This window comes from Beijerinckia indica subsp. indica ATCC 9039 (assembly GCF_000019845.1).
Classification (GTDB): domain Bacteria; phylum Pseudomonadota; class Alphaproteobacteria; order Rhizobiales; family Beijerinckiaceae; genus Beijerinckia; species Beijerinckia indica.
In genome coordinates this window covers 3,166,913-3,282,255 of the sequence record NC_010581.1, presented here as the reverse complement: position 1 = coordinate 3,282,255, position 115,343 = coordinate 3,166,913, and the positions used below count along the sequence as shown (strand labels likewise).

Here is a 115,343-nt window from a genome sequence, read left to right as displayed (position 1 = left end):
CGACCTCGAGCGGAACCCCGACATGGCGCGCGATGGCATTGATATGAATCGGGGCATTGGTCGAACCCCCGATCGCCGAATTGACGATGATCACGTTTTCCAAAGCCTGCCGGGTGATGATGTCGGAGGGTTTGAGATCCTCGAACACCATGTCGACGATACGCTTGCCGGTCTCATAGGCGATCTGTCCGCGCTCCCGATAGGGGGCGGGAATGGCAGCACAGCCGGGCAGGGACATGCCGAGCGCTTCAGCCAGGGAATTCATCGTTGTCGCTGTACCCATCGTATTACAATAGCCAGCCGAGGGCGCGGAAGACGCGACCAGCTCGATGAATTTCTGATAATCGATCTCGCCCTTGGCGAGTAATTCCCGCGCTTTCCAGATGATGGTCCCGGAGCCCGTCCTCTCGCCGTTGAACCAGCCATTGAGCATGGGGCCGCCGGTGAGCACGATGGCCGGTAGATCGACGGTCGCCGCCGCCATCAGGCAGGCAGGCGTGGTTTTATCGCAGCCGGTTGTCAAGACCACGCCGTCGAGCGGATAACCGTAGAGAATTTCGACGAGACCGAGATAAGCGAGATTACGATCCAGTGCGGCCGTTGGCCGTTTGCCGGTTTCTTGGATCGGATGGACAGGGAATTCGATGGCTATGCCGCCCGCTTCACGTATGCCTTCACGGACACGCTTGGCAAGTTCGAGATGCGGCCTGTTGCAGGGCGAGAGATCGGAGCCCGTCTGTGCTATGCCGATGATTGGCTTGCCCGATTGCAGTTCCTTGGCGGTCAGCCCGTAATTCAGATAGCGTTCGAGATACAGCGCCGTCATGTCAGGGTTCGCGGGATTGTCGAACCAGGCGCGGGAGCGTAGCTCTTCGGGCTTCTTCTTCATGGGCATGGTATTCGGTCTTCCAGTCTCGGATCGTGGATGCCTGCTTGGCCTTATACCAAAGGCCGTAAAGAACGGCCTTTGGTTCCTTTCTTGAATTTTCGCTTTTTCAAAGCGAGAGCGAAAATTCAAGAGCGGTCCAATGGTCATTGATCATGACCGTTGGCCTTACGATGCCGCACGTGCGGTCAGGCCTGACTGTGCCTTTTCTATCTGGCTCCGCCGGATGACTCTCTGGACATAGAAGGTCATGAGGCCGGCGATTGCGAGGCAGGCGGCAAGGAACAGCATGGGCAGTGTGGTGCTGCCCGTGGTGTCTTTGATCCAAGGCACGACATTCTGGGAGATGAAACCGCCGAGATTGCCGACCGAATTGATCATGGCGAGACCCGCGGCAGCCGAGGCGCCGGTGAGAAAGGTCGAGGGCAGGCTCCACAAGACCGGCTGACCGGAAAAAATGCCGACAGCGGCGCCGCACAGGAAAGCAAAACGCAGTACGTTATCATTGACGTAAACGCTGAGGACGAGACAAGCAGCACCGAACAGGGCAGGCCCGACAATGAAGGCCGTCTGTTTGCCGGCTTTGGCCGCCAAAGCGGGAACGATTTTCAAGCCGAGGCCAACAAAGATCCAGGGAATGACGTTGATGAATCCATTGACGGTATTACTGACACCAAATCCTTTGACGATGGTCGGGAGCCAGTAGCTAAGACCATAAGCAGCCAGCGGAAAGCCGATATAATAGAGTGACATCAACAATACGCGCGGATCGAGCAAGGTTTTGAATGGATTGCCATGCTCGGTTTTGCTCACGTCTTCGGCTGCAAGTCTCTGCTTGAGCCAGGCTTTTTCCTGATCGCTCAGAAACCGCGCTTGCTGCGGTCCATCGACCAAGTAAAACAAGGTGACGATGCCCATGATCACCGCCGGAGCGCCGGTGATGAGGAACACCCATTGCCAGCCCTGCAAGCCACCCATACCGTCGAGATCGAGCAAGAGGCCGCCAATAGGCGCGCCGATCGCATTCGCAAGCGCGCTGAACAGCATGAACGAGCCAACCATGCGGCTGCGATATTCAAACGGAAACCAGAGCGTGACGAGAAACAGAATGCCGGGGAAGAAACCAGCCTCGCAAACACCGAGCAGAAAGCGCAAAATATAGAACATTGTCGCATTGCGCGTAAACGCCAGCAGAAGCGTCACGAGACCCCAGGAAAGCATGATGCGCGTAAACCAGCGCCGCGCGCCAACCTTGACGAGAATGATATTGCTGGGCACCTCAAAGAGAAAATAGCCGATAAAGAAGAGAGAGGCGCCGAGGCCGTAAATATATTCGCTGAAGCCGAGATCGCCGACCATTTGCAATTTGGCGAAGCTGACGTTCTGCCGGTCGATATAGGCGATGAGATAGATGAAGCCGAGATAGGGAATGAGCCGCCAGGTGATCTTTTGGACGAGTGCCTGTTCGTCGATCATTAAATGGCCCTCCCGCTCCGCATGGTTTTGGTCCATGCCTTGATTCATGATTAAGTTCCATTGAATGGAACAGTGTTCTGTTCTATGATTGATAAGCCGCAATGTTCGGCAAGTCAATGCTATTGGATCCGCTCCTGATGTGAAACCTTGCGAAGGGCGGAGACACGAGAACGAGCCAAGTTATCATGACGAATGCGGTCGATAAACAAAACGATATGAGCAGCCCGATCACGAAAGCGCTGCATCTTCTCGATATTGTCGCCTCCTTTGAGAGACCGGCGCGATTTTCAGAAATTCAGCAGATTGCCGGCCTGTCCAAGGCGACATTGCACCGCTTGTTGAAACAGCTCGAAGCTGAACGCATGTTGTCATTTGATGAGGAGGCGCAGCGTTATCATCTTGGGCTTCGCCTGATCCGCCTGGCGCATGGGGCTTGGGAAACAGCATCCTTGGCCGCGGTCGCGCGTCCGATGCTCGACCGACTCGCGGAAAAGCTCGGCTTGACGATTCATCTTGGTTGTCTTGAGGGCGATCAGGTTCTCTATCTGGACAAACGCACGGCCAAATCGTCCGTGCGGATGTTTTCATCACCGGGACGTGTGGCGCCTCTCCATTGCACGGGCCTTGGCAAGGCCATGCTGGCCTATCTCGATGCGAAGCAGAAAGACACTATTGTCGGACGACTGAGCATGAAGCCATTTACCGATAAAACGATCACGAAACGCCAGGATCTTTTGAAAAATCTGGCGGAAATTAGAAGGGTCGGATTTGCCATCGATGATCAGGAACATGAGCCTTCCATCATCTGCCTTGCTGTTCCGATCCTTGGCCGGAATGGGGCGATGATCGGCGCTCTCTCGACGACTTCGACGACTTATCAGCATGATTTGGAGGGTCTGAAAGCTTTTTATGAGGATTTGCATGGCGCGGCCCAAACGATTGCGCGCGATGCGGAAGTGCAATTTCTGGCGCAGAAGCAATCTGGCCCGCGATAAAGCAAACGCCTTAGGGAAGTATGAGAGTGAATTGACAAAAGGGCAGGGAATAGTTCATTTTAACAAAACTTAGTTCTGTTCAATGGAACGTTGAGATTCCAGCCATGATCCATGCAAGGGAGCCTTTCGTCGTCGCGGTGGACTGGGGAACCTCCAGTCTGCGGCTTTGGGTCCTGGCCCCTGACGGCACTATTCTGGCGCATCGGCGCTCTTGCGAGGGCATGAACCAAATTTCCACCGGCGGCTTCGAAACGATTTTGCGCCAGCACCTTGCGCAATTTGCAGAGGATCTCGGAATAACAGGCTGGCCCGAGCCTGTGCCCGTCATCTGTTGCGGTATGGTTGGGGCGCGGCAGGGATGGCGGGAAGCGGCCTATCTAACTGTCCCGCAAAAACTCGAGGCTTTGATCGAGGCGGCGATTGTCTTGACCCCTTCCGGTCTCGATGTGCGCATTCTTCCAGGGCTGGCTTGCGATGACCCGCGCCATCCAGATGTCATGCGGGGCGAGGAAACCCAATTGCTTGGCCTGATCTGCGAGGAGGATGCTGTCTCCGGCTGGGTTTGTTTGCCTGGCACGCATACGAAATGGGCCTTGCTCGAGCATGGCGAGATCACGACCTTCACGACGGCGATCAGTGGTGAATTGTTCGGGCTTTTATCCAAGCACAGCATTTTGCGCCATACGATTGGACAGGCTTCGGCGAGCAATGAACCCTCACCAGCGTTCCGGCTGGGACTGAGCGAGGGGCAGTCCGATCCAGGAAAATTGGTTTCGACCTTATTTTCCCTGCGGGCGCGGCATCTTCTCTTCTCACAATCGGAGAAGGAGGCCGCGGATTGGCTTTCCGGGCTTTTGATCGGCTGTGAAACCGCTGCCGTTTTGAAGGATATCGGGCAAGCTACTGTGGTGACGCTCGTCACGGATGACAAATTCCAAGCTCTCTATACGGAAGCGATCACGGCGATGGAACATGAAGTCCGCTTTTTCGACGCCGATCGCGCTGTATGCGCCGGGCTTTTTCATGCCGCGCGCCACATTTGGCCGGCCCTTCAAACGGAAAGGGTACTCTTCCCATGACGGAAACTGTGACGCACACACATCCAGACTCCCTACCGAAGCAGGTGCCCTGGCCGAAACTCAAACGTAATCTCGTTGCGATCTTGCGCGGCATCAAGCCGGATGAAGTCGAAGCCATTGGCATGGCTTTGTTCGAGGCCGGTTTCGATGCCATCGAGGTGCCCTTGAATTCGCCGGAGCCTTTGGAATCCATCGCGCGGCTTCTCAAGCTCTTGCCGGCGCATGTCCTGATTGGTGCGGGTACAGTCACGGAAATCGAGCAGGTCGATGCTCTCGCGGCCATTGGTGGGCGTTTGATGGTGAGCCCCAATTTCGACAAACGCGTCCTCCATCGCGCCGCCTCGGCCGGTCTTGTGACAATGCCCGGAATTTTTACCGCCACCGAGGCGTTCGCGGCGATCCATCACGGCGCCTCCGCACTCAAATTTTTTCCCGCCAGCGTGCTAGGGCCGGGGGGCATCGGTGCCATTAAAACGGTTTTGCCGAAAACGACGGTAGTCGGTGCCGTCGGTGGGGTCAGCGAGGAGCATTTTGGGGCTTATGTGGCGGTGGGTGTCACGGCCTTCGGGCTGGGGTCGAGCCTCTACAAACCCAATATGACCCATGAGGACGTTGCACAAAGGGCGCGCCTCGCAGTGGCAGCCTATGATCAGGTTTTCAATGCCCATATGTTTGCCTGATCAAAGGGAACTTTGCGCGCCACGTCCCAATGTTGAACGACCGATCTTTTCCCTTCTCAGGTCGTATCATTTTCACTGTTTCATGAGCTGCCCCCAGTCTTGCCAACTTGGGGAAGCGCCCTTGCGATATTTTCGCTTTTCCGGGAATCGGATCTGTGCCTTGATCTTGGCATTATCCCATTTGGGAGATGCTGAAGGCTGGAGACCGCGATGACGGAAATGTATAGCCACTACCAAAAAGATATTTATACGGAGCCTGCGGGTGTTGATACCAACACGTTAAAAAATCTCGGTCCCTTGCAGCCGATGGCAGGTATTTGGCGTGGGACGAAAGGTTTGGACGTCAATCCGAAAGCGGACGGACCGCAGACTCAGGCCTTCGTCGAACGGTTGGAGCTCCAACCAATAGATCCGCAGACGAATGGGCCGCAATTACTCTACGGGCTTCGCTATCATCAGCACATTGTGAAACCTGGCGAGATTGAAACGTACCATGATCAAATCGGCTATTGGCTTTGGGAGCCTGCCACAGGAATGATTATCCAGACGCTCACAATTCCACGCGGGCAGACGGCGATGGCGGTTGGCAAGGCGGCGCCGAATGCGAAAGAATTCGAGCTTGTCGCTACGCGGGGCGTAACGACGAACGGTATTTGCTCGAACCCCTTTCTCGAAGAAGCCTTTCGGACAGACGAATATCGCATCAAAATAGCGATCCATGACGATGGAACATGGTCCTACGACGAGACCACCACGCTGATGATCAGGGGCGAGAAGAGCTTCGCGCACACGGATAAAGACACTTTGGTCAAGATCGGAGAGCCGACGCCCAATCCGCTTGCGATGAAGGGCAAGGGTCAGTAGAGCATCGGACTTTCCAATGCTCTAAAGTGGCTTCCGTTCGCTGGTATGCTCGCTATAACGCGACGGGGAGCGCTGCGTGGCCTAGGCGCAGCGCTCCCCGTCTCTCCGGAGGGTCCGAAATGGGGGGCTGATTCAGGACCCTCGGACAGTTTTGCTGCAGGTCAAAAGGGTGCAGCTGAGATCACAAAGGGGACGCGCCAAGCACAGCCCCTCCATACTGTGTTTATGATGCTGGCTTCAGGGCGCTCGCGGCCGCGCTCGCTTTCTCGATAGCGGTCCAATCCTTGGCCTTGATATGATCGCGTTTGAGCATCCAGGAGCCGCCGACGCAGATGACATTGGGCAGCGCCAGATAGCGCGGTGCGCTATCGATTGACACGCCGCCTGTGGGGCAGAAAGTCAGTTGCGGTAAAGGTGCCGCCAGCGCCGAAAGATAGGGGATGCCGCCCGCAGGCTCCGCCGGGAAGAATTTGGCATAAGTGAAGCCGCGCTCGATCAAGGCCATGGCTTCGGAGGCTGTGGCAATGCCCGGCAGCAGCGGCAGGTTGAGTGAGGCCGAGGCATCGAGCAGGCGGTCGGTCGCCCCAGGTGAAACGGCGAAACGCGCCCCCGCCTTTTGCGCCGCTTCGAGTTGGCTCGCTTCCAAAATCGTGCCGACGCCGGGGATCGCGCCCTCGACCTCGGCGGCGATGACACGGATTGCCTCCATCGCGACTTTGGTGCGCAAGGTCACTTCAATGGCCGGAAGACCGCCGGCGACGAGCGCCTTGGCGAGCGGCACGGCATCGGCCAGATCCTCGATCGTGACGACGGGAACGACCGGCGCCGAGGTCAGGATCGAGGCTAAGCCGGATTGCAAGTCTGTGTGAGGATCATGGCTCATGCCGGAACTCCTGAGAAAATGCTGGCGCCGGCATCCGCCGCTCCGACGGAGGCGCGGAAGGTCGAGAATAGCTCGCGCCCGATACCATAATGCGAAGAGGAGAGATCTTCCGTGACCGGCGTGCGTGCCGCCCATTCGGCGGGATCGATCAGCACGGTCAGCGTGCCCGCGACCGCATCGAGCCGGATCAGATCGCCCTCGCGCACTTTGGCGATCGGGCCACCTTCGGCGGCTTCCGGCGTGACGTGAATGGCAGAGGGGACTTTGCCGGAAGCGCCGGACAATCTGCCGTCGGTGACGAGCGCGACCTTGAACCCGCGATCCTGCAAGATCCCCAAAGGCGGCATCAATTTGTGCAATTCCGGCATGCCGATCGCCTTGGGCCCTTGAAAGCGCACGACGGCGATAAAATCCTGTTCGAGCTCGCCCGCTTTGAAGGCTGTTTGCAAAGCCTCTTGCGAATGGAAGATGCGGGCCGGCGCCTCGATGACATGCCGCTCCGCCGCGACAGCCGAGGTTTTGATGACCGCCCGGCCGAGATCGCCATTCAATACGCGCAACCCGCCGGTCGGCTGGAAGGGCTTGTCTACACCGCGCAAGATGGTTTCGTCACCGGTCTTGGCCGCGCCGTCGCGCCAGGCAAGCGCCCCATCAGCGTCGAGCCAGGGTTCCTGCACGTAAGAGCCAAGGCTCTGGCCGAATACGGTCGTTGCGTTCTTGTGCAACAGGCCCGCGCCGATCAATTCACGGATGAGGAAGCCCATGCCGCCCGCCGCATGGAAATGATTCACATCCGCCGTGCCGTTCGGATAGATGCGGGTCAAGAGGGGCGTCACCTCGGCGAGATCGGCGAAATCCTGCCAATCGAGCGTCAGCCCCGCCGCCGCCGCCATAGCGACGAGATGCAAAGTGTGGTTGGTCGAGCCACCTGTCGCATTCAAGCCGACAATGCCATTAATGAAAGCGCGCTCGTCGAGCATCCGGCCGATTGGCGTATAATCATTGCCGAAAGTCGTGATGGCCATGGCGCGCTCCGCCGCCGCGCGGGTCAGGGCTTGGCGCAGCGGCGTGTTGGGCGTGACGAAGGACGAGCCCGGCAGATGCAGACCCATGATTTCCATCAGCATCTGATTGGTATTGGCGGTACCGTAGAAGGTGCAGGTCCCGACGCCGTGATAGGATTTGGCTTCGATATCGAGCAAGGCGGCGCGGTCGACCTTGCCTTCCGCGAACAGTTGGCGGACCTTGGCTTTCTCGCTATTCGGCACGCCAGACGTCATTGGCCCCGAGGGGATGAACACTGCAGGCAGATGGCCGAAAGACAAGGCACCAATAACGAGACCCGGCACGATCTTATCGCAGATGCCGAGATAGACGGCGGCGTCGAAGGTCTGGTGCGAGAGGGCCACCGCTGTGGAAAGGGCAATGACATCACGCGAGAAAAGCGACAGCTCCATGCCGGCCTCGCCCTGGGTGATGCCGTCGCACATCGCAGGCACGCCGCCGGCCACCTGGGCTGTGCCGCCCGCCGCCCGCGCCGCCGCGCGAATCAATTCGGGAAAATGCTCATAAGGCTGATGCGCTGAAAGCATGTCGTTATAGGCGGTGACGATCGCGAGATTGGCGCCATCGCCGGCGCGCAGCATGACCTTGTCCTCAGCACCACAGGCGGCAAAACCATGGGCCTGATTGGCGCAGCCAAGCTTTTGGCGTTGCGGTTTGGCGCTGGCTGCCTGCTCGATCCGGTCGAGATAGCGACGGCGCTGGTCATGACTGCGCCGCGCCACCCGTTCCGTCACGTCCCCGATCCGGGCGTTGATCGTCGCTTCGATGGTCATGGTTCCTCCCAGATCATCGGTCCCAGAAGTAGCGTCCACTTTTGGAACCAATCTGATGCGTTCTAAAAAATGCAGCGCGCTGGCTTTCGTGCTGCGCGCGCTTTCGTCAGTTGCTTTCCTCGAGCCAGGTTCGACCGTCGCGCTCGATCAAGGCGATCGAGGCCGAGGGACCCCAAGTGCCGGCCGTATAGGATTTGGGAGCCTCGCCGCTATTGCGCCAAGCATCGAGTATCGGATCGATCCAACGCCAGGCGGCCTCGACCTCATCGCGGCGCATGAAGAGGGTCTGATTGCCACGCACGACATCGAGCAACAGACGCTCATAGGCATCCGGGTTGCGCATGTGGAAGGCTTCGGCGAAAGTCATGTCGAGAGGGACATGCTGAAGGCGCATGCCGCCGGGACCCGGGTCCTTGATCATGAGCCAAAGCTTGACGCCTTCATCGGGTTGCAGGCGCAAGACCAGCCGGTTGGCGGCGATGGCGCCGACCGAGGCGCCAAACACCGAATGCGGGATGGGGCGGAACGCGACGACGATTTCCGAGACCCGCGAGGCGAGTCTCTTGCCTGTGCGCAAATAGAAGGGGACACCCGCCCAGCGCCAGTTCAAGACCTCGGCCTTCAGGGCGACGAAGGTCTCGGTCATGCTGGTGTGCTGTCCCAATTCATCGAGATAGCCCGGTACCGCGCTACCATGGGCGCTGCCGGCGCGATACTGGCCGCGGACAGTGAGCGAAGCGATATTCTGCTCGTCGATGGGCCGCAGCGCGCGCAGCACTTTCAATTTCTCATCGCGCATCGCATCGGCGTCCAAAGCGCTCGGCGGCTCCATGGCGATGAGACAGAGAAGCTGCAGAAGATGGTTCTGGACCATGTCGCGCAGGGCGCCGGCCGTGTTGTAATAAGCGGCGCGTCCTTCGACACCAAGGCTTTCGGCGACGGTGATCTGCACATGATCGATATGGGCGGCATTCCACAAAGGCTCGAAAAGAGCATTGGCGAAACGCAGCACCATCAGATTTTGCACGGTCTCCTTACCGAGATAATGATCGATGCGATAAATTCGATCCTCGGCGAAGACGGCGCCGATGGCGTCATTGATGCGCGCAGCCGAGACACCATCCTTGCCGAGCGGTTTCTCGACGATGATGCGGGCCTGCGGCGTCACCAAGCCATGCGCCGAAAGCCGTGTCGCGATGGGCCCGAAGAGGTCCGGACTGGTCGCGAGATAAAAGGCGCGCACGCGGTCGGGGTCATCGCCAAGCTGGGTTTTGAGATCGTCCCAGCCGGCCTCGCCATTCCCGTCGACGGCGACATATTCGATCATCGACAAAAAGTCTTTGGCCGCGTCGATCTGCGCCCGTTCAAAGCCGGAAATATCTTGCAGCGATTTGGCGACGGTCGCGCGGAAAACATCAGTCTCGACCGGCTGCCGGGAAACCGAGAAAATGCGCGTCGGCTGTGTCAATTGCTCGTCAAGAAATCGCCGGAAGAGGGCCGGATAGAGTTTGCGATAGGCGAGATCGCCCGTCCCGCCGAAGACGACGAGATCGAAAGGGTCGACCTTCACGATACGGGAAACCATGTTGGGATGTTCCTTGCTTCGATCCCGAGCGTCAATGCGCTTTCGATCAATTCGATGCGACTTCAAAACCGGCGGCCCCGATGTCTGATGTCACGTATCGAGAATCACAGATTCTCGATACGTCGCTTTTTTAAACCGTATCCACTTGTCCTCATTGAACCGCGACGAGCACACTTCAATGAGGGTGGATACTAGGGGGCCATACTGAGCTTGCCTGGGCCTAGCGGCTTGGGGCTTATTATGCTTCGATTGTTACACGATGGGCTTCTGGTTGCTTGATTTGAGCTCTTCGGCTCTTAAACGTTGCAGACGTTATCCATGTGAAGGACCGCAAGAACTTCCTCATGCGTCGGCAGGTCCGCTCCCTGTCTGGTACAGGTGATCGATGAGGCCGCGACGGCATAATGCATCGTCCGCCGTAAACCTTCTGTGTTCAGATCGCGTAATTTTGACTTATGCAGCATGCCTTGGCGGCCAAGATCTGCCAGCAAGGCCGCATGAAACGTGTCGCCAGCGCCGACCGTATCGACGACCGTGATGGATCGGCCCGGCACAGTGACGCGCTCACCGCTTTTCAGGAAACCGATCGCGCCATCCGGTCCACGCGTAATCAAAACGAGGGCGGCACCCGCCTTCAGCCAGCTTTCCGCAATATCGGCGATATCGGCCTCCGCGCCATAGGCGATCGCAATATCTTCCTCGCTCGCCTTGACGATATCGGCAATTGCCAGAAAATCATTGAACCGTCGCCGCCAGGCGGCCATGTCGGGGGTGACCGTCGGCCGTAAATTAGGATCGAGCGAAATCACCCGCCGGGAAGCTTCCCGGCGTGCCAAGGCGAGATAGGCATCCGAGACCGGTGTGACCGCCAGGGTATAAGACCCGAAAGTGATGGCCTTGATGTCATCACGCAAAGGCGCGGAAAGATCGGCCTCGGTCACCTGCCGGTCGGCCTTGCCTTCGCCGTGGAAGGCATAAGTCGGATGGCCGGCGCTATCGGTCGCAACAATGCTGAGCGTCGTCAGGCAATCGGAGCGGACTGAATAGGTGAGATCAACATGTTCTCGTACTAGGCGCGCCGTGAGCAGCGAGCCGAAATGATCAGAGGACAGGCCACCGCAGAAGGAGGCCTGTTCGCCGAGACGAGCCAAAGCGATGGCGACATTGAAGGGAGAGCCGCCGAGCACGGCCTCTGTCTTCAGCCCGCCAGCAGGCGTTTCGGACACGAAGAAATCGATCAGAGCCTCGCCGCAGACCAGGATCATAGGTGACTTCCATTCGAGTGAATGACGCCCTTACGCAGAACGATATTGCCGTAGAGCCGCCGCTCTCCCGAAGCGACGATCGCATAGGCGCCCTTGACGCGGTCGTAGAAGGCAGCGCCCTTGAGGGGCACAACCTTGATGCCCGGATCATGTTTAGCGACCAGAGTTTCATATTCGCTATGCAGCGCCGCCGTCGCTTCGAGACCTTTTGCATCGCCGGCAGGGACCGGACGAAATACCGCCTCATCGACAGCGCGGTCGAGCGGCATCAAGGATAGCAGCGCGTCGAGCAGCGCCGGAAGATCATGGCCATCGGCGCGCACGCAACGCCGGGCATGGGCCTCGGCCGGATAATTGGCATCGACGATCGCGATTTCATCGCCATGCCCCATGGCCCGCAAGATACTTAAGAATTCGGGGCTGAGGATGGGATCGATTCCTTTCAGCATGGTGCTTCTTCCTTGAAGAGAACATCACGATCGAGCAGAAACCGCGCAAAAAGCGGAAGGCTCGCTGCACCGATCGAGCGCGCATTGATGCCGACGGCACCCTCGATTACATCGAAAGGCAATAATCCCTGCGTATCCATTGCAGCGATCTTCTCGCGCACACCTTCGACAAGGCGTTGACGGACATCGGAGGGGAAGGCGCCATCGATGATGGCCGCGCCGAAATCGATAATGGAGACTGCCGCCACAATCGCATGGGCAAGGCTTGCCGAGGCTTCCTCGATCCATTCGCTGAGAAAGGGTTCGAAAGGCTGCCACTCCATCGGCAGTTTGAACATCGAGCCGCGATCATGCCCTTGGGCGAGAAGCCGCTGTTCCAACCGGTAGAGGGACGCTGAACGAATGAGTTGCTCCGTGCCGCCATCCGATCTGGAAGAGGCGGGGACAGGCAGGGAGCCAAGCGCGCCAGCATTGCTGCGCCGGCCCGGATAGAGACTGCCGCCGAGCACAACACCGCCGCCGATGAAGGCGCCAATGAAGAAATACACAAAATCGGGATATTTATTGCCATTGCCAAAGATCAATTCGGCGCCGCTCGCCGCCGTAATATCATTGGCGATGATCACCGGAAACGAACATCTGAACTCGAGCTCGGCTTGAAGGTTGACATCGCGCCAAGCGTCGAGAGCGCCACTTGGCGCTCCGACTTGTTCGGCCCAGTTCCACAATTCATAAGGAACGGCGACGCCAAGACCAACTAAGCGTTGTCGTGCTTGCGGCGTGAGAACGTCCAAGACCTCCCGCAAGGCGGGTTCGAAGCCCGCAAAAATGTCCTTAGGAACCGGATAGGCATAGGTCCATTGAGCCTGGGCACGGATCTCTCCAACGAAATCCATCAGAATGACATGGGCGCTTCGCCGGCCGATCTTGAGGCCCAGTGAATAGGCGCCATCGGGGTCGAGCCGTAAGGGAATGGACGGCTGGCCGATGCGGCCGCGGCGAGGTTCCATGCGTAAAAGGAGACCATCAGCTTCGAGCGCCCGCACGATGACTGAGATCGTCTGCGCGGAAAGACCGGTGAGTTTGGTGATATCGGCTTTGGGGAGGCTCCCGTGCCGGCGCACGAGGGAAAGGACGAGCCGCTCGTTATAGGCCCGCACGCCAATGACATTAGTGCCCCGAACCGGAGTGGACGCTGATGTCGGGGTAAGGGTCGGGTCAAAGACCATGGTGCCGCTCGCTTGAAAGGTGAAATTCCGTTGCGAGCCAAGCTAGGTGTCATGAGCCAAGAGCACAATAAGCAGTCGGACTCGGGAATAAATTCCGCCGATTACTTTGAGCAAGATCACGAGAGCTAGACGTGGCTGATTGGAACTTCCCTTCCTCCCTTTAAAATTAAGCTTTTGCTTTTAATTTATGATCCTGAGCGATGAAAAGCTTCTTTTCAATCCGCTTGCATGAAATCATTGCCCAATGTGAGCTCGATTCTCTCTTTTGTCAATTAATAAATTATCTTGAATTAAATATTGACGGGCTCATCATTCAGTGTGATTATTCGTCGCAGTGATCCAGGCGTCTAGAGGCCGGTCGAGGCGTAAGTCGAGACAGGTTCCGCGCTGGCAAACAAAAAAGATCCGGGAGGATAAGGCTCATGACGCGCGCCCAAAACGCGAGGACGACCATCCTTGAGATGCGCAATGTCTCCAAAACCTTCGGCAGCGTAAAAGCGCTTCGCGATGTTTCCCTCGAGATTCGCGAGGGGGAAATCCACGCTTTGATGGGTGAGAACGGGGCCGGCAAGTCCACTTTGATGAAGATTTTGTCGGGCGCCTATATTCCCGACCCCGGCTCGACGATCCTGCTCGACAACAAACCCGTGTCCATTACGGGCCCGCTGGCCGCCAGGGAACTTGGTATTTCGATCATCTATCAGGAACTGGCGCTCGCTCCCAATCTGACGGTGGCCGAGAATATTTACCTTGGTCGGGAGATCCGGCGCGGCGGGCTCGTCGATCGTGCCGCGATGATCGCTGGTTCTGCCAAGGTTTTGCAGCGGCTCGGCGCGACTTTTCAAGCGAAGGATCTTGTTCAGTCTCTGTCGATCGCTGAACGGCAATTAGTCGAGATTGCTCGCGCCGTCCATGCTCATTCGCGTATTCTTGTCATGGACGAGCCGACGACCACTTTGACTGAACGCGAGACCGATCGGTTGTTTGAAACCGTCCGGGCGCTCCGTGAAGATGGCCTTTCGATCATTTATATCAGTCATCGCATGAATGAGATCTATGCTCTGTCCGACCGGGTCTCGATCCTGCGCGACGGCACTTATATCGGCACGCTGGATCACGACGAGATTACGCCTGATGCCGTAGTCAAGATGATGGTCGGGCGCGACCTCACCTCATTTTATAAGAAAGAACATGACGCGCACGATGGTCGTGGCAACATCATTCTTTCGGTCAAGAATATTGGTGATTCCAAACGGATTTTCGACTGTTCCTTCGATCTGCATGAAGGGGAGGTTTTGGGAATTGCCGGCCTGGTCGGATCTGGGCGCACCGAACTTGCGCGGCTGATCTATGGCGTGGACCGGCGTCGCTCTGGCATCATCATGCTGAATGGTGAATCAAAGAAAATCGCCAGTGTGTCCGAGGCCATTGAAGCGGGCCTTCTCTATCTTACGGAAGATCGCAAACAGCTTGGTTTGTTTCTCGATATGTCTGTCGGGGAAAACATCAATCTTGGTGTCGCCAGCCGCGACGCGTACAAAGGCTGCTTCCTGAAACTGGGCAAGGCCCGCGAGCGCGCGGATGCCGCGATTGGTGATCTGAGCATCAAGGTCAAATCTCCCAAGACGCCGGTTGGGGCTCTCTCCGGCGGCAATCAACAGAAAGTCTTGTTGTCGCGCCTGCTGGAATTGAAACCGCGAGTCCTCATTCTGGATGAACCGACGCGTGGCATCGATATTGGTGCCAAATCCGAAATCTATCGGTTGATCAACGATCTTGTGAAATCTGGTATTGGCGTCATCGTCATCTCTTCCGAACTGCCTGAAATCGTTGGTGTATGTGATCGTGTTTTGGTCATGAGCGAAGGGCGTATCGCTGGAACGGTTGGTGGGCCTGACGCGCCACCGATCACTCAGGAAAATATCATTGCCTTGACCACGACGATGACTGATGCCGACGCGGTTGCTGTTGCCGCTTGAGGCCTCTTCCTTCCGCACATTCGTAAACCAGCGTTTCGCAAAAGAGTGGCACGCATGATCACGACATCCTCACCTGGCTTGCATACTCCCCGGACCGGACTCCGAATAGCCTTCGGTCCACTGTTCCAGGCGCTCGGCATGTTGCCGGTGCTGATCCTGATCAGCTTGATGTTTCAATTGCTGACGGGTTATGCCGAGACTGGCACTCTACAAGGCGCCTGGGCAGAAGGCCGTTTTCTGAGTTGGCAGAATCTTTCAATCGTCGCGCAGCAGGCCTCGATCAATACGGTGCTGGCCGCTGGTATGACCTTCGTCATTCTGACAGGCGGCATCGATCTGTCGGTGGGTTCCATCCTTGCCGCTTCGGCCATGGTCTCGGTTCTGACCTCTCTGATCCCGGGGCTCGGCTTCCTCGGTTTACCGGCGGCGCTGGTGACGGGGCTTCTGCTTGGTCTCGCCAATGGACTGCTCATCGCTTTTCTCAAACTGCCGCCGTTCATTGTGACTTTGGGTTCGATGACCGCTGTGCGTGGGTTGGCGCGCCTCGTCGGCAATGACACTACGGTCTTCAATCCCGATCTGTCCTTTGCTTTCATCGGCAATGCGTCCTTGTTTGGGATTCCTTGGCTGGTCATCATTGCCTTTGCTGTGGTGGTGGTGTCTTGGGTCGTCTTGCGTCGCACAGTGCTCGGCATGCATATCTATGCGGTCGGTGGCAATCCGGCGGCGGCGCATCTGTCTGGTATCAAAGTCTGGATCGTCCTTCTCTTTGTATACAGCCTTTCCGGCCTGCTTTCGGGTCTTGGAGGCGCCATGTCGGCCGCGAGGCTTTTCGCAGCCAACGGGCTTCAACTCGGCCAATCCTATGAGCTCGATGCAATCGCAGCGGTCATCCTCGGCGGGACGAGTTTCGTCGGCGGCATCGGCTCGATTTGGGGGACTTTGGTCGGTGCGCTGATCATCGCGGTTCTGTCGAATGGTTTGATCCTGACAGGTGTATCCGACATCTGGCAGTTCATCATCAAGGGTATCGTTATCATCGGTGCCGTCGCCCTTGATCGCTATCGCTTGAAGGGTTCTGCCCGTACCTGACAGGCTCATGGTTCGTCACGAAAATTGGCGGTTCGGGCGATAAAAAAGACCAATAATGGTGGAGGGAATGAATATGAAAAAGGTGTTAATGAGTGCCGTGGCGATTGTTGCTCTCATGACGGCTCAAGCGTCTGCTAAAGAGTTGAAATCTATTGGGCTTTCGCTCGGCTCCATGGGCAATCCCTTTTTTGTTGCAATGGCCAAGGGTGCGGCAGCGAGTGCTCAGAAAATCAATCCGAATGCCAAGGTGACAGCGCTAGGTTTCGATTATGACCTGAATAAGCAATTCACGCAGATCGATAATTTCATCGCCTCCGGCGTTGATCTGATTCTGCTCAACCCCGGTGACCCTGTGGCTCTGGAGCCAGCGATCAAACGCGCCCAAGCGGCGGGTATCCCTGTCATCGCGGTCGATACAGCTGCCAAGGGCGCCGATATCGTGATCACCACGGACAATACGCAGGCTGGTGAAATTTCCTGCCAATATATTGTGGATAAGCTCGGCGGCAAAGGTGATGTCATCATCGAGAACGGTCCGCAGGTGTCTTCCGTGCGCGAGCGTGTGGCCGGTTGCAAGAAGGCGCTGAGTAATGCGCCAGGCATCAAAATCCTTTCAAGTGATCAAGATGCTAAAGGATCGCGTGATCAAGGCTTGAACGTGATGCAGGGCTATCTCACCCGCTTCCCCAAGATCGACGCGGTCTTCACGATCAATGATCCGCAAGCGATCGGCTCCGATCTCGCTGTTAAACAGCTTCATCGTGACCAGATTATGATTACGTCGGTTGATGGTGCACCCGATATCGAAGTCGCTCTCAAAGCAAATACACATATTCATGCTTCTGCAAGCCAGGACCCTTATGCAATCGCACAACTTGCGGTCAAGCTTGGGAGTGAGTTGCTGAATGGTAACAAGCCCGAACAGAATGTGATTCTGATTCCCTCCAAACTTGTGACACGTGATAATGTCGCCGAATATAAAGGCTGGCAGGCTGAGCGTTGATCAATTGAGTCTCAGGGGAAGATAAAAAGCTTCATGCCGGTGAAAAGCCAGAAGCAAGAAGAAATGGCATTGGCATTGGCATGAAGCTGAGGGAGGGGAATGAGTATGAGTATGGCGTTAACACACTTGAAACAGAGGGCCACGAGAATCGCGGGGATTTTGGCCTTGGGTTTGGGACTGACGCAGGGCGGGACGGCAGCACGGGCCGCGGATGTCGCGCCGCCAGCCCAAGTGGCGGTGTCGCCCGCGCCTCCCGTCCCGGAACATGACTGGGCCTTGGGGACTTGGGGCGGGGTGCGCTCCGATCTTTATCGCAAGGGTATCGATTTCCAATTCGTCTGGGTCAGCGAAGTCGCCTATAACATGACCGGCGGCGCGGAAAACCGCATCGCCCAGGCCGGCCAGTTGAACCTTGGCGTCACCTTCGATCTGGAAAAATTATTCGGCGATCCGGGTGCCATCTTCCAGATGACCTTCGATAAGCGCGAGGGCCGCAATCTCAATCATGATGCCGGCCTCGACATGCTGGTCCAGCCGCAGGAAGTCTATGGCCGCGGTGACATCTGGCGCCTGACGCAATTCTGGTACGATCAGAAATTCGCCAATGGCGTGATCGATTGGAAAATCGGCAAGATGGCGGTGAGTGAAGACATCACCCAATATCCTTGCGTGTTCATGAACCTGTCGTTCTGCGGCTCGGCGCCGGGCCGCGGCCTCGCCGGCAATTATTTCTTCAATTATCCGATCGGCCAATGGGGCACGCGGGTGCGCTTCAACGCGCCGGAAGCCTATTTCACCCTGGCGGCCTATCAGATGAACCCCAACGTCTTGAAACAAAGCTATGGGGTGAATTTCGATTTCAGCGGCGGCAACGGGGTCCTGCTGCCGATCGAATTCGGCTGGCTGCCGGCTTTTGATGGAGGCCGTCTGCCCGGTGTCTACCAATTCACCGCCTGGTATGGCTCGCAGCAGGCTCAAAACGTCGTGGCCCTCAATTACCCGAATCTCGTGCCGCTCAGCGATCTGCCGGTGGGTGGCCGCTGGGGCGTGAGCTTTCAGATGTCGCAGCAGCTCACGCATCCTTCCGATGATCATCCCAAACAGGGCCTGAGCCTGATCGGCAGCATGGTGATGCTTGATCGGGCGACCTCGACGCTCAACAACCAGGAGACCATCGGCCTCGTCTATCACGGACCGTTCGAGAACCGTCAGGGCGATGAAATCGCCATTGCCTGGGGCCGCACGGAGGTCAATTCGCGCCTGACCAATGCCGCGATCCTGTCCAATGTCCTCGTGCCTGGCTCGGCCGTCGTGCGACGCGCCGAATATCCCTTGGAAATCTACTACAACTTCCATGCCTATAACGGCATTGATGTGCGTCCGAACTTCCAATGGATTCACTGCCCAGGCGGTATTTGTAACAAACCGGATGTGGCCATCCTCGGCGTGAAAACTGTCATTAATTTCTAAAAGTTCTACGACGATGGGGCGTTCTGGCTATCAACAAAAACTGAATCGCATTCATCGTCGATGAACATATAAATTATCAAGAAGAAGTAACAGGACGAACAGGTCCAGCTGCCGCTCGTATTCATAGGGCAAATGTAATGAAGGGGCTGGCGGAAGAACGAGAGGCTATATGACTATGGATATGCAGACGCTGCAGCACTTATTTCCAGAGAAGGGCTCGATCCCTGAGGCTTATGCCTTGCCGGCACCGGTGAACCAGACTTCGATCCTGATCGGTGGCGAGTTGAGGCCGTGGAAGGGGCCGATGCGCAAGGTGTTCTCTCCGGTCTATCTGCGCCACGGTGATAAGCTGGAGCCTAGCGAAATCGGCAGCTTCCCCGAGGCGACGGTGGAGGAAAGCAAGGCGGCGCTTGAGGCCGCCGTTGCGGCCTATGACAAGGGTCGCGGACTCTGGCCGACCATGAGCGTTGCCGAGCGTATCGCCTGTATGCAGGACTTCACCAAGCAGATGGTGGCCAAGCGCACCGAGGTTGTGCGTCTCATCATGTGGGAGATTGGCAAGAATCTCGCCGATTCCGAAAAGGAATTCGATCGCACGATTGATTATATCAAGGCGACGATCAATGCCGTGCGCGATCTCGACAATGATAATTCCCGCTTCCTCATGGTCGAGGGGACGATCGGCCAGATTCGCCGCACGCCGCTCGGTGTCGTGCTGTGCATGGGGCCGTTCAATTATCCGTTGAACGAGACCTTCGCGACTTTGATCCCGGCGCTCATCATGGGCAATACGGTCGTATTCAAGACGCCCCGTTGGGGCGTGCTTCTGTTCACGCCTCTGATCGAAGCCTTTTGTAGTGCCTTTCCCAAGGGGGTCATCAATTTCGTCTATGGCCAGGGCCATAAGGTCGTGCCGAGCCTGCTCAATTCCGGCGACGTCAATGTCCTGACCCTGATCGGTTCCAGCAAGGTTGCTGACGAATTGAAAAAGCAGCATCCCAAGGTCAATCGCTTGCGCGCGGTGCTCGGTCTCGACGCCAAGAACGCGGCAATCGTGCTGCCGGACGCTGATATCGAATTGGCCGTCAAGGAATGTCTGTCGGGCGCGCTCTCGTTCAACGGGCAGCGCTGCACCGCCTTGAAAATGCTGATCGTGCATCAATCGATCGTGGATGAATTCCTCAAAAAATTTGTTGCGGCACTCGACAAGCTCGGCCGCGGCATGCCTTGGGACAAGGGCGTGGCGATCACTCCTCTGCCTGATGTCAGCAAAACGCGATATATGTGTGATCTTGTGGAGGACGCGGTCGCCAAGGGCGCCAAAGTGGTCAATGAAGGCGGCGGTTTGGCGTGCGAGACCTTCTTCAATCCGGCCGTGGTCTATCCGGTCACGGAAGGCATGAAGCTCTATCGCGAGGAACAATTCGGGCCGGTGGTTCCGGTCATGGCTTTTGACAAGATCGAGACCGCGCTCGATTACGTAATTTCCTCCGAATATGGCCAGCAAGTCTCGATCTTCAGCTCTAACCCGGATCTCATCGGCGAACTGGTCGATCCACTCGTCAATCAGGTCTGTCGCGTCAATATCAATTGTCAATGTCAGCGTGGGCCGGACGTCTTTCCCTTTACCGGCCGCAAGGATTCGGCGGAAGGAACCTTGTCCGTGACCGATGCCCTGCGGTCTTTTTCGATCCGTTCCATGATTGCGGCCAAGCAGACGGATGAAAGCAAGAAATTGCTTGATGACATTATCCTCAATCACAAGTCGAAATTCATCAATACACGCTTCGTGTTCTAATGCGATTACGTAGCCATTCAATCACCTAGGGAGGCGGCCCGCTGGGCCGATTGAGATCATGCGCCGGTATCGCCGAGCCAAGATTGTGGCAACACTGGGTCCCGCGAGTTCCAGTCCGGAAACCATCCGGGCTCTGTTTGACGCGGGCGCCGATGTGTTTCGGTTCAACTTCAGCCATGGCACCCATGAGGACCATCGGCAGCGCTATGAGATCGTGCGCGCCATCGAGCAGGAAACCGGCCGGCCGATCTCGGTCCTCGCCGATCTGCAAGGGCCGAAACTGCGCATCGGCAAGCTGGCCGCGGGGCCGATCATGCTAGAGGAAGGCACGACGATCACCTTTGATCTCGATCCGGAGCCCGGCACGCTCGCGCGGGTGCCTCTGCCGCATCCGGAAGTCTTCGCGGCGCTTTCGCCTGGGGTCACGCTGCTGATCGATGATGGCAAGCTGCGCCTCACCATCGAGAAGGCCGAGCCGCAATCGGCCGTGGCGAAGGTGGTGACCGGGGGCCCGCTTTCCGAGCGCAAGGGCGTCAGCATCGTCGGGGCGGTTCTGCCGGTCTCGGCGCTGACCGAAAAGGATCGCAAGGATCTCGCTTTCGCGCTGGAGCTTGGCGCCGACTGGATCGCTTTGTCCTTCGTGCAGCGGGCCGAAGATCTCGACGAGGTGCGCGCGCTGGCCAATCGCCCGATTGCGCTGATGGCGAAGCTCGAAAAGCCTTCCGCCATCGACGGGCTCGAAGCCATTATCGCACGGTCCGATGCGGTCATGGTGGCGCGCGGTGATCTCGGTGTCGAAATGGAGCCCGAGCGTGTGCCGATCGTGCAGCGGCGCATCGTGCATGCGGCGCGGGGGGCGGGCAAGCCGGTGATCGTCGCCACGCAAATGCTGGAATCGATGATCACCACGCCGACGCCGACCCGCGCCGAGGCCTCCGATGTCGCGACCGCCATCTATGAGGGCGCCGATGCGGTGATGCTGTCCGCCGAGACGGCGTCTGGCCGCTATCCGATCGAGGCCGTGACGATGATGAACAAGATCATCACGGCCGTGGAGCAGGACCCTGTGTATCGCGAAGGGCTTGATGCGACGGGGCCGACGCCGCAGGCGAATGTCTCGGATGTGATCTGCAGCGCCTTGCATCGCTCGGCGGCAATCCTGCCTGTGGCGGCGCTGGTCACCTATACGACCTCAGGCCTGACGAGCCTGCGCACCGCGCGGGAACGGCCGGCAGCGCCGATCCTGAGCCTGACGCCGGAACTGGCGATCGCGCGGCGCCTGGCGCTGGTTTGGGGCACGCATCCGGTGCTCAGCCGTGCGCAGGCGCATGTGACGGACATCGTCGAGGATGCCTGCGCCGCGACGGAAAAGGAAGGGCTGGCGATCCCCGGCGATATTATCGCCATAGCCGGCGGCATGCCCTTTGGTGTGTCCGGCACGACCAATCTCCTGCGCATTGCACAAGTGCCAAGCGGTGCCGCCGCCAAATAAAGGATCGCTTTAGATCCCCACCGCGAACGAAACCCCATCAACCCCAAAAGCTCCCGCTTTTGGGGTTTTTGCTTGTGAAGGTGAAAAGATCCCTCTCTTAATTGTTCTGCAATATGCCGCGACTGGGCCATAAAACCGGCTGCTTTATTGTGGAGGTTTGCTCACAAATATGGTGCGGCCGATGATAGCGATCACTCAGCCAGCGGTGCGGTGTGCTGTATCCAGCCCCGTTTGTTCTCGATAGACTTCAGAGAGATTGGAGAATTTTGCGATGAGTCTTATTTCATCACAAAGTTCAGGTGATTTCATTTCTGACGCCAAGACTCCGCTTCTTTCTCTTCTGGCGTTGGTGATTGTGTTTATCGGCACGGTTTCCTACGTGGGGATTTCCGGCGACTTTCCCCTGATCGACGATTGGTCCTATGCGATTTCGACGCGGATGTTAGTCGCGACGGGGACGTGGAAGCCCTTCGGCTGGACCAGTATGCCATTGATCTCCAATGCCCTTTGGGCGGCGCCAATCTGCGCTCTTTCGTCCTGCGGGTTTGATGATCTGCGCCTCACCACATTGCTGGCTTCATCATTGCTCTTCGTCATGACCTTCTTTCTGGTCAAAGCGAATAATAAGACGATGCTCGTGCCGCTCTTTGCTGCGCTGTTGCTCGCTTTCAATCCGATTGCCTATGCGCTGTCGTTTACATTTATGACAGATATTCTATTCTCTGCCTTAGTCACAACGAGCGCCTTCCTGTTTGTCCTATCGCTTGAACGAGATTCGATTCCGCTCATTGTATTCGGGACGATCATTGCGATCCTGGCGACGTTCTCGCGCCAGCTCGGATTGTGTCTTCCTCTCGCTTTTCTGGTTGTAAGGCTCCTGCAAACAGACCGTTGGCCGAGAAAATTGATCTTGGCGTTGACGCCATTCCTTGTCTGCACGGCCTCCCTCATGCTCTTCAACCGCTGGCTTCGGGAGACAGGAAGAACCCCGGACGTCTATGACTTCCAGTTGAATCTCCTGGCGTCCACGATAAAAGCTCCGGTCCTTGAGGTGATGTCGCTCATCGGCCTGCATGTGATCGAGACGCTTCTTTATCTTGGTCTATTCAGTCTTCCGTTGCTCTTGCTGACGAGACGTCATGATATCGTCGCTGTGGATGCTCGCTCCTGGTGGCGGCACGCGCCAATCATGATCGCTGGATGTGTCACTCTTCTTGGTGTTGCCACCATGTGGGCTAGACATCAGATCATGCCATTGTTCGGTGATATCCTCGTCCCCCAGGGGATAGGGCCCCTTTTGCTCCGCGATACTTTCGAACTCCACTTGCCGAATGTTCCGTCGCTGCCTTCTTTCTTCTGGATTGTGGTCACTTTGCTCAGTCTGTGGGGCGTTTTTGAACTGAGCCGCCGCACGGTGACTTATATGATAAATATCATCCAGAAAGTGCGATACGGGGAGCACAATCCAAATGCGTCAGGGCCGCTGTTCGCCATGATCGCTATCCTTGCCTATCTCGCCCCCCTCATGCTGTCCGGATTATTTGATCGTTATCTCATTCCAGTTCTGCCACTGACCTTCTTCTTTTTGACGAGCATCTCGGTGGCTGGGCCTGTCGATCGCCATCATATTCTGATTGCGACATTGATGTGTCTGCTGACCATTGCATTTACGGTGCTGACGAATCATGACCATATGGCCTGGAACCGAGCGCGGTGGGCGGCAATTACCGACGCCCAGAGCGAAGGGATTGCGGGTCCCGATAATCTCGATGGCGGATTCGAATATAACGGATTCTTTTCCTACAGCCCTTCGTATAAGGAAAGTCATGAAAAGAGCCATTGGTGGGTTGGCAGGGATGACTATCAAATTGCATTTGGTCCTATTGATGGGATGAAGGTCGTCAAGAGCTACTCGTATGAGACGGCGCTCCCATCCACAAAGCGATCGATCCTGCTTCTGGCTCGTTAAGTCACCAAAAGGCTCAATCCGATAATATTGAGTTGGATTAATGAGGCGCGCCTCGTCCAACACTATAGCGGTGTGAAATGCATCGCCGCATCATGCGTTGAGCTCATGCCGAGCTTAAGCAATGGGCTTTCCGATCCGTGATATCGTGTGACATCTGTGTGTATCGAGTCACCGATCGCCATAATGGATAAATCTGACACGTGATTCTCAAGTGTCAGATCAATTTTTCCACGAAGCTAATATCTTGTGAACTCGTTGATTCTGCGTTTGTTGACGCATGTCATTGTACAAGGCTTGCGGTCATGTAGCCGAAGTCATGTCAATCGGCTAACAGATAGCCTTTACACTTATTGCGAGATGCTGTTCACTCATCCAATAATCTTCCCTAACAGGATGATTATTAAAGGGCTATGAAAGCTTTGCTTTTACTGGTCAGCTAATACTAGCCGCTATGCGGACGCGCGCGATATTTGAGCACGTTTCGTTGACGTTTATACTGATCGGTTGGGGGAATGTGAGCATCGGGCTGATCGAGCTTTGAACGTCTGATGCTCGCGAAAAATCATCGGGAGGCACGATCATGGCGGCAGGGGGGATGCTGGTCAAGGTTCGTGGCGATGGCAGAGCCTTTGCCATGGCGACACAGCAGGCTTTCGGCGCGGGTGGTGTCGAGGTCAAACCGATCTTGACCATTCCCGCCGGCGTGACGGGTATGGGTCTCGCCCCTTCGAGTGGAGCGACCTGGCTGCATGTCTCGGCACTGAGCCAGGGCGAGGAGAATCCGTGGGATGCTGCGCATCAGCTGATGGTGCCTGGAAGTAGTTTCGCGGCGGCTACAGGTGCCGCCGGAGCGGATGTCGAACTGATTGAACCTGACATCGAGCAAAGATGGCCTTGGCAGCAGGAGGCTGGCGCTGTGCCTGGCCCAGGCCTTACTGAGGCAGCGGATCGCTGCACATTCATCGATCAGGATGGCAAAGGAACCAAAGCGGAGGGGCCGGGATTCGCCTGGAGCCTCAATGACGCGTTCTCCGAGCTTGCCAAGGCGCGAGCCGGGCTTGGAGTGGACCTTGAAAAGAAGCTCAATCAGGTCATTATCGCCCATCTCGATACGGGTTATGATCCGCATCATGTGACTCGGCCGATCAACCTCGACACAAAGCTCCAGCGCAGCTTTGTCGATGGCGACCCAGACCCGCACGATGCTTCCGACCATACGCCGGATGGCCTGGGAGCTGTCCGCAATCGCGGCCACGGCACGGCGACGCTAGCGCTTCTCGCCGGCAACCGCCTTGACGGCACCTTGCCGGATTGGTCCGGTTTCAAGGATTTCATCGGAGGAGCGCCCTTTGCCCGTGTGATCCCCATTCGGATCGCCAATTGGGTCGTGCGCTTTACGACCAGCACCATGGTCCAGGGGATCGAGCATGCCCGCCAGAATGGCGCGCAGATTCTCTCCATGAGCATGGGCGGCCTGACCTCCGCCGCTCTCGTTGATGCGATCAATCTCGCCTATGACGCGGGGATGTTTCTCGTCACGGCGGCGGGCAATAATCTGGCCGGCAGGCTGACACCGAAATCGATTGTCTTCCCGGCTCGCTACCGGCGTGTGCTCGCTGCTTGCGGCGTGATGGCGGATGGTCGTGCCTATGCCGGCCTCGCGCCGCCAACGATGCAGGGTAATTATGGTCCGTCCAGCAAGATGGCGACGGCGCTCGGTGCCTATACGCCGAATGTCGCCTGGGCGATAATTGATTGCGGCAAGATGGTTGACATGAACGGAGCGGGCACCTCCTCGGCGACGCCACAAATCGCGGCGGCGGCTGCTTTATGGCTCGCCGAGCATGGGCCTTTGGTGGCCCAATATCCAGAACCCTGGATGCTTTGGGGGGAAGCGCTCCGTCCGGCAGAATGCCTGTTCCATTGGTTGCGAGGCGGATCAGATCGCACGTGCGATGGTCGACAATCTTCAGGAAGGCGCGGAACACCGCCGAGATGTATCTGACCGCCGTCACTAGGGGCTGGCCGGTCGAGCGTGCGCTTGCGCGAGTGCCTTCGCCTTCAATTCCGCGAGCAGCGAGGGTTTTGACTATGCCGCGCCGTTCGATCCTAATGCGGGCACTAATTTCGCGAACCTTGCCGCGACCTCCGCTCTCGCGCCGCCAGACACGGTCGCGCACGACATTGCCGCCTTCGCGCGGGCCCATTATTTCGGACCCGCTTCGGCGGAAGCGCCAGCCACCCGCTCACGGCGGCAGAGAAAGGCGACCGATCCTAATGAACACGACCAATCCTGGCGGCGGATCGATCTCGACTGGCTCGGCATCAGCGCCGATCTCGCCATGCAACTCGACGACAAGACCAACAACACAAGTCTCGTCCTCGCTTTTGAATTCGTCGATACGAAGCGCGTGTTGCTGTTTGCCGCCGATGCGCAGATTGGCAATTGGCTGAGTTGGCAGAATGCAAATTGGCAGGTCGACGGCGGCGTTGTTACCGGACCCGATCTCCTCGCGCGGACCGTCTACTATAAGGTTGGTCATCACGGGAGCAAAAATGCGACCGCGCGCGAGAAAGGGCTCGAACTCATGAAGAGCCCGGACCTTTCCGCCTTCATTCCGACTAATAAGCACGATGCCCAGCAAGTCCACTGGGGTGAAATGCCTTATGACAAGCTTCTCACGGCGCTCGGAGAACGTTGTGCAGGGCGTGTTGTGCGTGCCGACGATCCCTGGATAGCCGACCAGGTGGGCAAGCCGGGCTTTGCGGCGCCGTCCGGCTCAATCCAGGCGATCGATCACGGGCAAGGATTGTGGGTCGAACTGAAGCTCGCCTGATGGCTAGACTCTATAACAAGGCCCGGGCTAGCGCGCGGGAAAGGTCAGGCGGGCGACGAAGCCGCGGGGAATGCCGCGGGGTGGTTCCGGAAAGGGCGCGGCCTTGCGAACGGCGGCCATGGCGGCGGCATCGAGATCGGGCTGGCCGCTGGTGCGGTAAAGGGCTTGATGGGTCAAACGCCCTGTTTCATCGATCCAGAACCCGACGACGACTTCGGCATCCATGTGCCGGGGCTTGTCTTTATGGGGGTCTTGCTGCTGCCGGGTAATCAGCCCGAACAGAATAGAGAGATAGCTCGAATCCGCCGTTCCGCCACTGATCGGGGAGGGGCGGGCGGCTTGGGCCACGGAAAAGCTGGGGGCTGCTGTCAACGAAGACAATTGCCGCGCGACGGCGGCTTTGGCATCCTCCGAAAGCGGCATCTTGGTTCGGGTTGGCGTTTGATGACTCTGTTTCTTTAAGCTTTTTTGCGGTGAGGCCTTATCGAGGGCTTCGGCATCGGGCCGATCGTCGGGTTTGAGCTCGCTCTCTGCCTTTTCTTCCTCTTTGGGTAATGCCTCAGGCGCGAGTCTCGCCTCCTTGAGCTGAGCGGGCTTGGGCGCGGCTTGGGAGGCGGGTTCGGCCTTGTTCGGCGCGCCGCTCTTCTTATCGGGAGATTTCTTCTCGTTGGTTTCCTGATTGGGCGTTCTTGGCGCGTCGAAGGCGACCTGCGCATTATCTTTTTCGATTTTTATGGGTTTTTGCTCGGTCAACTGCTCCGGCTTGGGCTTTTCCTTTGGCGGGTCCGGGATAAGAGGCGGCGGTGCGGGGGCCGCTGGCTCGGGGGGCGGAGCCATAACGACCTCGACAGGGATTTCCTCCTGCGCCGTTGGGGTTTCGGGCTCAAGGTGCCATAGAAGATAAATTATGACGCCGAAATGAAGAAAAAAGAACAGCCAGAGAAGCGCCCCGAAGCGCCAGCGCTCCAGGGGCCGGAGCTTGGTCTCGCCGACATCCAGCCGTGCGGAAGGATCTGCGCGAAGCTTGGCGAAAGGCAAGAGGCTGTCACGCATTCAGGAACCATAAATCCATGCCGGTTGAGGGGACCCCGCCAGTCGTTTCAATTGGGCGACCGCATCATGATATGGCATTGAATCCATGCCCTGGAAACTGGAGTCACGGGCAAAATGTCTAAAATCACAATGCAAAATGGATTGCCAAGATCGAAAGCGGATTTTTTGCGTCTCATGCCCCAAAGATCGCGCTCGTTTCATCATTTGAGTCCGGAACGATCATGAGCGCACCAATGGCTCTGCTCATTGCCGGTCCGACGGCGAGCGGCAAATCGGCCCTGGCGCTGCGGCTTGCTGAAACCTGCAACGGCGTTGTGATCAATACCGATTCCATGCAGCTCTATCGTGACTTGCATGTGCTGACGGCAAGGCCAACTCAGGAAGAAGAACATCAGGCGCCGCATGTCCTGTTTGGGAGCGTCGATGGCCGAATCAATTATTCCGTCGCGCTTTGGCTCGATCAGGCAAGGATCGCCTTGGATGAGGCGCAAGGCCAAGGGCGCATGCCGATCTTCGTTGGCGGTACGGGGCTCTATTTCAAGGCGTTGACGCAGGGGCTTTCCGATATACCGTCCGTTCCCGACAGCATACGTGCCGATTTGCGCCGACATGCGGAAGGGTGCTCCACGCCTGAACTGCACCGTGAATTGGCGGCCCGCGATCCAGAAATGGCGGCACGGCTGAAACCCAATGACAGCCAGCGTATTTTGCGGGCGCTGGAGGTGTTTGTCGCCACGGGCCAGAGTCTCGCAGCCTTTCAGAACGCGCGAAGCGCCCCCCTGCTGACCATGTCCGAGGTTCTCGCGGTTTTTCTCGCGCCGGATCGGGCCGATCTCAATCGGCGGATCGATAGGCGTTTCGACACCATGCTGGAGCAGGGCGCCTTGCAAGAAGTCGAGCGGCTAGGCGCGCGCGGACTCGACCCGAGTCTGCCTGTCATGCGGGCGCATGGCGTGCCGCATCTTTTGCGGGCTCTGCGGGGGGAAATCAGCCTTGCGGAAGCGGCTGATCGCGGCAAACTTGATACGCGGCATTATGCCAAGCGTCAGTTCACCTTCGCGCGGCATCAATTGCCGGACTTTGCCTGGAGGACCCCGGAAGAAGCCGAGACTTTTTTTCTGTCCAAGCTTCAGCGGATGTAAAGTTCTGAAAATCTTTTACAAAGCGATTATTACAGCATTTATGCCTGTGCGGATAAAATGGTTTCGTTGTTCTTACGGCACCGCTCAATCGACTATCTGTCGAAAGTCATAGGTGTCCTCCCTTCTCAAATAATATGGGCCGGTTAATGATGCTGGCCACTATGTACCCCTGAGATCCTGGATTTGAGGGGGATAATTGCTTAATTAAGAAAAAAAAGCCGATCCCTTTAACCGCAAAGCGGAAAGCTCGGATGGAATTGCGATCAGGCTCCGCGCTCGGACTATTCTCGGGCGGTGGGACTATCGGTTCCTGGGAGGAAATGGTGCTTTTCAAGCCATTTAAGGATCAAGCCGGACTCGGGCCGCTTGTGCGTTGCCAGATTGCGTATTTGCGCGATCGAAAACGCGCGTCTCTTTCGTCGATACGGGCTTGATCAACTGACTTCAGCGCGCCGAGGGCGACGCTATCATAAAAATCGCCGCTTGCATGACCGTATGATGGCAATGCCAAGCGATAAACATCCCATCAAGGAAAGAAACCATGGTCGAAAAACTCATCGCCGATCTGGGTCAGGACATCGCCATCCGTCCACATTATGATAATTTCATCGGCGGCAAGTGGACGCCGTCCGTCAAGGGCCAGAAGTTCGACAATGTTTCTCCGATCGATGGCCGGGTGTTCTGCACGATCGCTCGCTCAACCGCGGAAGATGTTGAGCTGGCGCTCGATGCCGCTCATGCGGCGCGCGAGAAATGGGCGCAGACCTCTCCGCTGGAGCGTTCGCGTGTTCTCCTGCGCCTTGCCGACCGCATGGAAAGCAAGCTCGATACATTGGCCATGGTCGAGACGATCGATAACGGCAAGCCGCTCCGCGAGACGAAGGCCGCCGACGTGCCGCTCGCCATCGATCATTTCCGCTATTTCGCTGGTTGCCTGCGCGCCCAGGAAGGTTCGATCAGCGAGATCGATCATGATACCGTCGCCTATCATTTCCATGAGCCGCTCGGCGTCGTCGCGCAGATCATTCCTTGGAATTTCCCGCTCCTGATGGCGGTCTGGAAGATCGCTCCTGCGCTTGCCGCCGGCAATTGCATCGTGCTGAAGCCCGCCGAACAGACGCCCATGAGCGTCATGGTTCTAATGGATATTATCGGCGATCTGCTGCCTCCCGGCGTTCTCAACGTCATCAACGGTTTCGGCGTCGAATGCGGCAAGCCGCTCGCCCAGAGCAAGCGCATCGCCAAGGTCGCCTTCACCGGCGAAACGACGACGGGCCGTCTCATCATGCAATATGCGTCGGAAAACATCATTCCGGTGACGCTCGAACTCGGTGGCAAGTCGCCGAACATTTTCTTCGCCGATGTCGCCGACGAGGATGATGATTTCTTCGACAAGGCGCTCGAAGGCTTCAGCATGTTCGCTCTTAACCAGGGCGAAGTCTGTACATGTCCCTCGCGCGCCTTGGTTCATGAGAAGATCTACGACCGCTTCATCGAGCGCGCGATCGCCCGCGTGAAGGCGATCCGTCAGGGCAATCCGCTGGATATGGCGACGATGATCGGCGCGCAAGCCTCCAACGATCAGCTCGAAAAAATCCTCTCCTATATCGATATCGGTAAGCAGGAAGGTGCTTCGCTCCTGACGGGTGGCGGCCGCGCTGAGGTCGGTGCTGATTTCGCGGGTGGCTTCTATGTTCAGCCGACCGTGTTCCAGGGCCATAACAAGATGCGTATCTTCCAGGAGGAGATTTTCGGGCCGGTGCTTTCGGTCACGACCTTCAAGGACGATGAGGAAGCCCTGCAAATTGCCAATGATACGCTCTATGGTCTTGGCGCTGGCGTGTGGACCCGCAACGGCACGCGCGCCTATCGGTTCGGCCGGGCGATCCAGGCCGGCCGTGTCTGGACCAATTGCTATCATCTCTATCCGGCGCATGCCGCCTTCGGCGGTTACAAACAATCCGGTATCGGCCGCGAGACCCACAAGATGATGCTCGATCATTATCAGCAGACGAAGAACATGCTCGTCAGCTACAGCCCCAAGGCTCTTGGCTTCTTCTGAGAAACTGGCTCAAAGAGCCCGAGCTAAAGAAGTCTTCATGGATATGGCGGGTGGGCCTCTCACCCGCCATATTTGCTAAAAAGGGAGGAAATCATAATGGATCGCGTCATCGCCACGCCTAAGGCTATTGAACTCATCGAAAAGCTCAAGGCGGTCCATGGACCTCTGTTGTTTCATCAATCCGGCGGTTGTTGCGACGGCAGCGCGCCGATGTGTTATCCGCTGTCCGAGTTCAAGACAGGCGCGCAGGATGTTCTGCTCGGTGCGATTGCCGGCTGCCCGGTCTATATCGGCGCGGCGCAATATGCCTTGTGGGCGCATACACAATTGATCATCGATGTCGTGCCCGGACGTGGCTCCGGCTTTTCCCTCGAATCGCCGGAAGGCCTGCGTTTCCTGACCCGGGGCCATGTCTTTACCGATGAGGAACTCGGACAACTTCAGCCCTTGCCCGAGCCGCATGTCGTCTGAAGCCGGTCAGGCTTTTTCTTCCTGTGACGGGCCTTCTCGAGGGATTTGTTGCAAGAGATTCAAGAACATTTTCAATTTACGTAAAATTGCTTCGCGATGAGAACAGATTGAAAATGTTCTTGTTTCCTGCCTCGAGCGTTTCGGATAAATCCAAAATGCTCGAGGCAGCACTGATTTTGCTTTGAAACCGAAATCAATCGTCGTTTGAACTACCGAATTGGTTGGGTCGCGAGGGTAACATGGTGGATCAGTCCGATCCGCGTCAGACGCGGATCGTTGTCGTTGGCGCGGGACATGCCGGCGGCACTTTTGTCAGCTTGATGCGTGAGATGGGGCATGAGGGGCCAATCCTTGTGATTGGCGAGGAAACGGCTGCTCCCTATCAGAGACCACCCCTTTCCAAGGACTATCTCAAGGGCAATCTCGCCGAGGACTCTTTGTTTCTGCGTGCTCCTTCTTTCTATGAGGAGCGCAAGATCATCGTACGGACGGGCGAGAGCGTGGAGAGGATCGATCGCGAGGAAAAAGCGATCCGTCTCGCGGGTGGTGACGTCGAGCCCTATGATGTGCTGGTCTTGGCCACAGGGTCCGAAAACCGTCGTTTGGGCGTCGAGGGAGCAGATCTTACCAATATTTTTGGACTGCGGACGCTGGCTGAGGCCGGTCTCTTGAAACAGGTCCTGCGGCCGGAAAGCCGCCTCGCTGTCATCGGTGGCGGCTATGTGGGTCTTGAGGTCGCGGCCTCCGCCCGCCTGCTCGGTGCCGATGTCGTGGTGATTGAGCGCGAGCCCCGGGTTCTGGCCCGCGTTGCTTGCGAGCCTTTGTCACGGTTCTATGAATCCCATCATCGCGCCCAGGGCGTCCGCATTGAAACCGGGGCGCAGGTGACGGGCTTCGAAGGGGATGCCGGAAGCATTGCCGGGGTCAGGCTGGCGGATGCGCGGCAATTTGCCTGCGATGTCGCAATCGTAGGCATCGGGGCCGTGGCGCGCGATAGGCTGGCGCGGGAAGCTGGCCTTGCCTGCGATAATGGCGTACGCGTCGATCTCGATGCCAGAACCTCCGATCCGTCCATCTATGCCTTGGGCGATGTGACCTTGCGTCCGTTGCCGCTTTATCAGGATCGCATGGCCCGTCTCGAAAGCGTGGCCAATGCGCTGGAGCAGGCCAAACAAGCGGCAGCTTCCATTCTCGGCCAGCCACGGCCGGAACCCGTGGTGCCGTGGTTCTGGTCGGATCAATATGACGTCAAATTGCAGATTGCCGGCATGCCCTTCGACTGCGACGACATGGTGATCCGTGGTGCGATCGACAGCGGCAAATTCGCGATCTTTCATATGCGGGGCGATCACATCCAGGCGGTCGAGGCGGTCAATGCCGCGCCCGAATTCATGGGTGGCCGTCTGCTCATCGCCTCGCAGCAGAAAGTGGATCGGGCAAAGCTTGCCGATCCCACCGTCAGTATCAAGAGGGTGGCGGTTTAGGCAGGCTGAATGGTGTGATCTTCCGCCTGCCTTATGACTTTGTCATTTGGTGCCGTGGGCGGCAGTTTGCGCGAAAAACGAAGCATGATTGGCTCTTCGAAGAAATGCCAGGAGATAATGGAAAGTGTGATTGTCACCGCGATGATGACGGGTAGAGCCCTGGACGCAGTGAGCCAAGGGAGGGTTTTAAGCGATAGTATGACTGAGAGGTGCCATAAATAAATACCATAGGAAACGGTTCCTAGATATTGGAGTGGCTTTGTGATTGTTATTATCGATTTATAGTTTATGCAGCATACAATGAGAATAATACTTGCCCAGGCGATACCTAGCAAGGTTCGCGAAAAGGTCACCATCCAAAACGAGTTCCAGAATGCGGCATTCTGCCAATAAATTGCGAGAAAACAAGTCATTGTAACAAGAGAAGCGAATGATGTGATCCATAAGCGATAGGGGTTTTTACTGATAAAATGGCGACCCATATCGCTGCGCACGAAGCGCGTGAGAAGGATGCCGCATGCAAATTCATCAAGCATTCCTGGGAGTTGCGTCGTAAGGAGAAAGCGGGGATAAACGCCGAGTGGCCCTGATATATCAGTCAAGGGAAACATCGTGGCACGCCACAGCCAAGCAATTGCAAGCCCGGCCAGTGCAATCTCAATAGGTTTGCAAGAGCGTAGTTTTGCCGCGCTTATCATCATGAGAAGATAGAACTGCATCTCAACGGCTACAGACCAGTTAACTCCGTTGATGCCGCCTTGATGAGTGCTGAAGAAATTATAGATGAACAGGCTATGAGTGACGAATTGACTCCAGGCCGAGCTATCGAAAAACATAAAGGGCTGAATGTATATTATGAATATGAGGCATGTGAGATAGTGAAGGGGGATAATTCTTGCGGCTCTGTGGCGTATGAAATGAGCATAAAATTCTTTTTTCTCTTGAGTTTTATCAAGCGTTCCGAAGGCGGACAAGCTGATAACAAATCCGGAGATCACAAAGAATAAGTCAACGCCCATCCATCCTGTTCGAAACCATACCAGAGGGCCGGAGATGGGAAATTCGGTCCAATTGAAATGGGCAATGACGTGATAGACAACAACGCTGAGCGCTGCGAAAGCTCGCAGCACGTCGATGAGAGGGAAACGCATTCGCCAGTCGACCTCGCTTGATATGATTATACTGGCTGCTCATGTCATATAGCATGGGGCACTTCAATATACATTCCATGCAAATAGGCGTATTTTCCTCTATAGTTCCTCTATGTACACTCAGGTCACGGCGCCAATATTTCAAACCAACATATGTCAGTTCGCGTTGAGCGCTATCAGGAAAATTCTGGCCGCAAAAACCAGTTGGGCCAGCAATTATCAAGGGAATCTGGATGAAGCGACCTGGCTAAAATGGCTTGTTCTATTATCGGTGGAAGGGAAGGCTTTGCTTAGAGATCTACCAAAGTAACATCCTTTAGTAATGCCAGTTAATACGTAATAAACATATCCATTATGAACTTTATGAATTAATAATAAATATATATTATAATGTAGTGTATAATATTTATATCTTAATTCCTGTTCGTACAGCGTAAGTTGTTCTGTGTAGAAATATTGGCTTTGTCTTGAAATATTCGTCTATAGCTTTCCTGGAGCCTTCCCAATGCCCATAATCATCAATGATCAAAACACCGCCCGGGGATAAAAGTGGATAAAGCACTTCCATTTCGACTTTAGTTGACTCGTACCAGTCTGTATCTAAACGCAAGATAGATATTTTTGATGGCACCGTGCTCTTCAGTGTTTGGCAGACATCTCCCTTGACCAATTGAAACTGGCTTTCATCGAGTCCGTTTTGAATCAAGGTTTGACGCACATCTGCCTCAGCGGCGTAGCACCACCGTCCATCATCCGCGTATTGCTCTATATATGATTGGGCAGTTTTACCGCCGATCTCCACGTCGACCTCTGTTGGAGCCGTCATCCCCTCGTATGTGTCGTAAAGCCATAGTCGACGCGGACGAGGAGCGCGATCTCGTAGTCTCGAGAAAATATGCCGGAGTCTGGTCTTTGACACGACTTCAAGATCACGGAATGCCAAGCCCGCGAGCAGGCTGCTCCCGCCGCGCCACACGCCACATTCAACAAAGTCGCCTGGAATACCCCGGGAGACAACGTAAGAAACGGCCTGGTACAGTCCATACATCGCCTCCTTTCCGGTCATAGTAAAATTTTTTGATACATCGAAAAGGCGCGAGAAGTGCTTGTCTTCATCTATATCTGCCACCGGATAGTCCTGCAACTCGGCCCGATGTTTCGACGAATAGATAATATTGCGAGCACTCGTCATTCTTTAACCTCATATGGTTGCTGCTAACCCGTCTTAACCTGTTATTTAAATTTTATCAGATTTATCTGAGGTCATTTCGACGGTATTCATGCATTCTCCGGTTTCAGGATCAAAGAATTTTTGGATGTGATCTGAGAAACTGTTTGGTCGCTCAGCAGAAAGCAGATTCTGCTCACTTTCTCGACACAGCCTCACAATAACTGAAAGATGTTGCGATCGTCATGGACAACGCATGGGTCCATGATACGCCCGGAAATGCGCTCAACGACGGCCATCAGTGGCTTACCGCTTGCATGATTGGAAATAATCAAAGTTCGGACGGGCGCACCTCTGCTTCATCCAAAACCAGGAGCTGTTTTTATGGCATTCGTCAAAGTTTGCGAAGAATCTGAGTTGATTGAGGGCAAATATGACGTTGCGGTTCCCAATCGCACGCTTTGCTTGATCATTTGGCCGGAAGGTGGCCAGCCGCGTGCTTTCCAGGGCATGTGCCCGCATGCCAAGGAGCCCTTGGCTGATGCCCGTTTTAACGGCAAGGATCTCGAATGCCATCACCATGACTGGCTGTTCGACGGCACGACCGGCAAGTGCCTCAAGGGTAAGCCCTGCTCACTCGCCGAATATCCGCTGAAGATCGAGGATGGCGCGGTGTTCATCGACACCGAAGGTGTGGAGCCGAACTATCTCGATGGTCCGCCGAAGCAGCCGGGCATCATGCGCTAAAATATAATACCAAAGGTCGTGAAGAACGACCTTTGGTTCCTTTCTTGAATTTTCGCTTTTTCAAAGCGAGAGCGAAAATTCAAGAGCGGTCCAACGGTCATTGATTATGACCGTTGGTATAACAAAAAGAGCAATGAAAATTTCGGGCACTTGGGTTCCTTGGGAGCCAAAGTGCCCTTCTTTTTGGATTAAACCCTCCTCGCCGGGGCAATCCGATCGAGCAAAGCGGCAAGGCTCTCGGAATCCTCGGGAAATCCGGCCGCGATCCAAGCTTTTTCCAGTCTTTGCAGAGCCTCGCCCATGCCTGGGCCGGGGCTGATGCCGCGGGCAATGAGATCCGCGCCGGAAAAGGGCAGCTTTGGTTTCGGCAGGGTGCGCAATCTGGCTCTTGCCGAAGCCCAGGCGGCTCCCAAAGCGGCGGGTGCTCCTGCTTGTGTCAGCACGAAGGCGTCGTCGAGAGTTTGGTGAGACCGATGCAGGAGCAGCGCCCTCATAGCTGGCTCACTGGGTGGCTCTGCGAGAGCATGCAGGGAACTAGCTAAGGTGACCGCGTGATCGAGACGCGTGGTTTCCGCATTTGAAAGCGAAAGATGGACACGCAAGGCGGTGACATTTTCCCTGACCATGGTGAAAAGGGCGGCAAGGCGCAGCAAGGGATCCTGGGTTGCTTCTGTCTCGATCGTGATGAACCGATTGAGCCGGCTGGGTTGCGGGACCAGCGGCAACAGGGGCGTGAACAGGCCGGCTTCGGCGATTTCATAGGCGACTTCAGCGACCCTTTTGCCCCCCATCAGTTTCAGTAATTCGGCGCGGATACGTTCGGTGGAAAGCCGCCGCAAGCCTTCGCGTTCCCTGATTGCGGCATCAAGGCCTTCGGCATCGAGCCGGCCTCCTGCGAAATCAGCGGAAAAGCGGAACAGGCGCAAAATGCGCAAATAATCTTCCCGAATTCTTTGCCGCGCCGCGCCGATGAACCGGACACGGCCGGCGGCAAGATCTGCGAGGCCTCCCGTATAATCATAAAGGGTGCCGTGTTGATCCATAGAGAGCGCATTGATGGTGAAGTCACGACGATGAGCATCTTCTTCGAAATCGCGACCGAAACGGACAATGGCACGGCGGCCATCGGTTTCGACATCCTTGCGCAGGGTCGTGATCTCGAAACTTTCTCCCCCGGCGAGGATCGTAATGGTCCCGTGTTCGATGCCGGTCGGAATATATTTCAGGCCGGCAGCCTCGGCGCGCGCCTGGATGATCTCGGGCAAGGCGGTGGTGGCGAAGTCGAATTCGTGCACATGCTGACCGGCGAGTGCATTGCGCACGGAGCCGCCGACGATCCGGGTTTCCTCGCCCGCGCCATTGAAGATCGCGAAGATCCGCTCCACCCCTTTATGAGCAAGAAGGGCGGTGGTTTCCGGCCGTGTGGTCGTGTGTATTGGCATCGCTCTCTGAAAATCTGCGCATAAGGGAGGATCAACAGCCATCTGGCTGCGAGGTCTGAATTCGCCGGGCGGTCGCGCCGTGGTTAATCACTCAAACCATTGGCTTTGGCCATGGCAAAGAACTGCCCATCCGAGCGCAGCCCGAACCAAGGCTCACCCCGCCAATCCTCAATGGTTCCGTAATCAGTGAGTTCAACGAGGAGGGAGCGTGTCGCGAGTGCCCAGAGATCACCGCGCACCAGGACATAGGGCTTGAGACCGCCATCGGGCTGAGTTTCGAATCGTAAGGGGTGCGCTGTCCCAATTTGCACCCAATCATCGAAATTGGTGCGCAAGGAAAGGATCTGAAGGCTGCCTTCGTTCTCAATCTTCATCTCAACGGCGAGGAAAGGCGCGTCCTCGACTTCAATGCCGACACATTCGACCGGCGTGACGAGGACGTAGCGCTCGCCATCCTTGCGCAAGAGCTTGGAGAACAATTGAACGAGAGCTGGTCGCTCGATCGGTGTGCCCTGATGGAACCAGCGTCCATCGCGGGCGATGCGCATGGGAATCATGCCGCAAAAGGGAGGATTCCATTGATCGATCGGGGGCAGGTGAGCCGCATGTGCGAGGCCCGCGTCCAATTGGCCTGCCAGGAGGGAAAGGGGAGGGGGCGAGGTGGCGGGCGTCAAAACCGTCTTTTTCGTCTTTTCATCGCTGCCGCTCATTGGCGTTCTCATATCCCAGGATCAGGCCATAATCTCCGCGCCATTTTCGCGGATTATATGAAGGATAATCTGGACTATCCTCCTCAGCCAGCCACCTGCTTGGCGAAAGCCATGTCTGGATTTTCGGGGTGTTCTTGATTTTCAGGGCGTTCAAGGGTTGAACTCGAAACAGAATGTGGTCATTTCCGCTGTGATAGTGAATTATATCGTCAATGGGATGGGTTCGCCCAGCGGGATGCTCCGTCAGGTTCGGCTGGAAACAATTCAACCATCATCAATCAAAGCTGGTTCTCCCTGGCCGGTTCGCGAAAGGCCCTATCATGCCGGAAGTGCTCACGACTTCGCTTGAAGACGCTTTGGTCCGCAATGCCGAAGCGACCCTGGAACGGATCGCGGCCGCGCGCAGTGCCATTGAGGCTATTATTTTCGGCCAGGAGCGTGTCGTCGAGGATGCGCTGGTGACTTTGTTTGCCGGTGGCCATGGCCTACTGGTCGGTGTCCCGGGTCTTGCCAAAACCAAGCTCGTGGAAACCTTGGGCACGGTTCTAGGACTTGAGGCGCGCCGCGTCCAATTCACCCCGGATCTCATGCCGGCTGATATTCTGGGGTCGGAAGTGCTGGAGGAAAGCGTCGACCACCGCCGCGTCTTCCGATTCATCAAGGGGCCGATCTTCACTCAATTGCTGATGGCCGATGAAATCAACCGGGCGAGCCCCCGCACGCAATCGGCCTTATTGCAGGCCATGCAGGAATATCATGTCTCGGTCGCTGGCGAACGGCATGACTTGCCGCAGCCTTTCCATGTTCTGGCGACGCAGAACCCGCTTGAACAGGAGGGTACTTACCCTTTGCCGGAGGCGCAACTCGATCGCTTTCTCATGCAGATCGACGTGGTCTATCCCGATCGTGATGCCGAACGGCGCATCCTGATCGAGACCACCGGCGAAGTGCAAGCGGCGCCCAGGCCCGCGATGAGCGTCGAGGATTTGCTGGCGACGCAACGTCTCGTGCGCCGCTTGCCAGTTGGCGAAACAGTGGTGGAGGCGATCCTCGACCTCGTGCGTTCGGCGCGACCCGGTGAAGGCCATGCCGAACTGACCAAACATATCGCCTGGGGACCAGGGCCGCGCGCCGCGCAGGCCTTGATGCTGGCCTCCCGCGCCCGCGCCTTGGTGACAGGACGTTTGTCGCCGTCCATCGAGGATGTGATCGCTCTCGCTCAACCGATCCTCAAACATCGCATGGCTTTGACTTTTACCGCGCGGGCCGAGGGGCTGACGGTGAGCGATGTGATCGGCAAATTGATCCAAAGGCTCTCCTGAACCCGTGCCGACCGCCTCGCTTCTCGATCCCGCCCTTCACGGTCTCGGTCCTAGCCAGCAAGACGAGGCTTTGCGCCTGGCTGCCCGCTTCCCTGGCCTGATCGTCGCGGCGCGCGATATTGCCGCGAGTGTCATGCATGGCGTGCATGGACGCCGCAGGCCCGGCACGGGCGAGACCTTTTGGCAATTTCGGCCCTTCACAGTGGGGGAATCGGCTGCCCGCATCGACTGGCGACGCTCCGCGCGCGACCAGAACCTCTATGTGCGCGAACGGGAATGGGAGGCCGCTCACACGATCTATCTCTGGGTCGATCGTAGTGCTTCCATGTATTTCCTTTCGAGCCTCGCCATGCAATCAAAAGTGGATCGCGCCTTGGTGCTGGGCCTTGCCGCAGCCGATCTTCTGGTGGCAGCGGGGGAGAGGGTGGCGCTGCTCGGCCTCACGCGGCCGCTGGCGACGCGCCAGATCGTCGAGCGTCTGGCCGAGGCCTGGCTTCTGGAGGAGAAAGCCCCTGATTATCGGCCTGCGGAATTGCCCGAGGCCATGTCTCTTCCGCGCGGCGCACAGGCTTTGCTAATTGGTGATTTCCTCTGCGACGTGGCGGATCTCGCCCGTGTCATCGAGCGGCTCAGCGCTCAAGGAGCGAATGGCCATCTCGTTATGATCGCCGATCCGATTGAGGAGACCTTCCCCTTCAAGGGGCATGCGGAATTGATCGATGTCGATTCGCCTGCACGTTTCCGCGTTGGACAGGCAGAGGATTTCGCGCAGGATTATCAGCACAGACTCGCCGCTCATCGCGACGCCATTGCTGCCCTGACCAGGGCGAAAGGCTGGAGCTTGTCCATCCATCGGACCGATCATCCAGCCTCAGAGGCTCTGCTCGCTTTGCGCATGCGTCTCGAGGCCGGCGGCATGGCCGTGACGGCAAGGGAGGGCTGATGTTCGGTTTGCCGCTCGCCTTTACGGTACCAGCCGTGACCTTGGCGCTCGCCGGGCTGCCCATCCTTTATTATCTGTTGCGGGCGACACCGCCCCGGCCCCAGCGGATTCCCTTCCCGCCTTTGCGCTTGATCCTCGACCTGCAACCGCGTGAGGAGACGCCGCATCATACGCCTTGGTGGCTTTTGCTCCTGCGGCTGACGATCGCGGCTCTCATCATTCTAGCGATGGCAGGGCCGTTGTGGAATCCGTTGCCGACGCTGGCGACTGAGAAAGGGCCACTCCTGATCGTGATCGACGATGGTTGGCCGGCCGCGCCGGGTTGGGAAAACCGGACGAGCGCCGCCATGCAGCATATTGATGCGTGGCGCGAGGAAGGGCGTCCGGTGGCGCTTGTGGCCACGTCGGAAGGCGGGCGCGAGATTATGGCCCTGGAGGCGGCGCGCGCGCTTGATCATTTACGGGCGGTCAGGCCGGTTCCCTATCAGCCGGATCATCTGCCTCTCCTCGAAGCCATCGAGCGTTTCGTGACGCATCAACAGCCTGCCGCCATCGTCTGGATCAGCGATGGGCTCGAGGAAGGCCACGCTCGCGATTTCGCTGAAAAACTCGCCAAGCTCGGCCCGAAACTTGTTGTCTTACGGGATCCGAAGCCGGTGCGTGCCTTGGCCGGCCCGCATAATAGCGGTGGCGGCCTCGATGTCCGGGTCTTGCGGTCTGCGGCCAAAGGAGAAGAAGGCGGTCTCGTGCGGGCGCGCGATGCTAAGGGGCTGACGATCGCCGAGGCGGGATTTCAGTGGAACGGAAATCTCGAGACCCATGCGCGTTTCGATCTGCCAATTGAATTGCGGAATGAAATTGCCCGCCTGGACATTGAGGGAGAGCCTTCCGCCGGTGCGGTCTCCTTGCTTGATGAGAGCAGCAAGCGTCGGCGTATCGGTGTCATCAGCGGCGAGACCGCCGATGTCTCGCAACCCCTGCTCGCGCCGAATTATTATCTGACCAAGGCGCTGGCGCCTTTCGCCGATGTGCGTGAGGTGCGGCCGGGGACGGCGGATCCGATCGCGACGCTTTTAAACGAGAACGTCGATGTCTTGATCCTGGCCGATATCGGCATGATGTCGGCCTCCGCGCATGAGCAATTGGTGCGTTTCGTCGAAAAAGGGGGCATTTTGCTCCGCTTCGCCGGGACGCGTCTTGCCGGAGCCTCCGATGATCTCGTGCCGGTGCGATTGCGGCGTGGGGGCAGGGTTTTGGGCGGCTCGCTCTCCTGGGATATTCCGAAACGGCTCGCACCCTTCGATCAGCAAAGCCCGTTCTTCGGCCTCGCCGTGCCGGAGGAAGTCACGGTGTCGCGACAGGTTTTGGCCGAGCCTGATGCCGGGCTTGCCGCGAAAACCTGGGCGCAATTGTCTGACGGCACGCCGCTTGTCACCGCCGCGCAGCGTGGCAAGGGGATGATCGTGCTGTTTCACATGACGGCGGATACAACATGGTCCAATCTGCCGCTTTCGGGCCTGTTTGTCGATATGTTGCGCAAGATTGTGGCGCTCTCGGGGGAGACGGGTCAGCGTGAGGGGGTGGAAGGGGAAATCGCCCCTGCCTTTGACACGCATCGGCCGGAGAGCCTGAGCCCTTGGCGCACGCTCGATGGATTTGGTGTTCTTGGCGCCCCTTCGCCGCTCGCGCGGCCCTTGCCCATTCCCTTCACCGGAACCGCCGATGCCGAACATCCACCGGGATTTTACGGCCCGCCGGAGGCTCTGTTCGCTGTCAATACATTGACGCCTACACAAACATTAGCGGCGATTCACCTGGAGGGCGTCGGATTGAACGAGCAGGAATTGCAGATCGGGCGGCCGGTGGATCTGCGCGTCTTCCTGGTATTTGCAGCCTTCATTCTCTGTTTGGCTGATGCGGTCTTTTCGCTGTGGCTCGCCGGTGGCCTGACGCGTTTTTCGCGCCGGCTCGCCGCAATGCTTGCGATCGGCTTTTGCACTGGCGTGCTGCTGTTACCACAAGATCGCCTTGAGGCGGCGCAACCCGCCGCCACCTCACGGGAAGCGATCAGTCAAAGGGATATTGAATCCGCGCTCACCACGCGTCTTGCCTATGTGCGCAGCGGCGATGCGAAGGTCGATGAAATCAGCCGGGCCGGGCTCATCAGCCTGTCCCGCGCGCTCGCATCGCGGACATCGATGGTGCCGGGCGAACCGATCGGCGTCGATCCGGCGCATGACGAACTGGCTTTCTATCCTCTGCTCTATTGGCCGATCGCCGCCAATGCCGCACAGCCTCCGCGCGAGGTTGCGGGCAAGCTTTCGGCCTTTATGAAACAGGGGGGCACCGTCCTCTTCGACACACGTGATGCCTTGACGGCTCGGCCCGATGGTCCTCCGACGCCTGAAGCCCTTTGGCTGCGCCGGCTTCTTGACGGAGTGGATGTGCCACAACTCGAACCCATACCGGCCGATCATGTGGTGACGAAGACTTTCTATCTTCTCGATGGTTTCGTCGGCCGCTACGAGACAGGCAGTACCTGGATCGAGGCTCTGCCGCCGCAGACGGAGAATGGCGATGCGCGGCCGGTGCGCTCGGGTGATGGCGTCTCGCCCATCGTCATTACCTCGAATGATCTCGCCGCGGGCTGGGCGGCCGATGCCTATGGTGACACGCTCTATGCTTTGATCCCCGGCGATCGCCGCCAGCATGAAATGGCATTACGTGGTGGTATCAATCTCGTGATGTATACGCTGACCGGCAACTACAAGGCGGATCAGGTGCATGTTCGCGATCTATTGGAACGCCTGGCGCATTGAGGGAATGAGTCATGATGTGGTGTTGATGATCGACCGGAAGCGCGCCGAGCGCTCGCCGAACCGCTCAACGCGGCGTTGAACGGTCTTTCCACATGACAAAGCGCCGTCTTGGCTTAAAATGGAGCCATGCCGCCCCGCCTTATTCTACCCCCGCTGCCGCCCGCTCCCGTCCTGCCACCCTGGCTGCAGGACACGCAGGAGCTTGAAAAGGCTGACCGAACGCCGTTACTTTCGGGGAGAGGGGAAGGGGCAGAGGCGCAAGCGTTTCGGGCTGGTGCCGTGCTGGGCTGCCTACAGCCGGTGGCGGGTTCCGCGTCGCCGATCGGGACCCTCTGGCGCCGCCGCCTTGCCGTACATGCCGCCGCAGTCCTTGTCCGGCAGATAGGCCGTCCGGAAACTGAACGCCAGTTGCGCGACGCCTGGGTGTTGCGCGCGCCGGATGCCGATCCCGGTCCGGCCGGCCGCTGGCTCGGTTGGGTGCGGGCGCTCGTCAGCCTTGATCCCACCCACCCCAAAAGCTGGTGGGACGCGTTTTGTGAGGGGCAGGGCGTTGCAAGGGAGCCCACTCTCAAAGCTCTGATGGAAGCCGGTGTCACTGCGGCAAAGAAACAGCCGACGCCGTTGCATGCGGCGGCCGCTTGCGCTGCGGCGGTCCTGGAGCATCGCGAGGCTGAAGAGGGCAGGACCTGGGTCCTGCCGGTCGAAGTTTTGGCTCTTTGGCTGACGGATGTAGTCCTTGCCCGATCCCTGGGATGGGTGGCGCCGGTGCCTCTGAGCCTGCTATCGGTATCCTGGGCTGCTGCGCGAAGCGCTGGTTGCGACAAGACCGCCTGGCTGACCCTGTGCAGCCGCCACATGGCGAGGGCAGGGGCCGAAGCCTTGGCTCTGTTCGCCACCCTGCACCAGGCGGGGGAACGCCTCTTCGCGGCGGCCCCCAGCTTGCGTATCAAGAAAATTGATCGGGCGATTCTGATGCTGCTCGAAGAGGATGCCGTGACTCCTCGCTTGCTGCAGCCGCATCTGAGCGATCGGGCCGGACGTCGGCTGTTCGATCATCTGGTCGCCCAAGGCGCCGTCCGCGAATTGTCGGGTCGTGCCGCTTTCCGGTTATATGGGCTGTGACCATGGCACGACGGTCTCGTTCCGATCCATCCTTCGAGCGCGAGCTCGAGGCTCTACCGCCCGCCTTGCGCTGGCGTGAATGGCTGCGGCGCGTCGAAGCGCTCCTCTTCGCCGCCGCCGAGCCAGTCTCGCGGGACGTGCTTGCCCAGGTAGTTGGCGCTGCCTGCGTGATCGAGGACCTCATCGCCGATCTGCGCGAGGATCTGCGAGGGCGCCCCTACGAGGTCGTGGCTGTCGCGGGCGGCTGGCAGCTGCGGACAAGACCGTCTCTGGCGCCGGTTTTGCGCGCGGCGGGGTTCTTGGCGGGACCGGATGGCGGCCCCAGCCAGAAGGATGCGACATTGCTCCTGGCGATCGGGCATTTCCAGCCGATCACTCGCGCGCGGCTGGGTGCTTTCTTCGGCCGTGAGATCAGCCGCGATACCTTGGCCTATCTCAAGGCCAAAGGCTGGCTCGGTGCAGGACCGCGCAGCCCCGAGCCGGGGGCACCGGTCACCTATGTTACGACGCAAGCCTTCCTGAGAGAGTTTGGCTTCAACAGTCTTGCCGATCTGCCAGGGCAGGACCTGTTTGCCGCCTATTGGACAGACGGAGAAGGAGAAGCAGACTTGGGGCCGTTGTTGCCTCAGCAAGAGGCGGAGATCGAGGAGAAAGGCACAGATTACGAAAAATGACTCGTTCCGATCTAAGCGCCGGGGCGGTGCTTCCGTGTCCGCCGGCTGGAAGGATTGGAGAGCCAGCAGAGTTGCGATAGCTGGAACTTTGGTTGTACCTAAAACTACGCTATTTCAATGCTTTATATATAAGTTGATCGATTGAAACAGCCCGCAACCGGTAGTAAGAAGTTGGTGCTGACCTATATCGTGCAGTGCTCCCAACGTGAGCCTCTTATGCGGCCCGGTGGGGGCTTCACTTTGGGAGGTTCGGATGTTGAAGAGGCTTGCAACTGGGTTGACTACGCTTCTCATTGCTGGAACTTCGCTCGCCTATGCTCAGCAGGCTGGCGCCCCGGCACAACAGAGCCAACAGCGCTTGAGCGCGGCCGATCGGACTGCCTTGACCGATGCGCGGATTGGAATTGTCAAGGCCGCACTGCAGCTGAAGCCCGACCAGGAAAAATATTGGCCTGCAGTAGAGAACGCCATCCGCGCCAGATCGGCGATGAGGGAACAACGTTCGGCGGCTTTGCAGGCGCGGCTTGAAAAGGGCGGCGAGCCTATAGAACTCATGCGTGCACGTGCTGACAACCTGACTCAAAGAGCAGACACACTCAGAAAGCTCGCCGACGCCTGGCAGCCGCTTTATGCCAGCCTCGACGACAACCAGAAACGGCGGATGCGCTTCCTGGTGTCGAATGTCCTTCATGAAGCGAAGGAAGGCGTCGAAAGTCGCCGGATGCAGGAAGAAGAGACCGAAGAGGAGTAGGTCTCGATTGACGCAATATTGGCGCTGAGCGATCCACCGGAGAACATTATCCATCCGGTGAAGACCGCCCGGACGATGAAAGTTTAGGAAGTGATCGTGTCCATTATAATGGACACGATCACTAATAGCGGATGGAGCACCCACTCGCCCTCTTGAAGCACTGGCGCATAACTGTCTTGGAAGCTTCAGAAATTAATGACAGTTTTCACACCGAGGATGGCCACATCCGGTTTGTTACAAACACCACCTGGGCAGTGAATCCATTGGAAGTTCGGACGCACATCGATGCCGTTATAGGCATGGAAGTTGTAGTAGATTTCCAAGGGATATTCGGCGCGTCGCACGACGGCTGAGCCAGGCACGAGGACATTGGACAGGATCGCGGCATTGGTCAGGCGCGAATTGACCTCCGTGCGGCCCCAGGCAATGGCGATTTCATCGCCCTGACGGTTCTCGAACGGTCCGTGATAGACGAGGCCGATGGTCTCTTGGTTGTTGAGCGTCGAGGTCGCCCGATCAAGCATCACCATGCTGCCGATCAGGCTCAGGCCCTGTTTGGGATGATCATCGGAAGGATGCGTGAGCTGCTGCGACATCTGGAAGCTCACGCCCCAGCGGCCACCCACCGGCAGATCGCTGAGCGGCACGAGATTCGGATAATTGAGGGCCACGACGTCCTGAGCCTGCTGCGAGCCATACCAGGCGGTGAATTGGTAGACACCGGGCAGACGGCCTCCATCAAAAGCCGGCAGCCAGCCGAATTCGATCGGCAGCAGGACCCCGTTGCCGCCGCTGAAATCGAAATTCACCCCATAGCTTTGTTTCAAGACGTTGGGGTTCATCTGATAGGCCGCCAGGGTGAAATAGGCTTCCGGCGCGTTGAAGCGCACCCGCGTGCCCCATTGGCCGATCGGATAATTGAAGAAATAATTGCCGGCGAGGCCGCGGCCCGGCGCCGAGCCGCAGAACGACAGGTTCATGAACACGCAAGGATATTGGGTGATGTCTTCACTCACCGCCATCTTGCCGATTTTCCAATCGATCACGCCATTGGCGAATTTCTGATCGTACCAGAATTGCGTCAGGCGCCAGATGTCACCGCGGCCATAGACTTCCTGCGGCTGGACCAGCATGTCGAGGCCGGCATCATGATTGAGATTGCGGCCCTCGCGCTTATCGAAGGTCATCTGGAAGATGGCACCCGGATCGCCGAATAATTTTTCCAGATCGAAGGTGACGCCGAGGTTCAACTGGCCGGCCTGGGCGATGCGGTTTTCCGCGCCGCCGGTCATGTTATAGGCGACTTCGCTAACCCAGACGAATTGGAAATCGATACCCTTGCGATAAAGATCGGAGCGCACCCCGCCCCAAGTCCCCAAGGCCCAGTCATGTTCCGGGACGGGAGGCGCGGGCGACACCGCCACTTGGGCTGGCGGCGCGACATCCGCGGCCCGTGCTGCCGTCCCGCCCTGCGTCAGTCCAAAACCCAAGGCCAAAATCCCCGCGATTCTCGTGGCCCGCAGAAGCTGCCGCCCTGCTTTTTTCGATGCCATTCTCACCCCCCTTGAGGCTTCATGCCGTCCATCCTGGTACGCGGATGATGTCAGCCGGATGAAGCCTTTCAATCCCCTGCCTCGTATCGAGAATCACAGATTCTCGAACCGTCACTTTTTAAACCGTATCCACTTGTCCTTATTGAACCGTGACGAGTCGCGCTTCAATAAGAATGGATACTGGAGCAACTGTTCCAGCTCTTTGAAACGCATCAACCGCAAAGAGGTCTCCCTTTTGCGGTTGATGTTGGTGCGCTGGTTAACGCTCGGCCCGCCAACCCTTGTATTCAGCGACATTCTCACGCGTGACCAGTTTCGGCGCGATGAGAATGACATCCTGCTCGGGCTTCTTGCCGTTCAGAAGATCATTGCCGAGATCAACGGCAAGCTGGGCAATCGCATAGGGATCTTGGCTGGCCGAGGCATGGATGCAGGTGTTCTTCGCCTTGAGAGCGACCTCGATATCAGGCGCGCCATCGACCGAAGTAATGATGAGATCGTTGCGATGGAGGCGCTGCGCGGCAAAATCAGAGCCAATCGCCTGCCGGTCATTGATCGTGAAGACCGCATCGATCTTCGCAAACTGGGAAAGATGGTCCTGCATGACATTCATGCCATGCCGATGCGATCCTTTGGCATTTTGATCGCTTGAAAGGACCGCGATCTCCGGAGCATTCGCAAGCGCCTTCTTGCAGCCCTCAACACGCTCGCGCACGGAAGACACCTGCGGACCGTTCTGAATGATGACATTGCCCTTGCCGCCGAGCTTGTCGACGATATATTGACAGGCGATTTCCCCCGCCTGCCGATTGTCCGTGGTGATGGTGATATCGGCGCCTTTGGCTGCTGTATCGACCGCGATGACGGGAATACCGGCGGCATGGGCCCGTTGGATCACCGGCTCCAGAGCCGCGGGATCGCCCGGATTGAGCAGGATCAAATCGACCCCCGAGGCAATGAGACTATCGATCTGTGTGGCCTGTTTGTTCAGATCATAATCGAAATCAAGCGTATTGATCTTGACATTCGGATTGATTTTCTGGGCACTCGCCGTAGCGCCCTTGGCCATGGCGACGAAATAGGGATTATCCATCGAGGCAAGCGAGAGGCCGATGGATTTGAGGTCTTTCGCCGATGCTTGAGCCGTCATGAGAGCCACCGCTGCGGCAGCCACCAACACCTTGTTCATGTTCATTTCCTCCCTTGCTTATTAACTCTCTCGCCACGTTCATGGGCAAAATGAGAAACGCTTTAAAAGCTCACGGAAATGACGGAGAGGATAACAATGTATTGGATAGGGCATTGTGGGACGCCCTATCCAGAATGAATCGCTATGGCCGTCGCTCTAGGACCAAGGGTCTTTTTATATTTGTGTGGAGTGGTTTGGAGATGTCTGGAACGCTCTCGGATCGAGAAACATAGATTCTCGACCCGTCACTTTTTAAACTTATCCACTTGTCCTCATTGAACCGCGACAAGCTGCGTTTCAATGAGGGTGGATACTAGAGTGGAGCGGTCGGGTTGGGGGCTGAATCGTAGGCGCCCCAAACAGACTGGTCGTAATTGATGACGCTTCCGGTCATGAGGCCGGATTCGTCACTGGAGAGAAAGGCAACCGCGCGCGCGACCTCGTCGGGATCGATCAGCCGGCCGAACGGCTGGGCGGCGGCGGCTTTTTCTAGCCAACCATCGCTTGCTCCATGATAGCTCTTCTGGATTTGATCCTCACCATCGGAAGCCATCCAGCCGATATTGAGTGCGTTGACACGGATACGGTTACGGAGCAGCGTATAAGCTGTATTCTCTGTCAATGTCGCGAGCGCGCCCTTGGAGCTGCAATAAGCAGCGATGAAGGGCTGCCCCGCCTTCGCCGACATGGAACAGATGTTGACGATGGTCCCTTCGGTGCCCTCACGCCGCATGAGCTTGATGGCTTCTTGCATGAGGAAGAAGGGACCTTTGACATTCACCGCGAAGATCTTGTCGAACAGTTCGGGCGACGTATCGATGATGGTGCCGCGATCGGTGGCTCCCGCAGCATTGACGAGTGCGTCGATCCGGCCGAATTTCGCATCCGCGCGTCTGACCACGGCAAGGCAATCGTCCACCTGACTGAGATCGGCAGGAACGAAGACCACGTCCGTCCCAGTCGTCGAGGAAATCTCCTTGGCCTTGGCTTCGCCCTTTTCCTTCGAGCGGCCACAAATGACGATTCCGGCCGCGCCACGTTCAGCGAATGTCCGGGCAATGGCGGCGCCAAGCCCCTGCGTGCCACCGGTGACGACAGCGATTTTACCCTGCAATGCGCTCATGCGTATTCTCTCCCTGGATCTTATAGCCAGCCTTTTGGAGCGCGGCCGACAAGGCGCGATAGCCGATGACAGCATATTCGGCAGGCGGGGCCTTGACCGGATCCTGTTCCGCCTCGACGATGAACCATCCCTGATAACCAACATCCGAGAGGCGTTGAGCCACAGCATTGAAGTCGATGGAGCCGTCTCCCGGCACGGTGAAGGCTCCGGCAAGCACGGCGTCAAGGAAGGAGTCGTGACTGCGGTCGAGACTTGAGATGACCTGATCTCGAACGTCTTTTGCGTGGACATGAATGATGCGGCGGCCGTGCTTTTCGATGACGCGCAGATGGTCGCCACCGGCAAAACGCATATGGCCTGTATCATAGAGCAGGCCCACAGCCTCGCCCGTGTGGCGCATGAGAAGGTCGAGGTCCTCCTCCGTCTCGATCCCGGTGCCCATGTGGTGATGGAAGCCGAGCGGCACCCCCTTTTCGGAGCAATATTCCGCAAAGCGTGTCAGGCGGTGGCCATAGGTACGGATCTGATCCTCGGCGAGGCGGCGGCGGGAATTGAGCGGAGCCGTGCGCTTGTTCTGGATGGTGCCCGCCGTCTCGCCATAGGCGAGGCAGGCGGCGCCAAGTTCACGGAAGAGTTGGAGCTGGCTCGCAGCCTTTTCCTTTTCTGCGGCAAGGTCGTCGGGGGCGTCGAGCACGGTGCCGGAATACCAGCCCGATGCGAGAGAGAGACCGAAGGCCGCGAGCTTTGGCCCAAGTTCTGCGGCCGTCTTCGGGAACTTGCCCCCCGTCTCGACGCCGGAAAAGCCGGCGGCGCGGCTTTCCCGCAGACAGGTTTCAAGGGATGTTTGTCCACCGAGTTCCGGCAGGTCGTCATTCGACCATGCGATGGGTGCGATACCTAGCTTGGCTATCATGTTCGCTCACAATCTTTGTGAAAGAAGGTTCATCGCGGCCGCGCGGCGCAAGCGGGCGCGATCGGTCCCGCCTGCAGGAACGGCCTCGGTGTCTGGTCGAAAAATGAGGAGGGAACGCTCAGACGCCGACGCGCTGGCGGGTCCGTCCTTCCTGCTGCTGTTGCGCGGCATTACTGACTTCCGCGCGGACACTCACTTGCGGCACGCCCACATCCCACCAGGCGTCGCCCGGGGTCCAGGTGAAGGCGTCGGAAACGATGGTAATGACGGTGGTGCGGTCGGTGGTCTTCGCCCATTCCACGGCCTGGCCGAGATCGGCGAGACTTTCCACCCGCCGCGTCAGAGCACCCATCGCTTCTGCATGTTTGTTGAAGTCCACCGCGAAGGGCTCCTTCACCCGACAATCCTTGAGGAGATTGTTGAAGGAGGCACCGCCCTTGGCGTTTTGCAGACGATTGATGACGGCATAACCGCCGTTGTCGCAGACGATGAGAATGATCTTGTGCCCTGACAGAACCGAGGAATAGATATCCGAATTCATCATCATGTATGTGCCATCGCCGATCATGACGATGGGTGTGCGTGTGGGATCGGCCATGGCGGCGCCCCAGCCAGCAGGGATTTCATAGCCCATGCAGGAAAAGCCGAATTCGCAATCGAATGTATTCGGCGCCTTCACACGCCAGTTCTTCATGACTTCGCCGGGTAGGCCGCCCGCCGCCGTGATCAGGAGATCATATTCGCCAGCCTTGGCGTTCACCACGCCGATGACCTGCGCATAAGTGGGAATTGGATCGTTGGTCGGCTTTTGGAAACCGTCGAGCGCCACATTCCATTTCGCGAATTCGATCTTTCCCTGTTCGGTCCAGGCGGTATCGGCCGTCCAGCCATCAAGGTTTTGATCGAGTTCCTTTACTGTTTCGAGCGCATCGCCGACTACAGCAAGCGCCCGATGTTTGGTCGCATCCCAGCGCGCCGTATTGACAGTGATGAATTTGGCGTCCTGCCGGAAAGACGACCAGGAGCCTGTCGTGAAATCCATGAGCCGCGTGCCGACAGCGAGAATCACATCCGCTTCCGCGGCCATGGCATTGGCCGATGTCGAGCCGACAATGCCGATCGGCCCGACATGAACGGGATGGTCATGCGAAACACTCCCCTTGCCGGCAATGGTTTCACACAGCGGAACGCCGTGTTTCGCGGCGAAAGCGGCGAGGGCATCTTCGGCGCCGGAATAACGTACACCGCCTCCTGAAATGATCAGCGGCCGCTGTGCATTCTTGAGAAGAGAGGCTGCTTCATCGAGGCGCCCACGATCCGGGCGCGGCCGTGGAATGTTATGCACCGTTTCCGCGAAAAAGGCTTCGGGATAGTCCCAAGCCATTTCCTGCACGTCCTGGGGGAGGGCGATGAAAGCCGGACCGCAATCGGCCGGATCGAGCATGGCAGCGACCGCCTGCGGCAAGGATGAGATGACCTGCTCGGGGTGGACGATACGGTCCCAGTAACGGGTGACCGCCTTGAAAGCATCATTGACGGTGATGGTCGGATTACCGAAATGCTCGACCTGCTGCATGACTGGATCTGGCCGGCGATTGACGAAAGTGTCGCCAGCGAGCAACAGCACCGGCAGGCGGTTCGTGTGGGCGACACCGGCGGCCGTCACCATGTTGAGAGCGCCGGGGCCAATGGAACTGGTCGCGACCATGATCTGCCGGCGCCGGACCGCCTTGGCAAAACCGATCGCTGCCAGCGCCATGGATTGCTCATTCTGGCCGCGCCAGGTCGGCAGCTTATCCTGAACAGCTTCCAGCGCTTCCGCGAGGCAAGTGACATTGCCGTGGCCAAAGATTGCGAAGACACCGGGAAAGAGCGGCACACGCTGGCCGTTAACGATGGTGAATTGATTGCAAAGATAACGAACCAGGGCCTGCGCCATGGTGCAGCGGACCATCGCCATACATTGTCCTCCCATATCCGTTGGCTCGTCCGAGCGCGGGTTTTGTAATTTTTATTGCGGGAAAAATTTATTTGCAAGTTTTTTTGCAAAAATTCAGCAAGCCGAAAGGCACACTATCCCCGCGTGCGCCGCATCTCATTGGCACCGCGATCGCGTGCGATTTCTGTCACGGTCGGAATACGCGGGGCCGTATCACGGTCGGGCTGCTGGGCGGCGGCTGTGGCGACCGCAATACACTGGACAAGACACATGGGGGCGGCAAGCGAGCGGGAAAATGTATATTCATCTTCCGGCACGGTGAAAAGCACACTTGCATTCTTGGCGAGCGGTGAAAGCTGGCTGTCGGTAATCGCGACAACGGGTGTTTCAGCGCCAACAGCGACATCGCAAATGGCGACGACCTCCTTGGCGTAATGGCGGAAGGCTATGGCTACCAGAACATCGCGGCACGTCATGGTCGTCGCCATTTCCTGCGCGAGCCCGCCGGCCGGGTCGAGAAAAATCACGCGGCGATGCAGCATCGTCAGCAGGTAGCGCAGGAACGAGGCAATCGGTTCCGATCGGAGCTGACCCGCGATGTAAATCGTATCGGCCTTGGTGAGTAGGTTCGCCGTCGTGGCCAGGGACTCTTCCGCTATGCCGTCGAGCAATCCTTGAAGCGCGGCAATGTCGCGCACGACCAAGTCTCGCAAAAAGCCAAGATTGCCGGAGCTCTCATTGCGCGACAACTCGCTTTCGAGGGCGCTGATGCGCTCGCGAAAGCCGGGTGCGGTGGTGACAAGCCGGGTCTGGAAGACCGCCTGCAATTCCTTGAAACCGGAATAACCAAAGCTCTGGGCAAAACGGACGAGACTTGAGGGATGCACACCGCATTTCTCGGCGATCGAATTGATCGATTCGAGAGCGATGACATTGGGATTATGGGTGAAAAACCGTGCGATCTGCTGGAAGCGGCTTGAGAGATTCGTATAGTTTTTTGTAATGAGGTTGACGATCCCCTCGTAATTTTTCGGGACTGCCGTTGAGGGATCGTCGGTTTTTTTTGCCATAGCTCTTATCCGGGCGTCGCCGCTTCATTTGGCGGCGCCGGATCGCGACGCCAATCTTTCCTGCGCGCATACGGCCGTTCCGCCTGCCCAGGTAGCGCTTGGAATACGGCGCCGCTTGCAAGTGCGCTGTTTCAAATTATAGAACAGTTCTTGCCAATAAAATAGACTGGCAATTTTTATTGTGCACACGGTATCGACGTCCCCTCTTTCGAGGGAGATGCGCTCTTTTCCGTTACGCCATCATCATCACCCCGTCATAAAGAAGCTTCGCTCCAACTGCCGCGAGAAGCGCATAAATGAAGCCGAAATAGCGTTCTTGGGGCACGACCTGGACGAGACGGACACCAGCCAGGGTTGAAAGCACCGCGATCGGGAAAAGAATGACTGACGTGGTGAGATTGCTGCTGCTGATCTGTCCGAGAGCCAAGAAGAAGGGAGCTTAATCCAGTTGACGATCGCGAAGAATGCCACCGCCGTCGCGGCAAAGGCGTCGCGAGGAAGGTTTTGGCGCAAAAGATAGATCATGAAGGGCGGGCCTCCGGCATTGGCGATCATGCTGGTGAAACCCGAGAGCACGCTCCAGAGACGCCCCGATTGCCGTCCCGCTTGTGCTTTCCTTGAGGAAGAACCGCGTTTGAGAAGCTGGCGTGTGGCTTCGGCGAGGGCCAGCACGCCAATGCCGGCCTCGACGGCCGCGTCGGAAATTGAGGCGGCAAACAGATAACCCGCGATGACACCGACCAGCGCGCCCGGCAAAAGCAGGCGCAATTGTTCATTGTCCCAGCGCCGCCAATAGGCAGCAAGGCTGACAACATCCTGGATCATGAGCACGGGCAGAATGATCGCCGTGGCTTGCATGGGGGAGATGGCAAGAGCGAGAATCGGCTGGGCAAGAACCGAAAGCCCTGTGAACCCTCCCTTGGACAAGCCGAGAAGGATCGTGGCGGGGGCTGCCGCCGCATAAAATGAGAGATCCTGTATAGCCATTGTTCCTCCTGAAAACCGCGCTTAGCCCCAGCGGGAGCATATGTCTTTGTGCGGAATTTCTGGAATTTTTATTGCGCTAAAAATTATTATGCAATAATGTTTGCTTAACGCCGGAACATGGCGTCACAAGAAACAATGATCAGGGGGAAAAGATTTGCTGGCGAGAGGCGTCGCGGCGCGACGAATACATCCCTTCTTCTTCTATCATTTTCGGCATGGCCGCCACGCAGGCGCTTGTGGCCGTGATGGTTTCATCCGCTGCTCTGATCCTCTTTCCGCATGCCTCGTTTCTGCAACGATTGTTGCAGGATGTCCCCCTTATTCCCGGAGTGCTGCTTGATGTACGAGAAGTTCGGTCTGTTCATTGACGGGGCGTGGCGCGTCGGCACCAGCAAGGAAAGCATCGACGTGCTTGATCCGGCCACGGGTGCCTCGCTTGGCGAAGTGGCCTCCGCCGATACAGCGGATGTCGAGGAAGCGATCGCGGTCGCTTCGGTGGCCCTGAAAAGCTGGCGCGCCACGCCGGCCTGGACACGCGCCGATCTGCTCCACGCCGTTGCCGATGTGATGCGGGACCGTCTTGAGGAGGCCGCTCGCATCATTACGCTTGAATCCGGCAAGCCGCTTGCCCAGGCGCGGCGGGAATGGAATCTTTCGATCGATCAGTTTCGCTGGTTCGCGGAAGAGACACGCCGTATCTATGGCCGCATCGTCGAGAGCCGCGCGCCGGGCGGGCGTATCGAAATCCTGCATGAACCGGTGGGCATTGTCGCGGCTTTCACCGCCTGGAATTTTCCAGCCGTTCTTGTCGCGCGCAAGATCGCACCCGCGCTTGCGGCGGGCTGCTCGGTGATCGTGCGCCCTTCCGACGAATGTCCTGGTACCGCCATGCATCTCGTGGACTGCCTGCGCCAGGCTGGTGTGCCGAAAGGTGTGGTCAATCTTGTTGTCGGCCCAGTCAAGAATACTTATGCGCCGCTCGTCGCTTCGCCGCTCGTGCGCAAGATCACGCTGACGGGTTCGACTGCGGTTGGACAGCAGATGATCCGCGATTCTGCGGCAACGGTGAAACGCGTCAGCATGGAACTCGGCGGCAATGCGCCGCTCATCGTCTTCGATGACGTCGATGTGGATGCGGTGCTCGATATTGCGACGCCGACCAAATATGGCAATGCCGGGCAGATTTGTGTCGCGCCCGACCGGTTCTACGTCCATGAATCGATCCACGATCGTTTCATCGAAGGGCTTGCGCAACGCGCAAAGGCACTGCGTCTCGGCCATGGCCTCGATGATGCGACACAGATGGGACCCTTGATCAATCAGCGGCGTATCGATGCCATGGAGAGCATCGTCGCCGATGCGGAAAGCCGTGGCGGCCGCATCGCGACAGGCGGACAGCGCCCGGCTGGACAGAACAAAGGCTTCTTCTTCGCGCCGACCGTGATTTCGGGGCTTCCCGACAATGCCAAGGCTCTGGCCGAGGAAAACTTTGGTCCCATTGCGGCGGTCACACCTTTCAGCGATCCAGAAAGCGTCTATGAGCGCGCCAATGCAAGTGAATTCGGGCTTGCCGCCTATGTGTTCACGCGCGATCCAGCGCGTATGCGCGAGGCGGTATCCCGCATCGAGACCGGAATGGTCGCTGTCAACAGCACGGCACTCGCGGCAGCGGAAGCACCGTTCGGCGGCATCAAGTTCAGCGGCATGGGCCGCGAGGGCGGAAGTGAGGGAATCCTCGACTTCCTGAACGTCAAACTTGCCCAGGTGGCCGTGTGAGGATCTGACCCATGAGACCCAATGCGATCAGGCAATCCTTTGCCGCCGGCAAGGCTGTCATCAATGGATGGCTTTCCATAGCCTGCCCGTTCACCGCCGAGATCATGGCACATCAGGGCTATGATTCCATCACCATCGATCTCCAGCATGGCCTCGTCGGCTATGAGGTGGCGACAACCATGCTCCAGGCCATGCAGGCAAGTTCGGTCACGCCGATGGTGCGTGTGCCCTGGCTTGATCCGGGCGCTATCATGAAGGCGCTGGACGCCGGAGCCTATGGCGTGATCTGCCCCATGATCAATACGCCGAAAGAGGCTGAAAAGCTCGTCTCCTGTGTGCGTTATCCACCCAACGGCACGCGCAGCTTCGGCCCGACGCGCGTCTCCATCGCTTCGGGCGCCGATTATGGCGAGCATGCAGACCGTGAAGTTCTGTGCTTCGCCATGATCGAGACGGCGCAGGCCTTCGCCAATCTCGATGCCATCGCCGCGACGCCGGGGCTCGATGGCCTTTATATTGGTCCCGCGGACCTGACGCTCGGGCTCACCGGCCGCCAGTACCGCACCGGTTTCGACCGCGAGGAGCCGGAAATGGTCGCCGCGATCAAGACCATTCTCGAGGCGGCGCACAAGGCCGGCATCCGCGCCTGCCTGCATAATGGCACGCCGACTTATGCCGCCAAGGCCATCAGCTGGGGTTTTGATCTCGTCACCATCTCCAATGACGTGCGGCTGCTTGCTGGCGCGGCGCAGGCATCGGTGGCGACGGCGCGTCAGCTCATCGGCCAATTGACCAGTGTGCCCGATCTTAAACAGGCGGCGGGAGGATATTGAAATGACGCATATTCTTGTCGCCGGACGCATACATGAAGCAGGGCTCGACATCCTGCGCAATGCATCAGGTATCACGCTGGATTTAGTGGATGAAGTCTCGACGGAATCCTATGCTCCTCTGGTCGATCGGGCCGACGCGATCTTGATCCGCACGCAGCCCTTGCCCGAGTCTGTCATCGACCGGGCGCAGAAACTGAAATTTGTGTCGCGGCATGGTGTCGGTTACGACGTCGTCGATGTGGAGGCACTGACCCGGCGGAATATTCCGCTTGCCATTGTCGGTGACGTCAATTCACGCTCTGTCGCCGAACATGCCATGATGCTGATGCTGGCCGTTGCCAAGCGTGTCTGTGTCTATGATGCCGCGACGCGCGCAGGCAAATGGGGCATACGCAACGATCTTTACGCGACGGACATTTCCGGTAAGACGTTGCTGCTTATCGGCTTTGGACGGATCGGCCGGCTCGTCGCGAGCATGGCGCGCGGTTTTGATATGACCATCCTCGCCTATGATCCCTTTCTCGACGAGGCTGCAATCAAGGCGGCGGGGGCGATCCCAACGCGTGACCTTGAGGGAGCCTTGCGCAGTGCCGATTTCGTTTCTCTTCACATGCCGCCGCCTCGGAATGGGGCCTTGCTTGGCGAAAGCGAGCTGGCCTCAATGAAACCCGGAGCCATTCTCATCAATACCGCGCGTGGCGGCGTCGTTGATGAGAAAGCGCTGGCGAAAGCCTTGACCGACGGTCGGCTTGCTGGAGCCGGGCTCGATGTGTTCACGCAAGAGCCTCCGCCTGCCGATCATCCGCTGCTGCAAATGGATCGGGTCATCCTCACCCCCCATTCCGCCGTCATGACGCGCGAATGCGCGGCTCGCATGGCGGTTTCGGCAAGCCGCAACATTCTTGATTATTTCGCGGGTCGGCTCGATCCTTCGCTCGTCGTCAATGGAGAGGTTCTTTCCGCTCCAGCTCGCGAAAGCGTCTCTGTCGGAGGATAGGATTGCAATAATAATTGCAAAAGTTTTAGTTATAGAATATATGTTGAAAACACCAAGCGAGAGCCGCTGAAACGGCCAGGCAGGGAGGTTATCCGGTGACCCATCGGCATATCCCATAGGCGCGCTGCTCCCACCGCGAGATTTCGCGGCAGCGCGGCCATTTTCTCCCACAACTCCTCCCCCTTCCATCATCTGCGATCGCCGCACAAGGCGGCGATCGCAAGCTCTTGGCCAAAATTGGAGTTCCATCATGTTGCGGGTTGCTGTCCTTGGTGCTGGACGGATCGGAAGCATTCACGCCGCCAATGTCGTGGCGAATACATCTTCAAAACTGGTCGCGATCGCCGACCCTATCGGCGATGCGGCGCGAAATCTGGCGGAGCGCCTTGATTGCGAGGCCTCGCTCGATCCCATCGCGACGATTGAGCGCGATGACATTGATGCCGTTATCATTGGCACACCGACGGATACACATGTGAGCCTGATGCTGCATGCCGTCTCGCGTGGCAAGGCGGTTCTGTGCGAAAAACCAATAGACCTCGATATCGTCAAGGTGGACGCCGCGGTGGCGGACATCAACCGTCTCGGCGGACGGGTCATGCTGGCGTTCAATCGCCGCTTCGATCCCAGCGCCGCAGCGCTGCGCCGCGCTATCGATGCCGGCGAGGTCGGTAATGTGCATCAGGTCATCATCACCAGCCGGGATCCCGGCCTTGCACCGCGAGAATATCTCGCGCATTCGGGCGGCATTTTCCGCGACATGACCATCCATGATTTCGACATGGCCCGTTTCTTCCTGCGTGAAGAACCGATCGAAGTCATGGCTTTCGGCAGCCGCCTCATCGATCCCACGCTTGAGGAATTCGGCGATTTCGACACGGTCATGGTGCAGCTGCGGACCGCCTCCGGCAAGCAATGTCATATCAATTGTTCGCGCCAGGCCGTCTACGGTTATGACCAGCGCTTCGAAATTTTCGGTTCGGCTGGACAGGTGTTGAACGACAACCTTCGCTCGACGACGATCCGGCGCTGGACGCGGTCGGCGACGGAAGTCCGCGAACCGCTGATGAACTTTTTCCTCGAACGCTACGCCGACGCCTATCGCCTCGAATTCGAGGCTTTCGCCAAGGCGGTTCGCGGTAATGGCCCGATGCCCGTGACGGTGCAGGACGGACGTCAGGCGTTGCGGCTTGCCGATTGCGCCCTTGAATCGGTTCTCACGGGCCACGCCGTGAAAGTTTGAATCCATAACCAGACATTGACAGAAAATATCGAGGAAGACAGTCTCATGCGTGACATCGGCGTTGGTGTGATCGGCACCGGCTTCATGGGCAAGGCACATGCGATGGCCTATCGCGCCGTCGCCGGTATCTTCCCGGGCAATTTGACACCTGTCCTGCAGGCGGTCGCAGATATCGATGGAGCCGCCGCCGAGGCGGCGGCGCGGCAATATGGCTTTCAGCGCGCTTTGACAAACTGGCATGATCTCATCGCCGATCCGGCGGTGGAGATCGTCGCTATTACCACTCCGAATACATTTCATCGGGAAATGGCTCTCGCTGCCATCGCTGCCGGCAAGCATGTTCATTGCGAAAAGCCACTTGCTCCTTCCGTCGCGGAAGCGCGTGAGATGATGGAAGCATCCGAAGCGGCCAAGGTCGTCACACAGGTCGGGTATAATTACATCAAAAATCCGTTGCTGTCGTTGGCGCGTGACATGATCGCGGCAGGCGAACTCGGCGAGATCACCAATTTTCGCGGCATACATGCCGAAGATTTCATGTGCGATCCTGATGTGCCCTATAGCTGGCGGCTCGATCCGCAGGGCGGCGGCGGAGCCATTGCCGATATCGGTAGCCATATTATCGGCCTCGTGCGTTTTCTTCTTGGCCCGATTACCGAAGTGAATGCCGATCTTGCGACCGTGGTGAAAAGCCGTCCGGTCGCGCCGGGTGCGACGGAACGCCGTCTCATCGAGGTCGATGACATTGCCCGCCTCGCTTTGCGCTTCGCGCGTGGCTGTGGCGGCACCATCGAGGCCAATTGGGCGGCGACCGGCCGCAAGATGCAGCTCGGCTTTGAGCTTTCGGGCACGAAAGGCGCGTTGGTCTTCACGCAGGAACGCCTCAACGAACTCCTTTATTACAAAACCGGCGAGGATCCGCGTCAAAGCGGCTTCCAGCGTATCGAGGCTGGTCCGCAGCATCCGCCCTATCGCAACTTCTGCGTGGCACCCGGCCATCAGCTCGGCTTCAACGATTTGAAAACGATCGAGGTCGCCGATTTCCTCGCAGCCATCGACGGTGGGGAGCGGCGCGGACCGGACTTCCGCGAAGCTTGGGAAATTCAGAAGGTCGTCGATACAGCAATCACATCGAGCCGGGCCCGCGCATGGAAGGAGGTTGCGTAATGTCATCCATGTCCGATCGCAACGCGGCCAAGGCGCCGCTTGGTGGACCTCAGGCGGCTAAGGCCATGCGCACCATCAAGGGACCCGCGGTTTTTCTCGCCCAATTCGCCGGTGACGCGCCGCCCTTCAATACGCTCGACGGGCTTGCTGGATGGGCGGCGGAGAAAGGTTTTCTCGGCGTCCAGATTCCGTCCTGGGACCGTCGCCTCTTCGATGTTGAAACTGCGGCGGAGAGCCAGGATTATTGCGACGAGATCAAGGGCAGGCTTGCTGAACACGGCCTCGTCGTCACCGAGCTTGCAAGCCATCTCCAGGGTCAGCTCGTCGCCTTGCATCCGGCTTTCGATATTCCGGCCGATTCCTTCGCGGCGCCGGAAGTGCGGGCCAATCCGCAGGCACGGCAGGAATGGGCGGTGCGCCAGCTACTTGCGGCGGCCCGCGCTTCGCGCCGGCTCGGGCTTGATCGCCATGTCACCTTCTCGGGGTCGCTCCTGTGGCCTTATCTCTATCCCTATCCGCAATGGCCGGAGGGGCTGATCAATGATGCCTTTGACGAACTTGCGCGGCGCTGGCGGCCGATCCTGGACGCCTTCGATGCGGAAGGTGTCGACCTCTGCTACGAAATTCATCCGACCGAAGATCTGCATGACGGACTGACGTTCGAGATGTTCCTCGACAGGGTTGATGATCATGCACGCTGCAACATCATGTATGACCCCAGTCATCTTCTTTTGCAGTCCATGGATTATCTCGCCTACATCGATCATTATCACGACCGCATCAAAATGTTTCATGTCAAGGATGCGGAGTTCCGGCCGACCGGCAAGACCGGCGCCTATGGCGGCTTCCAGCCCTGGCTCAGCCGCGCGGGTCGTTTCCGATCTCCGGGCGATGGCCAGATCGATTTTGGGGGCATTTTTTCCAAGCTTGCCGGTTATGGTTTCGACGGCTGGGCCGTGCTCGAATGGGAATGCTGCCTCAAACATCCCGAGGACGGGGCGGCGGAAGGCGCCGCTTTCATCAAACGCCATATCATCCATGTCGCCGAACGCGCCTTTGATGATTTCGTCAAGGCGGATGCGAACCGCGCCGCCAACCGGGCCATTCTCGGCCTTGATGCGGGAGACCTGTCATGAGTGGCGCGGATGATCTTGCGCGCCGCAGATTGCGCCTCGGCATGGTGGGTGGCGGTGAAGGCGCCTATATCGGCGGTATCCACCGTTTCGCGACACGGCTCGACAATGCCTTCGAGCTTGTCGCCGGCGCCTTCGATGTCCGGGCGGAACGGGGCCACGCTTTCGCCGAAAGCATCTTTGTGGCCAGGGACCGTTCCTATGATGATTTCACGGCGATGGTTGAAGGTGAGAAGAACCGGCCAGACCGGATCGATGCCGTGGCTATCTGCACACCAAACCATACGCATTTTCCCATTGCCAAAGCTTTTCTCGAGGCGGGCTTCGATGTCATCTGCGAAAAGCCAATGACGACGACGCTTGATGACGCGATCGCCCTGCACGAACTTGCCAAGGCGACGAACCGTTTCGTCGGGGTGACCTATACTTATTGCGGCTATCCAATGATCCACCAGGCTCAGGCGATGGTGGCGCGAGGCGATCTCGGTGCTATTCGTGTCGTGCAGGTGGAATATCCCCTCGAATGGATGGCGAGCGCCATTGAAGCGCAAGGCAATGCGCAGGCAGCCTGGCGGACTGATCCCAAATTGTCCGGGCGCGGTGGCAGTGTCGGCGATATCGGTACTCATGCCTATCATCTTGCCGGCTTCGTCACCGGACTCAAGGCGCAATCGCTTTGCGCCGATCTTGCGACCTTCGTCCCGGGGCGTCTTCTCGATGACAATGCGCATGTCATGATCCGTTATGAAGGCGGCGCGCGCGGCCTTCTCTGGTCGTCCCAGGTGGCCATTGGTTGTTCCAATGGCCTCCGGCTGCGTGTGTTTGGCGAAAAGGGAAGCCTTTCCTGGTGGCAGGAGGAGCCCAATACGCTTTCCTACACGCGGCTCTCCGGCGCGCCGGAAATCATCAAACGGGGACGTGAAGATCTCGATCCTTCCGCCAAAGTCCGCACACGCACGCCGCCTGGCCATCCGGAAGGGTACATCGCTGCTTTTGCCAATCTCTACGCCGGCTTTGCGGAGGCGATCCGGGCCCGCCGCGAGACACGCGCGCCATCGGAAATCGGCATGAATGTGCCGACCTCGGCCGATGGGTTGAAGGGGGTCGCTTTTGTCGACGCTGTCGTCGATAGTCACGAGGCAAAGGGGTGCTGGCTGACGCCAAGGTTCGTCTGAACCAGGCTGAAAACTTTACGGCAACGATAACGATAACAAATTAAAAAGGGGAAACGACGTGAAAAGACTTTTGTCCGCGTTAGCGGTGTCTGCGATGACGATAGTCTCCGCGCAGGCGACAACGATTGGGATCAGTATGTCATTGTTCGATGACAACTATCTCACCGTTCTGCGCCAGGCGATGGAGAATTATGCAAAGACAAAAGGCGATGTGACCGTGCGCTCCGAGGATGCGCAAGGCGACATTGCCCGCCAGCAGAGTCAGATCGATAATTTCATCGCCAGTGGTGTGAATGCGATCATCGTCATGCTGGTGGACGCCGATTCAAGCGCTGCCATCTCGAGCCAGGCCGAGGCAGCGGGTGTCCCGCTTGTGTTCGTCAATCAGGCTCCTGTCAATGATCTCCCCACCAAACAGGCGTTTGTCGGCTCCGACGAGGTGTTAGCTGGAAACATGCAAGGTCAGGAAGTCTGCAAGGAGTTGAAGGGGACCGGAAAGGTCGTGATCCTCGAAGGTCAGCTCGGCACCACCGGCCAACGCGGCCGCACTGAGGGCGTGCATCAGGCTCTGTCGGCCCCCGCCTGCAAGAATATCAAGATCGTGGACGAAAAGACCGCCAATTGGATGCGCACGCCGGCCATGGATCTCGTCACCAATTGGATCTCCGCTGGGCTCGACTTCAATGCCGTCCTTGCGAACAATGACGAGATGGCGCTGGGCGCTGTTCAGGCGCTCAAAGCCAGCGGCCGTCCAATGAACAGTGTGGTGATCGCCGGTTCTGACGCGACCAAGGATGCGCTTGCGGCCATGAAGGCCGGCGACCTCGGCGTGACCGTCTTCCAAAATGCCACGGGACAAGGCAAGGGCGCGATCGATGCCGCGTTGAAACTCGCCAAGGGCGAAGCGGTGCCGAACAAGACCTACATCCCCTTCGAGCTCGTGACGAAAGACAATATGGACAAATATCTGAACCGCAATTGAGGTCACGCCAAAGCAGCAATCGTCATCAAGACGTATGGAATTCAGGGAGGGACTCAAATGACCACAGGCCAGCTTCATGCCGCCGAGAGCCATGCACCGCTCATGGCCACGGACTATCTTCTGACCGCAGAGAACATCCGCAAGGAGTTTCCAGGTGTTCTCGCGCTGGACGGCGTGGAGCTCAAACTGCGCCGGTCCTCCGTCCATGCTCTGATGGGAGAGAATGGCGCTGGCAAATCCACGCTGATGAAGATCATCGCCGGTATCTACAAGCCGGACGCCGGACGGATCCGTCTCAAAGGGAACGAAATTTCCTTTCAGTCGCCGCTCGACGCCTTGGAAAGCGGTATCTCGATGATTCATCAGGAACTCAATCTGATGGATTACATGACGGTGGCGGAAAATATCTGGATCCGCCGGGAGCCGCTCAATCGTTTCGGCTTTGTCGACCACGACGAGATGCGGCGCATGACGCAAGCCCTGTTCAGACGCCTCAGGATCGATCTTGACCCCGATGCCGAGGTGCGTGACCTGAGCGTCGCCAACCGCCAGATCGTGGAGATCGCCAAGGCCGTTTCCTATGGGTCGGACGTGCTGATCATGGACGAACCGACGTCCGCTCTGACGGAGCGGGAAGTCGACCATCTCTTCGAGATCATCCGTGACCTGCGGGCTCAAGGCATAGGGATAGTCTATATCACGCACAAGATGAACGAGCTTTTCGAGATTGCTGATGAGTTCTCCATCTTTCGCGACGGCCGTTATATTTCGACGCATGCGGCCTGCGATGTCACGTGTGATGACATCATCCGCATGATGGTCGGCCGTGAGCTGACACAGATGTTCCCGAAGGAAGAAGTACCGATCGGTGACGTCGCCCTGTCGGTCAAAAACGTCGGGCTCGACGGTGTGTTCCAGGGCGTGAATTTCGATCTGCGTGCCGGTGAGATCCTCGGCATCGCCGGTCTCATTGGGTCTGGCCGTTCCAGCCTCGCGGCGACTCTGTTTGGTGTCACCCCCGCAACCTCCGGCTCCATCGCCATTGCTGGAAACGATGTTGTCATTGATTCCCCCGCGACGGCGATGCGGCATCAAATGGCTTTCCTGACCGAGGATCGCAAGGTCAGCGGTTGTCTTTTGAGCCTCAGCATTCTGGAGAACCTGCAACTCGCCGTGCTGCAGGACAAATATGTCACGAACGGTTTCGTGCATGAAAAGGAACTGTTTTCCGCCTGTGATGAGATGGCGCGTAAGCTGCGAGTCAAGACGCCAAATCTGCAGGAGATTATCGGCAATCTGTCCGGCGGCAATCAGCAGAAGGTTCTGATCGGCCGCTGGCTGCTCAACAAGCCGCGCATCCTCATTCTGGACGAACCGACCCGCGGTATTGATGTCGGCGCGAAAGCCGAGATTCACCGGCTGGTGACCGAACTTGCGCGCGAAGGTGTCGCCATCATTTTGATCTCGTCCGAAATGCCGGAGGTTCTCGGCATGAGTGATCGCATCATGGTCATGCACGAAGGGCGTATGACCGGAATTCTCGATCGGTCCGAGGCGACCCAGGTAAAGATCATGGAGCTCGCCTCCCGATGACTTTCACATTCCATCGACGTGACAAGACGATTTGCGAGGACGGAAATGACCGACAATCATCTGGCATATGCACCTGCCGCCTTTCATAAGCCCGTGCGGCGGCTGCCAGCAGGGATGAGCATTCTGTTCGTGCTCGTCGCCATCGCATTGATCTTCGAAGCTCTGGGCTGGCTCCTGGTTGGGCAGAGCTTTCTGATGAATACCCAGCGCCTGACCATCATGATCCTTCAGGTTTCGGTCATCGGCATTATCGCGGTGGGCGTCACCCAGGTCATTATCACGGGAGGCATCGATCTTTCGTCGGGCTCCGTCGTCGCGATGACCGCAATGATCGCAGCGAGCTTCGCTCAATCATCGACCTGGGCGCGCGCCGTCTATCCTTCTCTGACGGATCTGCCGGCCATCGTGCCGATCGGCATCGGCATCGGTATCGGCCTCATCGCCGGACTGATCAATGGAATGCTGATCACCTATACGAAGATCCCGCCCTTCATCGCGACGCTCGGCATGATGGTCTCGGCGCGCGGCGTCGCCCGCTGGTACACGAATGGCCAGCCTGTATCGGGGCTTGAGAAAAGTTTCACGGTGATTGGCTCCGGAATCTGGCCAGTGGTGATCTTCCTCGTGGTGGCGGCCATCTTCCATGTCGTGCTGCGCTATACGCGCTATGGAAAATTTACCTACGCCATCGGCGCCAATGTACAGGCGGCGCGTGTCTCCGGCATCAATGTGGAACGCCACCTCATCAAGGTCTATGCGATCGCCGGGGCGCTGGCTGGCGTTGCCGGCCTCGTGACGGCGGCCCGCGCGCAGACCGCGCAGGCCAATATGGGCATCAATTACGAACTTGATGCCATTGCTGCTACCGTCATCGGCGGCACCTCGCTTGTCGGCGGCTCGGGGCGCATTCTGGGGACGATCATCGGCACGGCCATTCTCGGTGTCATGACTTCCGGCTTCACCTTCCTGCGGGTGGACTCCTATTACCAAGAGATCGTCAAGGGCGTGATCATCGTCGCCGCCGTCGTCACCGATGTCTACCGGCAGAAGAAACGTCATTGAGCCGGACCACGTGAGGGGACGTCACGATATCGCTTGTAACCACACGAGATTGGAAGTCACTATCATCTGTGTGGTTTGAAATCATCCTATATCCGAAGCGGATGGTGAGCCTGGTCTTGTGGGTTTCGCCGTCCGGGTTGGAAAGAATTGTGGAATCTTCTCATGGCCAAATCCGCCGCAGAGCTGCGCAGCGCGCGCTATTTCGAACCAGATGACTTCCGCTCGTTCGGCCATCGCTCACGCATGGCGCAAATGGGATATACAGGCGAAGAATATCGTGGCAAGCCGGTGATCGCCATCATCAACACATGGTCCGATCTCAACCAGTGCCATGCGCATTTCAAGCAGCGCGTCGACGATGTGAAGCGCGGCATTCTTCAGGCCGGCGGCTTTCCGGTGGAACTTCCGGCGTTGTCCCTATCCGAGAGCAAGGTGAAACCGACCACCATGCTCTACCGCAATTTTCTGGCGATGGAGACGGAAGAACTCATCCGGTCGCATCCGGTGGATGGTGCGGTCTTGATGGGTGGCTGCGACAAGACCACGCCCGGTCTCATCCTTGGCGCGACCAGTGCCGGTGTGCCGGCCATCTATCTGCCCGCCGGTCCGATGTTGCGCGGCAATTGGCACGGCAAGGTCCTGGGGTCAGGCTCCGACGCCTTCAAATATTGGGATGAGCGGCGCGCCGGCAATATTTCGGCGGAGGACTGGAACGAGATGGAAGTCGGGATCGCGCGATCCTACGGCCATTGCATGACCATGGGCACGGCCTCCACCATGACGGCGCTTGCCGATGTGCTGGGCCTGACATTGCCCGGAACCTCCTCCATTCCGGCGGCTGATGCGAACCATATCCGCATGGCTTCGGCGGCCGGGCGGCGTGTGGTGGATATGGTCTGGGAGGATTTGACGCCGGGGAAGATCCAGACCGAAGCCGCCTATCGCAATGTCATTGTGGTGGCGATGGCGATGGGCTGTTCCACCAATGCGGTCATCCATATCATCGCCATGGCACGGCGGGCGGGCCATGCCATCAGTCTCGATGATTTCGATGCCATGAGCCGCAAAGTGCCTGTGCTCGCCAATGTCCGCCCGTCCGGCGACACCTATCTTATGGAGGATTTCTATTATGCCGGCGGTCTCCTTGGCCTGATGACAAGGCTCGCACCCTTTCTCGATCTCTCCCAGATCAATGCCAGCGGCCGGACCTGGGCCCAGAGCCTCGCGGAGGCCAAAGTTTACAATGAGGATGTCATCCGGCCGCTCGACAAGCCGATCTATGAGGAAGGCGCGCTGGCGGTACTGCGTGGTAATCTCGCGCCAAACGGTTGCGTCATGAAGCCATCGGCAGCTGCGTCGCATCTTTTGCGTCATATAGGGCCGGCACTGGTGTTCGACAATTATGCCGCGCTCAAGGAATCGATCGATCGCGATGATCTCGACGTTACGCCCGACCATGTCCTGGTCTTGCGCAATGCCGGCCCCCTCGGTGGCCCTGGCATGCCGGAATGGGGCATGCTGCCGATCCCGAAAAAACTGGTGAAACAAGGTGTGCGTGACATGGTGAGGATTTCCGACGCACGCATGAGCGGCACCTCCTATGGTGCCTGTATCCTTCATGTCTCGCCTGAGAGCTACATTGGTGGTCCTCTGTCTCTTGTTGAGACAGGCGACATGATCAGCGTGGACGTGCCGTCCCGCACCATCAATCTCGACGTGCCGGAAGAAGAGCTCGCCCGCCGACGCGCGGTACAAGCAATTCCCAAAAAGCGCTATGAACGTGGCTATGGCTGGATGTTTTCCCAGCATATCCGTCAGGCCGATGAGGGCTGTGATTTCGACTTTCTGGAAACCACCTTCGGACGGCCCGTTGCCGAACCGGACATCCATTAGGGTGCCACAAGGCCCTCCGATGAAGCCGAAGCCTTTGTGCACGATAATAAATAGGGAGCCTTTGTTGCCAAAGACTCCCTGCAATCCGCGCACCCTATTCCTGTGAGTTACGCACTTGTATGCGTAATCAAAAATTGCGCGAGCTTTTCCTTCTCGGCGCGGATTTTTGCGACCTTGCGCAGAGGCATGAGTCCATTGCCGAGGGCAAGAAGACCGCCGATCTGGTTGAACACCATTGAATGCATAACGCCGAATCCGGCGAAAAATGCGCCGCCGATACAGATAAGATTGGGAACAAGGATCAGCGCCCAACTGACATTGATATTGCGCTGAAGCTCGGTCGATACATCGCGAAGTTGAAGAAGCTTGATGAGGCTCTCTTCCATGAAGACGACTTGCGCGGTGTCCGTCGCGATGCTGGAGGCGCCGCGCAGCGAGACCGAGACATTGGCTTTCTTGAGGGCGATCGAGTCATTGACACCGTCACCGATAAAACAGACCTTGCGTCCCTCTTTTTGTAGAAGCTCGACATATTTGGCTTTGTCTTGCGGCAGGACCTCCGCGAAATAACGGTCCATGCCGAGTTTTTCCGCGAGTCTCTTCGTCGGCTGCTCATGATCGCCGGAAATGATGGCGAGATGCTTGGCGCCTCGAGCGCGCAATCCCTTGATGACCTCCTCGACCTCGGGACGATTGGAAGCGCACATTTCAATGGCGCCACCGAGCGCATCGTCGACGCTCACCATGATCATGGAATTGCCTTCGTGGTGAACGCTTTCCATCTCGTGATCGATCACGTCGGGCAGGGGGATCCCTTCATGTTTCATGAAGCGTGCGCTGCCGACACGTATTTTATGGCCATCGACCTCGACGATAATGCCGTAGCCGACTTCATATTTTGAATCGTCGATCTCCAGCATGGGCAGATCGAGCGATTGGAACTTGTCGATAATCGCTTTGGCGATCGGATGGCTGAATTTATTTTCCGCCGCTGCCGCCCATTGCAGAATCTGGGCTTCTGAATAACCTTCGAAAGTGAACACACGGCCGACTTCCGGCCGTTCGCGCGTCAAGGTGCCCGTCTTGTCGAACAGGAACGTATCGACGTCCCGCATCTGTTCGAGCGCACGCCCGTCCTTCACGAGGATACCGTGTTCGGCGCAAAGTGTCAGCGATGTCAGCATGCCGATGGGGGCCGCCACACGAATACCGGTGCCGAGATCGCAATTGACGATGGCCGTGGCCGAATTGACTCCCGTTGTCGCAAGGCTGAGGGCACCAAGCGCGAGGGTTGGCACCACGGCCTTGTCGGCCATGATCTCGCCCTGTGATTGCGATTGCAATTTGTAGCCCGCCGTATCGTTGAGAATGCGCGCAATCTTGGCTGAGGTGGTCTCCTCGCCAGCACTGGTGACACGCACATGGATCTTGCCCGCGATCAAGGTCGTGGACGCAAAGACCTTGTTGCCGGTGACCTTTTCGGCGGGAGCGGATTCCCCGGTCAGCGCATGCTGATCGATCATCGCCATACCCTCGACGACCTCGCCATCGACCGGCACGGATTCGCCAGTATGGACGATGATGGTGTCGCCAAGCCGGAGCTTTTCGAGGGGTGTCTCGACTTCCAATCCGTCGACGAGCAGCCAGACGAAACGCGGCTGCTTGCCGAAGACATTAAGCAGCATTTTCTTTGAATCGTCCTCGGTCTTTTCGACGAGGCGACGCGCGATGGCGAGGGTGCTGGCCAGGACCGTGCCGGCCAGCACTTGATTGGTGCCTAGGCAGACAAGCACGACAATAGCGTCCAGAACATCGACGCCCAGGCGTTTTTCCTTGAACAGAACGTGATAGGCGTTCTTGAAGCTCGGAATAACGGAATAGAGGAAGACAGCGGCGCTGATCGGCGCAAGAGCCGGCACGAAGAAACGGGCCGAGACCGCTAGGCCGAGAGAAGCCATACAAACTGGAAGATCAAGATCGATCGACGATTTTGGCGCATCCTTGGCCTTGTGCAAAGCCTCGTCGAGCAACACGATCAGCTGGTGTTTTTGAATGTGCCGGGGATCGTAATTGATAAGCACATTGGCGGTGAGCTCATTGGTGGAATAACGGTCCACGCCAAATGTATTCATGAGTTCGCGTTCAATCGCCTGGCATGCTTCCCGCCGGCGCCGCAGAGCCGGATGATGCAGGCGAATACGCCCATCGATCTCGTGCTTGACTTGCCAGCTCGAAAGCCATTGTCCATAGCGGTGCAAGCGGACGATTTTCTCGTTCGAGTCGTCGAAATTTTCGGGCAAAGCCGGCATTGCGGCCTTTTCAGAAACAGGCTGTCCCTCGACGAGCAAACGCGAAATTTTTTCGACGAGTGGGCGCGTGAGATCGTAGTCCGTGTGCAGGGAAATTTCCGCTCTGCGCCGGGAGGCATCGATCTCGACCGTTTCAACTTCCGGCGCGAGAAAAACCCGCTGGAAAAACTGCCGTGCGAAAGAGCTGCGCGGATCGGCAAACAGACTATCGTTCAGGAACTGGATCCGTTGCGGACCCGGGAAACGGATCTGCACGCCGCGGCGCTGTGTCTCAACCAGCCGCTCGCTTTCGTTCCCGTGGCTAGGATGGATACGCGCCACCGGCGATGTCGAGGCGGAAATCTTCATCCGAGAGGAGGAAGCCTCCTTGACGCGCTGGGAGTGACGTTCGAAGGGGAAGGTCTGAGCAAGCGACATTTTTGGCGAGGCACTCTACTTCGAGGAAGAGGGACGACGGCTCTTGGCGGAGGCCACGGTCGTGGTGGCGGATGTCGAGAGCGCTCTGGTCGAATGACGCGCCGCACGGGTCGCCTTTCGCTGGAGCGCCTTCCGCTCGGCATAGCGGTCTTCCAGATTTTCAACTCTTTCGAGCAGAACCTGAGCGATCGAGGCATAGGCATCCTGGACCGCTTCGCAGCCAGCCGAGACGAAAGGACCGAAGGTCTTGCTGATCTTGGACCAAGCGCTTTGGCCCGGCTGCGGCGCCGCCGCGCGTGTGGGCTTGGCTCGCGTGGACTTGGCGGGTGTGGTCTTGGATGGACGGACTGGCGGCAAACCCTTGTTCAAAGATGCTTTTGTCGTTTGCCCCGAGGGTGATGGATCGGCCATGGCGCTGGTGTTTCTGCTAAAGCGGGAGGTGATAGCAAGCTGAATATAAACAAATATGTCCCATAATGACAGAATAATGACACGAGAGGGCAAGTCAAGTAAATCTATAGAAAACAACTAATTTGTTGATTCTCTTGAAAATAATTGATCCGAAAGGGACATTGCTTTCGATTTGATGGTCTACCGGTTGGGAGGAGCATTGTGCTCCTCCTGGTGAGGGGAAACCGCCTCGGCCGGAATTCGTGCAAGCAAGAGGGTGGTCACCCATTCGATGAAAACCTGAAGGCGTCGCGATACATGATGGCGATGCGGATAGAGGATCGTCATGGGCAGGGGCGGCGCGCAATGGTCCGGCATGACTTCGACCAGTTCGCCGGTGGCGAGATGAACCGCGACATCATAGGCGGGGATCTGGATCAGGCCGAGGCCGGCGAGGCAGCAGGCAATCATGGCGTCGGCATTATTGACTGTCACCTGACTGGGCAAGGGCAGGGAATGGATCTTGCCGTTCTCGACCCATTCCCATTCGTCGATCCTTCCGCTCGCCGGGGAGAGATAATTGACGGCGAGATGTCGGCGCAATTCCTCTATATTCCGTGGAGTACCATGGGCAGCAAGATAGCGCGGACTCGCGCAATTGATCAGGACGAGATCGCCAATCTTGCGGGCAACCAGGCTTGAATCCATGAGCGGCCCGACGCGGATCGCGCAATCCACGCCATCTTGAACGAGATCCACCGTACGGTCGGTCACCCCTAATTCGATCTCGACCTCGGGATAAAGCGCGAAGAAGCCGGGCAAGGCCGGCGCGATGATCAAGCGGCCGAAACGGCCCGGGACATTGATCCTGAGTTTGCCACGCGGCCGCGGGGAGGATTGCCGGAACAGGCCCTCGGTCTCTTCATAATCGGCGATCAGGCGTTGGCAGCGCGCGAAGAAGGCATTGCCGTCTTGCGTCGGCGCGACATGACGGGTGGTGCGGTGCAAGAGCCGGGCGCCGACTCTGGTTTCAAGATCGTGCACGGCTGTCGAGACGGAGGAACGCGGCATGCCAAGCGTCTCGGCCGCCTTGGTGAAACTTGCGCTTTCGACCACGCGCACGAAGATCCGCAAAAGGTCGATCCGGTCCAAGAAACGTCTCTATTGTTCGCAGATAACGACAGATGATGTCAGCAAAAGCATCTTTATACGTTAGAATAGACAAATAGCCTCCCCTTGGGAAAGTGGGCGTCAGGTTGCCCGCTCGATTCAAGGCAGGAGAACACGGCATGGCCGATCATAGGATCAAGGGAAAGACGGTGCTCATCGCAGGCGGCGCCAAAAATCTCGGCGGCTTGATCGCCCGCGATTTGGCGGAGCAGGGTGCCAAAGCTGTGGCCATCCATTACAATAGTGCCGCGACCACGGCTGAGGCGGAGAAAACCATCGCTGCAATCAAGACAGCCGGCGCCCAGGCATTCGCCTTCCAGGCCGATCTGACCACGGCCGGTGCAGTGGAAAAACTTTTTGCCGATACGATCGCCGCGGTTGGCAAGCCGGATATTGCCATCAATACGGTCGGCAAGGTTTTGAAAAAGCCTTTCGTCGAGATTTCCGAGGCTGAATATGACGAAATGGCTGCGGTAAATGCCAAAACCGCTTTCTTCTTCATCAAGGAAGCCGGCAAACATCTGAACGACAACGGCAAGCTCGTGACGCTCGTCACCTCCCTGCTCGGCGCTTTCACGCCCTTTTATGCGGCTTATGCCGGCACCAAGGCGCCAGTCGAGCATTTCACCCGTGCAGCGTCCAAGGAGTTTGGCGAACGCGGCATTTCGGTGACGGCGGTTGGCCCCGGCCCGATGGATACGCCGTTCTTTTATCCGGCCGAGGGCGCGGATGCTGTCGCCTATCACAAGACAGCGGCGGCGCTCTCCCAATTCTCCAAAACTGGCCTGACCGATATTGAGGATATCGTGCCCTTCATTCGATTTCTCGTCTCGGACGGATGGTGGATTACCGGCCAGACCATCCTCATCAATGGTGGTTACACGACGAAGTGATCCTCAGATGGCCAGATGATCAGTGAGGTTTTTAAATGATGAGAGCAGCCGTGGAAACAAGAGGATGCGGTTTGCTCTCCCTCGCTGAGCCGGTGATCTTGTGTGCCGCACGTGTGGCGATCGAAAATTGGCATCAGGAGTGACACTCTAGAGCCCTCTCACCCCAAATAGCTCCATGTTGCTTTGACGGCTCCAGCGACACCCAGCACCATCGCTGCATACCAGGGCCAACGCTGCCCTCTGGTGATGATGGCTATGGTCGCGACGGCAATGCCGACATGGACAAGCGTTGCTGCCAGGGTCAGCCCACGATGTTGAATTTCATGCCGTTCACCGGCAGCGAGTTTCTCATCGCGTTCGTGTTCGTATTCGTCCGCTTTCTTTTTGATCTCAGCGGTCTCGTCCTCGTAGCGCTCGGCGCGTCGGGCGTATTCGTCCGATTTGGCACTCCCCGCGCTGGCAGCGATATCATAAAGATTCTGCTTGATACTTTTGGCCTGATAGAAAGCCCATTGGTCACTGGCCTGGCTCTGTTTGAGGACAGCCTCGTTCTTTTCGGCAATGGCTGCACCCGTCTCAATGGTTTCCAGGCTAGCGATGACTGCCGCAAGGACGGCCAAGACCGCGATTGTTCCAGATACGGTGATCAGGAACCGATTATTCTCCTGGACGGCATGTCCGGCATGCTCGGCGTGCTCGATATGTTCGTGCGGCAATTCTTCCATCGATGTTGAACCTATTGACTCTTGGGCGCGAGGACCCTTGATCTTCATCCTCCCGGAAAGGACTGTGACCAAGCGTCTTTTTATTCATCGATGTCAAGATCAACTCAGCGTTCTTCAGCGCACCCGTGCCAGAATGTCTTCAGAGGCATTGATCAGGAACGCCCACGTGGTTCGATCAGAAGATCCAGCGGATAGCCTTCAAAATTTTTGTCTGTCGCCAGCACCACATGGCCATGGAATTTTTCGACTCCTAATTCGCCACGGCTCATGAAATCCGACAATTCATTGTAATGTTCTATATCCCGGCAAATGACGCGCATCAGATAATCGATACGGCCGCCGATCTTGAAACATTCGAGCACTTCCTCGCGTTTGCGGATCGCCGCCAGAAAGCGCTCGAAATCCGCCTCGCGGTGATTTTCGAGGATGACTTCGACCATCAACATCACCGAACTGCATATTTTCGACAGGTCGAAATCGGCCATATAGCGGCGAATCAATCCTTCCTTTTCAAGTGTCTTCACCCGTTCGAGACAGGCGCTCGGCGAGAGATGCACATCCTCGGCCAGACGGACATTGCTGAGCCGCGCGTCGAGCTGCAGACGCTTCATGATCCTCAGATCGGTTTCATCGACAACATGGCGCCGTGTCATGGAATGAGTCTCGTCTTTCGTCGCTTCGCTACAATAAGCGTTTGAACTCCCGCTGAAAACAAGCGACCGAACAATTGGCGGCGAAGGGCTGGGGGATATGCATATTATGCGGCGAAAGCTCTGATTTCCGCGCCAAAAACGCCAGCGCTCGTGCCATGATTTTCTCACAGTCCAGAACAGCGCGAGCATCCCTTTGAGGCATGATTTCATCGATCAGGAAGAAAGATTCGGAGCGCATAATTATGCGCCCTTGCCGGTCGTTTTAAGCCATGGGCAAGGAGCATTTCTGTTCGACTGCGACGGGCGTCGTTATCTCGATATGATGAGCGCCTATTCGGCGGCGAGTTTCGGCCATTTACATCCGCGCCTTGTTGGCGCACTCAAGCGTCAGCTCGAGCGTTTGGATCTCGTGTCTCGCGCCTATCATACGGATACGCTCGGGCCATTTTGCGAGGATCTCGCCCGTTTGACCGGGCTCGACGCCTGCTTGCCGATGAATACGGGAGCGGAAGCCGTCGAGACCGCGATCAAGGCGGCGCGACGTTACGGATATGATCGTCTTTCCATTCCCGAAGATCAAGCCGAGATCATTGTCGCCGCCGGTAATTTCCACGGCCGCACGACGACGATCATCGGTTTTTCCAGCGATGCCGCGACACGACGCGGTTTCGGCCCCTTTGCGCCTGGTTTCGTCTTGGTGCCGTTTGGCGATGCCGGAGCATTGGAGGCGGCGGTCGGTCCTCGCACGGCCGCCGTCCTCATCGAGCCGATCCAGGGGGAAGCGGGAATCATTCTGCCTCCCCCTGGTTATCTCGCCGCCTTGCGGCGCCTCTGCGATCGGCATGGCATTCTGTTGATTTTCGATGAGGTGCAATCAGGTTTCGGACGTACGGGCCGCACCTTCGCCTTTGAACATGAAGGTGCAAAACCCGATGGCCTGATCCTTGGCAAGGCGCTCGGCGGAGGTCTGTTGCCGGTCTCGGCCTTTGCCGCGAAGCGCTCCCTGATGGATGTCTTCGATCCGGGTAGTCATGGCTCGACTTTCGGCGGTAATCCGCTCGCCATGGCGGTTGCGCGCGAGGCCATGCATGTTTTGCAGGAAGAACACTTGGTGGAGCGAAGTGAAAAATTGGGTGGTGTGTTGTTGGATGCGCTGCGGGCGATCGACCATCCTGCCGTTCTGGCCGTGCGGGGCAAAGGGCTTTGGGCGGGTGTCGATCTCGATCCGGCCCTGGCCGATGCCAAAAAAGTCTGCCTGAAAATGATGGAACGGGGTGTCCTGACCAAGGAGACCCATGCGACGACGATCCGTTTTGCGCCGCCGCTTGTCATCACCGAAGCCGATCTTCTCGAAGCCGTGGGGATTTTCCGCGCGGTCCTCGAAAGCCTGTCTCTTCCCACCGCTGTTTCGACCTTGAGTTTTGCCAAATGACTTTGACTCTTTCTCGGACCCTCCCGCAGACTTCTACTCGGATGCAAACAGGTGAAGGCGCGTTCCGTCTTGCCCAGGCGGCGGAGCCTTTCATTGTGGCCTTGCGTGGCTGGGTTTGCGATCGCTATACGAGCGGCGGCATGCAGGGCGCTTCCTTGCTGGCTCATGCCACATCCGCGCGGCTCAATGCGCCCGTGCTTGAACTCGGCGAGCCGGAATCCGCACAAAATCTCATGTGGCGGGAAAGCCTCGACAAAGCCACGCCCTATCTTCGCGATGTTGGCGGCGTGATCGACGAGATTATGGGGCATCGTCGGTTTCCGATGATTTTCGCTAATCGCTGTGGCGCGAGCCTGGCGACGATCGCCGCCGCCCTGCGCCATCGTCCGGACGCCAAAGTGATCTGGTGTGACGCGCATGGTGATTTCAATACGCCAGCCTCGACGCCGACTGGCTATCTCGGCGGCATGGTGCTGACAGCTCTCTGCGGCCTGTGGGACTCTGGATTGGGCACCGGTCTTTCTGCGGATCGCATCATTCTCGTGGGCCAAAGGGATATTGATCCCGGCGAGCAGGCTTTGATCGATCACCATGGCGTCACATTATTGACCGCGCATAAGGGACATATTGACCATCAAGCCTTGCTCGATGCCATAGGCGGCGCGCCCGTATGGTTTCACATTGATACCGATGTCATCGACCCTCTCTATCTTCCGGCCGAATATCGGGTCGATGCGGGTCTGTCTCCGCAAGCGGTTCAGGACATGCTCGCGACGATTGTCGAGGCCGTCGAACTGGTCGGCTTTGAAATGACGGAATTCGAAGCGCCGCCAACGCGCGAATTACGCGAGCCTATCATCGAGGCCATCATGACTATGTTGAGCCCGCTCTGGATCGCGAACCTCTGATCGAGCCCTAGAACGCGCGTTTTTGAAGGCCGATCAGGCGTGAGACAGAACTCGGGAGGGTGCCCCCGAGTTCTGTTTTTTATTAGGACCAAGGATCGGATGGGAAAGGCATGCGATGACCTCCAGTTCGACATTCCTTCCTTTTTCAGCGCCTTATGCGCCTGCCGACGAGGCAATTGCCGAAGACCTGCTGAGGCAGGTCGAATGTGACAAGGCCGTGCAAGCAAGGATTGATGCCCGGGCAACACGGCTCGTCCAGGCCGTTCGCGCGCGCGCGTCGCGTCTTGGTGGTCTCGATGATCTCTTGCGCGAATATTCTCTTTCGACGCAGGAAGGTCTGGCCTTGATGGTGTTGGCGGAAGCCTTGCTGCGCGTGCCGGACGATGCCACCGCTGATCGATTGATCGCCGACAAGCTCGCGTCCTTTCACGAGCATCGGAACCCTGCCGGGCAGGATCCTCTTTTGGTGAGCATGGCCGATTGGGCGCTTGGCGCCTCCGCGCATGTCCTGACGGCTGGCCGATCGATGGAGGGGCTCGTCGCTTTTCTCGCCCGGCGGCTTGGACCGACGACGATCCGGATCGCGGCGCGCCGCGCGATGCAGGTCCTTGGCAATCATTTCGTGCTTGGCCGTACGATCGAGGAAGGGCTGGCCAGGGCACATCTTGATCGCAGCGAAAATTTCTATTCCTTCGACATGCTGGGGGAAGGCGCGCGCACTGCTGACGATGCCGCGCTCTATTATGACGCCTATGCCCAGGCGATCGGGCGTTTGGGGCAGCGCGCCGGGACAAGGCCTTTGCCGGCCCGACCGGGCATTTCTGTCAAACTTTCTGCCCTGCATCCCCGTTATGAAGCGCGCAAACGCACCACGATTTTGCCCGAACTGCTGCCGCGCATCAGCCAATTAGCCCGGCTCGCCAAAACCCATGATCTGAATTTCACGATAGATGCCGAAGAAGCCGACCGGCTCGAATTCTCGCTCGATCTTGTCGATGCCTTGTTGCGTGACCCGGACCTTGCGGGTTGGAAAGGGTTTGGCCTCGCGGTGCAAGCCTATCAGAAACGCGCGGGGACCGTGATCGACCATGTCGTGACAAGCGCGCGCCAGCAGGGTCGACAGATCATGGTCAGGCTGGTCAAAGGCGCTTATTGGGATACGGAAATTAAGCGTGCTCAAGAGCGTGGCCTTGCCGATTATCCAGTCTTTACCCGCAAGGCCATGACGGATTTGAATTATATTGCTTGTGCCAAGCTTTTGCTTGCGGCGCGTGATTGTGTCTATCCACAATTTGCCACGCATAATGCCCTGACAATCGCCACGATTATCGAACTCGCCACGGGGGCTGGTGCTTATGAATTTCAGCGCCTCCAAGGCATGGGCGAAGATCTCTATACAGCCTTGCGGGAAGACAGGTCGGACAGCCGTTGCCGTGTCTATGCGCCAATTGGGGCGCATGAACATCTGCTTCCTTATCTCGTGCGCAGACTTCTGGAGAATGGGGCCAATTCCTCCTTCGTATCGCGGATCGGTGATCCGAATGTGCCAGTCAAGGATCTGCTCATCCGCCCTCAAACTGTGATCGGGCAAGCGGCCAATGCAAGATCTCAGCATCTTCCTTTGCCGTGCGATCTCCATGCGCCTGACCGAAAAACAGCGCAAGGGCTTGAATTTGGGGACAGAAAATCGGTGACGGTACTGCTGCGTCGAATTGGCGAGACGCGTTCGGCCTTGCAGTCCGCGCGGGGCCACAAGAGAACTCCCCGGACAGGGGATGTCTTGCTCGTTTCTTCACCCATTGATGGCACGATCATCGGGGAAGTGAATGAAGCGCAGCGTGATCTCTTGCCGGACATCCTCCGCGTGGCCAAGGAGGGGTTTCGCGTATGGTCGCGGACACCCGTGCGCGAACGGGCAGCTTGCCTTGATCGCTGCGCGGCACGTCTCGTGGCCGAGGCGCCCGAGATCCTGTGCTTGCTCCAGAAAGAAGCCGGTAAAACGCTCGAAGATGCTGTGGGTGAATGGCGGGAGGCGATCGACTTCTGCCGCTATTACGCGGCCGAAGCCCGGCATCATCTTAGCGACGGTGTATTCATGCCGGGACCCACGGGAGAACAGAACCAGCTTCGCAAACTGGGCCGTGGTGTTTTCGTTTGTATCAGTCCATGGAATTTTCCTTTGTCGATCTTCCTTGGCCAGGTCGCGGCGGCCCTTGTCGCGGGAAATAGCGTTCTCGCCAAACCCGCCGAACAAACACCGTTGATCGCCGCTAAAATCGTAGCCCTTCTACATGACTGCGGTGTTCCTGCGTCGGTGCTGCATGTGCTTCAAGGTGACGGCAAGATTGGCGAAGCGCTTGTCGCCTTGCCGGACATTGCAGGCGTCGCTTTCACTGGGTCGAGCGCGGTGGCCTCCCATATTAATCGCGCCTTGGCGGCCAAGCAGGGGCCGATTGCATGTCTGATCGCGGAAACTGGCGGAATCAATGCGATGATCGTCGATGCGACAGCGCAATTGGAACAGGTTTGCGATGATGTTCTGACCTCGGCTTTTCGTTCGGCGGGCCAGAGGTGTTCATCTTTGCGATTGCTTTGCTTACAGGAGGAGATTGCCGATGATGCTTTGAGCCTGATCCGTGGTGGAGTTGAGGAATTGTCTGTTGATGATCCATTGGATCTCGGTACGGATATCGGACCGATCATCGATGCGTCAGCCCATCGAACATTGACAGACCATATTGAAATGATGCGGCGAGAGAAGCGGCTTCTCTGTCACGGAAAAGTGTCGGCCGGCGCGCCCAAGGCGGGCTTTTATCTTGCTCCCCATATTATCGAGTTGAAGCGAGCCGAGGATCTAGACCGAGAGGTTTTTGGGCCAATCCTGCATGTCGTGCGCTATAAAAATGAGGATCTGAGCAAACTTCTCGATGAGCTCGAAGACAAGGGATATGGTCTGACGATGGGGATCCATTCCCGTATCAACGCAACGATCGAACAAATCTGCGCGCGCAGGCTCGCGGGAAATGTCTACATCAATCGCAATATGATCGGTGCCGTGGTGGGGACCCAGCCTTTTGGGGGATTTGGTCTCTCGGGTACGGGGCCGAAGGCCGGGGGCCCTTCCTATCTCGATCGATTTTGCGTCGAAACAATTGTCACGACCAATATGACCGCGGTCGGTGGGGACATTAAACTCATCAATTCCTTGTCTTGATCTTCATGCTTTAGAGCCCATCTTTTTAAATAGAAGCTGGAACACTTGCTTTAGACCCAAAAGTAGCCCCCCCCCTTTTTGTGATGCATTTTCAGAAAGATAGAGCATCAGATAGGATTCAATTTGAAAGTCCCATGCCCCTGCATTTTGAAAATATGCCAAGTTTCTCAGAGAAGGCGGCCCTCAGCTTTGGATTTGATACTTGACGCTCTCGTGAATACTCACTCTTCAAATGTGCTATCCGAATAGCGCATGGGTCATCTGTCAGTGTCGATGGTTTCTACAGTTCATTGAATATGATCATCACCCTTTATCCTGAAGAATTTCAGCCAATTCACGGAACGCATCCTGGCTGGCGGGTGATTTTGGTGTCTGTTCCATGGCTTGGTAGATTTTTGGCACCAGCGCTATGGCTTGGTCGAGTTCTCCATCACTTCCGGGTTGATAACCACCCATCAGGCGCAAGTCGCGTGTATCTTCATAACGCGCGATAAGCCCCCGTATTTTGAGAACGAGACCTTGCTGTTCCGGGGTCCAAACATGCTGAGCGAGGCGGGAGATCGAACGTAAAATATTAACAGCGGGAAACCGGCCTTGATCGGCAATTGCCCGATCGAGAACAATATGGCCGTCCAGGGTTCCGCGGATCGTGTCGGCAATGGGTTCGTTATGATCATCACCATCGACGAGAACAGAAAAAATACCCGTGATGGAACCACTGCCATCAAGACCTGGGCCGGCTCGTTCCAAAAGTTTTGGAAGATCCGTGAAAACGCTCGGTGCATAGCCGCGCGCGACGGCCATTTCGCCAGCCGCTAGCGCGACATCCCGCGCGGCATGGGCGAAACGAGTGACGGAATCGACAATCAGGAGAACGTTCTCCCCCCGGTCACGGAAGAATTCGGCGATGGTCATGGCTGTATTGGGCGCGAGACGCCGCATGAGCGAACTTTCGTCACCCGTGGCGACAATTGTCACCGCATTGGCGAGATGGTCAGCGAGAACCTCATCGAGAAATTCGCGGACTTCGCGGCCACGTTCGCCGACGAGCCCGATGACGACCGTGTCGAATTCTCGCGAACCGGCAAGCATGCCGAGGAGGGTTGATTTGCCGACGCCGGACCCGGCAAAAATTCCGATGCGTTGGCCGGCGCAAAGAGGCGTAAAGAGATCGATGACCCTGACGCCGGTGCGCATGGGTTTCGTGACCCGGGCTCGTCGCATGGCGGGGGGCGGAGCAGCATGGATCGATTGGCTTTCCTCGCCAAGCCGCAAGGCATCGCCACCATCAATCGGGATGCCGAGAGCATTGATGACGCGCCCTTTCCAACTCGGATCTGGGCAAATCTGAAAAGGGCCCATCCTCCAGGCTTTATCACCAAGGCCGATGGAACTGGCGTGGTCGAAAATCTTGATCGTCGCATTCTGCTGATCGATGCGAACGACTTCACCAAGCGCCGACGAGCCATCCTCGCCGAATTTTATGCAGTCGCCGAGCTTGATAAAAGAAGAAAGGCCGGCAACACTGATGAAAGCCGGTGTCACTTCGGTCACGGTGCCGCCGATGCGAACAAGCTTTATGTCGCGTCGTGCGTTGTCGAGTTTCTGACCTAGCCTATCAAGTGTATGCAAAACTACATCCATCCTTAAGAAAGAATAGGAAAAAGAACATCATCGGCCTGGTTGCGCACAGATCGGCCCCTTGAATGAGAAAATATTCTTTCTTTTATTTTCAACGTGTTCTGTATCAGAAGAGCTTCTGTCTTTTGAGAAATATGCCCCAAGCATCATCGCAACCGGGCTTTTTAAGCCCCTCCCAGGGTCTTAATTGAATCGCGTAAGGAGCTTTCCGAATTTTCCATGGCGGTGGAAATCTGCTCGAAGCTTCGAGAGACGGTTATCAGCTTGCTCAGTTCCAGAATGGGATTGACATTGGCGCTTTCGACATAGCCTTGCGCAATGCCATTTGCGGTAAAGTCGAGAACCGCGACACCCTGGCGATCAGAGAGAACACCGGAATTATGATAATGCTGAAGTTTCGCATTATCATCCAATTGGAAGAGACCTATGGCGCCGATCTGTCGCCCATTTTGGGTAATCATTCCATCCTTCGCGATCGTGATGGGACCGGCGTCGGGATCGACCAAGAGGGGCGTATTGCCAGCGTCCAGAATGGGATGATTGTCTACACTGACGAGTTCTCCGGTAGCTTGCATATGCATGCGCCCATCCCGCGTATAGACTGTTCCCGCTGGCGTTTGCATTGCAAACCAGCCGTCTCCTTGAATAGCAACGTCGAGCGGGTTATCGGTTTTGCTCAGCAGACCGGCTTCACGGGAAATATGCGTTCGTCCCGTTCCCGCATAGGCTACGGGATATTTATCGGTTTTTGAAAGAATAGTGCTGAAATTGACGTCTTCGGCTCGATAGCCTGCGACGCTTTGATTGGCTATATTCGTCGCGATGGTCGTCAAACGACGCTCCAGCATCACTTGTCCTGAAAGGCTGACATAAAGATTGGATTGCATAGTTTAGAAGCCTCCGATTTTGAGATTGGCGAGGCTCATCAGCAGATCGGAACTCAGCCCACTCGATTGAGCCAGAAGGGCATTGGTGGGTGTCGAGGGACCAGTATTTGGGTTGTTGATATCATACATGGCGATGAAGCGATTCGTGAATGTTTGCAGCTTTGTGGGGTCCTGCAAATCGCTGATTTTCATTTTCGAATTGATCATCTTCGCTTGGACGTCGATATCAAGTGCTGACATCGAACTGGGAAGATTGAATGTGGTTTGAACGATTTGTAGAAGTGTCTTATCGGCAAGGATACTATAGGCACTGGTGATGGTCGGTGCGACGCGTTTGAGATAAAGAGCCATCTCCGCTCCAGGGCTGTTTTTCCCAACATTGTCTTCGAGTTGCATTTCGACATATTTATCGACGACATTTTGCCCTGCGGTGGTCGTGCTTGTCGCATTGGCCCCGAGATTGGCGAAATCGAACGTTTGAGCCAAAGCTTTGTAACGTGAATCATTTAATGTATTGGCAAGAGCGCGAGGATCGCTTGTACCTTGTTGAAGAATCTGACGGACCATTCCCTTGGCGTAAACCATGTCGCCAAGGCCAAAAGCTTTCATGGCATAGGTAAACAGCCTATTATTATTGAGAAAGCCGTCGATCGTCGTGACCTTGGATATATTATCGAGATAATATTTGCTTTCCCGACTGACGCTGGGCTCGGAGGCCGTGGTGGCCAGGGTTTTTGTGTAATCCCGGACAGTCATATTGTAATAAAGAGCGGTAGTAAGCATGAATCTCCCCTCGCCAATGGGATATGATTCCACGATTGAGCTTGTGTCAGCCTGACCTGTGTGATCTGTCGAATATCACGCCATGTTCGAAACGGGCTTCCCTCTATGAGTCATAGAAAAAGACCGATGGATGTCAGCGGTCATTAAGGATTCTTCTCATGTTTTTATTGCTTCTTTGAAAAAGCGAAAATTCGAGAAAGATATCGGACTGCTGTCGTGGTGCTCGGTGTTAGTGGATGGAAAGCTGCGGTGATTTTTTCGTGTTCAGGTAATGGATGATTTCGGCAATGGCTCTATAAAATTCGGCGGGAATCGCCTGGTTGACCTCGACACTCGCATGGAGTGAACGTGCCAAGGGACGATCCTCGACAATGGGAATGTTGTGAGCTTCCGCGATTTCACGAATTTTGAGGGCAATGAGATCGGTTCCCTTAGCCACGACGACCGGTGTTCCGCCTTCTTCGCGCACATAACGCAGGGCAACAGCGAAATGCGTTGGATTGGCAATAACGACAGTTGCTTTTGGAACATCGGCAATCATGCTCTTGCGGATACGATCGAGGGCGACGGAGCGTAAACGAGCCTTGATCAAGGGGTCGCCCTCCATTTGCTTGAGTTCGTCCTTGATTTCCTGTTTGCTCATCCGAAGATCGCGACGCCATTGGTTTTTGACCCAAAGGAGATCAGCCGTCGCAAGCACGATAGTCACGATGCAGATGACCGAGAGCAATCGCATCGATAGGCTGAGAATGAGTTCGGGAATGGCGGAAGGGTCTAGGAACATAGCATTAATGAGTTTATCTTGATTTCCTTTCAGGACCATGAAAAGTAAAAGTGCAACTGCCGAGAGTTTGATAACGTTTTTTAGAAATTCAGCGAGGTTCTTCTGACCGAATAGTTTTTTCCAGCCGGAAATGAGGGACAGATGACCAAAGTCAGGTTGAATACGCTCCAAGATCAAGCGCAATTTGCTCTGACCGATATTCGCGGCTATGCCTGCGATCATGAAAGGGAGAATGATGGGAACGAGACGAGGCCCTGTTTCCGTTAATATCAGCTGGAACAGATTGACCGCGTCCAATTGGTTACGCAGGGGTATTTGATCAGAATTGTTGAAAACATATTTGAGGAGCGTGACGATATCAGCAAGGCTGTTACGCAGAATGAAGGCATTGACGATCAACAGGCTGAGCATTGAAGCAAAGATGATCATCTCCCGGGAAATCGGAAGATTTCCTTGCTCGATGGCATCGTCCATTTTTTTGGCTGTTGGTTCTTCTGTTTGACTGTCCTGATCGGGCTTTTCCGCCATGTCGCGCCTTTTGGGATGGGCTGCCTAAGGGCTGCAAGTCCGCTCCATCTCCTGTTCAATCATTGGAATTGATATTACACGCGTTGTTCGCGGGAGCGGGCCGAAGGGTTTATTCCGTCGGCCGCTACGTCAAATCTTTCTAGAGATGTGTAATCCATCCAGAATAGAAAGCCGCTTTTTAAGCTTAGCTATCGATTTAGCTAAAAGTATATTATTGGTTGCTTTCTTTGTTGTTTTCTAATCGAAAATTTCATCTTCATCTTCGGAGGAATTCAACTCGATTTCACCTAATTCCGCCAATTCCAGGGCCGTGTCAGCGATCATGCGACGAGCCTTGATAACATCGCGGTGCGACGCCGGGCCGCCGCTGGCGAGTTCACTGTCGACAATACGCCGCGCGCGTGCTGCGAGAGAGGACAAAATAGCGTCTCGGAAGGCTGTATCCGTGCCCTTGAGGGCGAGAACCACCAATTCTGTTGGGATTTTGTCGAAGAGCACCATGCGTGCCTTGGGTTGAAGCTTGATAATATCGTCGAAGGTGAAGAGGAGACCACGCAGGGTTTCTGCGGCCTTTGGCCGACTCGCGGCGAGGCTCTGCAAAACATCCTCCATTTGCTCTTTCTCCATCTTGTTGATGATATCGGCCATTCTGGCATTGTGGTCATTGCCGTTCTGGCGTGAAAGATTGAGCAATAGATCCTCGGCCAATTGGCCTTGGACGATGCGCATGGCTGGTTCCATCACTGAGGCGATGCTGACCATGCGGCGCATCAATTCGTTACGAAGTTCGCGGGGCAATTGTCCCATGACCTTGGCGGCGCAAGCTGGCGCGACCTTGGAGAGAATGAAAGCCGCTGTCTGCGGATGTTCTTTGGTGAGGTAGGTCGCAAACACGGTTTCGGAAATCGACGAAAGCCGGTCCCACATGGCGTGGTTGGAATTGCCTTTGACATCGGCCATGATGTCGGCAATCTGTTCAGGCGACAAAATGCCTGCCAGAAGCTGTTCGACCTCGCTGGGAGAACCGAGGAGATCGACACCGCTCACGAATTGCTGCGCAAATTCCTCGACGATTGTCTCGAGCATCGGCATGGGAATCGAGCCGAGATCGGCAACGGATCGGGTGATCAGCTTGAGTTCGTCGGCATCGAAATGTTTCAACAGTTTTGCTGCTGCGGGTTTGCCCATGGCGAGAAACAGGGCCGCGACTTTTTCCGAACCTTTCAAGGAACGGGCGACGGCGGAACCGGGAGGAGCAGGCATCATGGTCATGATCAAGCACCAAGACCGGCTGGGCCGACGATTTCGGTCAGGGAGACACCGAAGCGTGAATTGTCATCCTCGACGACAACGACTTCGCCACGAGCGATGACACGTCCGTTGACGACGATATCCACGGGTTCTCCCACTCTATGATCTAAGGGAATGACTGCTCCGCGACCCAATTTCAGGAGATTGGAAACAGGCATTGAAGCAGAACCCAGAACCACCTGGACGGTGACGGGAATCCGAAGAATCGTATCCAGATTGCGATTGTTGAGATCTTTGGCGGTGGTGGTTTCGCCGTGATCCATGTTGAGATCAGTCATGCTCTCGTCAGACATTGAATGGACCTTTGTTCTAATATCGTTTTGCTAGTCACACGGCCGATGGCGAGGCCGATTTAAGGAATGGATTGAACGTTCTGTCTGATGTCAGGCGCCGGATATGCCTTCGATGAAATCTTTTTCTTGATCGATGAAATCCTCGACCCGCAGAGTGTAGAATCCATCTTCTTGGCCGACCTGACACCAGAAGAGCGGCTCGGCATTGCATTCGAGTTTCGCTCGGCTCTTGGTGGTTGCCTGGAGGGGCAGAACTTGTCCGATTTTAAGTTCCGTGAAATCGCCGAGGACGAAATGGCTATCTTCGATGATGGCGCGGACCTCGACTTCCGTCCGGCTGATCTCGTTCTGGATCTGCTTAGTCCAGCGTGGATCTCTGACGACTGCGTCATTAGCGAGGTCACGGCCGAGCTCTTGACGGATCGAATTGAGCGAGGATTGGGGAATGACCACGAACATTTCCCCGTGCCGCCCGAGAATCCGGAGATTGATCCGCGTGATGAAGCCGAATGTATTGCGTGGCGCGATCACCGCGAAATCGAGCTTGGTTTCCAGCCGCTCAAATTTGAAAACGGTCTCGGAGATCGTGGAGAAGCTAGTCTGCAGGGCTTTCGGCAAGAGATCGAAGATTGTTTGTGCAAGCTTGATCTCGATATTGGACAAGGGCCTTTTCTCAATATTCGGTGGCTCGCTTCCATCCCCGCCATAGAAGGTTTCGATCAGTGTGGAAATGAAGGCGCGATCGAAACCAACGAGAATACGTGAGTCCCAGGCCTGGACGTGAATGATCGCAACGACCGTATTGTTTTCATAGGCGTCGAGAATGTCGCCGATGCGTTCCGTCCCGATCGACGAGACGGTGAAAACGGCGGGTGCGGCTGAATATTGGCGAAGGCTTTCCGAACATTGAGCCACCATCCGATCGAAGATCACATGCAGCATCGGCATACGGTCGATCGAGACTCCGGCCGTATCCAGGAGGCGCTCGGGGCCAGTCAATCTTTTGGGGGGCTGAAGAGATGTATCCAACATGTTTCTATGCCGCCTGCTTGACGTTATCACCCGCTTTGCCGGTCCCTCCCGTTACCGTCTCATTCTCGACGATATCGATTGAGGGGCGGTCTGCGGAGGAAATTGTTTTGCGGCCGTGTTCCAGGGCGATCTGGGGCATGGCGCCATTCATGAAGGCAAGGAGGGTCTGCTTGACGATGATGTAGAGGCGGGATTGTTTCTCTCGCGTTGCTCTGATCTTGTTGGCGAGGGGGGAAAGCAATCCGTAGGAGAGGAAAATGCCTGCGAATGTGCCGACGAGCGCGGAGCCGATGAGCCCCCCGAGCAATTCAGGCGATTGATCAAGAGCACCCATGGCTTTGATGACACCCAGGACCGCGGCGACGATGCCGAGGGCTGGCAGGGACTCGGCCACGATCGTTATGGCATGATAGGGCTTGAGTGTATCATGCAGGATGGTTTCGATCTCCTCGTCCATCAAGGCTTCGATCTCATGTGTGCGGGCATTGCCGATGATGATCAGGCGGCAATAGTCGCAAATGAAATTGGTGAGTTCCTTATTGGCGAGGACGCGCGGAAAATTCTGGAAGATGGTCGATTCTTCCGGATTGTCGACATGTTCCTCGACTTCGTTGCGGGCCTTGCCGCGCATTTCCCGCATCAACGTATAAAGGACGCCGAGAACGTCCAAATAATCACGTTGTTTGAGGGATTTATCCATAATGGCCTCGCCCAGCGCGCGGCCCGTATCCTTGATGGTGAGGACATTATTGGCCACGATGAAAGTGCCGAGGGCCGATCCGCAGATGATGACGAATTCCCAAGGCTGCCAGATGACCACGATATGGCCACCCATTGCGGCGAACCCGCCCAGCATGCAGCCGACCGCGATGATTGTACCGATAAGGAAACCCACTTTATTTGCTCCCGTCCGAATAGGAGCAACTTTAAGCTTTCGATCTTACGCGAAGCTGGAATGAACTGCGTGACGCGCGGCGGCTCGTACGCACGGACTTCAAAGTTTTGGCTCTCAGGAAAAGGTGGCGTGGCCTATCAGAAAGAAAGTTAAGCCTTTCTTGCCTCGAGAAGTGCCAGCGTCTTTGTATCCATCTGGCCATGGCAATAGCGACCGAGCCCGACGCGGAAGGGATTTTCTTGTTCCTCGGCGGCGAGTGCGAATAAGGTCATGGAGGAACCGAACTTCATATCGTCTGGAGAACCAAAGATCGCGTGGAGGGGGCTCCCTTCGAGCGCCAGCACTGTTTCCGTGCAGAGAATTAGCCTTGGTCCGAGGAGCGGATGGGCAAGATAAGCGCGCGCTTCTGCGAGTGAACTGATGCCGTAAAATTCGGCCGTTGAGGACTGGCCGAGGCCACGGAGCTGAGGAAAGATGAACCACATCCAATGACTGCGCTTACGGCCTGCTTTCAACTCTTCGAGAATCGAAGCAAAAAGAGGTGCTTGTGCCTCAATGAAACGGTGCAGGTTGAAAGGATCATGATCGGGCATGTCGAGGCCTTTGCGGGCGACGATCAGTGAAAATCGCGCGTTTTCACTCTGATCTGGTGAGGGCGCTCGTCGAGAGCAAGAAGGCCATGCGGTTGCCTCGTCTTTGATGAATCAGCCGGATGACGAACCAGGCTTTTGTGAGAGCCGATGCCGGCGCTTCCAGCGGATGGCGGGGCTGTGTCTTCACGATGGATCACGCTGGCGAGATCCCCCGACAGATCCGTGAGATGCCGGACGACAAGATGAACGACATCGCCCTCGCGCTGGATGGGACCGCGTGCTGCGATCATGCGCGCGCCATGGATGATGCGACGGTGCTTCTCATAGAGTTTTGGCCAGATGACGAGATTGGCGATGCCGGTTTCATCTTCGATTGTGATGAAGATCACGCCCTTGGCGCTTCCAGGGCGCTGCCGGACCAGGACCAGTCCGGCGGTCTCGATCCAGCATCGATCGCGGGCATGGATGACTTCGGCGCAAGTGGCGATGCGCCGTCGCGCCAAGTCGCCGCGCAGAAAGGCGATGGGATGTTCGCGCAAGGTCAGCCCGACAGAGACATAATCTTCCACGACCTCGCCTCCGGCCGCCATAGGCGTCAGCGTCACGGCGGGTTCTCTGATTTCAGAAACGAAGGCGGCTTCACGGGCAGACGCAGCCGCAAAGAGAGGCAAGGGATTGTCGCGCAGAGCTTTGATGGTCCAGAGAGCCTTGCGACGAGCAATGCCGAACGTGGGAGCAAAGGCATCGGCCTCGGCCAGAGCGACAAGGGCTGAGACGGGCACACCGGCGCGATGCCACAGATCCTCAATCGAGAGGAAGGGTTGATCGGCTTTTGCGGCAACGATTGTCGCCGCGTCCTGATTGGAGAGTCTCTTGACCATGCGCATCCCCAAGCGCAGGGCAAAACGTTTTTCATCGCCGGTCGCTTCGAGAGTGCAATCCCAGTGTGAATGGTTGACACAAACCGGACGAATCTCAACGCCATGGTTGCGCGCATCGCGCACGATTTGCGCCGGGGCATAAAAGCCCATGGGTTGGCTGTTCAAGAGAGCCGCGCAAAACACATCCGGGTGCCAGCATTTGATCCAGGACGAGGCATAGGCGAGGAGAGCGAAAGAGGCGGCATGGCTTTCCGGAAATCCATAGGAGCCGAACCCCTCCAATTGATGAAAGATTCTTTCGGCGAAGGCGTGCTCATAACCATTGGCGACCATGCCATTCACCAGTTTGTCCTTGAAGGTATTGATCGTGCCTGTATGTTTGAACGTCGCCATGGAGCGGCGAAGCTGGTCGGCTTCGCCGGGTGTGAAGCCCGCGCATTCAATGGCAATGCGCATCGCCTGTTCTTGAAACAGAGGAACGCCAAGGGTTTTCTCGAGGACATTTTTCAGTTCGGCTCTTGGAAGGTCAGGGTCTTCCTTGCCTTCGCGCCGACGCAGATAGGGATGCACCATATCGCCCTGGATAGGGCCCGGCCGGACGATCGCGACCTCGATCACGAGATCATAAAAGGTTTTGGGCTTCAGGCGCGGCAGCATGCTCATCTGTGCGCGGGACTCGATCTGAAAGACACCGATCGTATCGGCACGCTGGATCATTGCATATGTATGCGGATCTTCTGACGGGATGCTCGTGAGAGCGAGCGCGAGTTTTTTATGTTCCGCAAGCAGATTGAAACTGCGTTTCATGCAGGAGAGCATGCCGAGGGCGAGCACATCGACCTTCATGAATTTCAAGACTTCAATATCATCCTTGTCCCATTCTATGACCTGCCGGTCCGTCATGGCGGCCGGTTCGATCGGCACCAATTCATCGAGCCTGTCATGGGTCAGGACGAAACCGCCCGGGTGCTGCGAGAGATGGCGCGGCGTGCCGATCAACTCGCGTGCGAGATCGAGCGTCAGTCTCAGACGCGGGTCATCGAGATTGAGGTTGAGCTCTTTGGCGGATTTGACATCGAGACCCTGTTTCGACCAGACCCAGGTCTGGCTTGACAGCATTGTAAGCAGATCTTCCGGCAGGCCGAGGGCTTTGCCGACATCGCGAAGCGCACCCTTGGCGCGATAGCGAATAACCGTCGCGCACAAAGCCGCGCGATCGCGTCCATAGGTCTTATAGATCCATTGGATAACTATCTCGCGCCGCTCATGTTCGAAATCCACGTCGATATCAGGAGGCTCCCGGCGTTCCTCGCTGACGAACCGTTCGAACAAAAGGTCGTGTTGATCAGGGGCGATACTGGTAATGCCGAGCACATAGCAGACGGCGGAATTGGCGGCCGAGCCTCGTCCCTGGCAGAGAATGCCTTCGGTCTTGGCAAAGTGGACAATGGCATTCACTGTCAAAAAATAGGGCGCATAGTTGAGTTTGGCGATCAGCTCCAACTCATGATCGAGCAGAGCCTGCACCTTGTCCGGCACGCCTTCGGGGTAGTGGTCTGCCGCACCCTTTAAGGTCAATCGTGTGAGCGCTTCCTGGGCGGTGAGGCCCGGCATCGTCTTTTCTTCCGGATATTGATAGGTCAGTTCCTCAAGGCTGAACTGACAACGGTCGGTGATCTCGAGGGTGCGGGCGAGTGCTTCGGGATAAAGGCTGAAGAGCCGGTGCATTTCCTCCGGTGGCTTGAGATAGCGATCGGCATGGCGCTCCCGTCGAAAGCCTGCCTCATCAATGGTGCAGCCGTGCCGAATACAGGTCACGACATCCTGCAGAATACGCCGCGCCGGTTCATGGAAGAGGATATCATTGGTGACGACGGTCGGGACGCGGAAACGGGCGGCTAAAACGGCCAGTTGATGCAGGCGAAGCTGGTCATTCGGGCGGCGGTGCAGGGTGAGCGCGAGATAGGCGCGATCCTTGAAGGTATCATGCAGCCGGCGTAGATGGAGCCCGCAGATCTCGTCGGCCTTCTCAGCGATCAGGATGGTCAACAGGCCTTCGCCATGGGCGACAAGATCGAGCCAGTCGAGATGGCACTGTGCCTTGCCGCCACGCTGTTTCCCAAGCGAGAGCAGGCGGCAGAGACGTGCATAGGATGCACGATCGGTCGGATAGACCAGGACGCTCATGCCGTCCGCGAGATCGAGTCGGCAACCGATGATCAGGCGGATACCAGTTGCCTTGGCGGCTTGATGGGCACGCACGATGCCGGCAAGGGAATGGCGATCGACGACGGCCAGGGCCTCGATGCCGAGCAGCGCGGCTTGGGCGAATAATTCCTCACAGGAGGAAGCGCCGCGCAGAAATGAGAAATGCGACGTCACCTGAAGTTCGGCATAACGCGCGGACCTGTTCATCCGAAAATCCCATGCAGGAACCAGCGGTGTGAACCGGTCGCGGCGTCCTCGCCATCGCCGGAGCGAAAGATCCAATAGCGTTCGCCGGCCTCATCCTCGATGCGAAAATAATCGCGAACGGCCATGCGCTCTGTGTCTTGCTTCCACCATTCTCCGAAGATGCGCTCGGGGCCGTCGGCGCATTTCACGCGCCGGCGAATGCCGCGCCAAGTGAAGCCGACGGGCGGATGATCGGGCAGGAGCGCGATGGTCTCGATCGGCTCGGGGTGGGGGAGGAGCCGCGCCGGTCGCGGCCAATGCTCCGGCCAAGGATTTCGCGATGGCGGCGCCAGTTCGGGCGCCAGGGGGGCGACCCGGCTGAAGGAACGTTCCGGCACATCGCTCTCGACGGGTTCGAGACGATAGAGCCGATGGGCGCCGATGCGATTGGCGAGTGTATCGACGAGATCGGAAAGATCAGCGAGATTCTCCTCCGTGAGCGTGGCCGTGATTTGCTGTTCGGGCAGGGGCTCCGCAAGCGTGGCGGCCAGCACCATGGTTTCAATGCCGAAGCCGGGGTCGATCGTTTCGATTCTGTCGCAGAGAAGCTTTGTCAGCCGTTTCACATCGCGCAAAGGTTGGGCGGTGCCGATACGGATCGCTTCAAGGCGGTTATCGACGCGATGGAAGAGAAGGTCGAACTTGCGGCCACCGAGACCCTTGGCAGCAAGTTCTCGACAAAGACGTGTCGCCAGCTTGCCGGTATAACGGGCGATCGTTTCAGGAGCGCCGATCGGTTCGGGGAAGGCTTGCCGAACATGGGTCAAATCGGGGGGCTGGATGGGCGTGAACGGTTCGCTGATCTGTCCGAGCGCCTGGTCGAGACGAAGTCCAGGCTCCGGGCCGAAGCGAAGAGTCACGGGAGCACGCGGCTGTTCCATGAGATCGGAGATGCGTTCGAACCCCAGAACGCGGAGTTCCGTCACTTGATCCTTGGACAATCTGAGAGCCGCGATTGGCAGAGGGGCGATGGCCGTGCTGGCTGTGCCAGCAGGCACAATGGTGATGGGGCAAGCGCCATAACGTGCGACCGCATGAGCCGTGCCCCAATGATCGGCGATGGCGGCACGCGCCGTAATGCCCGCGCCGGCAAGGCGCTGCACAAGGTCGATCAGCATGGCTTCCTCGCCACCATGCAGGTGATCGGCTCCGGTCGTGTCGATCACCAATCCATTGGGAGGATCGGTGGCGACGATCGGCGCATAATGCTGGAGCATCCAGAAGGCCAGCCGATCAAGAGCCTGAAGATCGGCTGTCGGGTCGGCCTCGAACAGGGCGAGGCCAGGGACCAGCGCCTGTGCCTTGGTGACGGGCATGCCGACGCGCAGTCCCGCCGCCCATGCCGCCGCATCAACAGCCAGAATGATGCGCCTGCTTCCCTCGCGTCCTGTCAGGATGAGAGGGGTTTCAACGGGTAGCGCGGCTTGAGCGGCTGCTTGGCCAGCCTTCCGCCGCGCCCGATCCGTCGGCCAGGTAGGAAGAAAGAGCGACACGACCCTGTGCATCGCAAGCCTCCAACACGAATTCGGCCGTTTCACCGGCCCGGCAGCGGATCAATTCGACCAGCCAGCGCGCGCGTCCGACGCCGGGCACCGGCAAGGGGAGGGAAGGGAGCACAGAGACCCGCCAACGTGTGACGGCGGCCGTCGGTTGCCCGAAGCTGGCGATCTCCGTTTGTCGCCGCCATCGGCGCAAGGCGATGCCGATTGAGCCCGATTCTTCAGCCGCGAGCTGGAGCCGGCGTGATGCGGTCATCGACAGCCGGGCGATCTCGGCGATGACGGCGCCAAGTCCCCTGTGACGCAATCCTTCCTCAAAACAGCTCAGCACGGTTTTTTCGTCCTCGGCCTCGACATAGAGGACACGATCGGGCGTGAGGCCGGCTTGCGCCAGCGCTGGAGCGAAGAGATCAGCCCGCCTGAGGCACCAAAGCACCTTGCCCTTTGTCCGGCTGGCGATGCCAGCTGCAAAAAGTGCTGCCGCCGCCGCGTCGATCGCGTCATGTCCTCCCCCCGCGATCTCATGCAGGGCACCGAGAGCCAAGCCGCCGCCAGGCAGATGTGAGTCGATCTCGGCAAACCCGAAGGGTAAAACCGATGTGGTGGGCCGGCTTCTGCTTTCGATCCGCTTGATCTGAGCGCGCAGGGCTTCTATGGCGGATTGTGGCTCCACGACGTGCTTTGGTCTCCTAGAGCGGCAGTGTTCCCTATTTGTTCTTTTATTTCATGGCGGGAATCAAGGGCGAGAGTCAAGCGGATTGCTTCTGTGGCACAGGGCAATCGCGTATGAATTTTGACGTGAATGACCCGTGGGCTCTTCCGTGATGGCCGGGCGACTAAGGCTTAACTCGCTCCGCTCGGACGATTTCGTCTGGGAGTGCCGGCTGGAGGGCCTGATCGCCGGGATGGCTAATCAGAACCGTTATGCGGCCTGGCCCGACGACCTCCCGATCGTGCCAGCAACCAAAGGCCCAGGCGATTGGATAAAGGCCTGGTTGGAGATTGAACCGGGCGGCGTCGTATGTCTTCGAAATATTACCAGGGTCCGCAAGAATAAGATTCGAAACAATTCTGCGGGGCCCAAACGCAAGTCGTGTTAGACAGTCCGCTACCGGACCCAAAGGTCTCTCAAGGCGGATCGAGAGCGCGTAGACACCCGGCGTTCTGACGACGAGGAAGCCGTTTCCGAGTCCGACATATGGCGCGTTCTTTGGGCCTGCAGCGATGATTTGAGCCATATTAATTTTCGACCCATCGAGGAAGAAAGCGCTGAGAGCGGTCGACTTCACATCAACGTCCATTGTCGGTTTGATTTCGATCGGGTTGATGGTTCCCCGCCAGCCAGCCTCGTATCCGCTTAGTCCGCCATCAGCGCCAGCCGGGGGGATTGGCCGGGCCGCCGCCAAGGTCTGCGGTTCATCTGTGGTACTCCAGTTGTCTGCGGTGCGCGGTGGTTTTCCCCAGTTGGGTGGTTGCACTGCCGTCACAGGAAGCGCCTGGACGATGATCCAAATGCCCGCTGCCAATCCACAGCCGACAAGGGGTGCCGGCCCCAACAGCAGGGAAATCCGATAGATGCCATCACGGTCCCAAAGACGGCGGTGAATAAAGCCGAGTTTGCTGAAGAGTTGGCTCATATGACGCGTCTCCGCCCGCGAGACTTTACAAAATTCAAATCGACAATGCGCCGCAATTAGTGTTCGGCCGATGAAAAAAAGAATTGTTCATTTTTCACATACAATCAAAACGGCAAAGGATTGTGCTTTCTCGGCGAGTTCAAACGATTCGAGCAAAGGTCCTCCTTCGCCAGTTGAATAGGGGACGCCATGAGAGGCTAAAAATGCCGTCAAGGCATTTATGCTGATAGCAAAATTAACGTTCTGCGGGATGTGTTCTCTTGTCGCGCTCAGTCCTGAAACGGCAACGCCTATGACATTGCCGCTCTGATCGAGAACCGGTCCACCGCTATTACCGGGTTGGAGGGGCGCTGAAATCTGTATCTGTCCGCTGTTGTTTTTCATTCCCGCAAGAGCCGAAACATTGCCAACCGTGAAATTTCCCCCGGCGGATAATTTGTCTAGGAGCGGATAACCGAAAGCAGCAATTGCCTCACCCATCCTCACGCCGATACGCAAGACGGCTACATGATCACTCGCAATGTCCGCTTTCAGCAAGGCTAGATCATTTATAGCATCCGTCGCGACAACATGCGTGGGCACAGGCGCTGCACGCCCCCAGATTAGCTTTGGATCTGAGCAACCTCTGACGACGTGCTCATTCGTAACCACATAGCCATCCCCGGAAACGAAAAAGCCAGTCCCGGTTCCCGTCTGCTTTTGCGCCCCAGATGGATGTTCATTCTTGCCGGTGGTTGCGCATTCGATGTCGGCCGCGGTCAATTCGTTGAGGTCTATGCCAGGGGTCCCGATCAGGGGGGCGATGCGCCCAGCCTGCGCTTCGCGGGCGCGTTCGAGAACCGTTCGCGCTGTCCGGGCATTGGCAAAATCGGGCTCGGTGCGGACCCGCTCGAAGTAAGTTGTCAATATTGGGTCAGCATCCGGATTGAGGTACAAACCGTCATGCCGGGCCATCCCGCGGGTGATGGAGACGAGTTCACTGGCCCCGTAGCTGTCGAACGCAATGGTCTTGGTGAAGCGCGAAGGCAGACCGGGATTGCTATCCAAAAACTTGCTCATCTCGTCCGGATAGCCGGCAACGATGACGACCAGACGATCCCGCTTGTCCTCCATTTCCTTCAGCAAGGTTTCAATCGCCTCCCGGCCAAAATCATGCTCTGACCCCATTTGCTGACTGAGGCCATAGGCCTCGTCGATGAAGAGGATTCCGTCCAGTGCATCGGCAATCTTTTCTTTGGTTTTCAGCGCCGTCTGCCCGACATAGCCCGCGACCAGTCCGGCGCGGTCAGTTTCGATAAGGTGACCTTTCTCCAACACACCAAGCTCGCGCAGGATCGCGCCATAAAGGCGGGCCACGGCGGTCTTGCCGGTGCCCGGCGGCCCGGTGAAAACCATGTGCAGGGAGATTGGCGCTACCGGCAAACCCTGCTCGCGCCGGGCCGTTTCGACCTGCAGCCGCTGGATCAGCGTACCGATCCCGGCTTTGACCGTCTCCAATCCGGTCATCTGCGCCAGTTCATCAAGCGCGCTCATGCCGGAGGTGACGACATTCTTTCTTGCGGTCGCCGCTGTTTGGATGTCGGCTGCCGTCAATTCGTTGAGATCGACGCCGGAGCTCGTTATCAGGGGAGCGAGCCGTGCGGCCTGCGCTTCGCGGGCGCGCTCGAGAACCGTCCGCGCCGTGCGGGCATTGGCGAAATCGGGCGCCGTGCGGGCCCGTTCGAAGAAGGTCTTCAGGATCGGGTCGGCGTCTGGGCTCATGTGCAAACCGTCCCGCCGCGCCATGGAATGGGTGATGGCCACCAGATCGTCGGTCGCATAGCTCTCGAAAGGGATCGTCTTGGTGAAACGCGAGGGCAGGCCGGGATTGCTTGTTAAAAATTTGCGCATCTGGTCCGGATAGCCGGCGACAATGACGACCAAACGATCCCGTTTGTCCTCCATTTCCTTCAGCAAGGTGTCGATGGCTTCCTGGCCGAAATCGGCTCCGACGCCAACGGGCTCGGCGAGGGCATAGGCCTCGTCGATGAACAAGATCCCGTCCAGCGCATCGGCGATCTTTTCCTTGGTCTTCAGCGCCGTCTGCCCGACATAGCCCGCGACTAGTCCGGCGCGGTCAGTCTCGACCAGATGGCCTTTCTCCAGCACTCCGAGATCGCGCAGGATCGCGCCATAAAGGCGGGCCACGGCGGTCTTGCCGGTGCCCGGCGGTCCAGTGAAAACCATGTGCAGGGAGATTGGCGCTACCGGCAAACCCTGCTCGCGCCGGGCCGTTTCGACCTGCAGCCGCTGGATCAGCGTACCGATCTCGGCTTTGACCGTCTCCAATCCGGTCATTTGCGCCAACTCGTCAAGTGCGCTAATGCCGGAGGCCTTTCCATCGGTCATGCGCAGCTTGGACCGCCGCTGCAATTGCCAGTTGCCGCCGCTATGGCCGCCGACCACCTGTGGCCATAGCCGAACGATGTTGCCAGCCCAGTACAGATTGGCTGCTGCAACCAGCGAAATGAGGAGGGAATAGCCGAGCCAAGGCGGCAGGTATGGGGTGATCTTGAATGCGGAGAGAAGGCCGAGGACAGTCATCACCAGCATGCAAAGGCTGAGCAATGGACTTGGCCCAAGGATGCTCCGCAGCCATCGAAAGGCGCTATCCATTGGGTTGCTCGCAGCGTTTTATGGGATGCCAGATGACCGGGCGCGTAACCTTGCCGTCCTGGGCGGACACGTGCCACGCGGGCAGGAGGGCGATCATTGTGCTCCCCCCGATATCGATCGCCGTCAGTGTGCCGTTTCCGGTCTCGTAGGGTCGAGGAAAGGGAATAGCGATGCGCATGGGCACAGTCGATACGGCAAAAACAGGCGAGACGTAGTCTCCGGAGATGAGGCGGATGTTGCCAGGTGGCTGCCCCGGTGCCAAAACCAACGAAACCCACGCGAGCGGTGGGCGGCATCCGTCCTTCCCTTTCTGGAATTGGGCAAGGAAAGCGTTTGGACCATTCATCGTGGTCAGCGCGGCGGTCATCTCCTGATCTTTCACGACCGCCAGTTCGCTGGTGCCATCGGCTGAGGGGCTCGATGGGTTCGCTCCGCCCGACATCAGCCAATACCAATAGATGATGCCGAATATCGCCGCGATCGCCGCGGCGAGCCTTATTCCGGGTGCGGTGTCTCGATCTTTTGGTCGAGGCGCCGATCGTTGGACTTCCGAATCTTGAGTCATCTTTAGTCCTGGTAATCCACCCTCATTGAAGCGCGTCTCGTCGCGCTGCAATGAGGGTGGATACGGTTAAAAAACGACGTATCGAGAATCTGTGATTCTCGATATAAGATTAGGCGAAACCGTCACCTTATGGGAGCCTATAAAGGCTTTCGCACAACCATCGCCCAGCCGGCAAATACGCGCATGTCCTCAGGTCAAGGCGATGCCCAGTCGAGGCGTGTTCTACAGCATTAAATTTATTCAAAAAGTGGTCTCCACTTTTGGGTTTGATGCTATAGACTTTTCCAAGCATGAAGCTGGAAGTGGTTCAGTGTCGTTGCAAAGTCTGAAGGTGGCCGCATGGCCCTTCCGAAAAGACGCCTTGCCCGACCGTTTGGTCCGGGCCTGAAGACTTCGAGGTTAAAGGTGGCCAGTCTCCTGATACGCAATGTGGACGATGCATTGCATGCCCGTCTTAAGGCACGCGCCGCCGCGCATCGCCGTTCGCTCGAGGAGGAAGCTCGCGAATTGCTCCGCACAGCCGTCGCGCGAGAGGAAATTCCGGCGCGCGAGACATTGGCCGATCTTGCCCGGCGCTTGTTCGGTCATGTGAATGGGGCCGATGTGGATGTTCCACCGCGTGGCAGCGCCTCCAAGAGAGAGCCGGCCGATTTTTCCGATTCCTCCTACAATCCTCCGGATGCCTCGTGATTCTTCTTGATACCAGTGTCGTCTCTGAATTGATGAAGGTTGAGCCCGATCCGGCTGTCATCACCTATTTGACGGTTCAGGCGCCTGAAACGCTTTTCACGGCCGCGATCTGCAAGGCAGAGATCCGTTATGGCCTTGCCCGCATGCCTGCGAGCCGGAAGCGGGATAATCTGGTGGCCCGGGTCGTGACGTTCTTCGAAACGGGGTTTCGCGATCGGATTTTGTCTTTTGACAGTTCCTGCGCGGTTTTCTACGCCGAAATTCGCCACGCTCGGGAATTGGCTGGATTGCCCATAGAGGTGGAGGATGCCATGATCGCCGCCACGGCTCGAACCTATGGCGCGATTATCGCCACGCGCAGAACAAAGGATTTCATCGGCTGCGGTGTCGCCGTCGTTGATCCTTGGCGCGGCGCCTGATCCCTTGTTGTGGCAAGAGGTGCCAAGTTCCTCGTATCGAGAATCACAGATTCTCGATCCGTCATTTTTTAAATCGTATCCACTTGTCCTCATTGAACCCGCGACGAGTCGCGTTTCAATGAAGGTGGATACGAGAGCATCAAACCTAAAAGTGATTTCCACTTTTGGGACCAATCTGATGCGTTTGCAAAAAAGAGAGAGCATCAGACAGGATTCAATTTGAAAGTCCGATGCTCTAGAGTCGACTGAGAATCTTACTCAGTCGCGTCGTGATGACTCATATCCTGCTTGTTTTGGTATGAGTTCAGTTGGGAGAATGAGCCATGCGGCAGAATTGGACGGTCGTGGCTTGCGTGATCGTCATGACATTTGCGTCAGCTTCAACGCTCAACGCCAAATCATCTTCGCAGACAAAAAAACATGTGCCCCATGCCGGATATGGTGAGCCAGATGTGCCAGTGGGGGATCTGTCTCCACGAGCCGCCCTCCGTATTCTTCCCGATGGCAGGTCACATGTGACCTATCTCTATCCGGTCGCGCGGGGTGGCAAGGCACGACAGGGCCATTATGTCGCTTTGGTGGGCGATCCAGACAGTGGTTTAGGGTTTTATGCTTTGCCAGTCGAATATCGTGCTGGAGCATGGCAGTATCATATGCGCAAGGCCACGCGTCCTCCGTGGCAAGATCCGCTCAAAATTGCTATCGCGTCAGATGCGGCACGCTATAGCTGGATTCCCGCCAATGATGGTTATCGTGCTGGTGTCTTCAACCCCATCGATGGGGTCGGCACGCCCTTTTTCGGGGGCTATTACGGGCCGACGGGCGATGACGATAACGATGATGACTAAAAAGGCTCTTCGGCTCGTCTAGTGTTCGATCAAAGAGCCTCGCATCAAGCGCGAAAGTGATCATCCCATTCGCGCTTGATGCGTTTTCACCGTCTTTTGTTTATTGCAAGAGCGTTGTTTCACGGTTGCCGCGCGCGAGTTCCCTTTCGGTGATCGCGACGAGAACATCGGCCCGCGCCTTAAGATCGGGAGCTTCGAGAAGAGCCTGCTTTTCCTTGGCGCCGAACGGGCTCATCATGGACAAGGCATTCACCAGTGCTTCGTTCGGCGCATCGTTGATGCTTTTCCAATCGATCTGAAGATCATTAACCTCGGCAAATTCACTCAAGGTTCGCAGCACGCCGGTGCGATCGACCTGTTCTTCACCCGCGCGCGGAGTGAAATCCACCGCGAAAGAACTGAAATCGGCATGACATTGCCGATAAGCAGTCCCGGCCGCGATTTCATCGGTAATGCGAAACCGGGCAATACCCGTCAGAGTCAATAAATAACGGCCATCGCCGGTTTCCGCGATCTGCGTGATGCGGCCGGCGCAGCCGATGGGAAACAAGGCGGGGGCCTGAGCCGTCCCAGGGGCGTCGGGATCGGGCTGAATCATTCCAATGATGCGATTACCTTTCAAGGCATCATCTACCATCGCGAGATAGCGTGGTTCGAAAATATTCAGCGGCAATTGTCCGCGCGGAAGCAACAAAACTCCCGAAAGCGGAAACAACGGAAAAATCGCCGGCACTTCCGTTGGGCCGTGGTAGGGGCTGTTGATGCTCATGCGAAATCCTCGCCTGTTTTGCCATTTCTTGTCGTCGACCGCGTCATCGCCACCATTTGATTCCCACGAGGCGAGGAGACCCTTTCTGCAATGGATCACTCCAGGAAGGGGAGGGGAAATTGCCTTGGTCGTCAGCCAACATAAGCGCGCTCAATGAACCTTGACAAGTTTGCCCCTTTCACACTTCCAAGCAGCTTTGATTTTGCTCTGAAAAACAAAGCCCGGGCTTGAGCCTAGCAAGAGAGGAACCAAAGCCGGAAAGATTGGCAGCAAACCCGTTTCTTCAGGAAAAGAGCAGTGCCGAGAGTTTTTTGCGCGCGGCGATTGTTGCCGGATCTGTCGGTCCCCAGGCTTCGAAGAATTGCAGCAATTGCTTGCGCGCTCCTTCCTCGTTCCATTGGCGGTCCCGCTTGAAAATATCGAGGAGGGCGGCTGCGGCGGCGTCACGCTCGCCGTTGGAATTGAGCAGAAGGGCATAATCGAAGCGGGCTTGATGATCGGTGGGATCGGCTTCGATCTTGCGGACGAGATCGGCTGTGTCCCCAAGCGCCGCCGTCTGTTCGGCGAGTTCGATCGCTGCCTTGGCTGCGAGAATCGCGACATCGCGTTCGCCGCTGGCCGGGAGGGAGGCGAGAATTTTCTTGGCGCTGTCGATCTGACCGGCGGCGAGGAAGGATTTGGCGAGACCGGCAACGGCCGGGAAATTGCCAGGATCTTCCTTGACGAGGACCGAAAACAGTTCCGCCGCGCCAACGGGATCTTCCGCAGCGAGCAAAGCTTCTGCCTCGGCCAGCAGATTTTCTTCCTCATTGAGAGGGCCGACCAGCCGTTCGACAAAGCCGCGCACCTGGCTTTCCGGCAAGGCCCCCATGAATCCATCAACCGGCTGAGCCCGGTTGAAGGCGATGACGGCCGGAATCGACCGCACGCCGAGTCGCGCCGGGATTTGCGGGTTCTCGTCGATATTCATTTTGACGATCTTGATCTTCCCCGCTGCCGCCTTTGCAACTTTCTCCAGAACGGGAGTTAATTGCTTACAAGGTTCACACCAAGGAGCCCAGAAATCGACCAATACCGGCTGTTGAGCCGAAGCGGTAATGACGTCCTGTCCAAAGGTCGCGGTCGTGGTGTCCGTGACCGTCGATGATGTGTTCTGACCGCCTGTGAGCGACGCCGACGCTGCGTCCTGACCCGAATGCCCCGCCATGATTTTTAAACCTCTTCATTCCCATCGTGCGTGAGGACATGGCACGAGAATATCAGGCAGGGCAAATTTCTGGATCAAGAAAACGCTCAAGGAGGGGAGAATCTTCAAGGCCCCTTGTCCTTGATGGACAATAAGTTCTGGATGATTTTCGCTAAAAAACTAGAAAGCATTGAGTTTTCAATGTATTATGAGGCAACCATCAAAGGCTCGATGGAACAGACCGGGCAGAGGAACGCGCAGCTGTTTTCCGGTGTTGAAAAGCAGCTCAGCCGGGGAGATCCACAAAGAAGTGCAATTTCTTCTCAAACCAGCTGTTGCATTCATCGAAAGATTGGGCCATATACCGGCTCAGCACCGGTTGCGGCGCTAATGGATGCGGGTGTAGCTCAGGGGTAGAGCACAACCTTGCCAAGGTTGGGGTCGAGGGTTCGAATCCCTTCGCCCGCTCCAAATTTTCTAATAAAACCAAAGGCTTGGTACGACGATCTTAGGGTCGCCGCCTTTGTTTGTGCGCTGAGATACCACGGGATAGGCATCTGGCCCGCGGAGAAATCTACCTTCGTGACATGGTGGAAGCTCTCCGACCGCTTCTGAGGAAGCGATGGGGCTGTCAAACCGCCATAGCGAGCGACGGTATGCCTTTCAATTTAAGGCGATTTCCTCCGTTTACACCCCGCGTGTTTAGGGATATTCATTGTCCTTAATGCCATGGCGCTCCGATCGTGGACCGAATTGATGATCTTGAAGAGCCAAGTCGAATGGGCACTACATTGCTGCGCAATTCTCGCCGGCCTGCCCGAGGGGCGCTACCTGTCGACCAAGGCGCTGGCAGAACTCCACGGTCTGCCAAAGGAATATCTCTCCAAGGCACTGCAAAGCCTGTCACAGGCGGGGCTCGTTCATACGATGCTAGGCCCGTCCGGCGGATATCGCCTTGCAAGACCGCCCACGGAACTGACCTTCCTTGATATTGTGGAAGCTGTGGAAGGCAGGACACAGACCTTCGTGTGCAACAACATCCGCGTTAACAACCCCTGCCGCCCGAGGGACCATTGCGACAGCAGCCCTTGTGCGGTGGCGCGGATCATGTGGGAAGCGGATGAAGCCTGGCGTCAGAAACTGCGCGGCGTCACGTTGTCGGATCTCGGGCGGATCCTGTCGCAGGAGGTCTCTCCTACACTATGGAAGGACACCTTCGAATGGGTGCTTGACCGGGCGGGATGAACACAAGACTTGCAGGAGGCATAGCCAACGAAAGATTGCTTGTCTCGCATTGTTTATAAACGAGATCGATAATTTCGTTTCGGGCTGGTATATGGCTAACAAGGCTGTCGATGCGGAACAGCAATTCTACCTCGATCGCGATGGCGTCGATCATCTTCAGGGCGGCGGTCGGTGGCGGCTCCTTGACAATCAGGGTGCTGGCCTGAAGCACGGACAGCATGGCCTCCTCGACCGCACGCGGTCTTCTCGTAGCCGCAAAACGCACAGTCAGCGCCATCTGGTGCGTCTCATCTGGACGGCTGAGATTGGCGACGCTCTGTCTCGCCAGCACGCTGTTCGGTAGAACAATGAGATTGTATGTGCCTGTCAACAAGTTGGTGGAGCGCCAGTTGGTTTCGGTGACGCGCCCCTCGGTCCCGTCGCTCAACTGGATCCAGTCGCCTATGGCGTAAGCCCTGCCGAGCGTCAGCGCGATGCCAGAGAAAACATCGCCAAGTGTGTTCTGCAGTGCAAGGCCGAGGATGATCGCGACAACGCCAGAGGTTGCCACCAATGTGCCGATCGGGACGCCGAAAACGAAGCCGACGACCGAGAGTGCTACCGCAAGATAGACGACCCCAACAGTCATATCCTGGATAAGATGCGCTTCCTGTGGCCTGCGGGTGAGCATGATATAAATGTGGAAAAAGCCGATGGCCGTCCAGGCAAGATGAGTCCACCACAGGATCTTGGCCGATCTGGAGATCAACGCACCGAAACCGTGCGTGTAGACGTTATCAGGCTGGTGGGGCGCAATGTCGGCCAGATAGAGCACGAGGCTCATGCCGGCAAAGAACAGGATCTGGACAATCAGCCGGCCTTTTGGGCGGCGACTGCCCTGAAGGTTCCATACGACGATACCGGCAATTCCAAGGATATTGGTCAGGACAAGCGGCACGAAATGGTCATCGCCGAACATGGCAAGGGGCTCGCGGATAGCTGTCGGTCGAAGTCTGGAGGCAAGCGGGTGCCCCATCGGGCACCCGTCGACCGGCTCTATTTCTTGATCGGGAACGTCAGTTCCTGCTGGCTGGTATCGACTACGAAGACGGCGAGCAGTCTTGCCGGTTTCGTCTTGCTTGCGTTTTCGCTGACGCCATGGCGATCACCGGGCAGTTCCGAGAAGCTTTCTCCAGCCTTGTAGACCGTGACGGGACCGTCATTAACCTGGCTGCGGATCGCTCCTTCGAGGATGATGGCGTAGATGAAGGCGGAGTTCGGATGCGTATGGCCTTCCGAGAAGCCGCCCGGAGCATATTCGACAAGAACGCCCCTCATGCTCTTGCCAGGCACGTTCGGTAGTTCATGGTCGTAGACCAGTGTGACCTTGGCTCCCTCGCTGCTACCGGGTGTATCGTCTGCAAGGGCAGAACCCGCCAGAATCGCCGACAGGGCCGCTGCAAGTGCAAATGACTTGATCATGTCCATTGTCCTTTCATGGGTCGGTGGCCCACGCCTCCTGCCGGTGGCGCGAGCAAAAGGAGTTATTTTTCGGAGCCGCCGCAAACCACTGATCGAAAGCAATGCGGCCGAGGCGCGGATTGTTGTCGGAGACGAGCGAACTATCCTCCAGTCTGGTCCCGAAGTATTTCGCCTAAAGTGGGTACGAGACCGTGGTTCAGGCCGGCATTGTCGAGCTAGTAAAGGCGATATCGGCTTGGGTTCGGCCTTTGTCCGACAAATCGGTCAGTAGTCCCAGAAAACCGGTACCCAACGAAAGACGTCGCCCTCGATCGCCACATGGCCGACGGAGGGGAACGGCATATGAGTGGCCGCCAGCAACGCGCCGGTCTCCGCCAGTTCACGCAAGAGCCGGACCCGGACACGAACTGCCTCCTCGGGATCGTGTTCGAAACCGTTATGCCACTCGGGATGTTCGAACCCGACAGCGAACACGGCGTCGCCCGCGAACATCAGCCGATCTTTGCCGGACGCCACGCGGACAACGCTGTGCCCCGGAGTATGACCACCGGTTCGAGTGACAATCACGCCCGGCACCACTTCGTATTCTTCATCGAACAGCTGCAACTGGCTTTCGTATTCTTTCCTGAAGTGCTTGGCGGCTGCCCGAAGCGCATCGGGGAATCCCGGCGGCATGTCGACGCGGCTGAAGTCAGGCGACTCCCAGAACTTGACCTCGGCGACCGCCACATGGATCTTCAGGTCCGGACGTAGCTGTTCCTTCACTCCGTCAACGATCAGTCCACCGACATGGTCCATGTGCATGTGGGTCAACACCACATCAGTTACGGAGCCAAGATCGATGCCTGCGGCCTTCAGTCGTTTAACCAGTTGGCCGGCCCGCGGTAAATTCAGCGCCGGGTCCATTCCCAACCCGGTATCGATGAGTATGGTCTGCCTGCCATTACGGACCACGACTGTGTTCAGCGCCCAGTCGAAAGCGTCCGGCGGCAGGAACATGTCGTTCAGCCACGCCGCACGTGCCCTCTGGTCAACGTTGTGCCCCAACATCTTGGTTGGTAACGGCAAAACACCATCGCTGATGACGAGCACGTCGATTTCGCCGATCCGCACCGCGTAGCGCGACGGAACCAGTTCTTCAACATCTGATAGGACAGGGGGTGATGTAACGTCGAGGCTCATGCTTTTCTCCTGTTGGTCATGGCCTTGGAACCGATCGGACCGGCTCCACCGATAAAGACGATCTTCACGACGGCCTGCGTTCGCAGCAGTTCCTGTGGACAACCATCATTCATGGGAGTTTCGGGGAAGGCTCAGGCCAGGCCGGCCTTGTCGAGGCCGTAGAGCTTGTCGGCCGAGCCGGGCACAGCCTTGAAGGCGACGCTCGCGCGATTCCAGGAATTGATGATCATGATCGAGAACGTCAGGTCGGAGATTTCCTTCTCAGAAAGCTGACCGCGCACGCGTTCATAGAGCTCATCGGGAATGCCACGTTCAGGCAGCTTCGTCACAGCTTCGGTCCATGCCAACGCTGCACGCTCGCGCGGGATGAACAGGTTTGATTCACGCCAGATGGCGATGTGGTAGAGTCTGAGCTCGCTTTCCCCATGGATCTTGGCTTCCTTGACATGCATATCGAGGCAGAAGGCGCAACCATTGATCTGCGACGCACGGATCTGAACGAGATCGTGGATCTTCTGTTCAATGGCGCTGTCCTTCAGGGCCACGCTGAGGTCTGAAAGTTTCTTAAAAAGCTCAGGAGATTGCTGGGCGTAGTTCAGGCGCTGGATCATGTCACTTTCCCTTATTAAGGATATTATTAATCCTCATAGATATTTAATATCCTTAATATCTGGACGGTAAAGCCGTTCTGGCTTAAGCTCTGGACATAAGGCTTATGTCCAGAGCTAAGAGGGTACGAATGGACATCGTTTGCGCGTTGCGGACATTCCTGAGAGTCGCCGAGACGGGCTCGTTTTCGGCCGCTGCTGTCGATCTCAAACTGACGCAGCCTGCGGTCTCCCGGCAGGTTTCAGCACTCGAAGCCCATCTCGATACGCGCCTTCTGCATCGCTCAACCACCGCGTTGGCGTTGACGTCCGAGGGGGAACGAATGATCCCAATGGCTCTCAAGGTTATCGAAGCTGTGGAGGCGCTCGGCGAGTCTGCCGGCCAGGTAGGGACGGCATCGGGCGAGGTGCGGCTCTCCGTACCGGCGCCGCTAGGGCTGTATATGAGTGACCGGCTTGCGGCCCTTCTTGATCATCACCCACAACTTTCCGTCGAATTGTTGTTTCGCGAGGAACCGTCCGATCTGGTCGGACAGGGGATCGACCTCGAAGTCCGTCTAGGCAATATCGCCGACTCCAGCCTGATATGCCGCAGGATCGGCTGGACAACAGCCTTTCTCGTCGCCACGCCAGCCTACCTCGAAAAACGGGGCACGCCCCGAGCGCTTGAGGATTTGAGTCATCATGACTGCATCTGCTACAAACGGGGAGGCGACAGTCGTTCCTGGCTATTCTCCAATGGCGCGGACGAAGTCGCAGTGCGAATCGCGCCACGTCTTATCGTAAACAATGCTGTAGCTGTTCATCGCGCCGTTCTTGCCGGCGCGGGCATTGCGATTCTCTCCCATATACTTGCCGTTCCTGACATCGAGACCGGCCGATTGATCAGCTTAATACCGGATTTCCCGCCGGCTCGTCTGCCGATCACGCTCGCCTATCCATCTCGGCGAAATATGCCTTTTCGCGTGAGAGCTGTCATTGATTATCTCGTTGCCGCGATGCGGGAAGACCCTCTTATGACCTCGTCCTCGGCGTCGAACGCCTCCTCTCTCGCGGAGCTAGAATAGCACACCAGCAGCGCGCAGACCCGGCGGAATCCTGTTCAAGGTATCAAGCGACATCATCATGTCGTGTTTACATTGCGCCGATGATCTTGGCCTCATCTGCGATGAAGTCGCAGAAGAACCTTACGCGCATGGGGACGGTGCGTCCAAAGGCATGCAGAACGTTGAATGGAAGCTTGGGAAGGGTGATCCCGGGCGAAACGTCCACCAGCGTACCGGCCTTCAGGTCGTTTGCCACAAGGCATCGAAGAAGATAGGCCGCCCCTAGCCCGCTTCGCGCCGCCTCGATCAGCGCGGCTCCCGAATCGCAATCGACCCGACCGGAGGGAACGAAGGCGGTTCCGTTTCCGAGACGTACGGGCATCGGTATGCCGTTCATCTTGAAACGCGCGAACGGAGTGTTCGCCAACTCCTCCGCTGAGGTCGGGAGATCATAGATTTGCAGAAACGATGGGGAAGCGACTATAACCATTGGCAAATCCGCCAAAGTGCGCACGATGAGATCGCTCCCGGCGCTATCGCCGGCGCGGAGAACGACATCATAGTCTTCCCGCACGAGATCGACGAATCGGTCGGTCAGACCGATATCGAGAATGAGATGGGGATGATCCGACGCGAAGCCGGCAAAAAGGCGAGGCAGCAGCAAAGGGGCCAGTTCGCCGGACATGCTGATGCGCAGACGGCCTGACAGCATTCTCTGAGAACCGATAGCATCGTCGCTCGAATCGAGGTCACGCAATAGCGGGGCTATGCGGTCGAAGAAAATTTGGCCTTCCTGTGTGAGCGTCAAGGCACGGGTGGAACGAAGAAACAGCCGCGTTCCGACCTTTTTCTCCAAGCGCGCCACGCTCTTTGAAACCGCAGACGGCGTCGTACCAAGATCGCGCGCAGCGGCGCTGAAGGAGCCGGCTTCCACGGTGCGTACGAACGCGATCAGACCAGGCGTCTCGCTCAACAAATTCGGCATTTCCATCTCCAAGGCACAAATCATGTGCCGCCATCGGTCTAGCAGCATCAGGCAGGTAAATTTATCTTATATCTGTGATAGTTGGAGACAGGTGATGCAACGTCTAAAGGACAAGGTGGCCGTCATAACGGGCGGCAACAGTGGCATTGGGAAGGCAACCGCGCGCCTGTTTGCGCAGGAAGGGGCGCAGGTCATCATCACTGGCCGTAGACAGGAGGTTGTCGATCAAGCTCTGGAAGAAATTGGCTACAACGCTATCGGCATCGTCGGCGACGTCACCGATGTCCGATATCATCGGACGCTCGCAGAAAAGGTGGAGGACCGTTTCGGCGGACTAGACATCTACATGGCCAATGCAGGTATCATCAACCTGACACCATCCCATAAAGTCACGTTGGAAGAATATGACGGCCAATTCGCCACCAATACGCGCGGTGTGTTCTTCGGTGTGCAGGCGATGGAGCCCGTCATGCGTGACGGTGGTTCGATCATCATCACCGGTTCGCTCGCGGCAACCAAAGTGCTGCCGGACCATGCCGTTTACGCTGGTTCGAAAGCGGCGGTCGCCGCGTTCGCGAAGAACTGGGCGATCGAGTTCAAGTCCCGGAAAATCCGCGTCAACATCCTGAGCCCTGGACCGGTCGAGACTGCCATTCTCGGCAAGCTCGGGATATCCGACGCCGACCGTCTGGCCTTCGAGTCCCGGATGGCGTCCCTCATCCCGGCGGGCCGCATGGGACAGGTGGAGGAACTGGCGCGCGCCGCTCTCTTCCTCGCATCGGACGGGGGAAGTTTCGTCAACGGCATTGAGTTGCACGTCGACGGCGGCATGGCACTGACGTGAAAAAGCCGCATGGACGCGGGATCGGGAAAAATTTCGTGCTCCGTGTCACAAACAGCCGCGCTAGCTGTTTAATCCCGGCCTTTGATGGTGCAATTCTTTCGACAGAATGGAAGGATGCCCTATGGCACAAGTTCTTCACGACCGCGCCACAACGACGGAGCGGCTTGTTCTGCGTCAAGCGTTTTCGTAATGCCATGGGTTACGGTTCCGAAGGATTGCATTGAGAATGGTGAGAAGCTTTCGCATCACGGCAACGAGCGCGACTTTCTTCGGCCGGCCACGGGCAGTGAGCTGATCGTAGAAAGCCCGAAAAGGAGAGCGACGCCGGATCGCGGTCAAAGCCGCCATATACAGCACGCCACGCACTGATGTTCTACCGCCGGCAATGGCTCTGCGACCACGCATCAAACCAGAGTCGCGATTGATCGGAGCGATGCCAACCAAGGCAGCAATCTTATGGCGACTGACAGTCCCGAGCTCAGGCAGTTCGGCGAGAAGGGTCCGTGCGGTCACGTCGCCGATGCCAGGAACGGATTTCAGAAGTGCCTCGGTCTCCTGCCAAGCCCGGGAGTTTTTGATGGCGTCACCAATGTCCTGATCGACCGCGTCGAGCTCTTTCTGGAGAAAGGCGCCCCTTGATGATTGCCTTTATGCGCTGCAGCCGACGATCCCGCATCTGACGCGGTCATCCTTGCACCGCTGTCTTCAGCGCCATGGCATCTCCGCCTGCCCGAAGTCGAAGGCGGCAAGCCGGCAAGGAAAAAGTTCAAGACCTACCCGATCGGTTTCTTCCACATTGACATTGCAGAGGTCCGGACAGAGCAAGGCAAGCTACACCTCTTCGTTGCCATTGATCGGACGAGCAAATTCGCTTTCGTCGAACTGCATGAGAAAGCCACGACAAGAATAGCAGCCGAGTTCCTGCGCCACTTTATCGCGGCCGTGCCCTACAAGATCCACACGGTTCTCACGGACAATGGCATCCAGTTCACGGTTCCTGGCGGTGGTGGCTTGACGGTCCCCGAGATCAAGGAGGCCATTGCAAGAGGAGAGCTCTTCCGGGCTCATGCTTTTGAGCTCGCCTGCGCCCGAAACGATATCGACCATCGCCTGACCAAACCGAAACATCCTTGGACGAACGGCCAGGTTGAAAGAATGAACCGGACTATCAAGGAGGCCACGGTCCAGCGCTTCTATTACGAGAGCCACCAGCAATTGCGACATCATCTCGAAGACTTCGTCAACGCATACAATTACGCTCGACGACTCAAGACATTGAAGGGCCTGACTCCCTATGAATAGGTCTGCAAAGTCTGGACAAATGAACCGGAAAGATTCATCCTAAAGCCGCTCCATCAATTCGCGGGACTAAACAGTTAGGCGCCTTTACGAGAATGGGCCTATGAATTCCATTCATGAATGCAATCAGGCGGGCCGGAGCGGCCTTATCCCTCACTCTTCAGCGGGGAGACTGGCCTGAGCTCGAGGCTCCGCTGTCAAGTTCGAGGATTTCGTTGGTGATTTCTTCCTGCCGTAACTGCCTGGACCTTGCAATCAAGCCGTCGAGCGTCTTCGCGACATTGGTCTTCGCCGCGATCATGGCCCGCATACGCGCTTCATTCTCGGCGGCAAAGGACAGCATGACGGCTTCGCAGAGCTCAGCAAAAATATATTCTTCGGCAAGCCGCGCAAGCAGGATGTCCGGTGGCAGGGTGATCAGCGGATGGACCGCGCCATGGGCGAGTGGAAAACGTCCGAAATCGAAGGGAACGAGCACCTTTTCCGCAATGTTGACTGCGGCCGACGGGCCAGGGACGGCGTGAACGATGGAGATTCGGGTCATGTGGTCGCCATCGATACGGCGATAAAGTTCTTCGACGATCTGGTTGGCAAGCGATGCGGCTTGCCCGGCATGGGCGGCCATGGGCGCGGACCAGGCGATTGCAAGCCCACGTTCCCGCGCAACCATCAAGCCGCGATCTCCGACGAGCAGAAGCGCCGTCCGTCTGTCCGGCGCGGCCGAAATCAGCCGCCCGGCCGCATCGAGCACCCGCTCGTTGAAGGTTCCAGCAAAACCCTGTTCGGCACAGAGTGCAATAATGCCATGGCCCTGAGCCGCTCGCCCGGCAGGCTCGGTTTGGGGTCGTTCCGGCAGGAAGGCCAGGGCATGCCCGATGGCCTCGGCGATTGTCTGCGCATAGGCCCGAACACCATCGAGCTGACTCCGTGCTTCCCGTGATCGCGACGCGGCAATGCCCCGCATCGCTGTAATCACGGCCGATAATTGCCGTACGGAATGGATTCGCGCGGCGACATCGCTCAGCCGCTCCGTCACGGTGTCATTCCAGCAAGCAAGCGGACCGCCGTGACCAAGCGATTTTTCAAAGCCTCGTCGAGAACACCGTCCTTTGCCAGGGTTTTGGCAGCATCGCCCAATTCCACATCGAGATGGCTCGGCAGGCGTGCGCGAAGCGCCTCGATCGCGGTCAAAGGCAGATCGTCGAGAACGCCCGCGCCCAAAGCGGCGAGAAGGGCAATTTCATCGACAGCCCGCAAGGTGGCGAACCGGGGCTGCGTGAGCAACGCGCGGATGCGCTCGCCGCGAAGCATCTGCGCCTTGACGCGTGTGTCGGTGATGCCGCCGAAGCGGGTGAACATTTCAAGCTCAAGAAATTGGGAATAGTCGAGTCGGATACGTCCGGAGACCTGCCGCAACGCCGGATGCTGGGCTTTGCCGCCGACCCGGCTCACGCTCAATCCGACATCCACCGCGGGCCTCTGGTTCGCCGCGAAGAGCTGCGCATTGAGAACGATCTGGCCATCGGTGATCGAGATCAGATTGGTCGGGATATAGGCTGACAGATTGCTGGCATCGGTCTCGGCGATTGGCAGAGCCGTGAGAGAGCCGCCACCCCGTTCGGCCGATAATTTGGCGGCGCGTTCCAGAAGACGGGCATGCAGATAAAAGATGTCGCCCGGATAGGCTTCACGTCCCGGAGGCTCGCGTGTGAGAAGGGCAAGTTCGCGATGTGTTGCGGCATGTTTGGTGAGATCGTCGATGACAATGAGTGCGTGGCCGCCTTGGTCACGGAAATATTCGGCGATCGTAAAGCCGGCGAAGGGTGCGATCCACTGGAGGCCCGGCGAAGCGGCCGCCGAGGCAACGACGAAAATGCACCGCTCCGGCGCACCATATTGCTTGATGGCTTCGATCACGCGCTCGACCGCTGTCGCCCTTTGCCCGACAGCGACATAGATCGAGATAATGTCCGAATGTTTCTGGTTGATGATCGTGTCAACGGCAATCGCTGTCTTGCCCGTCGCGCGATCGCCGATGATGAGTTCCCGCTGGCCCCGGCCGAGCGTGAATAAGGCATCGACGACGAGAATGCCGGTTTCGACCTGCTGTGCCACCAGATCGCGTTCGATGATCGCCGGCGCCGGCCGCTCCACCGGATGGCGGGTTTTGGCCATGACCGTTCCGCCGCCATCGAGCGGCCTGCCAAGCGGATCGATGACACGGCCGAGAAGTTCCGGGCCGACGGGAACCTGCACCACCTCGCCTGTGCGAGACACGCTCGAGCCGGCCTCGATCGCCGCGCTTTCATCGAGGAGAACGGCACTGATCGCATCGGCATCGAGCGTGAGGGCAAAGCCGCTCTGCCCGCCTTCAAAATGCAGAAGCTCATTGAGCCTGACCTCCGGCAGGCCCGAGATGCGAGCGATTCCATCGGCAATCTGTTCGACGCGCCCGATCGACAAGGCTTCGGGCGAGAGCGGTGTTTGCGACACTTTTTCCCGGCTGCGCGCCAGCCATTCTTCCGCTGAACTGTTTGATGTGCTCATGGTGTTTCTGGCCTCGGCGCTTCCTGCCCCGTTTGCATCGAGCCGGTTTGTATCAAGGCGGCGGTGATACGAGTGAGATCGGCGCGGAAACTATTGCGCACCACGGCATGCGGCATATCGATCTCAAGGCCCGCAATGAGCTCAGGCCTGACGTCCACGGCAATTTCGGCTGGATGGCCGAGCGCTTCCGAAAGCCGTACGCGGCAGGCCTGTGTTTCGGCCTCGGTCAGGGCGCGGGCGGCTTTGAGCTGCACCGGCGCATCCGTCGCGCCAATATTCGTCCGGATCGCTTCGGGAAGAGCCGCAAGGCCTTGAGCAAGGCCCTCGATGAAGCCCGAGATGCGTGCCTCCTCCGGCAGGCGAGAAAGCAGCTTGCCGGCGATATCGACCGCGAGCTGGCTCGCATGGTCCGCCATGGCGGCTGCTTCGTCCTGGCGCGCGCGGGCAATATCGGCTTTGGCCGCTTCCCGCAGCTTGCCCGCCTCGGAGCGTGCATTGGCGAGGATCGTTTCCGTCTCGGCCTTGGCCTCGTCTTCCGCCTTTTGCAGAGCGGCGGCGCGGGCGGTGGCAAGGCTTGTCACCTCCTGCCGCGCTTTCTCCCGTTCCGCTTCGGCTGCCACGCGCGTGGCATGGGCTTCATCTAGGAGACGCGCGATCGACGCGCGGCGGGCCTCCACGATCGCGGCAACCGGCTTGAAGAGAAACCGGCTGAGGATCCAGATGAGGATGAGGACATTGATGGCTTGTAAGCCGAGGGTCCACCAGTCGATATGCATCGCCTTGCAAAGCTCAATGCACGAAGGGATTGGCGAACAGGACGAGCAAGGCGATCACCAGGCAATAGATCGCCATCGTCTCGATCATCGCAAGGCCGACGAAGAGCGTCCGTGACAAAGTCCCGGCAGCTTCGGGCTGGCGCGCAATGGCGTCCATCGCGGCCGCGACCGCGCGCCCTTCGGCGAGTGCCGGCCCGATCGCCCCAAAGGAAACGGCAAGAGCCGCAGCGAGGATGCTGACGAGTTCGATCGTGTTCGTGTCGACCGTATTCATGGCGTTTTGGGCTCCTGTTGGGAGGGAGCGGGGCGTTCACTAACAGCCGCCCCGATG

98 protein-coding genes, 1 tRNA gene and 2 pseudogenes (2 of these 101 running past the window's edge) are annotated in these 115,343 nt (G+C 57.5%); 48 read left to right on the top strand and 53 right to left on the bottom strand.

What is annotated here, in order from left to right; translation table 11 throughout:
• Together BIND_RS14500 and BIND_RS14495 are read right to left on the bottom strand one after the other, a co-directional pair.
• Positions 1-895 carry the start of an IlvD/Edd family dehydratase gene (locus BIND_RS14500; RefSeq protein ID WP_012385795.1) on the bottom strand. Its footprint begins 905 nt before the window's first position, so 895 of the gene's 1,800 nt are visible here — the first part of the coding sequence; the start codon lies at positions 893-895; the stop codon falls past the left edge of the window.
• A 159-nt stretch (positions 896-1,054) separates the two neighbouring features.
• Positions 1,055-2,362, bottom strand: coding sequence for an MFS transporter (locus BIND_RS14495; protein WP_012385794.1), 1,308 nt, complete (start codon positions 2,360-2,362; stop codon positions 1,055-1,057).
• 185 nt (positions 2,363-2,547) lie between these two features.
• Here BIND_RS14495 and BIND_RS14490 point away from each other — a divergent pair, with 185 nt between their 5' ends.
• The 4 genes from BIND_RS14490 to BIND_RS14475 all read left to right on the top strand — a co-directional run bounded on the left by BIND_RS14490 (position 2,548) and on the right by BIND_RS14475 (position 5,980).
• Complete coding sequence (locus BIND_RS14490; protein ID WP_012385793.1) at positions 2,548-3,357, top strand: IclR family transcriptional regulator; 810 nt, start codon at positions 2,548-2,550, stop codon at positions 3,355-3,357.
• 104 nt (positions 3,358-3,461) lie between these two features.
• Entirely contained in the window at positions 3,462-4,436 is a 975-nt protein-coding gene (locus BIND_RS14485; RefSeq protein WP_012385792.1) for a 2-dehydro-3-deoxygalactonokinase, read from the top strand.
• Complete coding sequence (locus BIND_RS14480) at positions 4,433-5,116, top strand: 2-dehydro-3-deoxy-6-phosphogalactonate aldolase (protein ID WP_012385791.1); 684 nt, start codon at positions 4,433-4,435, stop codon at positions 5,114-5,116. The genes BIND_RS14485 and BIND_RS14480 overlap by 4 nt, the downstream gene beginning before the upstream one ends.
• A 210-nt stretch (positions 5,117-5,326) precedes the next feature.
• Positions 5,327-5,980, top strand: a complete 654-nt coding sequence (locus BIND_RS14475; RefSeq protein WP_012385790.1) for an FABP family protein — start codon at positions 5,327-5,329, stop codon at positions 5,978-5,980.
• A gap of 223 nt (positions 5,981-6,203) precedes the next feature.
• On the opposite strand, the gene eda is transcribed toward BIND_RS14475, so the two are convergent.
• The 6 genes from eda to BIND_RS14445 all read right to left on the bottom strand — a co-directional run bounded on the left by eda (position 6,204) and on the right by BIND_RS14445 (position 13,229).
• On the bottom strand, positions 6,204-6,863 hold the full coding sequence (gene eda / locus BIND_RS14470; protein ID WP_012385789.1) for a bifunctional 4-hydroxy-2-oxoglutarate aldolase/2-dehydro-3-deoxy-phosphogluconate aldolase: 660 nt from the start codon (positions 6,861-6,863) through the stop codon (positions 6,204-6,206).
• Positions 6,860-8,701 (bottom strand): phosphogluconate dehydratase, encoded by a 1,842-nt coding sequence (edd, locus tag BIND_RS14465; RefSeq protein WP_012385788.1) that lies wholly within the window; start codon positions 8,699-8,701, stop codon positions 6,860-6,862. The genes eda and edd overlap by 4 nt, the downstream gene beginning before the upstream one ends.
• 106 nt (positions 8,702-8,807) lie before the next feature.
• Positions 8,808-10,286, bottom strand: coding sequence for a glucose-6-phosphate dehydrogenase (gene zwf, locus BIND_RS14460; RefSeq protein ID WP_012385787.1), 1,479 nt, complete (start codon positions 10,284-10,286; stop codon positions 8,808-8,810).
• A 296-nt stretch (positions 10,287-10,582) separates the two neighbouring features.
• Positions 10,583-11,551: a carbohydrate kinase family protein gene (locus tag BIND_RS14455; RefSeq protein ID WP_012385786.1), complete on the bottom strand. Its 969-nt coding sequence runs from the start codon at positions 11,549-11,551 to the stop codon at positions 10,583-10,585.
• On the bottom strand, positions 11,548-12,000 hold the full coding sequence (locus BIND_RS14450; RefSeq protein WP_012385785.1) for an RbsD/FucU family protein: 453 nt from the start codon (positions 11,998-12,000) through the stop codon (positions 11,548-11,550). Before BIND_RS14450 ends, BIND_RS14455 begins: the two co-directional genes overlap by 4 nt.
• Positions 11,994-13,229 (bottom strand): ROK family transcriptional regulator, encoded by a 1,236-nt coding sequence (locus tag BIND_RS14445; protein WP_012385784.1) that lies wholly within the window; start codon positions 13,227-13,229, stop codon positions 11,994-11,996. The genes BIND_RS14450 and BIND_RS14445 overlap by 7 nt, the downstream gene beginning before the upstream one ends.
• A 422-nt stretch (positions 13,230-13,651) precedes the next feature.
• Here BIND_RS14445 and BIND_RS14440 point away from each other — a divergent pair, with 422 nt between their 5' ends.
• The 9 genes from BIND_RS14440 to BIND_RS14400 all read left to right on the top strand — a co-directional run bounded on the left by BIND_RS14440 (position 13,652) and on the right by BIND_RS14400 (position 26,869).
• Positions 13,652-15,208, top strand: coding sequence for a sugar ABC transporter ATP-binding protein (locus BIND_RS14440; RefSeq protein WP_012385783.1), 1,557 nt, complete (start codon positions 13,652-13,654; stop codon positions 15,206-15,208).
• A 54-nt stretch (positions 15,209-15,262) separates the two neighbouring features.
• Positions 15,263-16,300: an ABC transporter permease subunit gene (locus BIND_RS14435; protein ID WP_012385782.1), complete on the top strand. Its 1,038-nt coding sequence runs from the start codon at positions 15,263-15,265 to the stop codon at positions 16,298-16,300.
• Between the two features lie 73 nt (positions 16,301-16,373).
• Positions 16,374-17,303, top strand: coding sequence for an ABC transporter substrate-binding protein (locus tag BIND_RS14430; protein ID WP_012385781.1), 930 nt, complete (start codon positions 16,374-16,376; stop codon positions 17,301-17,303).
• Positions 17,304-17,408: 105 nt separating this feature from the next.
• Positions 17,409-18,773 carry a carbohydrate porin gene (locus BIND_RS14425; RefSeq protein ID WP_012385780.1) on the top strand — a complete coding sequence of 455 codons (1,365 nt, stop codon included), beginning with the start codon at positions 17,409-17,411 and terminating at the stop codon, positions 18,771-18,773.
• Between the two features lie 169 nt (positions 18,774-18,942).
• Positions 18,943-20,571, top strand: a complete 1,629-nt coding sequence (locus BIND_RS14420; RefSeq protein WP_202944758.1) for an NADP-dependent glyceraldehyde-3-phosphate dehydrogenase — start codon at positions 18,943-18,945, stop codon at positions 20,569-20,571.
• A 58-nt stretch (positions 20,572-20,629) separates the two neighbouring features.
• Positions 20,630-22,063, top strand: coding sequence for a pyruvate kinase (pyk, locus tag BIND_RS14415; protein ID WP_012385778.1), 1,434 nt, complete (start codon positions 20,630-20,632; stop codon positions 22,061-22,063).
• Positions 22,064-22,319: 256 nt separating this feature from the next.
• Positions 22,320-24,032 (top strand): glycosyltransferase family protein, encoded by a 1,713-nt coding sequence (locus BIND_RS14410; RefSeq protein ID WP_148210654.1) that lies wholly within the window; start codon positions 22,320-22,322, stop codon positions 24,030-24,032.
• 580 nt (positions 24,033-24,612) lie between these two features.
• Positions 24,613-26,037, top strand: a complete 1,425-nt coding sequence (locus BIND_RS14405; protein WP_012385776.1) for a S8/S53 family peptidase — start codon at positions 24,613-24,615, stop codon at positions 26,035-26,037.
• A gap of 337 nt (positions 26,038-26,374) precedes the next feature.
• Positions 26,375-26,869 (top strand): ComEC/Rec2 family competence protein, encoded by a 495-nt coding sequence (locus BIND_RS14400; RefSeq protein WP_012385775.1) that lies wholly within the window; start codon positions 26,375-26,377, stop codon positions 26,867-26,869.
• A 27-nt stretch (positions 26,870-26,896) separates the two neighbouring features.
• On the opposite strand, the gene BIND_RS14395 is transcribed toward BIND_RS14400, so the two are convergent.
• Positions 26,897-27,922, bottom strand: a complete 1,026-nt coding sequence (locus tag BIND_RS14395) for a TonB family protein (RefSeq protein WP_012385774.1) — start codon at positions 27,920-27,922, stop codon at positions 26,897-26,899.
• A gap of 233 nt (positions 27,923-28,155) precedes the next feature.
• On the opposite strand from BIND_RS14395, the gene miaA reads away from it, so the two are divergent.
• From miaA to BIND_RS14375, 4 genes are all read left to right on the top strand, one after another.
• Complete coding sequence (gene miaA, locus BIND_RS14390) at positions 28,156-29,064, top strand: tRNA (adenosine(37)-N6)-dimethylallyltransferase MiaA (protein ID WP_012385773.1); 909 nt, start codon at positions 28,156-28,158, stop codon at positions 29,062-29,064.
• A 541-nt stretch (positions 29,065-29,605) separates the two neighbouring features.
• Positions 29,606-31,126 (top strand): aldehyde dehydrogenase, encoded by a 1,521-nt coding sequence (adh, locus tag BIND_RS14385; RefSeq protein ID WP_012385772.1) that lies wholly within the window; start codon positions 29,606-29,608, stop codon positions 31,124-31,126.
• A gap of 96 nt (positions 31,127-31,222) precedes the next feature.
• A complete protein-coding gene (locus tag BIND_RS14380; RefSeq protein ID WP_012385771.1) occupies positions 31,223-31,597 on the top strand; it encodes a DUF779 domain-containing protein in 375 nt (124 codons plus the stop codon).
• Between the two features lie 239 nt (positions 31,598-31,836).
• Complete coding sequence (locus BIND_RS14375; RefSeq protein WP_012385770.1) at positions 31,837-33,081, top strand: NAD(P)/FAD-dependent oxidoreductase; 1,245 nt, start codon at positions 31,837-31,839, stop codon at positions 33,079-33,081.
• Here BIND_RS14375 and BIND_RS14370 read toward each other — a convergent pair.
• Together BIND_RS14370 and BIND_RS14360 are read right to left on the bottom strand one after the other, a co-directional pair.
• Positions 33,078-34,232, bottom strand: coding sequence for an acyltransferase family protein (locus BIND_RS14370; protein ID WP_012385769.1), 1,155 nt, complete (start codon positions 34,230-34,232; stop codon positions 33,078-33,080). The genes BIND_RS14375 and BIND_RS14370 overlap by 4 nt on opposite strands.
• 406 nt (positions 34,233-34,638) lie before the next feature.
• The gene (locus BIND_RS14360) at positions 34,639-35,424 is read right to left on the bottom strand and encodes a TylF/MycF/NovP-related O-methyltransferase (protein ID WP_012385768.1); all 786 of its coding nucleotides are present in this window, start codon (positions 35,422-35,424) and stop codon (positions 34,639-34,641) included.
• Between the two features lie 360 nt (positions 35,425-35,784).
• Between BIND_RS14360 and BIND_RS14355 the strand changes: the two genes are divergently transcribed.
• Positions 35,785-36,147, top strand: a complete 363-nt coding sequence (locus tag BIND_RS14355; protein ID WP_012385767.1) for a Rieske 2Fe-2S domain-containing protein — start codon at positions 35,785-35,787, stop codon at positions 36,145-36,147.
• Positions 36,148-36,335: 188 nt separating this feature from the next.
• Here BIND_RS14355 and BIND_RS14350 read toward each other — a convergent pair whose 3' ends face one another.
• Complete coding sequence (locus BIND_RS14350) at positions 36,336-37,589, bottom strand: CCA tRNA nucleotidyltransferase (RefSeq protein ID WP_012385766.1); 1,254 nt, start codon at positions 37,587-37,589, stop codon at positions 36,336-36,338.
• An 83-nt stretch (positions 37,590-37,672) separates the two neighbouring features.
• A complete protein-coding gene (locus BIND_RS14345) occupies positions 37,673-38,299 on the bottom strand; it encodes a DUF1285 domain-containing protein (protein WP_012385765.1) in 627 nt (208 codons plus the stop codon).
• A 320-nt stretch (positions 38,300-38,619) separates the two neighbouring features.
• Between BIND_RS14345 and BIND_RS14340 the strand changes: the two genes are divergently transcribed.
• The 6 genes from BIND_RS14340 to BIND_RS14315 all read left to right on the top strand — a co-directional run bounded on the left by BIND_RS14340 (position 38,620) and on the right by BIND_RS14315 (position 45,930).
• Positions 38,620-39,621: an AAA family ATPase gene (locus BIND_RS14340; RefSeq protein ID WP_012385764.1), complete on the top strand. Its 1,002-nt coding sequence runs from the start codon at positions 38,620-38,622 to the stop codon at positions 39,619-39,621.
• 4 nt (positions 39,622-39,625) lie between these two features.
• Positions 39,626-40,564 carry a DUF58 domain-containing protein gene (locus tag BIND_RS14335; RefSeq protein ID WP_012385763.1) on the top strand — a complete coding sequence of 313 codons (939 nt, stop codon included), beginning with the start codon at positions 39,626-39,628 and terminating at the stop codon, positions 40,562-40,564.
• On the top strand, positions 40,564-43,383 hold the full coding sequence (locus BIND_RS14330) for a DUF4159 domain-containing protein (protein WP_012385762.1): 2,820 nt from the start codon (positions 40,564-40,566) through the stop codon (positions 43,381-43,383). The genes BIND_RS14335 and BIND_RS14330 overlap by 1 nt, the downstream gene beginning before the upstream one ends.
• Before the next feature lie 126 nt (positions 43,384-43,509).
• Positions 43,510-44,505 carry a DUF1403 family protein gene (locus BIND_RS14325; RefSeq protein ID WP_012385761.1) on the top strand — a complete coding sequence of 332 codons (996 nt, stop codon included), beginning with the start codon at positions 43,510-43,512 and terminating at the stop codon, positions 44,503-44,505.
• A gap of 2 nt (positions 44,506-44,507) precedes the next feature.
• Positions 44,508-45,179 carry an SMC-Scp complex subunit ScpB gene (scpB, locus tag BIND_RS14320; RefSeq protein WP_012385760.1) on the top strand — a complete coding sequence of 224 codons (672 nt, stop codon included), beginning with the start codon at positions 44,508-44,510 and terminating at the stop codon, positions 45,177-45,179.
• Between the two features lie 253 nt (positions 45,180-45,432).
• Complete coding sequence (locus BIND_RS14315) at positions 45,433-45,930, top strand: Spy/CpxP family protein refolding chaperone (RefSeq protein ID WP_012385759.1); 498 nt, start codon at positions 45,433-45,435, stop codon at positions 45,928-45,930.
• A gap of 185 nt (positions 45,931-46,115) precedes the next feature.
• On the opposite strand, the gene BIND_RS14310 is transcribed toward BIND_RS14315, so the two are convergent.
• The 7 genes from BIND_RS14310 to BIND_RS14280 form a co-directional block, all read right to left on the bottom strand.
• The gene (locus BIND_RS14310; protein WP_012385758.1) at positions 46,116-47,483 is read right to left on the bottom strand and encodes a carbohydrate porin; all 1,368 of its coding nucleotides are present in this window, start codon (positions 47,481-47,483) and stop codon (positions 46,116-46,118) included.
• A gap of 259 nt (positions 47,484-47,742) precedes the next feature.
• Positions 47,743-48,672, bottom strand: a complete 930-nt coding sequence (locus BIND_RS14305; RefSeq protein WP_012385757.1) for an ABC transporter substrate-binding protein — start codon at positions 48,670-48,672, stop codon at positions 47,743-47,745.
• Positions 48,673-48,985: 313 nt separating this feature from the next.
• Entirely contained in the window at positions 48,986-49,795 is an 810-nt protein-coding gene (locus BIND_RS14300; RefSeq protein WP_012385756.1) for an SDR family oxidoreductase, read from the bottom strand.
• Positions 49,776-50,708, bottom strand: coding sequence for a myo-inosose-2 dehydratase (gene iolE / locus BIND_RS14295; RefSeq protein ID WP_012385755.1), 933 nt, complete (start codon positions 50,706-50,708; stop codon positions 49,776-49,778). The genes BIND_RS14300 and iolE overlap by 20 nt, the downstream gene beginning before the upstream one ends.
• 118 nt (positions 50,709-50,826) lie before the next feature.
• Complete coding sequence (gene iolD / locus BIND_RS14290) at positions 50,827-52,668, bottom strand: 3D-(3,5/4)-trihydroxycyclohexane-1,2-dione acylhydrolase (decyclizing) (RefSeq protein ID WP_012385754.1); 1,842 nt, start codon at positions 52,666-52,668, stop codon at positions 50,827-50,829.
• A 113-nt stretch (positions 52,669-52,781) separates the two neighbouring features.
• Positions 52,782-53,717 (bottom strand): MurR/RpiR family transcriptional regulator, encoded by a 936-nt coding sequence (locus BIND_RS14285; protein ID WP_012385753.1) that lies wholly within the window; start codon positions 53,715-53,717, stop codon positions 52,782-52,784.
• Between the two features lie 246 nt (positions 53,718-53,963).
• Positions 53,964-54,704 carry a sulfite exporter TauE/SafE family protein gene (locus BIND_RS14280; protein ID WP_012385752.1) on the bottom strand — a complete coding sequence of 247 codons (741 nt, stop codon included), beginning with the start codon at positions 54,702-54,704 and terminating at the stop codon, positions 53,964-53,966.
• A gap of 339 nt (positions 54,705-55,043) precedes the next feature.
• Here BIND_RS14280 and BIND_RS14275 point away from each other — a divergent pair, with 339 nt between their 5' ends.
• The 11 genes from BIND_RS14275 (at position 55,044) to araD (ending at position 68,558) form a co-directional block, all read left to right on the top strand.
• Entirely contained in the window at positions 55,044-56,480 is a 1,437-nt protein-coding gene (locus BIND_RS14275; RefSeq protein ID WP_012385751.1) for an NAD-dependent succinate-semialdehyde dehydrogenase, read from the top strand.
• Between the two features lie 11 nt (positions 56,481-56,491).
• Positions 56,492-57,313, top strand: a complete 822-nt coding sequence (locus tag BIND_RS14270; protein ID WP_012385750.1) for an HpcH/HpaI aldolase family protein — start codon at positions 56,492-56,494, stop codon at positions 57,311-57,313.
• A gap of 1 nt (position 57,314) precedes the next feature.
• Positions 57,315-58,310: a hydroxyacid dehydrogenase gene (locus BIND_RS14265; protein WP_012385749.1), complete on the top strand. Its 996-nt coding sequence runs from the start codon at positions 57,315-57,317 to the stop codon at positions 58,308-58,310.
• A 247-nt stretch (positions 58,311-58,557) separates the two neighbouring features.
• The gene (iolG, locus tag BIND_RS14260; protein WP_202944791.1) at positions 58,558-59,553 is read left to right on the top strand and encodes an inositol 2-dehydrogenase; all 996 of its coding nucleotides are present in this window, start codon (positions 58,558-58,560) and stop codon (positions 59,551-59,553) included.
• Between the two features lie 45 nt (positions 59,554-59,598).
• On the top strand, positions 59,599-60,720 hold the full coding sequence (locus BIND_RS14255) for a Gfo/Idh/MocA family protein (RefSeq protein ID WP_012385747.1): 1,122 nt from the start codon (positions 59,599-59,601) through the stop codon (positions 60,718-60,720).
• A 65-nt stretch (positions 60,721-60,785) separates the two neighbouring features.
• A complete protein-coding gene (locus tag BIND_RS14250; protein WP_041778868.1) occupies positions 60,786-61,856 on the top strand; it encodes a sugar phosphate isomerase/epimerase family protein in 1,071 nt (356 codons plus the stop codon).
• The gene (locus tag BIND_RS14245; RefSeq protein ID WP_012385745.1) at positions 61,853-63,028 is read left to right on the top strand and encodes a Gfo/Idh/MocA family protein; all 1,176 of its coding nucleotides are present in this window, start codon (positions 61,853-61,855) and stop codon (positions 63,026-63,028) included. Before BIND_RS14250 ends, BIND_RS14245 begins: the two co-directional genes overlap by 4 nt.
• Before the next feature lie 58 nt (positions 63,029-63,086).
• Positions 63,087-64,010, top strand: a complete 924-nt coding sequence (locus BIND_RS14240; protein WP_041778122.1) for a sugar ABC transporter substrate-binding protein — start codon at positions 63,087-63,089, stop codon at positions 64,008-64,010.
• A gap of 57 nt (positions 64,011-64,067) precedes the next feature.
• Positions 64,068-65,603 (top strand): sugar ABC transporter ATP-binding protein, encoded by a 1,536-nt coding sequence (locus BIND_RS14235; RefSeq protein WP_012385743.1) that lies wholly within the window; start codon positions 64,068-64,070, stop codon positions 65,601-65,603.
• A 45-nt stretch (positions 65,604-65,648) separates the two neighbouring features.
• Entirely contained in the window at positions 65,649-66,665 is a 1,017-nt protein-coding gene (locus tag BIND_RS14230; RefSeq protein WP_012385742.1) for an ABC transporter permease, read from the top strand.
• A 162-nt stretch (positions 66,666-66,827) separates the two neighbouring features.
• Positions 66,828-68,558, top strand: coding sequence for an L-arabinonate dehydratase (araD, locus tag BIND_RS14225; protein WP_012385741.1), 1,731 nt, complete (start codon positions 66,828-66,830; stop codon positions 68,556-68,558).
• Positions 68,559-68,665: 107 nt separating this feature from the next.
• On the opposite strand, the gene BIND_RS14220 is transcribed toward araD, so the two are convergent.
• From BIND_RS14220 to BIND_RS14210, 3 genes are all read right to left on the bottom strand, one after another.
• A complete protein-coding gene (locus BIND_RS14220) occupies positions 68,666-71,215 on the bottom strand; it encodes a heavy metal translocating P-type ATPase (protein WP_244395898.1) in 2,550 nt (849 codons plus the stop codon).
• Between the two features lie 84 nt (positions 71,216-71,299).
• Positions 71,300-71,695 carry a hypothetical protein gene (locus BIND_RS14215; RefSeq protein WP_012385739.1) on the bottom strand — a complete coding sequence of 132 codons (396 nt, stop codon included), beginning with the start codon at positions 71,693-71,695 and terminating at the stop codon, positions 71,300-71,302.
• A 180-nt stretch (positions 71,696-71,875) separates the two neighbouring features.
• Positions 71,876-72,826, bottom strand: a complete 951-nt coding sequence (locus BIND_RS14210) for a LysR family transcriptional regulator (RefSeq protein WP_012385738.1) — start codon at positions 72,824-72,826, stop codon at positions 71,876-71,878.
• A 137-nt stretch (positions 72,827-72,963) separates the two neighbouring features.
• Between BIND_RS14210 and BIND_RS14205 the strand changes: the two genes are divergently transcribed.
• Positions 72,964-73,737: an SDR family oxidoreductase gene (locus tag BIND_RS14205; protein WP_012385737.1), complete on the top strand. Its 774-nt coding sequence runs from the start codon at positions 72,964-72,966 to the stop codon at positions 73,735-73,737.
• Positions 73,738-73,895: 158 nt separating this feature from the next.
• On the opposite strand, the gene BIND_RS14200 is transcribed toward BIND_RS14205, so the two are convergent.
• Positions 73,896-74,462: a DUF4337 domain-containing protein gene (locus BIND_RS14200; RefSeq protein ID WP_012385736.1), complete on the bottom strand. Its 567-nt coding sequence runs from the start codon at positions 74,460-74,462 to the stop codon at positions 73,896-73,898.
• Between the two features lie 152 nt (positions 74,463-74,614).
• On the bottom strand, positions 74,615-75,115 hold the full coding sequence (locus BIND_RS14195; protein WP_012385735.1) for an Lrp/AsnC family transcriptional regulator: 501 nt from the start codon (positions 75,113-75,115) through the stop codon (positions 74,615-74,617).
• Positions 75,116-75,308: 193 nt separating this feature from the next.
• Between BIND_RS14195 and rocD the strand changes: the two genes are divergently transcribed.
• The 3 genes from rocD to putA all read left to right on the top strand — a co-directional run bounded on the left by rocD (position 75,309) and on the right by putA (position 80,669).
• Positions 75,309-76,547, top strand: a complete 1,239-nt coding sequence (gene rocD / locus BIND_RS14190) for an ornithine--oxo-acid transaminase (RefSeq protein ID WP_012385734.1) — start codon at positions 75,309-75,311, stop codon at positions 76,545-76,547.
• A gap of 41 nt (positions 76,548-76,588) precedes the next feature.
• On the top strand, positions 76,589-77,455 hold the full coding sequence (locus BIND_RS14185) for an arginase family protein (RefSeq protein WP_050764026.1): 867 nt from the start codon (positions 76,589-76,591) through the stop codon (positions 77,453-77,455).
• Positions 77,456-77,570: 115 nt separating this feature from the next.
• Positions 77,571-80,669, top strand: a complete 3,099-nt coding sequence (putA, locus tag BIND_RS14180) for a bifunctional proline dehydrogenase/L-glutamate gamma-semialdehyde dehydrogenase PutA (RefSeq protein ID WP_012385732.1) — start codon at positions 77,571-77,573, stop codon at positions 80,667-80,669.
• A gap of 303 nt (positions 80,670-80,972) precedes the next feature.
• Here putA and fliI read toward each other — a convergent pair whose 3' ends face one another.
• From fliI to BIND_RS20230, 15 genes are all read right to left on the bottom strand, one after another.
• The gene (gene fliI, locus BIND_RS14175; RefSeq protein WP_012385731.1) at positions 80,973-82,301 is read right to left on the bottom strand and encodes a flagellar protein export ATPase FliI; all 1,329 of its coding nucleotides are present in this window, start codon (positions 82,299-82,301) and stop codon (positions 80,973-80,975) included.
• 173 nt (positions 82,302-82,474) lie between these two features.
• A complete protein-coding gene (gene flgF, locus BIND_RS14170) occupies positions 82,475-83,197 on the bottom strand; it encodes a flagellar basal-body rod protein FlgF (RefSeq protein ID WP_012385730.1) in 723 nt (240 codons plus the stop codon).
• Positions 83,198-83,200: 3 nt separating this feature from the next.
• Positions 83,201-83,980 (bottom strand): DUF1217 domain-containing protein, encoded by a 780-nt coding sequence (locus BIND_RS14165; RefSeq protein WP_012385729.1) that lies wholly within the window; start codon positions 83,978-83,980, stop codon positions 83,201-83,203.
• A gap of 229 nt (positions 83,981-84,209) precedes the next feature.
• Positions 84,210-85,292: a flagellar biosynthesis protein FlhB gene (gene flhB / locus BIND_RS14160; protein WP_012385728.1), complete on the bottom strand. Its 1,083-nt coding sequence runs from the start codon at positions 85,290-85,292 to the stop codon at positions 84,210-84,212.
• A 237-nt stretch (positions 85,293-85,529) separates the two neighbouring features.
• Complete coding sequence (locus tag BIND_RS14155) at positions 85,530-86,564, bottom strand: flagellar motor switch protein FliG (RefSeq protein WP_012385727.1); 1,035 nt, start codon at positions 86,562-86,564, stop codon at positions 85,530-85,532.
• Between the two features lie 2 nt (positions 86,565-86,566).
• A complete protein-coding gene (fliN, locus tag BIND_RS14150) occupies positions 86,567-86,881 on the bottom strand; it encodes a flagellar motor switch protein FliN (RefSeq protein ID WP_050764176.1) in 315 nt (104 codons plus the stop codon).
• A 105-nt stretch (positions 86,882-86,986) separates the two neighbouring features.
• Complete coding sequence (locus tag BIND_RS14145) at positions 86,987-87,928, bottom strand: flagellar motor switch protein FliM (RefSeq protein ID WP_012385725.1); 942 nt, start codon at positions 87,926-87,928, stop codon at positions 86,987-86,989.
• Between the two features lie 4 nt (positions 87,929-87,932).
• Complete coding sequence (gene motA, locus BIND_RS14140) at positions 87,933-88,823, bottom strand: flagellar motor stator protein MotA (RefSeq protein WP_012385724.1); 891 nt, start codon at positions 88,821-88,823, stop codon at positions 87,933-87,935.
• A gap of 149 nt (positions 88,824-88,972) precedes the next feature.
• Positions 88,973-89,416 (bottom strand): DUF1810 domain-containing protein, encoded by a 444-nt coding sequence (locus BIND_RS14135; protein ID WP_012385723.1) that lies wholly within the window; start codon positions 89,414-89,416, stop codon positions 88,973-88,975.
• 23 nt (positions 89,417-89,439) lie between these two features.
• On the bottom strand, positions 89,440-92,712 hold the full coding sequence (locus BIND_RS14130) for an error-prone DNA polymerase (RefSeq protein WP_012385722.1): 3,273 nt from the start codon (positions 92,710-92,712) through the stop codon (positions 89,440-89,442).
• A complete protein-coding gene (locus BIND_RS14125; protein WP_041778120.1) occupies positions 92,709-94,256 on the bottom strand; it encodes a Y-family DNA polymerase in 1,548 nt (515 codons plus the stop codon). Before BIND_RS14125 ends, BIND_RS14130 begins: the two co-directional genes overlap by 4 nt.
• Positions 94,159-94,923, bottom strand: coding sequence for an ImuA family protein (locus BIND_RS14120; RefSeq protein WP_012385720.1), 765 nt, complete (start codon positions 94,921-94,923; stop codon positions 94,159-94,161). Before BIND_RS14120 ends, BIND_RS14125 begins: the two co-directional genes overlap by 98 nt.
• 163 nt (positions 94,924-95,086) lie before the next feature.
• Positions 95,087-95,887: a hypothetical protein gene (locus tag BIND_RS14115; protein WP_012385719.1), complete on the bottom strand. Its 801-nt coding sequence runs from the start codon at positions 95,885-95,887 to the stop codon at positions 95,087-95,089.
• Positions 95,888-95,974: 87 nt separating this feature from the next.
• On the bottom strand, positions 95,975-98,542 hold the full coding sequence (locus tag BIND_RS14110) for an AAA family ATPase (RefSeq protein WP_012385718.1): 2,568 nt from the start codon (positions 98,540-98,542) through the stop codon (positions 95,975-95,977).
• A complete protein-coding gene (locus BIND_RS20230) occupies positions 98,535-99,107 on the bottom strand; it encodes a hypothetical protein (RefSeq protein ID WP_012385717.1) in 573 nt (190 codons plus the stop codon). The genes BIND_RS14110 and BIND_RS20230 overlap by 8 nt, the downstream gene beginning before the upstream one ends.
• Positions 99,108-99,512: 405 nt before the next feature.
• Between BIND_RS20230 and BIND_RS14100 the strand changes: the two genes are divergently transcribed.
• The 3 genes from BIND_RS14100 (at position 99,513) to BIND_RS14090 (ending at position 101,064) form a co-directional block, all read left to right on the top strand.
• A complete protein-coding gene (locus BIND_RS14100; RefSeq protein WP_012385716.1) occupies positions 99,513-99,797 on the top strand; it encodes a FitA-like ribbon-helix-helix domain-containing protein in 285 nt (94 codons plus the stop codon).
• The gene (locus tag BIND_RS14095) at positions 99,794-100,216 is read left to right on the top strand and encodes a type II toxin-antitoxin system VapC family toxin (protein ID WP_012385715.1); all 423 of its coding nucleotides are present in this window, start codon (positions 99,794-99,796) and stop codon (positions 100,214-100,216) included. Before BIND_RS14100 ends, BIND_RS14095 begins: the two co-directional genes overlap by 4 nt.
• A gap of 323 nt (positions 100,217-100,539) precedes the next feature.
• Entirely contained in the window at positions 100,540-101,064 is a 525-nt protein-coding gene (locus BIND_RS14090; protein ID WP_012385714.1) for a hypothetical protein, read from the top strand.
• Positions 101,065-101,164: 100 nt separating this feature from the next.
• On the opposite strand, the gene BIND_RS14085 is transcribed toward BIND_RS14090, so the two are convergent.
• Positions 101,165-101,833: an LON peptidase substrate-binding domain-containing protein gene (locus tag BIND_RS14085; RefSeq protein ID WP_012385713.1), complete on the bottom strand. Its 669-nt coding sequence runs from the start codon at positions 101,831-101,833 to the stop codon at positions 101,165-101,167.
• 283 nt (positions 101,834-102,116) lie between these two features.
• The gene (gene trxA / locus BIND_RS14080) at positions 102,117-103,040 is read right to left on the bottom strand and encodes a thioredoxin (protein WP_012385712.1); all 924 of its coding nucleotides are present in this window, start codon (positions 103,038-103,040) and stop codon (positions 102,117-102,119) included.
• A 120-nt stretch (positions 103,041-103,160) separates the two neighbouring features.
• Here trxA and BIND_RS20765 point away from each other — a divergent pair, with 120 nt between their 5' ends.
• From BIND_RS20765 to BIND_RS20760, 3 genes are all read left to right on the top strand, one after another.
• Positions 103,161-103,436: a hypothetical protein gene (locus BIND_RS20765; protein WP_148210652.1), complete on the top strand. Its 276-nt coding sequence runs from the start codon at positions 103,161-103,163 to the stop codon at positions 103,434-103,436.
• Positions 103,416-103,490: transfer RNA gene (locus BIND_RS14075), tRNA-Gly, on the top strand. The genes BIND_RS20765 and BIND_RS14075 overlap by 21 nt, the downstream gene beginning before the upstream one ends.
• Before the next feature lie 285 nt (positions 103,491-103,775).
• Positions 103,776-104,264, top strand: coding sequence for an RrF2 family transcriptional regulator (locus BIND_RS20760; RefSeq protein WP_012385711.1), 489 nt, complete (start codon positions 103,776-103,778; stop codon positions 104,262-104,264).
• Here BIND_RS20760 and BIND_RS14070 read toward each other — a convergent pair.
• The 4 genes from BIND_RS14070 to BIND_RS14055 form a co-directional block, all read right to left on the bottom strand.
• Positions 104,215-105,222 (bottom strand): mechanosensitive ion channel family protein, encoded by a 1,008-nt coding sequence (locus tag BIND_RS14070; RefSeq protein ID WP_012385710.1) that lies wholly within the window; start codon positions 105,220-105,222, stop codon positions 104,215-104,217. The two genes, BIND_RS20760 and BIND_RS14070, sit on opposite strands and share 50 nt — an antisense overlap.
• Before the next feature lie 77 nt (positions 105,223-105,299).
• Complete coding sequence (locus tag BIND_RS14065; protein ID WP_012385709.1) at positions 105,300-105,725, bottom strand: cupin domain-containing protein; 426 nt, start codon at positions 105,723-105,725, stop codon at positions 105,300-105,302.
• Positions 105,726-105,989: 264 nt separating this feature from the next.
• A complete protein-coding gene (locus tag BIND_RS14060; protein WP_012385708.1) occupies positions 105,990-106,907 on the bottom strand; it encodes an MBL fold metallo-hydrolase in 918 nt (305 codons plus the stop codon).
• Between the two features lie 131 nt (positions 106,908-107,038).
• A complete protein-coding gene (locus BIND_RS14055) occupies positions 107,039-107,518 on the bottom strand; it encodes a carboxymuconolactone decarboxylase family protein (RefSeq protein ID WP_012385707.1) in 480 nt (159 codons plus the stop codon).
• Between the two features lie 128 nt (positions 107,519-107,646).
• Between BIND_RS14055 and BIND_RS14050 the strand changes: the two genes are divergently transcribed.
• On the top strand, positions 107,647-108,582 hold the full coding sequence (locus BIND_RS14050; RefSeq protein WP_012385706.1) for a LysR family transcriptional regulator: 936 nt from the start codon (positions 107,647-107,649) through the stop codon (positions 108,580-108,582).
• 67 nt (positions 108,583-108,649) lie between these two features.
• Here BIND_RS14050 and BIND_RS14045 read toward each other — a convergent pair whose 3' ends face one another.
• Positions 108,650-109,546 carry a LysR family transcriptional regulator gene (locus tag BIND_RS14045; protein ID WP_012385705.1) on the bottom strand — a complete coding sequence of 299 codons (897 nt, stop codon included), beginning with the start codon at positions 109,544-109,546 and terminating at the stop codon, positions 108,650-108,652.
• Between the two features lie 94 nt (positions 109,547-109,640).
• Between BIND_RS14045 and BIND_RS14040 the strand changes: the two genes are divergently transcribed.
• A complete protein-coding gene (locus BIND_RS14040; protein WP_012385704.1) occupies positions 109,641-110,390 on the top strand; it encodes an SDR family NAD(P)-dependent oxidoreductase in 750 nt (249 codons plus the stop codon).
• A gap of 174 nt (positions 110,391-110,564) precedes the next feature.
• Here the strand turns inward: BIND_RS14040 and BIND_RS20755 are convergent.
• Positions 110,565-111,014, bottom strand: a pseudogene (locus BIND_RS20755) (IS110 family transposase); the annotation flags it as partial.
• Between the two features lie 7 nt (positions 111,015-111,021).
• On the opposite strand from BIND_RS20755, the pseudogene BIND_RS14030 reads away from it, so the two are divergent.
• A pseudogene (locus BIND_RS14030) lies at positions 111,022-111,770 on the top strand (IS481 family transposase); the annotation flags it as partial.
• Between the two features lie 79 nt (positions 111,771-111,849).
• Here BIND_RS14030 and BIND_RS14025 read toward each other — a convergent pair.
• The 5 genes in view from BIND_RS14025 to BIND_RS14005 are tightly spaced (at most 13 nt apart) and all read right to left on the bottom strand, a layout consistent with a single transcriptional unit that may run on beyond the window.
• On the bottom strand, positions 111,850-112,725 hold the full coding sequence (locus BIND_RS14025; protein ID WP_012385703.1) for a F0F1 ATP synthase subunit gamma: 876 nt from the start codon (positions 112,723-112,725) through the stop codon (positions 111,850-111,852).
• Complete coding sequence (locus BIND_RS14020) at positions 112,722-114,236, bottom strand: F0F1 ATP synthase subunit alpha (protein ID WP_012385702.1); 1,515 nt, start codon at positions 114,234-114,236, stop codon at positions 112,722-112,724. The genes BIND_RS14025 and BIND_RS14020 overlap by 4 nt, the downstream gene beginning before the upstream one ends.
• Positions 114,233-115,012, bottom strand: coding sequence for a F0F1 ATP synthase subunit delta (locus BIND_RS14015; protein ID WP_012385701.1), 780 nt, complete (start codon positions 115,010-115,012; stop codon positions 114,233-114,235). The genes BIND_RS14020 and BIND_RS14015 overlap by 4 nt, the downstream gene beginning before the upstream one ends.
• 13 nt (positions 115,013-115,025) lie before the next feature.
• Positions 115,026-115,286 carry a F0F1 ATP synthase subunit C gene (locus BIND_RS14010; protein ID WP_012385700.1) on the bottom strand — a complete coding sequence of 87 codons (261 nt, stop codon included), beginning with the start codon at positions 115,284-115,286 and terminating at the stop codon, positions 115,026-115,028.
• Positions 115,283-115,343, bottom strand: the 3' end of a protein-coding gene (locus BIND_RS14005; protein ID WP_012385699.1) for a F0F1 ATP synthase subunit A. It continues 632 nt past the right edge of the window; only the last 61 of its 693 coding nucleotides appear in the window; its start codon lies beyond the right edge, outside the window; the stop codon is at positions 115,283-115,285. The genes BIND_RS14010 and BIND_RS14005 overlap by 4 nt, the downstream gene beginning before the upstream one ends.

Excerpts from the sequence above, each read along its gene's own strand:
- BIND_RS14495 (WP_012385794.1), bottom strand. The coding sequence starts at position 2,362 with ATGATCGACGAACAGGCACTCGTCCAAAAGATCACCTGGCGGCTCATT.
- BIND_RS14490 (WP_012385793.1), top strand. The coding sequence starts at position 2,548 with ATGACGAATGCGGTCGATAAACAAAACGATATGAGCAGCCCGATCACG.
- BIND_RS14485 (WP_012385792.1), top strand. The coding sequence starts at position 3,462 with ATGATCCATGCAAGGGAGCCTTTCGTCGTCGCGGTGGACTGGGGAACC.
- BIND_RS14480 (WP_012385791.1), top strand. The coding sequence starts at position 4,433 with ATGACGGAAACTGTGACGCACACACATCCAGACTCCCTACCGAAGCAG.
- BIND_RS14475 (WP_012385790.1), top strand. The coding sequence starts at position 5,327 with ATGACGGAAATGTATAGCCACTACCAAAAAGATATTTATACGGAGCCT.
- eda (WP_012385789.1), bottom strand. The coding sequence starts at position 6,863 with ATGAGCCATGATCCTCACACAGACTTGCAATCCGGCTTAGCCTCGATC.
- edd (WP_012385788.1), bottom strand. The coding sequence starts at position 8,701 with ATGACCATCGAAGCGACGATCAACGCCCGGATCGGGGACGTGACGGAA.
- zwf (WP_012385787.1), bottom strand. The coding sequence starts at position 10,286 with ATGGTTTCCCGTATCGTGAAGGTCGACCCTTTCGATCTCGTCGTCTTC.
- BIND_RS14455 (WP_012385786.1), bottom strand. The coding sequence starts at position 11,551 with ATGATCCTGGTCTGCGGCGAGGCTCTGATCGATTTCTTCGTGTCCGAA.
- BIND_RS14450 (WP_012385785.1), bottom strand. The coding sequence starts at position 12,000 with ATGCTGAAAGGAATCGATCCCATCCTCAGCCCCGAATTCTTAAGTATC.
- BIND_RS14445 (WP_012385784.1), bottom strand. The coding sequence starts at position 13,229 with ATGGTCTTTGACCCGACCCTTACCCCGACATCAGCGTCCACTCCGGTT.
- BIND_RS14440 (WP_012385783.1), top strand. The coding sequence starts at position 13,652 with ATGACGCGCGCCCAAAACGCGAGGACGACCATCCTTGAGATGCGCAAT.
- BIND_RS14435 (WP_012385782.1), top strand. The coding sequence starts at position 15,263 with ATGATCACGACATCCTCACCTGGCTTGCATACTCCCCGGACCGGACTC.
- BIND_RS14430 (WP_012385781.1), top strand. The coding sequence starts at position 16,374 with ATGAAAAAGGTGTTAATGAGTGCCGTGGCGATTGTTGCTCTCATGACG.
- BIND_RS14425 (WP_012385780.1), top strand. The coding sequence starts at position 17,409 with ATGAGTATGGCGTTAACACACTTGAAACAGAGGGCCACGAGAATCGCG.
- BIND_RS14420 (WP_202944758.1), top strand. The coding sequence starts at position 18,943 with ATGACTATGGATATGCAGACGCTGCAGCACTTATTTCCAGAGAAGGGC.
- pyk (WP_012385778.1), top strand. The coding sequence starts at position 20,630 with ATGCGCCGGTATCGCCGAGCCAAGATTGTGGCAACACTGGGTCCCGCG.
- BIND_RS14405 (WP_012385776.1), top strand. The coding sequence starts at position 24,613 with ATGGCGGCAGGGGGGATGCTGGTCAAGGTTCGTGGCGATGGCAGAGCC.
- BIND_RS14400 (WP_012385775.1), top strand. The coding sequence starts at position 26,375 with ATGCAACTCGACGACAAGACCAACAACACAAGTCTCGTCCTCGCTTTT.
- BIND_RS14395 (WP_012385774.1), bottom strand. The coding sequence starts at position 27,922 with ATGCGTGACAGCCTCTTGCCTTTCGCCAAGCTTCGCGCAGATCCTTCC.
- miaA (WP_012385773.1), top strand. The coding sequence starts at position 28,156 with ATGGCTCTGCTCATTGCCGGTCCGACGGCGAGCGGCAAATCGGCCCTG.
- adh (WP_012385772.1), top strand. The coding sequence starts at position 29,606 with ATGGTCGAAAAACTCATCGCCGATCTGGGTCAGGACATCGCCATCCGT.
- BIND_RS14380 (WP_012385771.1), top strand. The coding sequence starts at position 31,223 with ATGGATCGCGTCATCGCCACGCCTAAGGCTATTGAACTCATCGAAAAG.
- BIND_RS14375 (WP_012385770.1), top strand. The coding sequence starts at position 31,837 with ATGGTGGATCAGTCCGATCCGCGTCAGACGCGGATCGTTGTCGTTGGC.
- BIND_RS14370 (WP_012385769.1), bottom strand. The coding sequence starts at position 34,232 with ATGCGTTTCCCTCTCATCGACGTGCTGCGAGCTTTCGCAGCGCTCAGC.
- BIND_RS14360 (WP_012385768.1), bottom strand. The coding sequence starts at position 35,424 with ATGACGAGTGCTCGCAATATTATCTATTCGTCGAAACATCGGGCCGAG.
- BIND_RS14355 (WP_012385767.1), top strand. The coding sequence starts at position 35,785 with ATGGCATTCGTCAAAGTTTGCGAAGAATCTGAGTTGATTGAGGGCAAA.
- BIND_RS14350 (WP_012385766.1), bottom strand. The coding sequence starts at position 37,589 with ATGCCAATACACACGACCACACGGCCGGAAACCACCGCCCTTCTTGCT.
- BIND_RS14345 (WP_012385765.1), bottom strand. The coding sequence starts at position 38,299 with ATGAGCGGCAGCGATGAAAAGACGAAAAAGACGGTTTTGACGCCCGCC.
- BIND_RS14340 (WP_012385764.1), top strand. The coding sequence starts at position 38,620 with ATGCCGGAAGTGCTCACGACTTCGCTTGAAGACGCTTTGGTCCGCAAT.
- BIND_RS14330 (WP_012385762.1), top strand. The coding sequence starts at position 40,564 with ATGTTCGGTTTGCCGCTCGCCTTTACGGTACCAGCCGTGACCTTGGCG.
- BIND_RS14325 (WP_012385761.1), top strand. The coding sequence starts at position 43,510 with ATGCCGCCCCGCCTTATTCTACCCCCGCTGCCGCCCGCTCCCGTCCTG.
- scpB (WP_012385760.1), top strand. The coding sequence starts at position 44,508 with ATGGCACGACGGTCTCGTTCCGATCCATCCTTCGAGCGCGAGCTCGAG.
- BIND_RS14315 (WP_012385759.1), top strand. The coding sequence starts at position 45,433 with ATGTTGAAGAGGCTTGCAACTGGGTTGACTACGCTTCTCATTGCTGGA.
- BIND_RS14310 (WP_012385758.1), bottom strand. The coding sequence starts at position 47,483 with ATGGCATCGAAAAAAGCAGGGCGGCAGCTTCTGCGGGCCACGAGAATC.
- BIND_RS14305 (WP_012385757.1), bottom strand. The coding sequence starts at position 48,672 with ATGAACAAGGTGTTGGTGGCTGCCGCAGCGGTGGCTCTCATGACGGCT.
- BIND_RS14300 (WP_012385756.1), bottom strand. The coding sequence starts at position 49,795 with ATGAGCGCATTGCAGGGTAAAATCGCTGTCGTCACCGGTGGCACGCAG.
- iolE (WP_012385755.1), bottom strand. The coding sequence starts at position 50,708 with ATGATAGCCAAGCTAGGTATCGCACCCATCGCATGGTCGAATGACGAC.
- iolD (WP_012385754.1), bottom strand. The coding sequence starts at position 52,668 with ATGGCGATGGTCCGCTGCACCATGGCGCAGGCCCTGGTTCGTTATCTT.
- BIND_RS14285 (WP_012385753.1), bottom strand. The coding sequence starts at position 53,717 with ATGGCAAAAAAAACCGACGATCCCTCAACGGCAGTCCCGAAAAATTAC.
- BIND_RS14280 (WP_012385752.1), bottom strand. The coding sequence starts at position 54,704 with ATGGCTATACAGGATCTCTCATTTTATGCGGCGGCAGCCCCCGCCACG.
- BIND_RS14275 (WP_012385751.1), top strand. The coding sequence starts at position 55,044 with ATGTACGAGAAGTTCGGTCTGTTCATTGACGGGGCGTGGCGCGTCGGC.
- BIND_RS14270 (WP_012385750.1), top strand. The coding sequence starts at position 56,492 with ATGAGACCCAATGCGATCAGGCAATCCTTTGCCGCCGGCAAGGCTGTC.
- BIND_RS14265 (WP_012385749.1), top strand. The coding sequence starts at position 57,315 with ATGACGCATATTCTTGTCGCCGGACGCATACATGAAGCAGGGCTCGAC.
- BIND_RS14255 (WP_012385747.1), top strand. The coding sequence starts at position 59,599 with ATGCGTGACATCGGCGTTGGTGTGATCGGCACCGGCTTCATGGGCAAG.
- BIND_RS14250 (WP_041778868.1), top strand. The coding sequence starts at position 60,786 with ATGCGCACCATCAAGGGACCCGCGGTTTTTCTCGCCCAATTCGCCGGT.
- BIND_RS14245 (WP_012385745.1), top strand. The coding sequence starts at position 61,853 with ATGAGTGGCGCGGATGATCTTGCGCGCCGCAGATTGCGCCTCGGCATG.
- BIND_RS14235 (WP_012385743.1), top strand. The coding sequence starts at position 64,068 with ATGACCACAGGCCAGCTTCATGCCGCCGAGAGCCATGCACCGCTCATG.
- BIND_RS14230 (WP_012385742.1), top strand. The coding sequence starts at position 65,649 with ATGACCGACAATCATCTGGCATATGCACCTGCCGCCTTTCATAAGCCC.
- araD (WP_012385741.1), top strand. The coding sequence starts at position 66,828 with ATGGCCAAATCCGCCGCAGAGCTGCGCAGCGCGCGCTATTTCGAACCA.
- BIND_RS14220 (WP_244395898.1), bottom strand. The coding sequence starts at position 71,215 with ATGAAGATTTCCGCCTCGACATCGCCGGTGGCGCGTATCCATCCTAGC.
- BIND_RS14215 (WP_012385739.1), bottom strand. The coding sequence starts at position 71,695 with ATGGCCGATCCATCACCCTCGGGGCAAACGACAAAAGCATCTTTGAAC.
- BIND_RS14205 (WP_012385737.1), top strand. The coding sequence starts at position 72,964 with ATGGCCGATCATAGGATCAAGGGAAAGACGGTGCTCATCGCAGGCGGC.
- BIND_RS14200 (WP_012385736.1), bottom strand. The coding sequence starts at position 74,462 with ATGGAAGAATTGCCGCACGAACATATCGAGCACGCCGAGCATGCCGGA.
- BIND_RS14195 (WP_012385735.1), bottom strand. The coding sequence starts at position 75,115 with ATGACACGGCGCCATGTTGTCGATGAAACCGATCTGAGGATCATGAAG.
- BIND_RS14185 (WP_050764026.1), top strand. The coding sequence starts at position 76,589 with ATGCAAACAGGTGAAGGCGCGTTCCGTCTTGCCCAGGCGGCGGAGCCT.
- putA (WP_012385732.1), top strand. The coding sequence starts at position 77,571 with ATGACCTCCAGTTCGACATTCCTTCCTTTTTCAGCGCCTTATGCGCCT.
- flgF (WP_012385730.1), bottom strand. The coding sequence starts at position 83,197 with ATGCAATCCAATCTTTATGTCAGCCTTTCAGGACAAGTGATGCTGGAG.
- BIND_RS14165 (WP_012385729.1), bottom strand. The coding sequence starts at position 83,980 with ATGCTTACTACCGCTCTTTATTACAATATGACTGTCCGGGATTACACA.
- flhB (WP_012385728.1), bottom strand. The coding sequence starts at position 85,292 with ATGGCGGAAAAGCCCGATCAGGACAGTCAAACAGAAGAACCAACAGCC.
- BIND_RS14155 (WP_012385727.1), bottom strand. The coding sequence starts at position 86,564 with ATGACCATGATGCCTGCTCCTCCCGGTTCCGCCGTCGCCCGTTCCTTG.
- fliN (WP_050764176.1), bottom strand. The coding sequence starts at position 86,881 with ATGACTGATCTCAACATGGATCACGGCGAAACCACCACCGCCAAAGAT.
- BIND_RS14145 (WP_012385725.1), bottom strand. The coding sequence starts at position 87,928 with ATGTTGGATACATCTCTTCAGCCCCCCAAAAGATTGACTGGCCCCGAG.
- BIND_RS14135 (WP_012385723.1), bottom strand. The coding sequence starts at position 89,416 with ATGCCCGATCATGATCCTTTCAACCTGCACCGTTTCATTGAGGCACAA.
- BIND_RS14130 (WP_012385722.1), bottom strand. The coding sequence starts at position 92,712 with ATGAACAGGTCCGCGCGTTATGCCGAACTTCAGGTGACGTCGCATTTC.
- BIND_RS14125 (WP_041778120.1), bottom strand. The coding sequence starts at position 94,256 with ATGCACAGGGTCGTGTCGCTCTTTCTTCCTACCTGGCCGACGGATCGG.
- BIND_RS14115 (WP_012385719.1), bottom strand. The coding sequence starts at position 95,887 with ATGAGCCAACTCTTCAGCAAACTCGGCTTTATTCACCGCCGTCTTTGG.
- BIND_RS14110 (WP_012385718.1), bottom strand. The coding sequence starts at position 98,542 with ATGGATAGCGCCTTTCGATGGCTGCGGAGCATCCTTGGGCCAAGTCCA.
- BIND_RS20230 (WP_012385717.1), bottom strand. The coding sequence starts at position 99,107 with ATGACTCAAGATTCGGAAGTCCAACGATCGGCGCCTCGACCAAAAGAT.
- BIND_RS14090 (WP_012385714.1), top strand. The coding sequence starts at position 100,540 with ATGCGGCAGAATTGGACGGTCGTGGCTTGCGTGATCGTCATGACATTT.
- BIND_RS14085 (WP_012385713.1), bottom strand. The coding sequence starts at position 101,833 with ATGAGCATCAACAGCCCCTACCACGGCCCAACGGAAGTGCCGGCGATT.
- trxA (WP_012385712.1), bottom strand. The coding sequence starts at position 103,040 with ATGGCGGGGCATTCGGGTCAGGACGCAGCGTCGGCGTCGCTCACAGGC.
- BIND_RS20760 (WP_012385711.1), top strand. The coding sequence starts at position 103,776 with ATGATCTTGAAGAGCCAAGTCGAATGGGCACTACATTGCTGCGCAATT.
- BIND_RS14070 (WP_012385710.1), bottom strand. The coding sequence starts at position 105,222 with ATGTTCGGCGATGACCATTTCGTGCCGCTTGTCCTGACCAATATCCTT.
- BIND_RS14065 (WP_012385709.1), bottom strand. The coding sequence starts at position 105,725 with ATGATCAAGTCATTTGCACTTGCAGCGGCCCTGTCGGCGATTCTGGCG.
- BIND_RS14060 (WP_012385708.1), bottom strand. The coding sequence starts at position 106,907 with ATGAGCCTCGACGTTACATCACCCCCTGTCCTATCAGATGTTGAAGAA.
- BIND_RS14055 (WP_012385707.1), bottom strand. The coding sequence starts at position 107,518 with ATGATCCAGCGCCTGAACTACGCCCAGCAATCTCCTGAGCTTTTTAAG.
- BIND_RS14050 (WP_012385706.1), top strand. The coding sequence starts at position 107,647 with ATGGACATCGTTTGCGCGTTGCGGACATTCCTGAGAGTCGCCGAGACG.
- BIND_RS14045 (WP_012385705.1), bottom strand. The coding sequence starts at position 109,546 with ATGCCGAATTTGTTGAGCGAGACGCCTGGTCTGATCGCGTTCGTACGC.
- BIND_RS14040 (WP_012385704.1), top strand. The coding sequence starts at position 109,641 with ATGCAACGTCTAAAGGACAAGGTGGCCGTCATAACGGGCGGCAACAGT.
- BIND_RS14020 (WP_012385702.1), bottom strand. The coding sequence starts at position 114,236 with ATGAGCACATCAAACAGTTCAGCGGAAGAATGGCTGGCGCGCAGCCGG.
- BIND_RS14015 (WP_012385701.1), bottom strand. The coding sequence starts at position 115,012 with ATGCATATCGACTGGTGGACCCTCGGCTTACAAGCCATCAATGTCCTC.
- BIND_RS14010 (WP_012385700.1), bottom strand. The coding sequence starts at position 115,286 with ATGAATACGGTCGACACGAACACGATCGAACTCGTCAGCATCCTCGCT.